Raw genomic sequence first — 115343 nt, forward strand, 5'->3', positions numbered from 1 at the left:
CGATGGAAGGCCTGATCGATGTCCTCGAAATAGGCGCCAGTGACAAAGTTCAAGTCCCAGGGCTTGTACAGCTGCGAATAGCTGATCTTGTCCTTGGCCTTGCCGGTCTTGGGTATGATCTGCGTGTAGCGGGTCAGGCCGTGGCCAGCGCTGCGGTCCCGGTCACGCATGATGCGGTAGTGATGCTTGCCATTGGCGTCAGTGTCCTGACTGATGTCCTTGCCCACGGCGGAGGGACGCAGTGGATGCAGACGCAGGACCAGATTGGAGTCGAAGGCGAAGATATAGCCCTTGCCGTGGTTCCAGCGCAGGTCACCAATCTCGCGAAGCGCTTCGCGCTCGGCGGTGGCCTGATCCATCTCGCCGGCTTCGGCACGCTTGCGGAAGGCATCGGCGACGGCCACGGCCGACTCGATATGGGACTGCAGCTTGCCTTCCAGTGACTTCATTTGCTGCGCACGCGATTCGAAGGCGCTGAGCACGGCCAACCCCAGCATGCCGATGGCGACGGTCAGCACCACCAGCCACAAACGTGCGTTCAGGGTCATTTGGAAGCGGGCTTTGTTCGTAGAAATACCCATTGATCTCATCCTCGCCAGGGCGGGTCTTGGTTGACGGCATGTATGCCACCCCTGGCTGGACTATCGGCCGTGCTGGATAAAACTTGACCAATTGATGAACCGATACAGACCTGATGGCGTCGCGGCGTTACCATGGTCGTGACAACTATTCGCACGGAAGAGAGAAAAGCCCCATGCGTTCGAGTAATCCGGCCTGGAAAAACAAGGCCTTCCAGAACGCGCACGCCTCCGGCGAGCGCATGAGTATCAATGGCACCATCGGCAAGACGGCACTGCTTCTGGTACTGGTCGTGATCAGTGGCGGCTGGACCTGGGCGCGCTTTTCCAGCGCCTTGGCCGTGGGCGGCGTACCAGCGGCCATGGATGCGGTCAGTGCGTACATGATCGGCGGCCTGATTGCCGGCTTCGTGCTGGCCCTCGTGACCGCTTTCGTGCCGCGCTGGGCGCATATCAGCGCGCCGGCCTATGCCTTGGCCGAAGGCCTGGCACTGGGCGGAATCTCGGCGATGCTGGAGCTGCGTTTTCCCAATATCGTGTTCCAGGCGGTGATGCTGACCGTGGGCGTGCTGGCGGCCATGCTGCTGGCCTATCGGTCGGGGTTGATCAAGGTGACCGACAAGTTCCGCATGGGCGTGGTCGCGGCTACCGGCGGCATTGCACTGGTCTACCTGCTTGATCTTGGCCTGCGCGCCTTCACCAGTATCGATATCCCGTTCATCAGCGGCAGTGGTGCCATGGGCATCGGTTTCAGCCTGCTGGTGGTAGGGCTGGCCGCGCTAAACCTGGTGCTGGACTTTGACATGATCGAGCGCGCCAGTGCTCAGGGCGCGCCCAAGCAGATGGAGTGGTATGGTGCCTTCGCGCTCATGGTGACGCTGGTCTGGCTGTACATGGAGCTGCTGCGCCTGATTGCCAAGTCACGTCGCTGAGCCGGCGTTCAAGCAGTGACCCGGGAAAAACGCGGTCCAGGGACCGCGTTTTTTGTGCGCAGGTACCTGCCTGAACAGCGCGCTCAGGCGGAACTCAAGCCTCGTTTTCGTCGCTGGCCGGCTGTCGGTTACCGGTACGCCCCGCCTGAGCGGTGCGTGTGGGCAGCGAGGTCAGCGTCGCGCGCAGGTCACGATTCGGGGCCGAGCCGGGTAGGTCGTCATCGGGGCCGGTCAGGCGCGGGCCATCCAGCACCTTGCCGCGCAGCTCCAGCTCGCTGACCACGCGATTACGGCCATCGGCCTTGGCGGTGTACATGGCTGTGTCGGCCCGGTGCACCAGCGTATCGATGGTGTCGTCCTCTCGCGCCTGGGCCACACCGATGCTGATGGTGAGCAGCAGCTTGGTGTCGCGTTCGGCATCAATGGGAATTTCCAGGCGGTGGACGCGGCGGCGCAGCCGTATCGCGATATGCGTTGCGTTGACGCGATCGGCACCGTCCAGCAGTACCACGAATTCTTCGCCACCATAGCGGCCGAGCAGGTCGGTCGGACGCAGCTCCACGCGCAGTGCCTCGGCCACGGCGATCAGGGCCTTGTCGCCGGCGCCATGACCACGGCGATCATTGAGGGTCTTGAAGTGGTCAAGGTCCAGGAACAGCAGCGATTGTGGGCGCATGGGCACCTGCTTCAGGCGTTGCTGCACGGCCAGAATCCAGGCTCGCCGATTGAGCACACCGGTCAACGGGTCCTTGTCGGCCAGTGCCCGAGCCCGGTCGCGGTCGTGGCGCAGGGTCAGTGCGCGGTCGGCAAGGCCGGCGGAAAGAATCAGGGCCTCGATGGCGCCAGCGGGTATACCGGCATCGTTCAGCCATACCAGCGACGGCATCGCGCCACCGGCCTGCGCGCTGGCCATGGCGGTCAGCACCAGCAGCGGCGTCCAGCCGGCGAGAAAGTACCAGGCCGAGCGCGAGCCGCGAATCCCGGTGAACAGCGATACCAGGAGCATCAGCAGCGAACCGATGATCAACAGGGGGTTGAGCAGCGCTTGGGCAATGCCGTCGACACCGGGCAGGCCGCTGGCGCGAGCCAGGGCAACCACCACGGTGTAGATGGCCAGTGCCAGGATGAGGACGTACGCCAGCCGCGAGTGTTCGCGGACCTGGCAGAATCCCAGCATGAACATGCACGAGCAGGCCATGGCAATGGCCAGCGCAACGTTGCCGATGGTCAGCGGCAAGTCGGCCAGGCTCGCCAGGCCAAGCGGATGGTAAAGAAAGCCGGTCTGCACTGCCTGAAGCACGCAGTAGGCCACGATGTATCCGGCATACCAGGCGAAGGCGCTATCGCGCAGCATCAGTGAAAAGCATAACCCCATGAAGGCCATGGCCAGCATGCCACCGAAGCATAGACTGGCCAGGGTCAGCCAGCGTTGGTTGTGCAGTGCAAAGTTGGCGTTGGAATCCAGCGAGAAACTGACCGGCGTGGGCAGCGCCGCACCGCCGCCCAACTTCAGCAATATGGGTTCATTGCCCAGCCGGTCGGCCGGGAGTCGAAACACGACCCTGTCAAAACCATGTTCGGGAGCGCTGAAATTGTTCAGTGCATTGGTGTACGCGGCGCTGCCGTCATGCGGATACAGGGTCACCGGCGCGAACGGCATCGAGCGGATCGAGAGTGTCTGGCGGCTTTCGGTCCATGGCGGAGGCTGTTGCAGCACCACCCATACCCCTTTGGGGGAATCGACAAAGGACTGCATCTGTTCGGGCGAAAATGGTTGCAGGCGCCCAGCACTCAGGTCGGTCAGTACCTTCGAGGGTGTGTCACCGAGAGTGACGGGGCGCCAGTGGCCGATCATGCCCGTGGCGTCGGCGGCGAAGGCGAGCATCGGCGCGAACAGTACCCAGCACCACAGGGCGGCGCACCACAGACGCTGCTTTATGCGTTGCCCTGCCATGTGTATGCGCCAAGAGGTCACGTGGCCATTTGACTGTGGCCGGTGCCGTGTCCTGACACGTCCCCCCTGAGTATTTGATCGATGCAGCCCGATTGTGCCGTGAATTGCAGATGCCTGTCGCCTTTTCTGTGACGGCATGCACAACATAAAACTGTAGGGTCGGACTGCCATTACGTGTCGAATGGTCTTTGGATTCGCCCGGTCGAGGGAGAATATCCGGCCTCAAGATGTCATGCGGTTTGCCAACCTGGCGTGAAGTGCATGTGGGCAAGGCGCGTGCTCGGGGTTCACGCCTGCGTGAAGGCGGCCGGCATGCGGCGTGCCGGCCGTGAGATTTTGTCAGTGCTTGGCGGGTGCCGGCCCCTGAACCACCTGCACCAGGTGATCAGGCTTCAGGTAAGTGGAGAAGGCCTGCTGCACCTGCCGGTCGCTGAGGTTCAGATAGTGGCGCGCGGCCACCATTGGCTGGTCCAGCGGCTCGCCATTGATGTTCCATTGGGTCAACGAGCGGGCAATGCGGTCGACGCTGGCCACCTGCAGCGGAATCGAGCGGATTTCGAACTGGCGCGCGTTGGTCAGTTCGTCGGCCTTCACCGGCTGGGTGCGCATGTCGCCCAGATCCTGCCGTACCAGCGCATCAACCTTGGCGACCTTGCCCGGGTCGCTGCCATAGTAGACGTAGAACATGCTGCGCGAGCGGCCGAAATTGAGGCCGGAGCTGGCGCCATAGGCATAGCCGTGGCGCACGCGCACATCGACCATCAGTCGCGAGGCAAAGCCGTTGCCTCCAAGCACGTCGTTGCCCAGTTCCAGTGCATAGCGCTGCGGGTCGTGCAGGTTCAGATCCACTGTCTGCGCCATCAGCACGGTGTCCTGCGAGGCGTAGGGGTTGGCTACCACCTGGTAATGGGCCGGATTGAGCGGCACCTTCGGACTGATGACGTCCGGCTTGGGGCCTTGGGCGTGCCAGGCGCCGAAGTACTTCTGCACGACCTGTTTGGCCTGCGCTGGGGTGATGTCACCGACCACGGTGATGGTGGTCATGTCCGGACGGTAAGTGTCGGCGAAATACTTTCGGGCATTGGCCAGGGTGAGTTTGCTCACCTTGGCGGGTGTGGCCTGGCGCAGATCCGGATCGCCCGCCGGATACAGGCCTTTCATCAGCGCGCGGTTCATCTTGTAGCGCGGCGATTGCATCTGCCCGGCCAGCTCGCGCGCGATGGAGTGCTGCTTGATGGTGAACGCCGATGCCGGCAGGGCCGGGTGCAACTCGTTGTCGGCCAGCAGCTGCATGCCGCGGTCAAAATGCTGCACCGGCACCGCCAGCGAGAAGCTGGGACCGGCCGACTCGCGGGCAGCGATGGCATCCAGCGCCTTGTGGAAGGCATCGCGATCTAAGTGGGTGGTGCCGTAGTCGAACAGCGAGGACAGCACGCGGCTGACACCTTTTTGTCCCTTGGGCGCCTGCAGGTTTTCGTTCTGATCGATCTGGCCATAGACGGTGACGGTCTTGCTGACATGCTCGGGCTGCACGATCAGGGTGATGCCGTTGGCCAGCTTCATGGTGGTCGGGTCGAGCGTCCAGTGCGGCATCTTCAGCTGCTTGAGCGCGTGCTCGGCCCAACTGGGCAGCGGTACATCCAGCTTGTCGTTGCTGGCGAACGACTCGCTGCCGCCAAAGCCGGCGCTCTGCGGCGGGCGCTTGCCATTGGGGTTGGGCGTCAGCACCACGGTGACGCGGGCGTCCGGGGTCAGATACTGGCGTGCCACGCGGTCGACGTCGGCCACGGTGACCTTGCGGATCTGCGCATCGGCCGCGGCGGGCGAATCCAGCCCTTGCCAGGCCAGTGCCTGCGACCAGGCGCTGGCCAGATCCACGGAGCTGTTCTTGTTGAACTCGGACTGGGCCAGCTCCGCGCGCTTGGCGGCGGCGACCAGATCAGCCGGTACACCGTGCTGGCGGATGCGCTCGATGACCTGATTCATGGCCTGGCGGGCATCGCCGGCGTCGCCGTCCTTGGGTACGCCGACCTCGACCACGCCGATGGCGCCGCGGCTGAAGTTCTGCGCCCAGGTGTCGGCGCTGAGCACCTTGCCGTCGGCCGCCAGCTTCGACAGGCCGCTGCGCGGGTTGCCCAGGGCGTCCATCAGGACCTGGGCCGCGGCGGCATCGGTCGCCTTGAGGCCAGGCAGGCGGTACATGAATTGCACCGCGCCGGTGGCGTCGGGAGTGGTCTTGGTGATGGTGGTGGACTTAACCTTGGCAAGCTTCACCGGCGTGCGCTTGGGTGTGGGGCGCTCGGGAATATCCCCGAACAGCTGCTTGACCTTTTGCAAGGTGCTGGCCGGGTCGACATCGCCCACGATCACGAAAATGGCGTTGTTCGGGGCGTACCAGTGCCGGTAGAAGCCGGTCAGGATCTTCGAGTCGGTCTTGTCGAACGATGGACGCGAGCCCAGCGCATCCTCGGCATATCCGGTGCCGGCGTAAAGCGTGCGCTCGGCCTGCTGGAAGGCCAGGTAACCGGGGTCGGAAATATCGCGCGAGACTTCCTGCTCGATGGCGCCTTTTTCCAGGTTCCAATCCTTGTTGGTCAGCTTGGCACCTTCCATGCGTGCCGCTTCGATATGCAGCAGCACATCGGTGTAGGCGGCCGGCGCCACAAAGTAGTACTGCGTGGCATCCATGGTGGTGAAGGCATTGTTCTCGCCGCCCATCTTGCCGGTCATTTCGTTGAGCTGGGCGCCGGTCATGCCTTTGGAATCGCGGAACATCATGTGTTCCAGCGCGTGTGCCGTGCCGGGAAAGCCTCTGGGCGTCTCGAAGCCGCCGGCCAGGTAGGTGATCTGCGTGGTCACCATGGGCGCCAGCGTGTCGCGCACAATCACTACGCGCAGGCCGTTGTTCAGCGTGGCGCGCAGGACATGATTCCGGGTCTTAACCGGCGCCTTGGCGGCCGCAGCGGGAGCGGTCGTGGCCAGCAGGCCCGACAGGGCCATGGCCAGAGCCAGTGGCTTGAAGCAATTGCGCATGATGAAAATCCCCATGGGTGGCTGGTGCTCAAGTGCACAGACCGCCGCGCGGAGATCGATCAGCGTGTGGTCGGCGCATCCTTCGCCTGGAGTGTCCATGCTAGGCGCGCTTTGCGGGCGCGCCTAGTCAACCAATGGCATAGGGCTGAGGACAGCCGTTCAGCTCGTGTGGCCCAGTACTCGCGGCTCCGGCTCCAGCGTCACGCCGAAGCGTTCGCCGACGCTGCGCTGCACCTTTTGCGCGAAGGCCCAAAGCTCGGCGCCGCTGGCGATGCCATGATTAACCAGCACCAGCGCGTGGCGGTTGGAGATGCCGGCATCGCCGTCGCGTGCCCCTTTCAGACCGCAGGCGTCGATCAGCCATCCGGCCGAGAGCTTGGCGAGGGTGTCGCTGGCCGGCCACACCGGCATCTGCGGATGCTCGGTTTGCAGCGCCTGGGCCTGCGCCTTGGGCACCCACGGATTCTTGAAAAAGCTGCCGGCATTGCCGATCACCGCCGGATCCGGCAACTTGCGCGTGCGCAGGCTGACCACGGCTTCAGCGATGTGAATCGGTGCGGGCTTGGCAATGCCCATTTTTTTGAGCTCATCGCCGATGCCGGCGTAGCTCAAGTTCGGCGCACGATCGCGAGGCAGGCCGAAGGTCACCGCGGTGACAATGAAACGATCCGGCTGACGCTTGAACAGCGAATCGCGGTAGCCGAACGCGCAGTCGGCCGTGGACAGCTCGACAAAGGCGCCGGCCTGCGTGTCCCAAGCCTCGACCATGTCGACAAATTCCGCCACTTCCACGCCGTAGGCGCCAATATTCTGGATCGGTGCGGCGCCGACCGTGCCGGGAATCATGATCAGGTTTTCCAGGCCCGGGTAGCCTCGAGCGAGGCTCCAGCGCACAAAATCGTCCCAGCGCTCGCCGGCCGCCACACGCAGGCGCGGACGCTCGGCATCTTCGAACATCTCCACGCCCTGGGTGGCCATGGCCAGTACCGTGGCATCGACATCACCGGCGAACAGCACATTGCTGCCTTCGCCCAGCACCAGAATGTCGCCAGCGGCCACAGCCGGCTGGGCCAGCAGGCCGGGCAGGGCGGTGGGGTCGCGGATCTCGGCCAGCAGCCGCGCGCGTGCATCCACACGCAGCGTGTTGCGGCCCTTGAGTGGCGCGTTGTCGGTGAGCAGATAGCCGCCCATGTCTACCGGAGGCTGGGTCATGTCAGGCCTGGAAAGTTCAGGCGCCGCGCCAGGCGCGTACGCAGTCGTCGATAAGGGACGGACCGGCATAGACCAGTCCGGAATAAAGTTGTACCAGCGAGGCACCGGCCTGGCGCTTGGCCAGCGCATCGCGGCCGCTCATGATGCCGCCGACGCCGACCAGCGGCACGCTGCCTTCCAGGCGCTGCGCCATGCCGGCCAGCACCTCGGTGGCGCGCTGGGTCAGCGGCGCGCCGGAAAGACCGCCGGCTTCGTTGCCGTGCACATGGTCGCGCACGATCTGGCGATCGAGCGTGGTGTTGGTGCAGATCAGCCCGTCCACGCGCAGGTCGACCAGGGTTTGCGCCATCGCGTCCATGCCGGCTTCGTCGACATCCGGCGCCATCTTCAGCAGCATCGGGCGGCGTCCATGCAGCGCGCCCAGGCGCTCCTGTTCCTCGCGCAAGCGGCCCAGCAGGCGCTTGAGTGCGTCGCCCTGCTGCAGGTCACGCAGCCCCTGCGTGTTCGGCGAGGAGATGTTGACGGTGACATAGCTGGCCGCGGCGTAGACGCGCTCCAGGCAGTACTGATAGTCGTCGACCGCGTGCTCGTTGGGCGTGGTCTTGTTCTTGCCGATATTGATGCCGAGCACGCCGCCAAAACGCGCGCGCCCGACGTTGTGCACCAGTGCATCGACGCCGTCGTTGTTGAAGCCGAAGCGGTTGATGATGGCGCGGTGCTCGGGCAGCCGGAACAGGCGCGGTCGCGGATTGCCCGGCTGCGGGCGGGGCGTGACCGTGCCCACTTCCAGGAAGCCAAAACCCAGCGCGGCCAGCGCGTCGACATGCGCACCGTTCTTGTCCAGGCCAGCCGCCAGGCCCACCGGGTTGGGAAACGACAGCCCGAATGCCTGGACCGGCGCGGCGGCCACCTTCTGTCGGCCCAGGCCCATGCGGTGCCCGGTTTCCAGCAGGTCCAGCGTCATTTCGTGCGCGTGTTCGGGGTCCAGCGCAAACAGCAGCGGGCGCAGCAGCGCGTATGTGTTCATGCAGATGCTCAATCGGGCCCGGTACGCGTGTGGCGTCGCCTGACGGTCAGTGACCGACGCACCGGGAAACATGGCTCAACAACCGCACATGATCCCATGTTTGTCGGCGGCTTGTCTTTGCGTGGCGCTTAAGGCGTGCCGACAAAAATACGTGTGTCGTAGACCATGGCCACGCGATCGCGCTCGGCGCAGGCGTCGAACAGCTCGCGCAAGGCGGCCATCATCGGTGCATGGTCGTGGTGATCGGGCGGCGGCGCGTAAGGGGACGATCGCAGGCGCCCTGCCAGGGCGTCAAAAACCATCGATTGCACGTACTCAAAGCGCGTGCGCGCGATCAGGCCCTGGCCAAACCAGGCTTGCATGGCCTCGTCGCTGGCGTAGCGTTCGGCCACGGCGGCGTAGTCGGTGCCAAAGCGTTGCAGCAGCGCCTCGTAGCCGTCCAGAAAGGGCGTGCCGCTCAGGCGTCGGCTGTTCCAGAACACCGCGGCCACGCCGCCGGGTTTGAGGATGCGTCGCCATTCGCGACGCACCGCCTGCTGGTCGAACCAGTGAAAGGCCTGTGCCGCGGTGACCACGTCCACGCTGGCGTCGGCCAGGCCGGTGGCTTCGGCCTGACCAGCGACGCTGCGATAGCCGGGACGTGCCTCCAGCCAGGCATCGGCGGCCTCGCGCATGGCCGCGTTGGGTTCCACGGCGGTCACTTCGTGCCCGGCCGAAAGAAACATTTCCGTGGAAATGCCGGTGCCGGCGCCGATGTCGGCAATCAGCGCGTCTGGTGCCACGCCGGCATCGCGATGCAGCCAGTGCGGCAGCCGTGCCGGATAGGACGGGCGATAACGCACGTAGTCCTCGACCCGGCGCGAGAAGCGCTCGGTTTCCTTCAACGCAAGCGGCTTGGCGTCAGTCATGGCGATCAGCCGTTGAGCATCTGGCCGCCGTCGACCACCAGCGTGTGTCCAGTGATCCAGCCAGCCAGCGGCGAGGCCAGGAACAGCGCCGGTCCGGCAATTTCCTCTGGCTCGCCAAAGCGACCAAACGGGATGTTGGCCAGCGTGCGATCGTGCACCTCGGGCGCGTTTTGTTCGCGCTCTTCCCACAGTCCGCCCGGAAACTTGATCGAGCCCGGCGCAATGGCGTTGACGCGGATGCCATCGCTGGCCAGGGCCAGCGCCTGCGAGCTGGTGTACGAGGTCATGGCTGCCTTCACCGCGGCGTACGGCGCGCCACCGCCACGCGGGCGCAAGGCGGCAATCGAGACGATGTTAAGGATGCTGGCGTGCGCCGAGGCTTTCAGCCAGGGCAGGGCATGACGCGAGGCGCGCACCGGCGCCAGTACGTCCACCGACAGCCCACGCTGCCAGCTGTCCTCGTCGTCACTGAAGCCAAAGCCGCTGCCGTTGTTGACCAGCACGTCGATGCCACCCAGGGCATCGGCGGCATGTTCGATATAACGTGCCACGCTGTCGGCGTTGGCCAGGTCGCAGCGCGCCACATGCACCTTGGCGCCGGTCTCGGCCAGTTCCTTGCCGGTCGCCTCCAGCGCTTCGGTGCCGCGGGCGCAGATCGATACCGCAGCGCCGGCCTGGGCAAAGGCCAGGGCCATGGCGCGGCCGATGCCCTTGCTGCCGCCGGCAATCACGACGCGGTAATCGGAAAAATCAAAGGTGGGGAAGGTGGTGCTCATCGTAGCCTGCTGCTCCAACCGGGGGACGCCCAAGCATACCCGGCACGGGCTGACTGTTCGCCAAGACGCCACATCGTTTCCGACCAAGGTCGCAAGAAAAAGGGCGGGCCCGGAAACCGGACCCGCCCTTGAAGGCGTCTTCAAATGGATGCAAGCGCCTTAGATGTCGAACTTGATGCCCTGGGCCAGCGGCAGCGCATCGGACCAGTTGATGGTGTTGGTCTGACGACGCATGTAGGCCTTCCAGGCGTCCGAGCCTGACTCGCGGCCGCCGCCGGTTTCCTTCTCGCCACCGAAGGCGCCGCCGATCTCGGCGCCGGAGGTGCCGATGTTGACGTTGGCGATGCCGCAGTCGGAACCTGTGGCCGACAGGAACTGCTCGGCGTGGCGCATGTTCAGCGTGAAGATGGCCGAGCTCAGGCCCTGCGGCACGTCGTTCTGCATGGCCAGGGCTTCGTCCAGGGTCTTGTACGGCAACACGTACAGGATCGGCGCGAAGGTCTCGGTCTGCACCACTTCATCGCTGTTTTTGAGGCCAGTGATGATGGTCGGCAGCACGAAGTGCTCGCTGCCCTTGCCCTCGGCCTTGGCGCCACCCGTGGCGACCTTGCCGCCGGCGGCCTTGGCCTTCTCGATCATCGCCAGGTACTTGTCCACCGAGGCCGGGTCGATCAAAGGGCCCATCAGCGTACCGGCATCGGTAGCCGCGCCGATCTTGGTCTCGACCTGCTTGTAGGCCTTGACCAGCTTCTCGGTCACTTCTTCGGCAATCGACTCGTGCACGATCAGGCGGCGCGTGCTGGTGCAGCGCTGGCCGGCGGTACCGACGGCACCAAAGGCAATGGCCGGAATGGCCAGCTTCAGGTCGGCGGTCTCGTCCACGATCATGGCGTTGTTGCCGCCCAGCTCCAGCAGCGAGCGACCCATGCGCTCGGCCACGCGCACGCCGACCTTGCGGCCCACGGCGGTGGAGCCGGTGAAGCTCATCAGCGCCACGCGCTTGTCATCGACGAACTGCTGCGCCAGCTCGGTGCCGGCATCGTTGAACAGATAGAAGATCTCCGGGAAACCGGCGTCCTTCAACGCCTCGTTGCAGATCTTCATCGTCGCGATGGCGGTCAGCGGCGTCTTCGGCGACGGCTTCCAGATGCAGATGTCACCGCAGGCGGCGGCCAGCATGGCGTTCCAGGCCCACACCGCGACCGGGAAGTTGAAGGCCGAGATGATGCCGACCAGGCCCAGCGGCTGGTACTGCTCGTACATGCGGTGACCCGGACGTTCCGAGTGCATGGTGTAGCCGTACAGCATGCGGCTCTGGCCCACGGCGAAGTCGGCGATATCGATCATCTCCTGCACTTCACCGTCGCCCTCGGGCTTGATCTTGCCGTTCTCCAGGCTGACCAGGGTGCCCAGCTCATCCTTGTACTTGCGCAGCGCTTCGCCGCACAGGCGCACCGCTTCACCGCGCTGCGGCGCCGGCGTCGTGCGCCAGGTCTGGAAGGCCTTCTGCGCGCGCTCGATGATGATGTCGTAGTCAGCCTGGCTGGAGGCGTGCACCTTGGCAATGACCTTGCCGGTCGAGGGGTTGGTCACCTCGATGGTGCCGGCGTCGGTGGTCTTGGACCACTCGCCATTGCCCAGATAAGTACCGGAATTGACGTCGGAAAGGCCCAGTGCCTTGAGAACCTCGTGGGACATGGAATCTCCTGCTTCACAACGTTGGGCGTGGCGCACCACGCGAAACGATCAAGTCTAACAGAGCTGTCCGAAACCGCCCGTCGCAGTGCACAAAAGTGGTGCAAACGAAGGTGGGAGATGGCGACCCCGGCAGGATTCGAACCTGCGACCTTCCCCTTAGGAGGGGGACGCTCTATCCAGCTGAGCTACGGAGCCGCGAGCGACCGATTCTAGCAAATCGGATAACTCGCGTGGCTTCGATTCGCCCCTTGGCGTCTCGGTCGGTTTGCGTGCCCTGCAACATGGTCGAACCGGGACGTGAGCGCGAGAAGCACCCGTGGCGTTGCCCGCGCTGACGGCCGCTCCGTCATTCCGCGCTGCAGCATGGCTTTTTCGCAGATGCTGGTAGAGTAGGGGTAACCAAATACCGTGCGCCGTGACGTTGAACGCGGGGCACGCCATGAGCAAGGTGCAGAATTTCCTGGATGTTCGCGCCTTTTTTCATAGACAAATTTGTTAGCGCTAACATCATGCTGATCGGTCATGAAATGCCCAGTTGCATTGGCCACACGGAGAGCGTTGATGAACATGTATGCAAAAGCAGGAGGAGGGGCGCATGAGCCTGGTCGCGGGCATTGATCTGGGAACGCAGGGCCTGAAGGTGGTCATCTATGATCCGGACCACCGGCGCATGGTGGCCAGCGCCTCGGCACCGCTGACGCTGATGAGCGCCGAGGGCGGCGTGCGTGAGCAGCGCGCTGACGACTGGGTGCAGGCCTTGCGCCGCTGTTTTGCCGAGATCGACGCGGCGCTCAAGGCGCAGGTGACGGCATTGGCCGTGTCTGGTCAGCAACACGGCTTCGTGCCGCTGGATGCCGAGGGCGAGGTGCTGGCGCCCGTGAAGCTTTGGTGTGACACCAGCACCAGCGATGAGTGCGAGCAGATCATGCAGGCCGTTGGCGGTGTCGATCGCTGCATCGAGCTGGCCGGCAACCCCATCATGCCGGGCTATACGGCATCCAAGCTGCCGTGGACAAGGACACATCGCCCCGAGGTGTATGCCGAGCTGGCGCACATCCTGCTGCCGCACGATTACCTCAACTTCTTCCTTACCGGCGAATATTTCTGCGAGTACGGCGATGCCTCCGGCACCGGCTGGCTGGATGTGCGCACGCGTCAGTGGTCCGATGCCTTGCTGCAGGCTACCGACCCCGATCGCGACCTCAAGGCTTGCCTGCCGCCGATTGTCGAGCTGGGCCGCACTTTTGCCGTGCGCGCCGACGTGGCTGGCGAGCTCGGGTTGGGCGCGCAGGCCGTGGTCGCCGTCGGCGGTGGCGACAACATGATGGCGGCGATCGGTACCGGCGCGGTGGTGCCGGGGCGCCTGGCGATGAGCCTGGGGACCTCGGGCACGCTGTTTGCCTATGCCGATACGCCAGTGGTGGACGAAGATGGCGCCTGGGCGGCGTTCTGTTCCTCGTCCGGTGGCTGGCTGCCGCTGATCTGCACCATGAACTGCACGGTGGCCACCGAAACGGTGGCCGACATGTTCGGTTTTTCCAGCCGCGATGGTGATGCGCGCATCACCGCCAGCAAGCCTGGCGCCGGCGGCCTGACCATGCTGCCGTTCTTCAGTGGCGAACGCGTGCCCAATCTACCGCGCGGCAAGGCCTCGCTGAGCGGCATGGATCTGACCAACGCCAGCCAGGCCAATGTCTATCGCGCGGCGATGGAAGGCGCCACTTACAGCATCCGCTATGGCTACGACGCTTTCGTCCGCGCCGGCATGACCTTCGACAGCATCGTGCTGACCGGCGGCGGCGCCAACAGCGCGGCCTGGCGGCAGATGGTGGCCGACATCTTCAACCTGCCAGTGGAGGTGCCGGAGCTGGCCGAAGGTGGCGCCTTCGGTGCCGCACTGCAGGCGTTGTGGTCGTACCGGCGCGGGCAGGGCGATGACATCTCGCTACCGGATCTGGTCGCCGAGCATGTACGCCTGGATACCAGCCGCACCGCCCACCCCGACAGCGCACGCGTGCAGGCCTACCGCGCGCCGTACCAGCGTTTTCTCGATCAACTTGACGTCGTGCGTCCTCTGTACACGGCATGACGCATTCCCATGAAGCACGCAACAAGGAGCTGCAGATGAGCACGCAAGCCTTCATTGGCGCCCGGGAATTTTTCCCCGGCATTGGCACCATCCCGTTTGAAGGACGCGAGTCGGACAACCCGCTGGCGTTCAAGGTCTACGATGCCGACAAGCGCATCGGTGGCAAAACCATGGCCGAGCATCTGCGCTTTGCGGTTTGCTACTGGCACAGCTTCTGTAATGCCGGCCACGATCCGTTCGGCCCCGGCACGCGCCACTATCCGTGGGATCAGGTCGGCGCGCCGATGGCCAACGCCGAGGCCAAGATCGACGCCGCGTTCGAGTTCTTCACCAAGCTGGGTGTGCCGTACTACTGCTTCCACGACGTGGACATGGCGCCGGACGCCGACGATGTGGGCCAGTTCGAGCGCAACCTCAAACACATGGTGGGCCTGGCCAAGGAGCGCCAGCAGGCCACCGGCATGAAGCTGCTGTGGGGTACGGCCAACCTGTTCAGCCATCCGCGCTACATGAATGGCGCGGCCACCAATCCGGACTTCAACGTCGTCGCGCGCGCCGCGGTGCAGGTCAAGGCAATGATCGAGGCCACGGTGGAGCTGGGCGGCGAGAACTATGTGTTCTGGGGCGGGCGTGAAGGTTATGCCTCGCTGTACAACACCGACATGAAGCGCGAGCTGGCGCACATGGGTCGCTTCCTGACCATGGCGCGCGATTACGGCCGCAGCATCGGTTTCGAGGGTTCATTCCTGATCGAGCCCAAGCCGATGGAGCCGATGAAGCATCAGTACGATTTCGATGCGGCCACCTCGGCGGCGTTCCTGCGCGAGCACGGGCTGGACAAGGACTTCAAGCTCAACATCGAGGGCAATCACGCCACGCTGGCCGGGCACACCTTCGAGCACGACCTGCAGGTGGCGGCCGACGCCGGTCTGCTGGGCAGCATCGACGCCAACATGGGCAATCCGCAGAACGGCTGGGATACCGACCAGTTCCCGGTGAATCTGTACGACACCGTGGGCGCCATGCTGGTGCTGCTGCGCAACGGTGGCCTGGGCGCGGGTGGCCTCAACTTCGACGCCAAGGTGCGTCGCGAGTCGACCGATCCGGCGGACCTGTTCCTTGCCCACATCGGCGGCATGGATGCATTCGCGCGTGGTCTTGAGGTGGCCCATGCGCTGATCGAAAGCTCGCCGCTAGAGGGTTGGCGTGGCGAGCGTTATGCCAGCTTCGACCAGGGCAACGGTCAGCGCTTCGAGAACGGCGAGCTGTCGCTGGCTGACCTGCGCGATCACGCCGAGGCCGCCGGCGAGCCCAAGCAGACCAGCGGCCGTCAGGAAGCCTACGAGAACCTGATCAACCGTTACCTGGTCCGCTGATGACCACTGGGGCCGCGGTGTCACAGGGGCGCCGCGGCCCGTGTCGCACAACAATCACAACGACACGGTTGCACATACAAGGGAGGGGATATGGACGTTGCAAACGCGACGCACCATAGCGAGGAGAACACGGCATTCATCGTGCTGATCAGCCTGGTGGCCACCATTGGCGGCTTCCTGTTCGGCTTTGACAGCGGCGTGATCAACGGCACCGTCGACGGCCTGCAGCAGGCCTTTCATTCCAACTCGGTGGGCACCGGCTTCAATGTCGCCTCGATGCTGCTCGGCTGCGCGGTCGGCGCGTTCTTCGCCGGGCGCCTGGCCGACTACTACGGCCGTCGCAGCGTGCTGATCGTGGCCGCGGCCTGCTTCATCATCTCGGCGTGGGGATCGGGCATTTCCACCTCGTCGGCCGAGTTTGTGGTCTATCGCATCATCGGCGGCCTGGCGGTGGGCGCGGCCAGCGTGATGTCGCCGGCCTATATCAGTGAAGTATCGCTGGCGCGCTATCGCGGCCGGCTGGCCAGCGTGCAGCAGATCGCGATCATCTTCGGGCTGTTCGCCGCTTTCCTGAGCAATTATCTGCTGGCGCGTTTTGCCGGCGCCTCGACGCAGCCGCTGTGGCTGGGTTACGACGCCTGGCGCTGGATGTTCTGGATGGAGCTGGTGCCGGCGATACCGTTCCTGGTGGCGTTGATGTTCATTCCGGAAAGCCCGCGCTACCTGGTGGCCAAGGGCCACGAGTCGGTGGCGCTGGCGGTGCTCAAGCGGCTTTATGGTCCACGCAGCGGGCAAGCCAAATTCGATGAGATCCGCGCTTCGCTCGCCTCCGACCAGCATCGACCGCGCTTTTCCGATCTGATCGATCGCCAGCGCCGGCGCGTGCGCCCGATCGTCTGGGTCGGAATCGGCCTTGCCGCATTCCAGCAATTGGTCGGTATCAATGTGGTGTTCTACTACGGTGCCGTGCTGTGGCAGGCGGTGGGCTTTTCCGAGGCCGATGCGCTGCTGATCAATGTCTTTTCCGGCGCGCTGAGCATCGCCGCCTGTATCGGCGCCATGCTGATGATCGATCGGGTCGGTCGCAAGCCGCTGCTATGGGGCGGCTCGGTGGGCATGGCGATCACGCTGGCGCTGGTGGCCTATGCGTTTTCCACCGCCCACACCGGCACGCATGGACAGGTCGCGCTGAGCGGCGGCATCGGCGTGCTGGCGCTGGTGGCGGCCAATGCCTACGTGGTGTGCTTCAACATGTCCTGGGGCCCGGTGATGTGGGTGATGCTGGGCGAGATGTTCCCCAACCAGATCCGCGGCTCGGCACTGGCCGCCGCCGGTGCGGTGCAGTGGATAGCCAACTTCCTGATCACCATCACCTTCCCGATTCTTCTGGCCGGTCTGGGCCTGGCCGCAGCCTACGGCCTGTACACACTGGCCGCGCTGCTGTCGGTGGTGTTCGTGCTCAAGTTCGTGCACGAGACCAAGGGCAAGGAACTGGAGCACATGGACGGCTGATGCGCACCGGTGCGGCCCTCATCGCAGCCATGGGCGACCGTCACGCAGAGCGTGTCGGTCGCTGCCGCTCAGTCGTCGGCCGAGCGCTTGCCGGCGGCGCGCGGCTTGGCCACCGAGTCGCGCTTGACCAGCGTGTGGCCCACCACATGATCGACCACCGTGCGCACTTCGTTGTCCTTGCGGCCGATATTGCGCATCAGGATGTCGATGGCCGATTCGGCCATCGAGGCGATCGGCTGATGCACAGTGGTCAGTTCCGGCCAGACGGTGGTCGCGGCCGAGGTGTCATCAAAGCCCACCACCGACAGATCACCCGGCACATCCAGCCCCTGGCGGTGGGCGACCGAGACCACCGCCGCGGCCATGTCGTCGTTGGCGGCGAAGATCGCGCTGGGCGGACGCTTGCGCGCCAGCAGCTTCTCCGCCGCTTCCAGACCGGAGCGATAGGTGAAGTAGCCCTGTTGTACCAGCGTCTTGTCCAGCTTCAGGCCGGCTTCGTCCAGTGCGGCCTGAAAGCCCTCGAAGCGGCGTGCGCTGGCGCTGAGGTTGGGGTGGCCCTTGATGTGGCCGATGCGGGTGTGTCCCTGCGCGATAAGCTGCTCGGTGATCTCCTTACCGGCGCGGAAGTCGTCAATGCGTACCCGCGAGATCGCCTCGCTGCTCCAGCCCGAGGCGATCGACACCACCGGAATGCCGGCGTTGACCAGCTCGGTGACCACGGTCTTGGATTCGCACAGCGGCGGCGGCAGGATCACGCCGGCCACGCTCTTGGCCAGCGTCCGCGCGGAGCTTCGCTTGCCTTCGGCGCTCAAGTCGTCCCAGGCCTCGATGACCAACTGCACGGCCGTTTGCGCGGTGCCGCGAAGGGCGCCAACCAGCAATTCGCGCAGGTAGGCGGCACTGGGGTTGGTGTAGATCAGCGCGATGCGGGCGGTCTTGGCCGCCGCCAGCGAGCTGGCCGCCAGGTTGGGCGTATAGCCAAGCTTTTCCACCGCCTGCATGACCCGTTCGCGCGTGGTGTCGCGCACGTTGCCGTTGCCGTTGATGACCCGAGAGACCGTCATCGGCGACACATTGGCCAGCGTCGCGACTTCATCGATGGTGGTGGCACGCCCCTTGCGACGTCCCGATTTCTTAGCCGTTGCCACAGGCGTCCCTTGTCTAAGTCCGGCAGTGCAGGCGATCAGCCCCGGCCCCAACCGGGTACGCGATGGCTATCGCTGTTATCGATACGCACATCATTGTCGCAGGATCGCCGCTTCATGACCTTCAGGCTACGCATGGTAGCGTTAACGGAAAGTTCGCACGAGCCTGTGCAAGGTTTTGACCGTGCACGTGAATGCGCTCTCGGTGGACGCGGATGGCTCAATGCCGGCACGGCCGTGCAAAACCTGCAGCCCTCGCATGCTGCGCAGCAGCCGCCGGCTGAAGACCTGCCGCGTTTCTTCAATCGCTTTCTCCACCCCGGCGCCCGCTTTCGTTCCTCCCGCTTGGCGCCGGGGCTTTGTCTTTTCTCCATCAGCAGAGCACGTGTCCGATGAAAGAGGCTTCTTCCCCCAGAACCGACGCGCAGGGTTCGGCGCGCGACCGTGAGATCGTCGACGCCAAGGTAATTGTCACCTGTCCCGGGCGCAATTTCGTCACGTTGAAAATCACCACGCGATCGGGCATCACCGGCCTTGGCGACGCCACACTCAACGGCCGTGAGCTGGCCGTGGCATCGTATCTCCAGGATCACCTGGTGCCGAATTTGATCGGTCGCGATGCGGGGCGAATCGAGGATATCTGGCAGTTTTTCTACCGCGGCGCGTACTGGCGCCGCGGGCCGGTGACCATGACCGCCATCGCCGCCGTGGACGTGGCGCTGTGGGACATCCTGGGCAAGATGGCCGGCATGCCGATTTACCAGTTGCTGGGCGGACGTTCGCGCGAAGGTGCGCTGGTCTACGCGCATGCCAATGGCCGTGACATCAGCGAGGCCTGCGACGAGGTCGGCGCGTACATCGAAAAGGGCTTCCTGGCGGTGCGTGCGCAGTGCGGCGTACCGGGTGTGAAGAAGGCCTATGGCGTCTCCACCGCGGGCAAGCCGTACGAGCCGGCCGAGACCGAACTGCCGCTGGAAACGGCGTGGAATACACCACGCTATATGGAAACAGCGCCCAAGCTGTTCGAGCGCATTCGCGCCGAACATGGCAACGAGGTGCACCTGCTGCACGATGGGCATCACCGCATGACGCCCATCGAGGCCGCGCGCCTGGCCAAGGATCTGGAGCCCTATCGCCTGTTCTGGCTGGAAGATGCGACGCCGGCGGAAAACCAGAAGTCGTTCGAGCTGATTCGCCAGCATTCGACCACGCCGCTGGCCGTGGGCGAGGTGTTCAATGCCATCTGGGATTGCAAGTACCTGATCGAGAATCAGCTGATCGACTACATCCGCACCACCATCGTGCACGGCGGCGGCATCACCCATCTGCGCCGGCTTGCCGATTTTGCCGCCCTGCATTCGGTGCGCACCGGCTTTCATGGTGCGACGGACCTGTCGCCGGTCACCATGGGCGCGGCGCTGCACTTTGACACTTGGGTGCCCAATTTCGGTATCCAGGAATACATGTTCCACACCGACCCCATCAACGACGTGTTTCCGCACGACTACCATTTCCAGGACGGTCGCCTGCATGTCGGTGACACGCCGGGCCATGGTGTCCAGATCGATGAAAAGCTGGCCGCCAAATATCCGTACTCGCCCAAGCAGCTGCCCGTGGCGCGGCTGGAAGACGGCAGCATGTGGGACTGGTAAGACACGCGCAGGAACGGCATAACATGACGATGAGCAGGACAAGCCACGCCGACAGGCGGCCGCGGCGTGTGGTGTGTTTCGGTGAGCTGCTGATGCGGCTTTCCGCTCCGGGTCGCGAGTGCCTGCTGCAGTCGCCGCGGCTGGATGTGCAGTTTGGTGGCGCCGAGGCCAATGTGGCCGCTTCGCTGGCCTACCTGGGCCACGAGGCGGTGATGGTCAGTACGCTGCCCGACAACGCGTTGGGTGCTACGTGCGCAGGCGAGTTGCGCCGCCATGGTGTCGATACCTGCGCCGTGCGCACGGACGAGGGGCGCATGGGGCTGTATTTTCTTCAGCCCGGCGCCATGCAGCGCCCCGCCGAAGTGCTGTACGACCGCGCTGATTCGGCCTTCGCCTGCGCCGCCGCTGATCGCTACGACTGGCCGGTGCTGCTGGAGGGCGCCGACTGGCTGCATGTCTCGGGCATCACGCCGGCCTTGGGCCCGGCACCGGCCGAAGCGGCGCGTCAGGCCATGCGCGCCGCGCGTCGCGCTGGCATGGGCGTGTCGTTCGACTGCAATTTCCGCAGCAAGTTGTGGGGCGATCGATTGCACGAAGCGCCCGCCGTGTTGAGGGCGCTGGTGGCCGAGGCCACCTGGCTGTTCGGCAACGATCGCGATATCGCCTTGTTGCTGGGCAAGCACTTTGCACACGATTCGGCCATGGCGCGGTTTCAGGCCGCCAGCGAGCTGGCCTTGCAGGCGTGGCCGCAACTGGCGGGCATGGCCTCCACCGAACGCACGCATCAATCGGTGGAGGTACAGCAATTGCGCGGGCTGATGGCCACACGCGAGGGCGTGCTGCAAACCCGCGCTTTCGAACTGGCCGGGATTGTCGATCGCATCGGCGCCGGCGATGCCTTTGCTGCCGGCCTGTTGCACGCGCTTTGGGGTGGCTGGGAGCGCCGTGATGCGCTCGACTTTGCGGTCGCCGCGGCGTGCCTGAAACACTCCATCCCTGGTGACGTCAATCGGGTGGGCGAAGCGGCCATCCGTGCGCTGCTCGATGACGACAGCCTGGAGGTAAAACGCTGATGAGCACGAAGACGACGCGCGCGGTACTGAGTCGCGCCACGCTGTCATCGCTACCCGACGCCGTCGAGCGGCCAAACTACGCGCTGGATGATGTGGATATCGGCATCGTGCACTTTGGCCCGGGCGCGTTTCATCGCGCGCACCAGGCGGTGTATCTGGATGCGCTGCTGGCCACCGATCCGCGCTGGAGCATTTGCGGGGTATCGCTGCACAGCGCCGGTGTGCGCGATGCATTGGCCACGCAGGATGGCCTTTACACGTTGGCGCTGTTGGACGAGCAGCCTTCGCTGCGTGTGATTGGAAGCCTGCGTGAAATCTTGTGTGCGCCCCAGCAGCAGGCGCAGGTGCTGACGCGTTTGGCCCAACCACAGATCAAACTGGTCACGCTGACCATCACCGAAAAAGGCTACTGCCTGGCCGGTGACGGGTTGGACATGGCGCACCCGGACATCGTCCATGATGTGGCCTCGCCACAGACGCCGCGCTCGGCGATCGGTTATCTGGTCGCCGGTCTGCGCGAGCGCCATCGCCAGGGTACGGCACCGTTCACCGTACTCAGTTGCGACAATCTGGCCGACAATGGCGGGCGTCTGCGCGGCGCTGTACTGGCTTTCGCCGAACGTATCGACAGCGCGCTCGCGCAGTGGATCGAGCGCGAGGTGGCGTTTCCACGCTCGATGGTCGACAGCATCACGCCGGCGACCGACGATGCCCTGCGCGAGCGTGTGTGCAGCCAGCTGGGCGTGGCCGATGCCTGGCCGATCCAGCGCGAGGCTTACACGCAGTGGGTGGTGGAAGATCGTTTCTGCAATGCGCGCCCGGCGCTGGAAAGCGTGGGCGTGACCTTGAGTGACGATATTGCCGGTTACGATCGCGCCAAGCTGCGCCTGCTCAATGGGCCGCATTCCACGCTGGCCTATGTCGGTTCGCTGATGGGCATCGGTACCGTGGCCGAGGCCATGCGTGACGAGGCGCTGGCTGGTTTTGTCGAACGGCTGATGCGTCAGGATATGGCGCCCACATTGAAGGCTCCGCAGGGCTTCGATGCCCAGGCCTATACCAGCGCCATCCTGGCGCGGTTTCGCAATCCGGCGATCGCCCACAAGCTTTCGCAGATTGCCTGGGATGGTTCGCAGAAGCTGCCGGTACGCCTGATGGGCACCATCGCCGATGCGCTGGACGCTGGCGCGGACATCGCGCGTCTGTGCTTGCCGGTGGCCGCCTGGATGCACTTTGTGCGTCGGCAAGCGCAGGCTGGCGAACGTCTGGTCGATCCGCTGGAAGCGCGGCTTGGCGAACTGGGCCGTGCTGCCAGCGGTCAGGCCGAGGCGGATGTGCCCGCCTTTCTGGCGCTCGATAGCGTTTTTGCGCCGTGGTCGGGCGATGCACGTATTCGCCAGTCGATCACCGAAGCCTACGCCGCACTGGGCGATGGTTCGCCGCAAGCCACGCGTGAGGCGATCCGCATCGTGTAATGACGCAGGATGGCAGGCCGTGCGATGGGGCCTGCCGTCCTTTTTGGGCTTACAGCTTGTAGGCCTGCTTGGGCAGGCGGTAGGCCAGATCGTGCGCGACCTGCGCCGCTTCGTCTTCGTCCATGCGGTGCTCGGCCACCAGCTTGGCCAGGAACGCGCAGTCGACACGGCGCGCGACGTCATGGCGCGCCGGGATGGACAGGAACGCGCGGGTGTCGTCGTTGAAGCCCACGGTGTTGTAGAAGCCGGCCGCGCTGAGCGTCTGCTCGCGGAAGCGCCACATGCCCTCGGGGGCATCGTGGAACCACCAGGCCGGTCCCAGGAACAGGCTGGGGTAGTGTCCGGCCAGCGGCGCCAGGTCGCGCGAGTAAGTGCTCTCGTCCAGCGTGAACAGGATCAGTCGGAAATCCTTCTCGTTGCCGAAGCGATCCAGCAGCGGTTTCAGCGCGTGCACGTATTCGGTCGCCAGGGGCAGATCGGCGCCCTTGTTCCAGCCGAAGGTTTCGAACAAGGCGCGGTTGTGGTTGCGATAGCAGCCCGGATGAATCTGCATGACCAGGCCGTCATCCAGGCTCATGCGCGCCATTTCGGTGAGCATCTGTGCGCGGAACAGCTCGGCATCGGCGGCCGAAGCACGGCCGGCGACCACGCGGTCGAACAAGGCGCGCGCGGCGCCCGCATCCAGGTCGGCGGTGGCCGGCGTCAGATGGCCGTGGTCGGTCGAGGTGGCGCCCATGGCGGCAAACTCGGCGCGGCGCTTGCGGTGCGCGCGCAAATAGCCGTCCCATTGATGGGTGTCTTCGCCGGTGATCTGGCCAAACTGCGCCAGCGCATCGGCAAACGACGGGTGCTCGGGATCGGTCACCGGGTCGGGGCGATAGGCGGTGACCACCTTGCCACCCCAGCCGCTGTCGCGGATGGCCTGATGATGCTCAAGGCTGTCGGTGGGGCCTTCGGTGGTGGCGATTACCTCGATATTGAAGCGCTCGAACAACGCCCGCGGCCGGAATGCGTGCGTTTGCAGTGCCGCGGTGATGCGGTCGTAGTAGTGATCGGCGCTGTGCTCATCCAGCCGCACGCGCAGGTCGAACACCTCGTGGAATACGTGGTTCAGCCACATCGATGACGGGGTGCCGCGGAACAGGTGGAACTGGCGCGCGAACACGCGCCAGGCTTCGCGCGGATCAACCTCGGCGCGCGAGCCGTCGGCACGCGGAATGCCCAGCGCGTCCAGCGACACGCCCTGGCTGTAGAGCATGCGGAACACGTAGTGATCGGGCACCAGCAGCAGCTCGGTGGCATTGGCGAACGGCGCGTTGCCGGCAAACCACGACGGGTCGGTATGACCGTGCGGACTGACGATCGGCAGGCCGGCCACGTGCGCATACAGCCGTCGCGCGATGGCGCGCTGGGTGGGGTCGGAGGCGAACAGGCGATCTTCTTGCAGGGTGAGCGGGTGTGCTTGGCTCATGATGATCCGTGCTTGGAGGTTGAAACGGGGAGGCGAGGGCTTTCCGGCGGGCCCAGATAGCTGGCTGGCAGCGGGTGCCGGCTCAACTCGATGCGCTGGAACACGACACCTGGGTCGATGCGCCACAGTGTGAGCGTGTGCTGGCCTTCGCTGGGCATATCCAGTGTCGTCTTGGCCACGTAGATGTTGTGGCTGACGGCGCGTTCCCAGGCCTTGAAGTGGGAGTGACCTGGCTCGGCATCGGCCTGGATGGTCAGCACTTTGGGTGCCTGGCCATCCAGTGAAACGGCAAAGCGCAGGCCGCCGCGATGCAACACGTCGAGCGTTGGTGAGACCAGCACCCGCACTATGTAGCGGCCGGCGTGTTCCAGGTGCATGGCATAGTCCAGCCGCGCATCGTGGGCATTCGTGGGCGAGGTGGACGCCGTGACCGGCCAGGCGGTCATGGCGGCCAGCGTGCGGCCAAGGTGGTCGATGCGTTTCCAGGTGATGCCGGTGGGCGTTTTGGCGTGGGTGTAGTGCGCCGCTTCCATCACCACGCGCCCGTGGGTTTCGACAAAGCCGTGCAGGTCGCGGTTGTCGGTGCGGTGACGAATGGGCACGTTGACTTTCAGCTGACTGCCATCACTGCCGGCAAGCGTGATCTCGCCGGTGTGGCGACCAACGGGTGCATGCGCCCAGTCGACGCGCACGTGCAGCTGCTGGTCTTGCTGCAAGGGGCCCTGCGACGGTTGAACATGAAGCCAGGGCGCGGACGTGTGCGCGGTAAAGCGCAGCCCGCCGCGGCCGCGGTTGAACACGCTGATGGTCGCCGGCGTGCTTTCCAGGCTATCCAGCGTGGGCAGTGTGGCCACTGCCTTTGGGCCTGGCCAGGCGCGGGCATCGCCATCGACAGCCACGCCCAGCGCGGCGGCGTCCGGTACGTCGACGTGCTTCAACGCGGGCAAGGTATTGGTCGTGGGGTCGCGCCAGGCTTCGGCACCGGGCCCAATATGGGCCTGCGACATCATGTGATTCCATTTGCCGCCGGCGATGCCTTGCTCATAAAGCTTGGTCAGCGCGGCATCCTTCGCAAAATAGCGGCGCGCCAGCGCTGCCTGGGCGTTGGCCGAGGCGCGCCCCTGACGCGCATAAAGATGGTTGCGCGCCACCGCCACATACATGCGGTTGAGATTGGCACTGGCCAACACCGGGTATTCGACCAGCTCGACGTAGGCGGCGCGATCGGCTTTCGGTAGCTGTTGGCCGATGCGCCTGGCTTGTTTTGCCAGCCCGTTCCACTGCGCCAGCACGCGTGCCGCTTCGTGAAAGTGCGTCAGGCTGAAGGTGTCGGCACTGAGCATTTCCGGTTTGCGACGGGCGTTGTACTGTGTGTAGCGGGTCAGCAGATGGCCGATGGCCTTGGCGTGGGCGGCGCCAAATTGCTGCGCGGCCCATTTTCGCGGATAGCGACGCAGGTCGGCCATGCTGAACGCTTGCGGGTTCCAGGCGTAGTCCATGAAAAAGCTGATGGGAAATTCCATCGGCTTGAGGTCGCCGACGTTGACGATCCACAGCTGGCGCGCGCCGTAGGCGTAGGCCATGTGCATCTGCTCGAACACGCACTCGATCTGGTTGGTGTTGATCCACTTGTAGCTGTGCGGGCCGCCGACGTAATCGAAGTGGTAGTAGATGCCGTAGCCGCCTTGACGCTTGGCGCCCAGCGGTGGGAGCCGGCGCAGATGGCCCCAGTTGTCGTCCGAGTAGAGCAGGGTGACGTCATCGGGCACGCGCATGCCGGCGTCGTAGTAATCCTGCACTTCCTTGTACAGCGCCCACACCTGCGGCGTCTGATCGGCGCTCTTGCCGGTGACGCTGGCAATGATGCGTCGCTGGTCGGCGACGATGCGTTCCAGCAGATGCGTGGCCACGCCCTGGGTCATGGGCTTGTCGCCATCACCGCGCATGCCGATGGTGACCAGGCTTTCGTCATGGCCCATACGTTGGATACCTCGGCGCCAGAACGCATCCAGTGCCTTCTTGTTGCGCGTGTAATCCCATGGTCCGTGGCCGTCGCGGGCCCATTCGGCATGTGCGCGCATCATTGGCTCGTGATGGGAGGTGCCCATGACAATGCCGTAAGTGTTGGCCAGTTTGGCGTTCAACGGATCATCGGCAGCGAAGGCGCGATCGCCCCACATCGCCGGCCACAATGTATTGCCTCTCAGGCGCAGAATCAGCTTGAACACATGCGCGTAGAAGCGGTGGTTGTCGCCGCCGAAATGCTGTTTCATCCAGCCGCCAAGCGCCGGATCTTCATCGTTCAGGAACAGACCGCGATAACGCACCTTGGGTGCATCGGCGAAGCGCCCCGGCGCGATGTAGAGCGCATCGCGATGGCGCACCGGCACATCGGCCCACCACACCCACGGCGACACACCGATGCGCCGCGAAAGCTCGTAGATGCCAAAGATGGTGCCGCGCCGATCGGCACCGGCGATCACCAGCGCGCGCTTGATGCCCGGTAGCGGATGATCGACCACCTGCATAAGGTAGCCCTCCCAGACACCACGCACGTCATGGGTGTCCAGATGCTTGCTGTGCACGATCCGATCGATGCGCGCGTCCACACCCAGGGTGCCGACGATGATGGCTGTTGTGGGCGCCGCTTGCGTGGCGTCCGGCACGGGCGCGCGATGCCCGCTCACGCGCTTGAAGTCGTTCGCCAGATCATGCGCGGCACGGCGCACACCGGCGTCGTTGTCAGAACCCACCAGAATCGATACCGGTCTGTCGTGGGCGATCAGTGCCAGCCGATCATTACCCGACGTTGTGCATATGGCGGCTGGCACCTCGCAGCGCGCCGATGTCTGTGCCTGAGCGCCACAGGCGCAGGCCAGGCCCAGCAGGAGGGACAGGGCGCTTCGGTAGACGATACGTCGGCGTGCAGATGATGCCAGGCGGGAGAGGGCGTGCGTCATGCTCATACCGTATCGGAGCTTGCGCGATCGAAGGCCACCGGTTTAAGTCGCGGCACCAATAGATGCACCACCAGCAGCGCCAGCAGATAGGCCATGCCGGCCAGCACGAATAGCGGAATGTAGCTGCCCGTGGTTTCCAGCAGCTTGCCGGTGGCGCGGGCGACCATCATGCCGCTGATGACGCCGGCGAAGCTGCCAATGCCCACCACCGAGGCCACCGCGCGCCGCGGAAACATGTCCGAGGTCAACGTATAGACGTTGGCCGACCAGCCTTGATGGCCGGCCGTGGCCAAGCCGATCAAACCTACCGCCACCCACAGATGGCTGGCGTGCGCGGCAAACATGATCGGTGCCACCGCCAGCGCACAGATGCCCATGGCCGTCTTGCGCGCACGGTTCACGCTCCAACCCAGGCGTACAAAGCGCCCGGCAATCCAGCCACCAAAAATACTGCCGATGTCGGCCATCACGTAGACCACGATCAGCGGCACGCCGAGACCTTTCAGATTGAGGCCGTATTGGGCGTGCAGGAACTTGGGCAGCCAGAACAGGAAGAACCACCACACCGGATCGGTCATGAACTTGGCGGCGATAAACGCCCAGGCCTGACGATGGCGAATAATGTGCGACCACGGCAGGCGCGCCGTGGGTTCGGCCGGGTCACTGCGGATATAGGCCAGCTCCTGGCTGGACAGCGCCGACTGCACCTCCGGTTTGCGATACCACAGCAGCCAGATGGTGACCCAGGTGGCGCTGAGCACGCCGGTAAACAGAAAGGCCGATTGCCAACCAAAGGCCACCGTCATTACCGGCACCATCAATGGCGCAATGATCGCGCCGAAGTTGGAGCCGGCATTGAAAATGCCCACCGCCAGCGCGCGTTCGCGACGCGGAAACCATTCGGCCACGGTTTTGGTGGCGGCCGGGAAGTTGCCTGACTCACCCAGTCCCAGCGCAAAGCGTGCGGCGGCGAAGCTGGCCACGCCCGAGGCCAGCGCATGGCCCATCGCCGCCAGGCTCCAGATGCCAATGGCCAGCGCATAGCCAATGCGCGTGCCGAGCTTGTCGATGACCGCGCCGGCGCACAACAGGCCAATCGCGTAGGCGGCCTCGAAAGCAATCACGATGTCGCTGTATTGCAGCTCGGTCCAGCCAAAGTGCGTTTGCAGGAACGGCGCCAGTACGCCCAGCACCTGGCGGTCGGTGTAGTTGATGGTGGTGGCAAACAGCAACATGGCGCACACGCGCCAGCGATAGCGCCCGATGCCGGTGGTGGTACTGGTTGCCGTAGGCATTGTCGATTTCATGCACATTCCGGTAGCTGTAAACGGAAAAATGGCGGCCTTCAGGAGCTGGTGGCAGCGGCGTGGCGAAGCAGCCGGTGTGATGATTCAAGCAGCCTGATATTGATAGCGCTAACATTTTTTGACGGCCAAGTCATTGCATACGTCGGCGTATCCTCCGACTCCGCCGATGGCCTGACTATGGCGCACACATCTGGCGCGACTGGCGCGCCAAATCGATGCTTTATCATCGTATTCCGTTCGTCTATACGAGTCATGTTGCCCTGCAGCGTGAGTCCTGGAAATGGTAGCGCTACCATGCTGCGCGAATTGGATTGCCTGACTTGTCACGCAGGCCAGGCCACTACAAGAACCGTGGACACACCATTCGAATCAACCTGTCATTTGACTAGGGGAGAGGGCTACATGAACAAGCATCTGGCACGTACCACGCTGTCCCAGGCCGTGGGCTTGATTCTGCTCGGCATGAGCGCCAGCGCATTCGCCACGCAGGGAGTGGCGAATGCGGCACAGACGACCAGCACACAGTCATCGACGAAGAAAAAATCCTCTGGCGATCAATCTCAGCCGGAGAACCTTCAGGGCGTGACAGTGTCGGGCGGGTACCGGCACAGCATCCAGTTTTCCACCGATGCCAAGCGCAATGCGGTGAATGTTGTCGACACGGTGTTTTCCGAGGACATAGGCAAGTTCCCCGACACCAACATCGCCGAATCGCTGAACCGCATTCCGGGCGTGCAGCTGACGCGAGGGCTGGACGGGCAGGGCCTGAACGTATCCATTCGTGGTCTGGGGCCGAGCTTCACGCGCGTGACGCTGGATGGTGGCAGCGTGGAAACCGCTTCCATTGGTCAGGATCAGCAGAGCCAGGATCGCGAAGTGGATCTGAGCCTGCTGCCTAGCGAGTTCTTCACCCAGCTCACGGTCAGCAAGACGCCGACCGCCAGCATGCTGGAGGGCGGCATTTCCGGCACCGTCGACATGCGCACGCTGCGTCCGTTCGATCATCCGGGCACGCACCTGACCTACAACGTCAAGGAAAGCTGGAACAGCAACAGCAAGCAGTACAGTCCCAACGCCTCACTGATCGGCAGCTGGACCAACGCCGACAATACCTTCGGTGCGCTGGTGGGCGTGTCGTCGTCGGAAAGCAAGCTGCACGTCGACGGTTGGGAAAGCATCGGCTGGACCACGCCGGGGCTGACCTATGCCCAATGCGGTATCAATCCGCCGGCCGGCACCGCTACCACGGGACAGCCCACGCTTGATGCGTGCAACTCCATCGGCGGAGGCAACTGGCGTATTCCCGATACGGTGCCGGCCACGGCAGGGCAGGGGTTGGTTGCCGGGCAGCCGATCGATGCCAGCTGGCTGCTGGCGCATAATCCCGATCTCAACATCAGCCAGATCAGCAATGCGCTGATCCCGCGTCTGGGCCGCAGCACCTTCCTCAACGACGACCGCAAGCGCCACTCCGGCGTCATGTCGTTTGAGTACAAGCCCAATGAGAACATGCATTTCTATCTGGACGCGCTGTATTCGGAAGCGCAGCGTGATACCAACCGCATGGACATGGACCTGATTGGCCGCAATGGCAACATGATCCCGCTGAACATGAAGGTCGATGGCAATGGCGTGGTGACCGATGCCACCTTCACCAACGCACAGTTCTTCCTGGAGGAACGCCCGTATTCGGAGAAGGACCACTTCTGGGCGGTCAATCCAGGTGCCGACTTCTACTTCGGTGACAGCGGCAACATCAAGCTGCACGTGCAGGGGCACGTCAATCGCAGCTGGATGCGCCGAACCATCCCCTCCATCCTGGTCAATTCGCCGTTTACCACGGTCCAGTACAGCAACACAGGTGGTGATCACCCGACCTGGACCACGGGTGTGGATCTGAACAATCCCGATGCCGGCTGGACCTGGAATCGTGTCAATCTGCAGAAAGAGCATCGTGTGACCGAGACCAAGGGCGTGCGCTCGGATATCCAGATCGGTGACGAGGACAACAATATCGACCTGGGTTTCGACTATGACCAGGAAGCACGTTCGATCGTCGGCTACGACAACAGCCCGGCGTGGGAAAAGGTGGTCTGCCACGGCACCGGTAGTGATACCTGTGATGGTGGCGCGGGTTCGGCGATTCCTCAGTCGGACCTGGCCTCGTACCTGATTCCCGGCCCGGCCGGCTTCATCACCGCCGACTATGCGGCGATCATGGGTGCGACCAACTATTACCAGTTGGCCGCCAATGCTCCTGTCTCGCAGGCGTCCAACACCGGCGCCACCACCGGCAGCTTCAAGGACCGCAATTGGGGTTTCTTCATCGAGACGAATCTGTCTACCGAGCTATTGAACCGGCCCCTGCGCTTCAACGCCGGTGTCCGTTACGTCACCACCAAGCAGGACATCAGTGGCCCAGTCACCTCCGGTGATCAGACAATCTGGAAGTCGTTCAACTCCAAGTACGACGACTTCCTGCCGTCGTTCAATCTGGCCTGGACGGTGGCCGACAACGTGGTGCTGCGCATGGCCGCCTCGCGCACCATGACCCGCCCCAACCCCAGCTATATGCTGCCCAACACCAACTTCAGCGATCCGTCGGCTGAAACGGCCACGCAGGGCAACCCGAACCTGCAGCCGTACCAGTCGACCAATTTCGATCTGGGCGGCGAGTGGTATACCGGTGGTGCCGGCTACGTTGCGCTGGACCTGTTCAACAAGCGCATCAACGGCTTCACCGTCAATGGTATTCGCACCATTCCGTTCAATCAGCTGGGTGTGTCCTACGACAGCCTGCTGCCGTATCAGAAGACGGCACTGCAGCAGCGCGGTGGCCCGGACAACGCCACCGTGCAGGTGCAGTCGCAGGTCAATGCCGACGGCACGCTGAAGATTTACGGCCAGGAAGTGACCTGGGTGCAGCCGCTGGATGGCTGGGTGGATGGCCTGGGCTTCACCGCCAACTTCACCCACGTCAACCAGACCGCCTCGGGCGAGGGCGTGCCGGCGGTAGCCGTGGGCGTGGCGCCCAAGCTGTGGAACGGCACGGTGTACTGGGAGCATGGTCCGGGCTCGGTTCGCCTGTCCTATACCTGGACCGACAAGATGATCTCCTCGGGTGCCAATCAGAACGGCATCTCGTTCGCACGGATCAAGACCGATGCTCGCGGGCAGCTGGATCTTTCGGCCAGCTACACGCTGGAGCATGTGGTTTCCAAGCCGCAGATCACGCTGGACGTCACCAACATCACCGATCAGGCGATGCGCTCGACCTTCCAGTACAACAATGCGGCCTACAGCTACTTCGATCCCGGTCGCACGGTGATGCTGGGTATTCGCGGCACGTTCTGATCGTCCGTTGCATGCAGTAGTGTCATGGCACCCCACGCCCGCGTCTGCGGGCGTGGGACAGGGGGTGGCCGCATTCGGCCACGAATGTTCATCTCAACTGTGCGGCGGCGATGACAAGTACTTCCGAAAAACTCTCAGTCGGTGAAAAGATCGGCTACAGCCTGGGCGACCTGGCGGCCAATCTGATCTTCCAGACCCTGGTCACCTTCCTGGCCTTCTTCTACACCGACGTCTATCGCATCCCTGCCGACGTGGCGGCGACCATCATCTTCGTGGTCGGCCTGATCGGGGCATTCGTGTTCACGCCGGTGATGGGCTTCGTGGCCGACCGCACACGTTCGCGCTGGGGCAAGTTCCGGCCCTGGATACTGTGGACGGCAGTGCCGTTCGGTGTGCTTTCCATGCTGGCGTTCTCCACGCCGCATCTGGGCGAGTACGGCAAGGTGGCCTACGCACTGGCCACCTACACGCTGCTGGTACTGATCTACATCGCCAACAATCTTCCCTATTCGGCGCTCAGCGGCGTGCTGACCGGCAGCATGGACCAGCGCAATAGCTTGTCCTCGTTCCGCTTTGTGGCGGTGATGATCGCCCAGTTCATCATCCAAGTGCTGCTGCTGCCATTGGTGCTGATCCTGGGCGGCGGCGACAAGGCCGTGGGCTTTCGCAACACCATGGTCGTGTTCGCGATCATCGGCACGATATTTTTCCTGATTACCTTCTTCACGACGCGCGAGCGGGTGGTGCAGGCCAGCGAGCAGCGTTCGAGCATCCGCGAGGATCTGGCCGATCTGGCGCGCAACCGGCCGTGGCTGGTGATGCTGGCGCTGACCATTCTGGTATTCATCAACCTGGCGCTGAAAGGCGGCATGTATGTGTACTACTTCAAGTACTACATGGATGGCGCGCAGCTGGCGCATTTTCTGGATGTGATCGGCTTCGATCGGATGATCGACGGACTCAATCACACGCTGACCGGCATGGGCCTGGCGCGGTTCCAGTGGCCGAAAGATCCGCCGACCTCGGCGTTCAGCCTGTTCAATGCCGGCGGCATTATTTTCATGATCGTCGGTATCGGCTTTTCGCGCCGGCTGGCCGACCGCTTCGGCAAGCGCGATACCTTCGGCGGGGCGCTGTTCCTGTCCACGCTGTGCCTGCTGGCGTTCTGGTTCTACCCACCGACGGCGGTGTGGCTGGTGATGGTGTCCTACATCCTGCACGGCTTTTTCTACGGCATCACCACGCCACTGCTGTGGGCGATGATCGCCGATGTGGCCGACTACTCCGAATGGAAGAACAACCGCCGCGCCACCGCGATCATCTTCTCGGCCATGTTGTGCGGGCTGAAAGCCGGGCTGAGTGTGGGCGGTGCGCTGGTGGCCGGCATCCTTGCCGCCTACGGCTATGAAGCCGGCGCCGCTACGCAGGCGCCGCACGTGGTCGAGGGCATACGCCTTTCGGTGAGCCTGTATTGCTCGATTCCGTTCCTGCTGGGTGTGGCGCTGCTGTTCTTCTACGAGATCGACAAGCCGATGGAAGTGCGCATCGAGCGAGAGCTGGGTGATCGCCGCGCCGCCGTCGCTGCCAGTGCGGCGGCGTTGTGAAACCTATCCAAGAAGAGACGAATGGATGTCTGAAGAACTGACCCAAGAGCAACTGGATGCGCTGGCTGGAAAGGCGGTATCCCAGCCGCTGGTGACGCATATCTACACAGCCGATCCGTCTGCGCATGTTTTCCAGGGCAAGGTTTACGTCTATCCATCGCACGACATCGATGCCGGCATCGCCTTCAACGACAACGGCGATCACTTCGGCATGACCGACTACCACGTGCTGCGCATGGATTCGCCCGAAAGCCAGGCGCACGATTGTGGTGTCGCGCTGCACGTGCGCGATGTGCCGTGGGCCGAACGCCAGATGTGGGCGCCGGATGCGGCCTGCAAAGACGGCCGCTATTACCTGTACTTTCCGGCCAAACGTGCCGACGGCATCTTTCAGATCGGCGTGGCCGTGGGTCAGCATCCGGAAGGCCCGTTCGCGCCGGAGCCGCAGGCGATCGACGGCAGCTATTCCATCGACCCGGCGGTGTTTGCCGATCACGATGGCGAGCACTACATGTATTTCGGCGGGCTGTGGGGCGGCCAGCTGCAAAGCTACCGCGACAACGTGTACGGCGAGCATCACCAGGAGCCTGCTGCTGACCAGCCGGCGCTGGGCCCGCGCGTGGCGCGTCTGGATGCCGACATGAAGCAGTTTGCCGAAGCACCGCGCGAGGTGGTGATTGTCGATGAAAACGGCCAGCCACTACGCGCCGGCGATCACGACCGGCGCTATTTCGAAGGCCCCTGGATGCACCGTTATCAGGGCCGTTACTACCTTTCCTATTCCACGGGCGACACGCATTACCTGTGCTACGCCATCGGTGACTCGCCCTACGGACCGTTTACTTATGCCGGCCGTATTCTGTCGCCGGTAGTGGGCTGGACCACGCATCATTCGATTGTCGAATTCGATGGCCGCTGGTGGCTCTACTATCACGACTCGGTGCTGTCCGGCGGTGTGACACATCTGCGCTCGGTAAAGGTGGTCGAGCTGCATATGGACGAGGATGGCCGCATCCAGACCATCCATCCCTATGGCGAGCCGGTGGCCAGCGCATGAGCGTTGGTCGTCAGGCGCCTGGACAGATCGGCGATGCGCTTGATGCGGCGCCGGAAGGGCCGCGGCTACGTATCGAGCGGGGTGACCTTGTGGTGGATATCGAACCTGCCGCCGGTGGCCGCATCGCGCAGATCACCCATCAGGGCGAGCCCTGGCTGGTCGACCGCAGCGTGGAGCAGCACGCCATGATCGCCTGGGGCTGTTACCCGATGCTGCCCTGGGCAGGGCGCCTGCGTGAGGGGCGCTTCAACTTCGAACAGCGCGAATATCAGCTTTCGCGCAATTTCGGCGAGCACGCCATTCATGGCGTGGGCTTTGCGCTGCCCTGGCAGGTGGAAGAACACGCCGCCGAGCATGCGGTGATGACTTTGCAACTGCCGGAGAACGAGTACTGGCCTTTTGGTGGCTCGGCCCGTCACCGCGTGGCCATCGAATCTGACATGCGGCTGCGCATGCAGCTGACGGTTACCGCCGGCAAGCAGGGGATGCCCGTGGTGCTCGGCTGGCATCCGTGGTTTCGCAAACCCGAAATAGTCCATTTCAAGCCGGAACGCATGTACCCGCGGGATGCGCAAGGGATCGCCGTGCGACCGTTGGCTGCGCCCGTGACTGGCCCATGGGATGACTGCTTCGTCAACCACGAACCGGTGCTGTTGCAGCGTGACGGACAACAGCTGGTTCTGACTTCCGACTGCGATCACTGGGTGGTCTATGACGAGCAGACACAGGCGAGCTGTTTCGAACCCCAGACTGGCCCACCGGATGCATTCAATCTGGCCCCGCAGCGCCTCGAGCCCGGACAGACGCGATCGGCGTGGTTTCTGATGGAATGGCAATGACGCCGGATGCGATGTGGCCTATCCATTGGTCGGTCACCCATCTGGGCAGGCGCCCGGTGCCGGCCAGGAACGCTTTCGCGCATGACAACATGGGGAGGTCTTAGGATGGGTCGGAATTATTCCTAGCCGTTAGCATAGACAAGATGCATGGGATGCATTGCTTTTCTTTTTGGCTGCTAATATGGTAGCGCTAACAAAAGAGACGACTTCTCAATAGATCGCAAAGAACGATCAAGAATCGTCTGAGAAGCACCAAATGCGAATGAGGGGCCGGCGCATGCCGGGGGGAGAAAACATGAAGCATTCACGAGTGCAGCAGACCAGCTGGCGCTGGTTCGGGACATCCAGCGTGTCCCTACCTCCAACACATGACGGCGCAACGCCGTCGCCGCGCTGGCATAGGCCCGGCCCGTGCCCTAGGCGCAGGTCGTCGTGCCCGCAGCGCGCATACCCGACCGACCCATAGACAGCCAAATCCGATTCGTAGCGGTGGCTTCGTCGACGCTGCGTGGAGCTTTGGCACGTCCAGGGGTCATCGAGAACCGGTACGACGACATCGCGGAAAGGGCGCGTGTCGTACCCATTCCGGGGCAGGTAGGGGTGAACGGGCTTGGGATGGGGCTCGAGGACAACACCCGAGACAAGTGGAAATAGCCATCCATCAACTAAGGAAGGGAGGGGAACCCATGATCAGCTTCAGAAACGGGGTCGATGTGCCCGGCAGTGGCCGCGGTATGGCCCGCAAGCACGAAGTCAGTCAACAACAGCGCCAGATGGGGAGGGGATGAACATGAATCAGGACAAGCTGGGCCGCTTCAAGTCCAGGGCTTTATTCACCATCGTTGGCGGCGCGGTCATCATCAATCCGGCCTTTGCCAAAGACGTGCAGCAGCCGGTGTCGACGCCCGTAGCCCAACAGACCAGTGCGCAGCAGGCGAACAAGGCCTCTGCGAAGAAGCAAAGCAAACCGGCCAGCGAGAATGATGCGACGACACTGAGCGTGGTCACGGTGTCGGGCCTTCGCAACAGTCTCGAAAAGTCGATGGACATCAAGCGCGATGCCATCGGCGTGGTGGATGCAATCAGCGCGGAGGACATCGGCAAGTTTCCCGACACCAACCTCGCCGAATCGCTGCAGCGCGTCACCGGCGTATCGATTGATCGACGCAACGGCGAAGGCTCGCAGGTCACCGTGCGTGGTTTTGGCCCCAACTTCAACATGGTCACCGTGGACGGCCGCACGATTCCCGGCGCCGATGCCTTTGGTGCACCGGGTCAGGTTCCCATCGGCAATGTCAACGGCGGCACGCGTTCGTTCAACTTCGCCCAGTTGTCGCCGTACGGCATCAATGCGCTGGAGGTCTACAAGACCGGTCGCGCCAACGTCGCCAGCGGCGGCATCGGCGCCACCATCGACATCAAGACCGATCGCCCCTTCTATCACAAGGGCGGCAAGGTGATCGCCACGGTCGGCACCAAGGGCGTGTACGACACTTCCGAGCCCTTCGGCAACAGCGTTACGCCTGAGTTTTCCGGCAATTTCAGCTACGCCAACCCGGATAAGACCTGGGGTATCGGCATCGACGCCAGTTTCAGCAAGCGTCACGGTGGCAACGCGCAGGCGACTGAGAACACCTGGGCCGTACAGCCCTGGACGGGCACGGCCAATGGTTTCAATGCCGACACCAACATCGTCAATGAACCGGCGATGGGGCAGCTGTACGCGATGCCCAACGACGTGCGTTACGCGTATTACGATTTCAGGAGCAAGCGCAAGAACGCCCATGCGGTGTTCCAGCTGGCGCCGGTCGACGGCCTGACCATGACGCTGGACTACCTTTACTCGCGCTACCAGATCGATGCCGATCGTGGTGAGCAGAGCATGTGGCTGCAGCAGCAGAACTTTTCCGACGTGACCTTTGACACCGGCAACGCGGTGGCCACACCGACCTACATCCGTGATGTGGTCGGTACCAAGGACTTCGGTCTGGAGCAGCAGCACTACGCGCAGGAGTACAAGCTCGACGACATCGGTTTCAACACCGAGTGGAAGGTGAACGACCGCCTCAATCTGACGCTGGACCTGCATGACGCCAAAAGCCAGAGCCTGCCCAACGATCCGGTGACAGGGGGCGGCGCCACCTTCATCAGTATTGCCGGCAGCAACAACTGCGCCACCGGGCCGCAGTGCGGCGGCTCGTGGGGGCAGGAGTTCTTCTTCAACAACGGTTTGCCGATCGCCACACGCACCTGGTACCCGACGTCCGACGCCACCGGTACCGGGCTGGTCAACCAGCCGTTTGGTCCCAACAACCTGGGCACGCAGCCGCTGCGCATCGACGCCCAGTCGCAGACCACCGAGGTCAAGGAAGCCAAGCTTGGCGGCAGCATGGACTTCGACAACGCCCGCTTCCAGTTCGGGACGGACTTCTCCAAGACCAAGTTGCATCGCACCCAGGCGGCCCAGCGCTATTCGGACCTGGGCAACTGGGGCGTCAACGACGCCGGCAAGTATCCCGATCTGATGGAGCACCTGAGGGCGGTCAACACCGCCGGTCTGTTCGATAGCTATAACACGTCGGGCATCGCGCAGAGCACCTGGATCGGCAACGCCGATGACCTGGCCAAGTGGGCGGCCAGCAAGTACCCCAACGCCAGCTACAGGGTCAGCCCCAACCTGGCTGCCGACAACACCGTCATCGAGAACACCAAGGCGGTATATGCGCAGTTGGTGCTTTACAACCAGGTGGGCGACATGCCGACCACTACGCGGTTCGGCTTGCGGTACGAAAAAACCAACGTCGATTCCACCTCACAGGTGGGTCTGCCCAGCGGCATCGTCTGGCAGTCCAACAACGACTTCCAGAATCCGACCGGTTCGGATGTGCAGCCGGTCAGTGCCCGGGGCAGTTACAGCAACCTGTTGCCCAACATCGACTTCAGTATCAACATCACCGACTCACTGCAGGGCCGTGCGTCCTACAGCAAGACCATCGCGCGGGCGCCTTACGGTGATCTCTACGCCGGCGCAACCGCAGGCTCTCCCACGGGTTCGACGCTGATCAACTCGTCCTCGCAGGCGAGCGGCAGCCAGAACGACCCGGGTCTGAAGCCGCTCTCGTCGGACAACCTCGACCTTGGGCTTGGCTGGTACTTTGCCAAGTCCAGCTATGTGTCGGTGACGTTCTGGGACAAGCGTGTGGCCAACTTCATTGGCACCTCGGTAACGAACCAGAACCTGTATGGGGAACGCGATCCGACATCGGGCCCGCGTGCCCAACAGGCCATGGCGTTCCTGAAGAGCGCCGCCTGTGCGGCTCAGACAGGGGCGCCTTGCGAGGTCAACGACACTTCGTTGTTCGCCGCCGTCGCACTGCTTTCAAATCCGGAGACCGGCGGCCTGGCCGCCTACAACGGCACCGACGCCCAGTCGCTGGCGCTGGAAAGCAAGTATGACGTCACCGCCAATCCCGACGATCCGCTCTACACCTTCGCGGTATCCAAGCCGGCAAACGTGCACAACGCGATGCTGCATGGCTGGGAATTCGGCGGGCAGTACTTCCTGGGTGAGACCGGTTTCGGCATCCTGGCCAACTACACCATCGTCGACGGCAATGTGCATTACAACGATGCCGGTGATCCGGGGGTCGACCAGTTTGCGTTGACCGGCCTGAGTGACAGTGCCAATGCGGTGCTGATGTATGAAAAGTACGGTGTTTCGGTGCGTCTGGCCTGGAACTGGCGTGGTGAGTTCCTGACCGCGGCCAATCAGAACGGCAACAGCCGCAATCCGTACTATGTGGACGCCTATCACCAGTACGATCTGAGCATCAATTACGATGTCAATGATCATCTTTCGTTCCAGCTGGAAGGAATCAACCTGACTGGCGAGAATGTGCGTTGGCGTGCACGTACCGAGAGGGAGTTTGTGCGGGTGGTGGATCAGAAGCCTCGCTACGCACTTGGCGTACGTTACAAGTTCTGACCGGCCCGGCAGAGCAGGAGACGGAGGTCACATCGAGGGCCTCCGCCTCCGTCATTGGCGGCCAATCGAACGGTTGCCGACATATCCAACTGTTGTGAAGGGATCTGGGGGCCAAGATGGCGCGTTACGAGATGCTCAACAACGTGGCGCACAAGGATCTGCGCGTCGACACCCGCTTTGGCGAAGCGTTCGGAGATGCGGTTGGCATGGTGCCGGCCTATCCCACCGAATATGCCGAACTGGTGCGCGAGTACCCGATCTTTTTCCAGAAAGACAGCGACAGCGGCGAGTATCGCTCGGTGGTGCTGCTGGGTTTCGGACGTGACGAGAACCTCTATCTCCAGGGGGGGCGCTGGAATGCCGGCTACGTGCCGGGGCACATTGCCAAGGGGCCGTTCCTGATCGGCCTGCAGGAGCAGGACGTCGATGGCGAGCTTCGCAATGAGGCGGTGATCAGCGTCGACCTGGACCATCCGCGCATCACTACCGATGATGGCGAGCCAGTGTTTCTCCCCCGCGGCGGCAACAGTCCGTACCTGGAACATGTCACCACCGTGTTGCGCGGTATTCGGGACGGTACCGAAGGCGGCAAGGCGATGTACCAGGCCTTTGCGGCTGCAGGCCTGATCCAGCCCATCACGCTGGACGTCAAGTTTGACGACGAGCACGGCGCCAATGTCACCGGCCTGCTGGGCATCGATCGCGAGCGTCTGGCCGCGCTGGATGCCGCTTCACTGCACGCGCTGCATCGCTCGGGCTATCTGGAAGGGGCTTATCTGGTGATGGCATCCATGCACAACCTGCGCCGGTTGATTGCCGAGAAGCAGCGTCGCCTGGGGCTGCTGGAAGTGGCGGCAAACGCCGGCTGATGACGATGGCGCCTTCCCCGTCGCCCATCCATGAGCGAGCCGATATCCGGCCCGACAGTTTGCCCATCGACGAACTGCTGGCAGCCGGACAGCCCGTCGTACTGCGCGGTCTGGCATGTGACTGGGCATTGACACAGGCCGGACAGCACTCGGTGGCCGAGGCCATGAGCTGTCTTCGCGGTCATTACAACCAGCGTCCCATCCAGTATTCGTATGGGGCGCCCGATATCGCAGGCCGGGTGTTCTACACCGAGGATTTCACCCGCATCAATTGCGAAGTTCGCCGTGGCCGCCTGGACGAACTGCTCGATGCCATAGCTGAGCATTTGGACGATCCGCGCCCGCCGACCTGGTACATGGCATCGGCGCCTGTGGATGCCTTGCTGCCGGGCCTTCGCGACAGCGGGGATCTGAATTTGTCCGCCTGTGGCATCCATGCGCCGCCACGCATCTGGATCGGCAACCGCACCATCGCCTCGGCGCACTACGATGCAATGAACAACATCGCCTGCAACGTCGTCGGGCGACGCCGGGTCACGCTCTTCCCTCCCGAGCAGGTGGCCAATCTCTACCCTGGGCCACTGCAACCGACGCCGGGCGGGCAGGCGGTCAGTGTGGTCGACTTTGCCGCACCCGACTTTACCCGCTATCCGCGTTTTCGCGACGCGCTGGCCGCGTCGAGCAGTTCAGTGCTCGAGCCTGGTGATGCCCTTTTCATTCCCAACCCCTGGTGGCACCACGTCGAGGCGCTGGAGTCATTCAACGTGCTGCTCAACTACTGGTGGAGCAGCATGCCGGCGCATGTGCCGACGCCGATGCACGCGCTGTATCACGCACTTTGGAGCATCCGCGATCGTCCCGAGCAGGAAAAGCGCGCCTGGCGGGCGATCTTCGATTACTACGTGTTTGGTCCTGCAGAGCGCGCCGGCGAGCACCTGCCCGAAGCGGCGCGTGATGTGCTCGGGCCGCTCGATGAAACCCTTGCCCGGCAGCTGCGCGCCATGCTGATCCACCAGTTGAACCGATGAATGGCAAGGCAAGGAAAACCCGCATATTTGCTGCACGCGGGTGGCCAGCCGAACACCGCAGCCGGGCACCTCGCGGCGCTTGCAGTGAAGGACCGCGCTCGATCCAGTCTGGAGAGGTATAGACGTGGCTAGCAACAGAATTCGCAAAGTGGTGGTCGCCGGTGGCGGCACGGCAGGGTGGATTGCGGCGAGCACGTTGGCCTATCAGCTCAAGGAGCAGCTGGAGGTCACGCTGGTGGAGTCGTCCAGCATTGCCACTGTGGGGGTCGGCGAGGCCACGGTTCCACCGATACGCAACTATCACCGCTTCATGAACATCGACGAGCGCGAGTTTCTGCGCGAGGTGGCCGGCACCTTCAAGCTATCGATCTCGTTCGAGAATTTCGTGCGCCCGGGACACCGCTACATCCATCCGTTCGGCATCACCGGCAAGGGCACGCTGGTGGCCGGTTTCGAGCAGTTCTGGCTGGAAAGCCTGCAGCGCGGCATGGCCTCGCAACTGCCGCAATATAGCCTGGAGGCGATGGCGTCATTGGCGGACCGCTTCGCGATCATCGATGAGCCGGGCATCAACTATGCCTACCACATGGACGCAGCGCTGTATGTCCGCTTCCTGCGCAAGAAGTTCCAGCCCTACGGCATCAGGCAGGTCGAAGGCAAGATCACCGAAGTCCGCCAGAACGCCGAGAGCGGTTATGTAGAGGCGCTGGTGCTGGACGACGGGCAGGTGATTGATGGCGATCTGTTCATCGACTGCACAGGGTTTCGCGGCCTGCTGATCGAGCAGACACTGAACACCGGTTACGAGGACTGGGGCCACTGGTTGCCTTGCGACCGTGCCGTGGCCATGCAGGCTCACTCGACACGCTCGTCACCCGAACCGTACACGCGAGCCATTGCCCACGAGGCCGGCTGGCGCTGGAACATTCCGGTGCAGCACCGCGTCGGCTGCGGACTGGTGTACGACAGCCGTTACATGTCCGACGATGAGGCTCACGCCCGCCTGCTCAACGATGTCGGTGCCGAGCCGGTGCGTGATCCGTGGCTGGTCCGTTTCCGTACCGGCCGCCGCATGAAGGCCTGGAACAAGAACGTGGTTGCGCTGGGGTTGGCCAGCGGTTTCATCGAGCCGATGGAGTCGACCAGCATTCATTTGGCCATGAGTTCGGTGATGCAGCTGGTCGAGCTGTTTCCCTCCGAGGGCATCTCCAACGCGTTGGTGGATGTCTACAACGACCGCTGCCGACGTGAGCTTGAGCACGTTCGCGATTTCATCATCCTGCACTACCACGCCAATCAGCGCGACGAGAAAATGTGGACCGAGTGCCGGCAGATGACGCTGCCCGACTCACTGCAGCGTCGCATCGACGCCTGGCGCGATCGTGCCTACGTGTGGCATGAAGAGGCCGAGCTGTTCGCGACCACTTCCTGGATACACGTGCTGCTGGGCCAGGAAGTCATGCCCCGGCAGCATCACCCGTTGCCGCGCGAACTGTCCGACGCCGACCTGGGGCGTCTGTTGGCCAGTATCCGACAGCCGATTGATCACGCCGTCGCACGGATGCCGCAGCAACAGGCATTCATCGACCGCTATTGCAAGGCATCGCCGGACGTGTGGCCGCGAAGGCACGCGATGCCGGCGTGAGCAGAGGGGCCAGCGATGTTGATCGAGTCCCATCCTGAACTTCGCGTGCAAAAGCGCGAGATTGGTCGTGAGCGTGCGCCGCTGCTGATCATTGATGCGCTGGTCGCCGAGCCCGAGCGCCTGGTGCACAAGGCCGGGCGCAGCGCCTTCAACGTACGCAGCGCCTATTTTCCGGGCATCCGTGCGCGTGCGCCGGCCGCATATGAGGCTCTGCTTGAGTCGGTTCTGAAGCCATTGCTGCCGGAGCATTTTGGCATCCAGCCCGGCCGCTTCGCCTTTTCCATGTGCCACTACTCGTTGGTCTGCACGCCGCCGCAGCAGCTGCAAATGGCGCAGCGCATGCCGCATATCGATTCGGTCGAGGACAACGGGCTGGCCAGCGTGCATTACCTGTTCCCCGGTGCGTGGGGTGGCACCGCCTTCTACCGGCACCGCGGCACCGGCTTTGAATATATCGACCGTTCCCGCCGGGAGACCTACTTCCGCCAGTTGGAGGCTGAAAGCCTTGGCCCACAGGCACCGGCGGCCGGCTATATCAATGGCGACACGGCGTTGTTCGAGCAGGTGGCCAAGGTGGACGCGCGGTTCAACCGGCTGGTGGTCTATCGGCGCCATTCATTGCACTCGGGGTGTATCGACAGTCAGCGGGTTCCGCCCGCCGACCCAGGCAACGGGCGGCTGTCGATCAATACCTTCATCGACGTGGCATGAGCGAAAGCCATGCCGGTGCTGGTCATCAAGGGAAAGAACATGCTCAGAACCAAGGCTTTTACACTGCTGGCTGTGGCCGCGGTATGGCCCGTGTGCGCACTTGCCGCCGACTCGGGCCTGAAACTGGATGCGCAGGATGTGCTGTCCATGCAGGGGCTGGACGTGGTCGTGCACCAGAATACTTTCCATCCGGTGTTCCGCGACGAAAAGAACGCCGGCATCCAGATCATTCTCGAGGACCGGCGCATCGCCACCGATGGTGAAGTGCGGCTGATGCCGACGCCGGAGCAATGGGACCCGGTGCCCCTGTTCGTGCGCCGCACGCATGGCGAGGTGCCCAACCAGCTGGTGGTGCGCTCCGGCTATCGCGACATCCCGCTGATGTATCACATCGTGGTGACACCGGAAGGGCGTGGCGGATTTCGCGTCGCGGTCAACCTGGATCAGCCGCTGCCGAAAAAACTGGTGGGCAAGGCCGGTTTCAACCTGGACTTTCTGCCCAGTGCCTACTTCGGCAAAAGCTATCTACTGGGGGCAGCTTCCGGCATCTTCCCGCGCCATCCGGCCACCGGGCCCATGCGAACGCGTGCTGACGGCAAACAGGAGCCGCTGCCGATGGCGCAGGGCGGCCACACCATGACCTTGTCGCCGGAGGATCCTTCGACACGGGTCGCCATCACCTCTGACACCGCCCCCTTGAAGCTTTACGACGCGCGCGGCCAGGCGCAGAACGGCTGGTTCGTGGTGCGCGCTCTGATTCCCGCCGGCGCCACCAAGAACGCCATCGTCTGGCATGTGCATCCGCATGTGGTGCCCGGGTGGGTGCGCAAGCCCGTGGTCTCGTACAACCAGGTCGGCTATACGCCCAGGCGCGCCAAGGTGGCGATGATCGAGCTCGATCCCAACGATCACGATGCGCCGGACACGGCACGGGTGATGAAGGTGCAGGCCGACGGCAGCTACCGCGAGGTCTACCGGGGTCCGATCAAGCCCTGGGGGCGTTGGCTTCGCTACAACTATGCGCGCTTTGATTTCTCCAGCGTGCATGCGCCGGGCATCTACGCCATCCGCTATCAGGGGCACACCTTCGGGCCATTCCGCATTGCGCCAGACCTTTACGCCAAGGGGGTGTGGCAGCCATCGCTCGATTCCTACCTGGCGGTGGAAATGGATCATGTGAAGGTGCGCGAGAACTATCGTGTATGGCACGGCGATTCGCATCGCGACGATGCACGTCAGGCGCCACCAAACCACGTGCATTTCGACGGCTATCGCATGGGTGCGCATCTGGATTCGCCGTTCAAGGCCGGTCAGCACGTGCCGGGGCTGAATGTGGGAGGCTGGTTCGATGCCGGGGACTACGACATCCGCACCCAGAGCCAGGATTACGTGGTGCGCGATCTGGCCATGGCCGATGTTCTGTTCCACACCGACTGGGACAACCTGTCGGTAGACGAGAAGGCGCGCAAGGTCACCATGCGCCAGCCCGATGGCGTGCCCGATGCGGTGCAGCAGGCGCGTCATGGTGCGCTGCAACTGTTGGCGCAGTATCACGCCTTCGGCCATGCGGCTCTGGGTATCATCGCGCCAACGCTGCACCAGTACACGCATCTGGGCGACGCGGCGTCGAAAACCGACGGCCTGATCTACGACTCGAAGCTGGGGCCGCTGCAGCGCGACGGCGTTCATTCGGGCGTGCCCGATGACCGCTGGGTATTCACCACGCGCTCGTCGTCGCTGGACTACCTGACCGCAGGCGCATTGGCCTCGGCCAGCCGCACGTTGCGTGATCATGACGCCGCGCTGGCGCAACGTTGTCTGACGGTGGCGCTGAAGCTTTGGGCCCAGGAGCATGCCGAGAAGCCCGCGATGCCGAAGGAATTCGGCATGACCGGCGGTCCGCTGCGCATGGAAGAGGCCGCCGCTGCCGTACAGCTGATACTCGCCACGCACGGCCGTGCCGATATCAAGGCACGGCTGAAAGCGTTGCAGCCGGCCATCAGCCGGCACTTTGATCGGGTTGGGTGGATCGCGGTGCAGGCCATCCCGTACATGGATGCCCGCTACAAGGCATCGCTCAAAGCCGCGCTGCGTGCCTACAAGACCAAGCTGGACGACCAGCTGGCGAAGAACCCCTTTGGCGTGCCGATCAGCCGCGCCACCTGGGGTGGAGCCGGGCAAGTCAGCCGCTTCGCCTTTGCCATGTACATGCTGCACAAGGCGTTCCCGGATGTGGTCGGCACCGGCTACACGCTGCGAGGCTTTGATTACATCCTCGGTCGGCATCCGGCCTCGAACCTGTCGATGGTCTCGGCGGTGGGCACGCAATCGCGGCTGGCTGCCTACGGCAACAACCGCGCCGATGACAGTTTCATCGCCGGCGGCCTGGTGCCGGGCGTGCTGATCGTCAAGCCGGACTTTCCCGAGATGAAGGCGCACTGGCCGTTCCTCTGGTACGAAAGCGAGTACGTCATCGACACCGCCTCGTCATGGATTCTTACCGCCAATGCGGCGCAGGCGTTGACGAGTGCGACGGCGGCGTCAGCGGCGCCCTAAGCGCGGCCCTGTATAGATGCCGCGCCGGACAAGTCATCACGGTGGTGATGTGTCGAATAAAATATATGGACGTCTAAACGTCTATTTTTCACATAGAAGGAAGTCAGTAGTAAGCATATGGCCGAGCACTTTTCTACAAAGGCGTCCACGTCCACTCGGGCCTTGGCGAGAAGGGTATCGGGCATGAGCGTGCCGCGCCGTTTCAGGTGCTGGCTGGTGTCGGCATGCGCAATGGGTATGGCGGGCTTGTTTCCGTACGGCGCTGTCGCCTCGACACCCTCGAAAGCCGTGACGCCGCAGCTGGTTCATCGTCACGGAGCGGTGCAGCTGGTGGTCGACGGCAAGCCTCTGCTGATACGCGGCGGCGAGCTGGAAAACTCTTCGGCCTCGAGTCTGGCCTACCTTCAAAAGCTGTGGCCAAGGCTTGAGGCGTTACATCTCAACACGGTGATTGCGCCGGCGTATTGGGATTTGATCGAGCCTGCCGAAGGCCGTTTCAATTTCAAGACGGTGGATGGCCTGATCGCGCAGGCCAGGGCGCATCACATGCACGTGGTGCTGCTGTGGTTTGGCAGCTGGAAGAACAGCATGTCCAGTTACGTGCCGGCGTGGGTGAAGCGCGATCCCGCGCGTTTCCCGCGGGCGGTGGGTTCCGACGGTGCGCCGATGGAGATACTGTCCGCGCTCAGCGACAACAATCTTCAGGCCGATAGCCGTGCCTTCGTCGCCCTGATGCGCCATCTCAAGCAGATGGACGGCGTCCAGCACACGGTGGTGATGGTGCAGGTGGAGAACGAGGTCGGCATGCTGCCGACGGCGCGTGAGCACAGCGCGGCGGCCAATGCCGCGTTCAAGGCCGCCGTGCCGCGCGCATTGACTGACTACCTGAAAGCGCATCGTTCCAAACTGGCGCCAGCGCTACGCAAAGCCTGGCGCGCGCACGGCGAACGCCAGGGTGCGTCCTGGATCAAAACCTTTGGCAAAAGCGTCTGGACTGACGAACTGTTCACCGCCTGGACCGAGGCGCGCTACACCGGGCAGGTCGCGGCGCGCGGCAAGGCGGTGTATGACCTGCCGATGTACGTGAACGCGGCGCTGGTTCGTCCACACACGTTACCCGGTCAGTACCCCAGTGGCGGGCCGTTGCCGCATCTGTTCGATATCTGGCACGCAGCGGCGCCGGCCATCGACATGCTGTCGCCGGATATCTACTTCCCCAATTTCAGTGCGTGGGCGCAGCGCTACGCCACGCGCAAGCAGGGCTTTTTCATTCCCGAAACCGGGCGTGTGTCCGGCGCGCAGATGGGCGCCAATGCGTTGTATGCGTACGGCGCGTTGAAGGCCATGGGCGTGTCACCGTATGCGCCCGAATTTCTCTCCGCTGCCGACGCCAAAGCGCTGGGCCAGGCCTTCGGCGTGGTGCAGCAACTCACACCAATGATCTTGGCCCGGCAGGGCACATCATCCATGACCATGCTGCTGCCGCCTGCGGCTTTCCATGGCAAGGCGGACCTCACGCCCCAGCAGGTAACCATGGGTGCGTACACCTTCACCACGCGCTATCGGCCCAAGGGCGCTGTATCCATTGGCGCAAAAAACGAGGCTACTGCTGATGGAGTCCATGCCGCGCTGATTATCCGCGGCGCCCCGGATGATTTCTGGGTGGCCGGCATCGGCGCCACGCTGAGGTTTTCAAGCGCATCGCACGGCACTTCGCGGGTGGGTATCGCTTCGGTTTGGGAAGGCCATTTCGAGCATGGCCACTGGCTGCGCGGTCGCCAGTTGAATGGCGATGACACCAATCAGGGGCGATGGCTGCAACTGCCCGCAGACCAGTTCGTGATACGCGAAGTGCATCTTTACCGTTATTGATTTACCCGCTTGTACGAGGACTCGGACATGAAGCATGGCAGGTGGATGTGGGCATGGTTGCTGGCACTGGTGCCGTTACTCGGCTTTGCCCAGGACAAACCACTCAGTGCACACTTCTCATGGTTCGACTATCGCGGTGGCGATCCGTCGGACATGATCAAGGCGGGACCGGACACGTATCGCAATCCGATCCTGCATGGTTTCTACTCCGACCCCAGCATCACTCGCGCTGGACGCGACTATTACCTGGTCAGCTCCACGTTTGCCTATTTTCCGGGCATTCCGGTGTTCCACAGCCGCGACTTGGTGCACTGGACGCAGATCGGCAATGCCATCAGCCGGCCGGGGCAGCTGGACTTCAAACACCTGCGCCTGTCGCGTGGCGTGTTCGCGCCGGCGATCACCTATCACGACGGGTTGTTCTACATCTTAAACACCTGCGTCGATTGCGGTGGCAACTATCTGATCACCGCCAAGAACCCGGCGGGCCCCTGGTCCGATCCGGTCTGGCTGCCGGGGATTGATGGCATTGACGTCTCGCTGTTCTTTGATGACGACGGCCGTGCCTGGATCGTCAACAATGGGCCGCCGCCCGAGAAACCACGCTATCAAGGCCATCGCGCCATCTGGCTGCAGCAGTTTGATCCCAAGACCCAAAAGATGATCGGACCGCGCACTGTGCTGGTCGACGGCGGCGTGCATCCGCAAACCCATCCGGTCTGGATCGAGGGGCCACATCTGCTCAAGCATGACGGTTATTACTACCTGTCGGCGGCGCAGGGCGGCACCGCCGAGCAACATTCGCAGGTGGTGTTGCGTGCGCGAAAGATCACCGGCCCTTATATGCCCTACGCCGACAACCCCATTCTCACCCAGCGCGACCTGCCGGCGGGTCGGGCGCTGCCGGTCACCTCGGCCGGGCATGCCGATATGGTGCAGACGCCCGATGGCGCCTGGTGGGCCACCTTTCTGGCGGTGCGACCGTACAAGGGCAATTTCTACAATACCGGCCGCGAAACCTTCCTGTTGCCGGTCACCTGGAAGCAGGGCTGGCCGGTCATCCTGCCGCATGGCGCGCGCGTGCCCTACGTGCATGTGCGCCCCCATCTGCCCCTGGGGCGTGCTGCCCAGCCGACCGCCGGTGCGTTCCACATCCGCAACCGTTTTGACAGCAAAACCCTGCCGCTGGACTGGATGATGCTGCGCAATCCGCGCAGCAGCTGGTGGCACACCGGCCACGGTCTGACCATCACAGCGCGCGCCGTGCATCTGGGCGACAAGGGCAACCCGTCATTCCTCGGCCGCCGCCAGCAGCATATGGATGCCCACGTCGAAACGCGCATGCTTTTCACGCCGCGGCATGATGGTGACAAAGCCGGCCTGGTCGCCTTGCAGAACGATGATTACTTCTACTTCGTCGGCCTGGTCCGCACGCACGGCCACACCGAAATCCAGGTGGATAAACGCGCCGGCGCGGATGACCCCAAGCAGGGAGCCGTCGTTGCACGTCAAACCATCACGCTGGCGCCAGGGCAGCCCCTTTACCTGGGCATCGACACCAAAGGCGGCCAATACAGCTTCCGCTACGCCACCCAAAAGGGACGCTGGACCACGTTGCTGCGAAATGCCGACGGCACCATTCTTTCCACGCAGACCGCCGGCGGTTTCGTCGGCGCGGTGATGGGTGTGTATGCGGCGACCGGAAAGGGGCATTAACCGATTACACGGCACCAGATGCTGTCCGCAAGAAACGAGAAAGTCCGCCTATTAAGGCGGCCTTTCTCGTTGAATCGATTGGTGGAGCGGAGGAGGATCGAACTCCCGACCTTCGCATTGCGAACGCGACGCTCTCCCAGCTGAGCTACCGCCCCACGCGAGCGGCGCATGTTAGCGCAATGAGGGGCTTTCGCCAAGCCCTCAAGGCAGAAGCGGCGCCAGGCGCTCGCGCAGCAGGGGGCCGCGCCAGCCGTCGAAGGTTTCCGGCCACTCACCGGTGATGGCGATGCGCTCGATGGCCTTGCGTGGGCACAAGAGGCCGGCGGGCAGGTCCAGTTCCTGGGCCAGGGTATCCACTTCGCGTTTCATGGCGGCCACCGCGCGCTTTTGCGCGTCCTGCGGTGCGGGCGGGATGCTGGCGGTGGCGTCGACATCTTCAGCGCTGATCGGTGTTTGCAGCTGGGCCATCAGCTCGCGCCGTTGGGCGCCGCGCAGGGCGCGGCGGCCGCGGGTGATCGCGGCCAGTTCGCTGTCGGTCTGCGGTCGATCGCTGACCATGCTCATGGCCATGGCGTCTTCGAACAGCCACGGGCGCGGCGTGTCCAGCTCACGAGCGGTGCGGTCGCGCCATAGCAGAATACGCCGCAGCAGGGCCTGGTTCTCGCGGGACCATTCGGCGGCGCCACGGAATTCACGTTGCGGTTGCTCGTCGCCACTCTGGGCGGCGCGGTGCAGCATGCGCTGGCAGTCCTCTTCCAGCCAGGCAGTGCGGCCGAGTGACTCCAGCCTGGTTTGCAGCGCTTGCTGGATGGGCTCCAGATAGACCACGTCGAGGGTGGCATAGGCTTGCTGGGAGGCGGTGAGTGGACGCTGCAGCCAGTCCGAGCGGGTTTCACCCTTGTCCAGCTCCATGCCGCAGAATTGGAGCACCAGTGCACGGTAGCTCAGGCCCAGGCCATAACCGCACATGGCGGCGGCCAGCTGGGTGTCGAAGAAGTGGCCAAGGCCCCGCGGCAGCAGCGGGGCGAGCGCTTCGAAGTCCTCGCTGGGGCTGTGCATGATCCGCGGGCCGAGATGCCGGGACAGTGCCTGGCTCAATGCCGGGCCAGCGTCGAACTGCGTGGGATCGACCAGCGCGTAGCGATCAGCGGCGCCCAGCTGCAGCAGCGCCAGTTGCGGATAGAAGGTGTTGCGGCGCATGAATTCAGTATCAATACCCAGCGGCGCTTCGGCCGGCACGGCGGCCAGCCAGTCGCCCAGTTGGGCGGCGTTGTCGATCCAGTCGGCGGACGGGGCCAGCGCGGCGCTACCGGCCTGGTTCAATGTCTGACTCAAGAAATGTTCCCGTACGAAGGGCGCGCGGTTGCGGTCACGCGCCGAGAGTTTGAAAGCCAAGGCCGCCAACGATAGCAGGACGTGTGCATCGGGGCATGAGCAAAGCCCCCGGTTGCGGTTATGCTTTGCAGGTCGGCGCACGTCAGGTGCGCCTTTTGTTCCGTTAAGGACCTGCCTTGTCATGCCCAGTTCCGAGTCCGATCGCCGCCAACGCGCCCTGGGAGGGGCGATAGGCTCGGCGCTGCTGGGCTTTGCGCTGGTCTATCATTTTTTTCCTGGCCTGCTGCACGTGCAACGCGGTGGCACGCGCAACAACGCTACGCCGGTCAGTGGATCGATGTCGCCGCTGATGGGCTTCGAGCAGCGGCCTGAGGCCTCCAGACCGAAGCGGCCAGCCGATGCCGAGCTGGATGCCGGACCGCCCTTGTCGCTGGCGCCATCGGCAGTGATTCGCAAGCGCATGGCCAGTCAGTCCTCGCCGGCGCAGGCTGCCAGCGTTGCCGAGGCCCCGGACAGTCCGGAGGTGGCGGCCTTGCTCAAGCGCGCGCGCGAGGCGCTGGACAAGGGCAATCTGGTCGGCGGCGACGACAGTGCCGCGGCACTGTTCCAGAACGTGCTAAAGACCGATTCCAAGAGTCTGCGCGCGCAGTCGGGGCTGTCGGAAGTGCGCACACAGCTAATCGCCCAGGTCGAGCAGTCGCTGGCTGCAGGCGATGCCGATGGCGCCTCGCAGGCACTGACTTCCCTGAAGTCGCTGCCGCGCTCGGCAGACGATGTGAAGCGCCTGCAGCAGAGCCTGGATTCGTTGCAGCAGGTACGCCCGCTGCTGGCTCATGCCGCTCAGTTGATGCAGCAGGGCAAGTCGGTGGGCCAAGGCGATGACAACGCGCTGGCGGTGTATCGCCAGGTGATGCAGATCGATCCGGGTAATGCGGTGGCCGAGCAGGGACTGGCACGCATCCAGCAGCACTCGCTCGATCAGGCCTTGAGCGCGGCCGCACAGGAGGATTTCGATGCCGCCGATGCGGCGCTGGCACGCGCTGCGGAAATTTCGCCCGATTCGCAGAACCTGCAGGATGTGCGCGGCCGCATTGAGGGCTTGCGACGCCAGCGTGCGGAGAGCCTGCTGGCGCAGGCGCGCTCGGCGCTCGATGGCGGCAATGTGAAACTGGCCCAGCAGCTGGCAGCCCAGGCCATGCAGGCAAGTACCGATGTGCCGGGCATTGACGACTTCAACGAGCGCCTGAGCAACGCCAAGCTATACGCCAACTACAAGCCCGGACAGGTGTTCCATGACCGGTTTGTGGACATGCCCGGCGGCGCGCCGGCGATGGTGGTGATTCCCACGGGCAAGTTCATGATGGGATCGCCATCCAATGAGCGTGGCCACGAATCCAGCGAGTCGCCGCAGCATCAGGTGAGCATTGCCGAAGGTTTTGCCCTCAGCCGCACCGAAATCACCGTGGCGCAGTTCCGTGACTTCGTGCGCTCTTCCGGTTATGTACCCGATTCGGTACGGCTGGGTGGCTCCAGCGTCTACGACGAGAAAAGTGGCGCGATGCGCGAAGACGGCCGCGCCACCTGGAAAAGTGACTATGAAGGCCATCGCGCGCAGGACGACGAGCCGGTGGTCAATGTGTCGTGGAACGATGCCCGTGCTTACGCCACGTGGCTGTCCAAGCACACCGGAAAGTCCTATCGCCTGGCCAGTGAGGCACAGTTCGAATATGCCTTGCGCGCCGGTACCCAAAGCCGCTACTGGTGGGGTAATGGCCGCCCGTCGAGCCGGGTGGAGAACCTGACCGGAAGCGGCGACCGGTCCAGCATCGGTCGACGCTGGAGCAATGCGTTTGCCGGTTACCGTGATGGCTATTGGGGTCCGGCGCCGGTGGCGTCGTTCGCCGCCAACCCGTTTGGCTTGTACGACATGGACGGCAATGTCTCCGAGTGGGTAGACGATTGCTGGCACGACAACTACACACGGGCCCCACGTGATGGATCGGCCTGGGTCAACCCCGGCTGCGCGCGGCGTGTGGTGCGTGGTGGGTCATGGGGCAGTGCACCCGACCAGGATCGTTCGGCTTTCCGTCTGGGCGTGGCGGCCGATACGCGAAGTGGCCGGGTCGGTTTCCGCGTGATGCGTGAACTCTAGAGCCCGTCTTATGCAGGCGTTTTGTGTGTTTCGGTGGCGCAAATAGAAAGGCCCGAGCGATAAGCCCGGGCCTTTTCATGTCCTGCCGCACGCCACGTGGCATCCTGCCGGCACGCCATCCTTGCGTCCCCCCCGTGACGAGCGGTTGAGGTAAGTGTGCCCAAAGTCAGGGGACATGGATGCCGGGCGAGGTCGCGCAACCATGTAGGGAAAGCCTTACATTCGCGTTACTCATACAAATGGTTCCATGGCGTGATGCACGGCATCACTGTAACTGGCTCCGAACAGATTCAAATGATTGAGCAGATGGTAAAGGTTGTAGAGCGGCGCGCGTTCGCGCCAGTCGGCGGCCAGTGCGCCGCTCTCAGCGTAGGCTGAAAAGAACGCTTCGGGCGGGGCGCCAAATAGCGTCAGCATGGCCAGCTCGGCCTCTGCCCAGCCGTAGTGCACAGCGCCGGCATCGATGAGGGCAGGTTCGCCCTCACGGGTGCAGTGCAGGTTGCCGCTCCACAAGTCACCGTGCAGCAGTACGGCCGGCTGCGTGGGAATCCACTGCGATAGCCGGGCGCAAAGGGTTTCAATGCGTTGCACGCTACTTCTTGACAGCTGTCCGCCATCGAGCGCCTGGCGCGCCTGTGGCAAGAGTCTGCATTCGGCGAAGAATTGGTGCCCGTCCTGATGCCACGTGTTGGCCTGGGGAGAGTCGCCGCACCAGCCGTCATGATCGAAGCCAAAGCCGGGGCCGATGTGCTTGTGCTGGCGGGCCAGGCCCGTTCCGGCGCGTGGATAGAAGTCGGTGCCTTGGCGCCCTTGACCCAGATCCTCCATGACCAGCGTCCGTTGATCCGCGTACCAGAGGTCGGGGACGCGCAGGCCACCACTTTCGGCCAGGGTACGAAGGCCATTTGCCTCGCTGTCAAAAAAGCCCGGGGGTGCATTGGGTCGATGCTTGATCACTGCGTGACGCCCATCTTCCAGCAAGACGTGCTGGAGGCCTGGAGTGAGTGGCGTGGGCGGCAGGGCCGAATGCATGGTGCCGAGCTTAGCTTGACGGGGGTGCAGCTTGTCCAGTTCGGTTGGTTGTGCCATTCATGAAAAAGCCCGCGACTGTGAGGTCGCGGGCTTTTCTCTATCAGATTGGAGTGGCGTTACGGCGTGCTGGATGCATCCGGTTTGCTACGCGTCTGATCGCCCACCAAGTCGCCCTGGGTCGGTGCCTGGCGCGGGGATTCCGGCTTCTTCACCTCTGGCTTGGGCTCAACCGGTTTGGGCGCTTCCGGCTTCGGCGCCTGCGGCTTGGGCGTCTCAGGAGTCGGCACGGCAGGCTTCGGGGCTTCCGGCTTCGGAGTCTCGGCCTTCGGAGCTTCGGGCTTCGGGACTTCGACCTTCGGAGCCTCAGGCTTCGGGGTTTCGGGCTTCGGGGCTTCGACCTTCGGAGCCTCGGGCTTCGGAGCTTCAGCCTTCGGCGCCTCAGACTTCGGGGTTTCGGACTTCGGGGCTTCGACCTTCGGAGCCTCGGGCTTCGGAGCTTCAGCCTTCGGCGCCTCAGACTTCGGAGCTTCAGGCTTCGGAGCTTCCGGCTTCGGAGCCTCAGCCTTCGGAGCCTCGGCCTTCGAAGCCTCAGCCTTCGGAGCCTCAGCCTTCGGAGCTTCCGGCTTCGGAGCCTCAGCCTTCGCGGCCTCGGGCTTCGGAGCCTCGACCTTCGAAGCCTCAGCCTTCGGAGCCTCGGCCTTCGGAGCCTCGGCCTTCGGAGTCTCAGCCTTCGGAGCCTCGGCCTTCGAAGCCTCAGCCTTCGGAGCCTCAGCCTTCGCGGCCTCGGGCTTCGGGGCCTCAGACTTCGGAGCCTCAGACTTCGGAGCGTCGGCCTTCGGGGCCTCAGACTTCGGAGCCTCAGACTTCGGAGCGTCGGCCTTCGGGGCCTCAGACTTCGGAGCGTCAGCCTTCACCGGCGCCTGCTTACGCTCGCCCGTGTGGGACGGCTTGGCGGTACCTTGCGCCTGGCTGTTCGTGAGGTTGTCCTGGGCGTCGCTGTCGGAGGCGGCGTTAGCGTTGCCATTGCCGGAGGTGTTTTCCGCACCGTCCTGGCGACGACGACGACGGCCACCACGACGGCCGCGGCGGCGACGCTGGCCGTTGGCGCCGCTCTCGTTGCCAACGTTCGATGCGTCCTGATGACTTGCCGAGCCGTTCTGGTTTTGGCCCTGGCTCTGGGTGCTGGTGTCGACGGTATGGCTGTCGTCGCTCTTGCTCGGCACCGGCGCCGGTTCGGCCTTGGGCGGCTGCGGCTTGGGCGCCTCGTTCTTCACCGGCTCGCTCTTGACCTGGTTGCTCGGCTTGGCCTCGGCGGGCTTGTTGTCCGGCGTGGGGCGGGTGTCCTTGCGCTCCTGGTTGGCCGTTTGCGGCGCCGCCTTGGTCGGGCGCTCCTTCTTCTCGGGCTTGTCCTGACGGTTGCGACCACCGCCTTGCTTGTTGCCCTCGGATGCCTTGGCGTTGCGCTCGTTGCGCGACTTGCCTTGTCCGTTGCCGTTGCCATTGCTGGCGTTGCCGGAACGGTTGCCACGCTCGTTGCGCGAACGCGAGCTGCGCTCGCCTTCGGCACGCTCATTGCGTGGCTTGCGGCTGTCCTGACGCTTCTGACCCTGGCTGCGGTTGCTCTGCGACTGGCGCGCGCGGCGGGCCGACTTGTCATCGCTGGCGGCGGTTTCGGTGGTGTTGTCATCACCGCGGAACCAGCCCAGGAAACGGGCCAGCAAGCCCGGCTGGGCGGGCTGACGGGCGCGTGCTGGCGTGGCCGGAACTTCGGCGGCGGCTGCGGCCGCATTTTCGCGCAACGGTGCCGGCGTCGCCGGCACGATGCCGCTGACGGCCGGCTCGTCGCTGCTGCCCAGGTTCTGGCCCATCTTGCGCATGGCATCGGGTTCGACCGGGGTCAGGCGCTCGTAGCTGGGCTTGGCGTGCTCGCCCATTTCCGCTTCGCGGATGCGGCTGATTTCCAGGTGCGGCGTCTGCAGCTTGTCATCGGCGACCACCACCACATGCACCTTGTGGCGCATCTCGATTTCGACGACACCAGCGCGCTTTTCGTTCAGCAGGAAGTTGGCCACGTCGGTCGGCGCCTGCACCAGCACCTGGCCGGTGTGGTCCTTCATGGCGTTTTCTTCGACCAGACGCAGGGTCGATAGCGACAGCGATTCAATGCTGCGGATGTGGCCGTGGCCATCGCAGCGCGGGCAAACGATCTGGGTGGCTTCACCCAGGCTTGGGCGCAGGCGCTGACGCGACATTTCCAGCAGGCCAAAACGGCTGATGCGGCCGACCTGTACGCGGGCACGGTCCAGCTTCAACGCGATCTTGAGGGTTTCCTCGACCTCGCGCTGATGCTTGGGGCTGTCCATGTCGATGAAGTCGATCACGATCAGGCCGCCGGCGTCGCGAATGCGCAACTGGCGGGCGATTTCCGTAGCCGCCTCGCAATTGGTGTTGAACGCCGTCTCCTCGATGTCGCTGCCCTTGGTGGCGCGCGAGGAGTTGATGTCGATGGCGGTCAGCGCTTCGGTCTGGTCGATCACGATCGAGCCACCCGAGGGCAGGCGCACGGTGCGATCAAACGCGCTCTCGATCTGGGTTTCGATCTGGTAGCGCGAGAACAGCGGCGTGGTGTCGCTGTAAAGCTTGAGCTTGCGCAGGGCGTTGGGCATCACCTGCTGCATGAATTCGCGCGCGTCGTTGAACAGCGCTTCCTCGTCGATGAGGATTTCGCCGATGTCATTGCGCAGGTAGTCGCGCAGGGCGCGGATGAACAGCTTCGATTCCTGGTAGATCAGGAACGGTGCTTTCTGCGCGCTGGCGGCGTTGGAGATGGCTTTCCACAGCTGCAGCAGGTAGTCCAGATCCCACTGCAGTTCTTCGGCGTCGCGGCCCATGCCGGCGGTGCGCACGATCAGGCCCATGGAATCGGGCACCGACAGATGCTCCAGCGCTTCCTTCAGCGCGGCGCGATCTTCACCCTCGATGCGGCGCGAGACGCCACCGGCCTTCGGGTTGTTGGGCATCAGCACCATGTAGCGGCCGGCCAGGCTGATGTAGGTGGTCAGCGCCGCACCCTTGTTGCCGCGCTCTTCCTTCTCGACCTGGACGATGACTTCCTGGCCTTCCTTGACCAGCTCGCGGATGCTCGACTTGTGCGGATCGGCACCGTCGGCGAAGTATTCGCGGGCAATTTCCTTCAGCGGCAGGAAGCCGTGGCGCTCGGCGCCGTAATCGATGAAGCACGCTTCCAGCGAAGGCTCCACGCGGGTGATGCGGCCCTTGTAGATGTTGGCCTTTTTCTGTTCGCGGGAGGGGATCTCGATATCAAGATCGTAGAGGGTCTGGCCATCCACGATGGCCACACGCAACTCTTCACGCTGAGTTGCGTTGATCAACATGCGTTTCATTGTCGTTATTCCTCGGCTTTGAGGCCGCGCGGCCGCGCGCCGCGGCGGCGCCTTGACTCGTGGCGGCCTGCCGGGGATCGCGCCGCAGCTTCCTCGAAGCGGCATGGGTCCAGAGCATTGCCTTTTGCTCCGGCACTAATTGTCGGGTGCCTCGCGCCAAACGATGTGGGCGACCACCACGAAATCAAAGGCGTGGCGGACAAACATCGACCCGAACCGTTACGATGCGTGGCGATCAGCTTTCGGCCGCGTGGAAAAAGGGCGGCCGGGCGTGACGCGCCGGCGTGACGGACAGGTGCCGTACCGAGGCGTATGTCGCCCTCGGCGCTGGCTAGAGCGCGCGGGGAGTATACCTTTCGATTTCGGATTTTTTCAATGCGGACGGCAACTTCGCGTGACACACTTAACACCGTACAACAAGTCCAGGTGGGCGCCGATCGCGATGGCCAGCGCCTGGACAACTGTCTGTCTGCGCTGCTCAAAGGCGTACCGCGCAGCTTGATCTATCGGCTGCTGCGCACCGGCCAGGTCCGGGTCAACGGCAAGCGTGCCAAGCCCGATACGCGGCTGGCCGAGGGCGACACCTTGCGCATTCCGCCGGTGCGCACTGCCGAACGCGATCCGGGCACGCCACCGCCGGGGCTGCTGAAGAGGGTGTCCGAGGCGGTTATTTTCGAGGACAAGCACTTTTTGGCCATCGATAAACCGGCCGGCATCGCCAGTCATGGTGGCAGCGGTATCAGTCACGGCGCCATCGAGTTGCTGCGTGCGGCGCGCCCGAACGAGTCGCTGGAGCTGGTGCACCGCCTGGACCGCGATACCAGCGGCGTATTGGTGTTCGCGCGCAGCCGTGCGGGGCTGACCGGGCTGCAGGCGCTGATCCGCGAAGGTGCCGTCACCAAACAGTACCTGGCCCTGCTGACCGGGCATCCCAGGCGCGGCAAGTTTGATGTGAATGCGCCGCTGCGCAAGTTCGTGCTGCAGGGTGGCGAGCGCATGGTGCGCGTGGCCGATGACGGCAAGCCGGCGCTGACCTTTTTCCGCGAAGTGCAACGGCTATCCGACGACTGCCTGATGCAGGTGACGCTGGACACGGGCCGCACGCATCAGATTCGCGTGCATGCCGCCCATGCGGGCCATCCGTTGGGCGGTGATCCCAAATACGGCGAGCGTGAGGCCAACCAGCGCCTGCGCAAGGCGGGCCTGAAGCGCCTGTTCCTGCATGCGGCGCGCTTCGAATTCGAGCTCGGGGGCAAGGCGTACAGCTTTTCCGCGCCGCTGCCGGACGACCTGAAGGCGGTCATCGACCGGCTGGCCGGTCACGCCTGAGGCTGGGCAGTGTGTCAGCCTCCCAGCAGATAGCGCGCGCTCACCTCAAGTGAGCGCAACCAGCCGTCAGCCAGTGCCGATTGCAGGATCAAGGCGGCCAGCGCATGGGCCAGCGCGATAGGTATGATGGCGCGATTTCGCAGGAAACTTCGCGCCCACCAAAGCTCGGCACCAAAGCACAGCAGCATCAGCCTCGCGTTGGGCGTATGCAGCAAGGCAAAGGCCAGCGCCGTGCCGATCACCGCCAGGCGCGTGCGTGTGGGCCATGCCGATTCGAACAGGCGCAGCACCACCGCCAGCATCAGCCACTGCTGCAACAGTGCCCAGGCCAGGTAGGTGGCGATGTGGCGCCAGCCAAGGGGTTGCCAGATGTGGCCTGCACCCCAGGCCAGGATCAGCGCCGCGACAACCACCAGCCACGGCGTTGTCCAGGCGCGCGCCTGCCCCAGCCAAGCCGCACGCGGCGCGCCGGCCAGACGAAGCCGGCGCGAGACCCAGCCGCCGTAGACGATGCCCAGGACGGCGGCCAGCAGATACGGCCAGCGTGTGTGCAGGCCAAGATGCATGCCGGCGATCAGCCATAGCGGCCCAGCCAGCGCCAGCGCCAGCTGGGCCATGCGCCAGGCCCGCGGATGCTGCGGCCGCTCGGCGCGCCGGTGCACGATACTGGCGCCCATCAGCAGCACATAGATGAGCAGTACGATCCAGGCGCGTTGCGGCGGCGCGGGTGGCGTGATGCCGGTTTCGCTGCCCAGCACCACGGTCGCTGCCGGCAGCATTTGATGGGTCAGGTCTGACAAAGCCAGAATGCGCTGGGATGATGCCAGCGCCGGCAGCGCAATCTGCAGCCACTCGTTGCTGGGTGTGGCAGCTGCCAGTTGCGCCAGCAGCGCGCGGGCGCGAGCCAAGTCATCGGGTAGTGGTACGACGTGCTGGGCGATGGCCAGCGAAGTATCGGCGCGCAGCGATATCTTGCGCAGCGTCAGCGCTTTACCCGCCGGTTGCGTCAGCGCCAGGCGCAACACGGTGGCGTGCGCGCTGCGGCAGGCGCCGGCCTGGTCCGGACGCCAGTCCAGTTTCGCCAAATCCCAGCGTGGCCAATGCGACAGCGGCAGGCTGGCGCGGCATCCGGCGCCATCGAGTGTGGCGCTGCGGATCAGGGCCATGTGGAGCGGACGCTGACCGCCGCCTTCCAGGGTAAGCCAGTGGGCGGTGGCCAGGTCGGCCGGGCGGCTCAGGGGCAGGCCGATTTCATAAGGCGCGTTCGACTCGGCGGTCAGACGCAGGCGCTGCCCGCGTTCGCTGCCGGCGCGTGCCTGGCCGAATGGGCGTTGCGCGACCAGGTTGGCCGGACCGCGCAGCCGCCAGTGCCAGGGCGTGACTCCCTGCTTGAGCTGTTGCAGCTCCACGGCACCCCGGCGCGCCAACTCGTGACCGGTAACGAATCCGGCCAGCAGGTACAGCGCTGCGGCCAGTGCCACGATGATGGCGGCACCGGACAACAGGCTGGCGATGCGTGCCGTGCGCGGCGCCGTGGGTCTTGCCATCAGCGCTGCAGCGCCTCGACGTGTGCGGCACAGATGAAGTCGTTCAGCGACAGGCCACCGACGTCATGCGTGCTGAACAGCACCTGGCAGTGGCCGTAACCGGCTTCCAGGTCGGGATGATGGTCTTCGCGATTGGCAATGAAGCCGACCGCATTGATGAAGCCCAGCGTGTGATGAAAGTCCTTGAAGCTGAAATCCTTGACGATGGCCTTGCCGTCATCGGCCAGCGACCAACCCGGCAGTGCCTCGAGCATGGACTGCGCGGTAGCCTTCTCCAGGCCGTCGCCGGCACCCTTGCGCGGCTGGCAATGCTCGTGCAGAAGTTCCTCGTAGGTCATGTCGGCTCCTTGGGATGCGAAAGGTAGCTTAGCCTCCCGGTGGTGCCGGCAAATGTCAAAGCCTTAGCGTGGCGTTGAATTCGTACTAAAATGGTGCTGTTTTCCAGAAGCTAGTGACGGGACCCGTGATGATCGATATTTCCGAACGCGCGCAAAACTACTTCCGCCACCTGCTCGAGCAGCAGGGCGTGGAAGGGCAGGGCATCCGCCTGTCAGTGGTGCAGGGCGGCACGCCAGCGGCCAACTGTGCGCTCGAATTTTGCGAGCCATCCGAGCTGGATGGCCGCGAGTGGACCGTCGAGTGCACTGGCTTCAACATATATGTGGACGGCGACAGCGTGCGCTGGCTGGACGAGGCCAGCATCGATTTCGAGATCAACGCCACCGGCGGCCAGCTCAACATCCGCGCGCCCAAGATCAAGGGCGAGATTCCCGGTGAGGGCGCCAGCCTGGTCGAGCGCGTGCGCTACGTCATCGATGCCGAGATCAACCCGCAGGTGGCTTCGCATGGTGGCCGCATCAGCCTGCTGGAAGTCAGTGCCGATGGTGTGGTGGTGCTGCAGTTCGGCGGCGGCTGCCATGGTTGCGGCATGGTTGATGTGACCTTGAAGCAGGGCGTGGAGAAGACGCTCAAGACCCGCGTGCCGGAGATCACCGAAGTGCGCGACGCCACCGACCATGCCAGCGGCGAGAACCCCTACTACAGTGGCGAACAGGGCGCTTCGGCGGTGGGTTGAAGCACGGTAGTGACTCGCCGGATATGAAAAGGCCCGGAGCGATCCGGGCCTTTTCATAAATCTTTACTGCCGTGCAGGTGCGAGCTGCGCAGGTCAGTTGCTGTCGCCCTGGATGTAATTCTTGAGCGTATGCAGCTTGCCGCCATCCAGCGTGGCGTAATAGGTGGCAATGTCTTCCATGTCCTGCTGCGAAAGCTGGCCGGCAAAGCCCTTCATGATGGCGTTGTCGCGCTGGCCGCTCTTGTACTCCTTCAGCGCCTGCACGATGTAGTTCTCGTACTGGCCGGCCAGGCGTGGGTACTGCTGGTCGACTGCGTTGCCGTCGGCGCCATGGCAGGCGAAGCACGACACGGCTTTCTTCTTGCCGGCAGCGGCGTTGCCGGCATGCGCGGCAGGTACGCTCAGCGCCAGGGCGGCGGCGAGCACGGACAGGGTGATCACGCTCTTCATGCGTCGGTCCTCGATCCTTTTACGGGCTTACTTCTTGGCCAGGCTGGACAAGTAGGCAGCGATGTCCTGGATGTTCTGCTCAGTCAGGCTCTCGGCTTGCGCGTCCATGGTCGGATGCTTGCGCTTGCCCGTCTTGTATCCGTTGAGCGCGTTGATCAGATACTGCTCGTTCTGGCCGGCAATCTTCGGTACCCGGTAATTGGGGTAGGCGTTTTCGTAGCCCGGTACGCCGTGGCAGCCGGCGCAGGTGTAGACCAGCGTCTTGCCGTTGGCCTTGTTGCCCTCGGCATGCGCGCTGCCGAACGTCATGAGCGCAGCGGCGGTCAGCGTGGCAAGCAGTAGCGATCGCGTCATGGGTGTCATTCCCGCTGTGAACGGCCGTCGCGGCCGCGTCGGTAAAGCGTTAAGTATAGCCTGTCACATGCAGGCCTGGACAAGGGCGCGGCGCGGTGTCGCAACGCACGGCGTCCCCTGGCGCCGGGTGGTATCGCGATCCAAGCCTAGCGCGTTGCGCACGCTGGTGTCGCCAAGCGTTTGCAAGCGGGTGCCGGGCGCGCCTAGAACAGGCTTCGCACGATGTGGATGCCGGCGGCGTACTCGCCAATGATGGTGCCGATGTTGACCAGGGTGAAGATGACAAACACGCGGGCCACGCGATTGCGCCACCAGCCTTTCCATTCGGTGATGTCATGGCGCAGCGCCTCGAAGTCGGCCACCTTGGGCTTGCGCAGCCATACCTCGGTGAGCGCGCCGACGGCGCCGGCCGGAATGCCGGGCCGGAACGGCTTCAGTGGCGCGGCGACGAAGGAGGTCAGTGCGGTCAGCAGGTGTCCGCCACCAAGCAATGCACCGAGGGCGGCGAGGCCGCCGGTGTAGAGCACCCAGTCGCGCAATGCGTCGGTGCCCAGTGCCGGGTTTTTATGGAAGGCGTAGATGATCACGCCGAACACGGCCAGCACCAGCGCCATGGCCATCCACTTGAACCAGGGCGTGCCCTTGGGGGTGGCGCTGAGTTGGCTCACTTCGGTGGCTGGCTCGATATCGGTGTCGCGAAGATGGCCGATCAGCCCCTTCATGTGGCCGGCGCCGACGATGACCAGCACGCGGCGCACCTCGGGTGCCTGGCTGGCTTCCTGGCGCAGGCGTGCGGCCATGTAGCTGTCGCGCTCGGCGATCAGGGCCTGATAAAGCGACTGCGAAGAGCTGGCAAACTCGCGGAAGGCACCTTCGAGCATGTCGCCCTGCTTGAGCTGCTCGATATCGTCCTCGCCGATATCCTCGCGTTCAAACAGGCTGCCGACCAGGCCGCCGAGAATGCCCATCTTTTCGCGAAAGCCCACGTTGCGCCAGGCGCGCTTGAGCGTGGTGCCCACTTCGCGATCGACCAGCCACAGCGGCAATTGCTGCGCCTCGGCGCCGCTCATGCCGGCTTGCATTTCGGCGCCGGGTTCGATGCCGTGCTGCTCGGCAAGGCGGCGCTGAAACGAGGATAAAATCAGGCTGGCCGCGACCATGCCGGTCTTGCCCTGGCGGATCACCTGGAACAGATCCATGCGCTTGAATGCTTCCGGATCGCGCATGCCCTGGGCGCGGCTTTCGCACAGCTCCACCGCCACGGCATCGAACGATTCGCGCTCAAGGATGGCCTGCACCGCCTCCATCGAGCTTCGCGAGACGTGCGCGGTGCCCAGCACCACGTATTCCACGCCGTCACGTCGCACGTGCTCGATCGGCTGGCTGTCGAGAACGTCGGGTGGCGTATCGGTGGAAAGCTCGGTCATGGGTACGGCGGTCAGTACAGGAAGCAGGCAAGCATGGCGGCAACCACGGGGCGGGGCAAGCGCCCCCGCGCTCATCGAAGGCCGCGCGTGGCGCGAGGTTCAGTCGCGAAAGCGCTTGAGCAGGTCGCCATAGGCGTCGATGCGACGATCGCGCAGGAATGGCCAGATGCGGCGCACATTCTCGCTGCGCGCCATGTCGATGCGCGTCATCAGAAGCTCTCGCTCCTCGGTGCCTGCCTGGGCCAGGAACTCGCCCTGCGGGCCGGCGACAAAGCTGGTGCCCCAGAACTGGATGCCGCGGCCCTGGCCGCTGGGGTCCGATTCAAAGCCGGTGCGGTTGCAGGCCAGCAGCGGCAGGCCATTGGCCACCGCGTGGCCGCGCTGCACGGTAACCCAGGCGTCGCGCTGGCGTGCCTTTTCGTCGTCACCATCGGCCGGGTCCCAGCCAATGGCGGTGGGATACAACAGCAGCTCGGCACCGGCCAGCGCCATCAGCCGCGCCGCTTCCGGATACCACTGGTCCCAGCACACCAGGACGCCAAGCTTGCCGACAGAGGTCTGGATCGGCTCAAAGCCCAGGTCGCCCGGGGTGAAATAGAACTTCTCGTAGAACCCGGGATCGTCTGGAATGTGCATCTTGCGATAGGTGCCGGCGATGTCCGCCGAACGATCGAACACTACCGCGGTGTTGTGATAGAGCCCAGCGGCGCGGCGCTCGAACAGCGACGCTACCACCACCAGCTTGAGCTCAGCGGCCAGCGCGCCGATGCGCTTGGTACCCGGGCCGGGAATGGATTCGGCCAGATCAAAGGTGTCGGTGTCCTCGCTCTGGCAGAAGTACGGCCCGTTGTGCAGCTCCTGCAACAGCACTAGCTCGGCGCCTTCGGCGGCCGCTTCGCGCAGGCCTGCTTCAATGGCGTCCAGATTGGCTTCGCGGCTGCCGCGGTCGGTTTCCTGCAGCAGGGCAACGGAGAGGGAACGGGTCATGCCGGAGCATCCTTTGGCGGTTGGAATGGGGCGCTCAGGGGCGCTCGCGTCCATATGTCAGGGTAACTTGCGCGCTATCAAGCGTGTGCGCTTGCACAGCGCGCAATGCATTGGCCGGCGATGTGTCCGGCGCAAGCGCCAGGTGCGCCTGGTCCAGCGCGTAGACCGTGAACACATAGCGATGCGCAGGGCCTGGTGGAGGACAGGGGCCGCCCCAGCCGCGCTGGCCGTAATCGTTGCGCAGGGCGAAGGCTGGCGGTGGCAGTGCGGCATCCTGCTCCAACCCGGATGTGGTCGCAGGAAGGTCCAGCACGAACCAGTGCCACCAACCATGCCCGGTAGGCGCATCCGGGTCGAATACGCCGATAGCCAGGCTCCGCGTCGCCTTGGGTTGACCATGCCAGTGCAGCGTGGGGCGAAGGTTCTGCCCACCGCAATCGCCACCATCAAACGCATAGCGTGGCGCCAGGCGGCCATTCGCATTGGCGCCGGTCACCTCAAGGTGCATGGCATCCGCCTGCGCCCCCGCGCTGACGGCCAACAGCAAGCTGGCCAGAAGGCATCGCATGAGCATCATGGTGAAACCCGGTCGATGAATGGTCACCGGCTGCCCGTTCAGGCCAGCGTGCCCTGCGGCAGTTGCATGGTCACGCAGTGCAGCGAGCCGTTTTGCCAGATCAGCGGTCGGCATGGCACCGGTACCACCTCGCGCCCTGGATGCGCCTGGGCGATCACGGCGGCGGCCTGGTCGTCGGCAGGGTCGCCGTAGGCTGGCATCAGCACGGCGCCATTGACGATCAGGTAATTGGCGTACGAGGCGGCCAGGCGGCGCTCACCATCGATGATGGGCTGCGCCCAGGGCAGCGCATGCAGCGTGTACGCACGGCCGTCGGCCGTGCGCAGTGCGGCCAGTTCGTCGGCCATGCGCTGGAGCTCCTGGTGATGACTGTCACTGCTGTCGTCGCAGGCCTGGTAGACGATGGCGTCATCCGGTGCCAGGCGGGCCAGGGTGTCGATGTGGGCGTCGGTGTCGTCGCCCTCCAGGTAGCCGTGGTCGAGCCACAGCACGCGCGAGGCGTGCAGGCTGCGGCGCAGGCTCTCGCTGATCGCCTCACGTGACAGCGACGGGTGGCGCTGGGTGAGGCAGCGCCAGGTGGTCAGCACCGTGCCGTGGCCATCGCTTTCGATGGCGCCGCCTTCCAGTGCCCAATCGATGCGCTGATGCGCGGCCGGCGCAAACAGGCCGCGCGCCACCAGACCGGTGATCAGTGCATCGTCCTGCTCGGCGCCGAATTTGCCGCCCCAGCCGGTGAAGCGAAAATCGTTGAGCACGCGCTGGCCGTCGCTGGAAACAAGCGTGATCGGCCCGGAATCGCGCAGCCAGGTGTCGTCGTAGGGCAGGGTGACAAAATCGATGCGCGAAAGCTCGGCGCCGGCCTCGCGCAGCAAGCGCTCGGCGCGCTCGCGCAAGGCCTGGTCGGCCACGCAGATGCGCAGCGGCTCGAAGCGCGCAATGGCGCAGGCCAGGGCGATATAAGTGGTTTCGGTATCGACCAGGCGTGGCGCCCAGTCGGTGCCCTGGTGGGGCCAGGCAATAAGCACCCCGGCCTGCGGCTCCCATTCGGCCGGCAGGCGAAGATCGGAAACAGTCATGTCGTGCGTGGCGTCTCTAGCGGGCGCTCTGCGGATGGCGGTTGTTGCCGGCCGGCGTGTTGAGCACCGAGTGGATGACATGGTTGCGCTCGAAATACACGATGTAGTGCTTGTATTCCCAGCGATGGATGACCGGATGCAGGCGCGCATCGCCGCCGCGCGGGCTGAGCTTGCGCAGCGGATGGCCAAAGTGTTTTTCCACCTGCGCCATGCTCATGCCGCGGGTGGGCATCGGCATGTGACTCTCCTGCTGTACGCGACGCATCAGCAGGTCATCGGCGTGAGCCGTTGCAGGCAGTGCAATCAAGGCGGCCATGATAGCCAGCGGCAAGGCAAGCACGAACTTGGACATGAGCGATCTCCCCGTGGCGCCTGTGCGCCGTGTCAGGCCCATTTTTAACAGAAGCGCGCGTGCTTAGCCATGGCTGCGACTCATGGTGGGCGCCACGTGCAGATACAAAAAAGGGCCGCCTCGGGGCGACCCTTTTCCGCACATCCGGCAAAGCGTCGATCAGCGCTGACGCGCCTTGAAGCGCGGGTTGCTCTTGCAGATCACAAACACTTTGCCGCGACGGCGCACGACCTTGCAGTCGCGGTGGCGCGACTTGGCGGACTTGAGCGAGGAAAGCACCTTCACGGCTGGCTCCTGATGAATCAAAGCGAAATAAAGCGGAAATTATAGAGACCGATCCGGCTTATGGCAAGCCTTTGGGCGCATCACCATGCAGCGGCTCCAGCGTATCGACAAATCGCTTTAGCACCGGCGAGCGATTATCGGCCCGACAGGCCAAGGCAAGCAACTGGCTGGCCCCCGGATCGGACAGCGCCAGCATGGCCACGCCAGACAGCTGCACCGCACGCAGCGAGGCCGGCACCAGCGCCATGCCCACACCCGCCGATACCAGCGCCAGCAGCGCGGTGACCTGACGTGCCTCCTGGCGGATGCTCGGGTGAAAGCCAGCGCGGGCGGCCAGGCGCGTGAGCGTGTCGTACAAGGTGGTGCTGTGTGCTCGCGGCTGCGCTACAAAGGCCTCGTCGGCCACCTCCTTCAGGGCGATGGGGTTTTCGCGCGTCGCCAGCCGATGGCTGGCCGGCATGGCCAGCAGCAGGGGTTCGTGATCAAGCACGATCAGGCGCAGGTTCTGTTCCAGCTGGCGATGTTTGGGCAGGGCGCGAACCAGGCCGGCATCGATCTGATCATCGGCGGCCAGGGCGGTGTATTGGGCTTCGGTATACATCTCGGTCAGCTCCACCTGTACCGAAGGAGCGTGGCTGGAAAAGCGCAGCAGCGTCTGCGGCAGCGCCGGATGAAACGCCACCGAGGCAGGGTAGGCCAGTCGCAAACGCCCGGTGTACCCAGCCGCCGCGTCGGCCACGCGTGCACGTGCGCCATCGGCATGGGCCAGGATGTCGCGGGCTTCCTCAAGAAACAGTCGACCGGGCTCGGTCAGCGCCACGCGGCGCTTGTTGCGGTCGAGCAGGGTGACGCCCAGATCCTGCTCCAGCGCCTGGATCTGCTGCGACAAGGGCGGCTGCGACATGTGCAGGCGTCGCGCCGCCTGCGTGAAGCTCAGCGTTTCGGCCACCGCCACGAAGTAACGTAACTGGCGCAGGTCAAACATATATGTAAACCAAATAAGTAGGGCACGAAAAATATATTGGATTTGGTCAATGGCTGCACGTAAAGTTCGCTCCACGTTCGCTGCCACCCCCTCCCCCTGGGCAGCGGACACCGCCTCGCAGGCGGCGCTAACAAGCAGTATCGACCTCTCCCCCTCCCCCCTGTCGATACTGACGCGCCGTCCCTGCGGGGCGTTTCTATGTCCGCGCTCCGAAAATGTACCCATCTCCTGGGCGTGGTGATCGGGAAGCTCCCTCTCACGGCCAAGTCGCGGTACGCTGCCACGTCCGTATGCTGAGTCGAGGCGCGCATGAAAGCCGTTGATGTAGTGATTGGTATCGGTGCGGCAGCCACTCTGGCGCTGGCCGGCTATGCGGTTTATCGCGCCCACGGACAGGATATGAGCGAGCCGGTCACCAACCCGGTGGTCCAGTTCGCACCCTGCCGCTCCATGGCGGGGCGGCAAAAGGTAATGTGCCAGGTGGATATTGCGCGCAAGGCGGGGCAGGCGCACTGCATCGGCGGGCGCCTGTTCCATGTCTATCGAGATGCCAAGGGACATCGCCACAGCGATCCCTGGCCCAAGACGTTGCATTGCCAGGCCACCGACGTGCAGCCGACACCGCCGGCCTCGCAATAACTGTTAGCGAGTGTGCGGCGGCCCAGCGCTCGGGTGGGCGTGCGTTAGTTGGAGAGCAGGTGGCCGCGTGGCAGCGGTGTCACCGCGTGGTGTTGAAAGCGACCGCGTGATTTCAGCACATCGACCCGCGTATGGCCGTGCTCGGCACACACATGCAGGCGCAGACCGGCTGGGCTGTTGTGTGCGGCCTCGGCGGCCGGGCGAAACAGCAGCGCCAGGCTGTCGCCACTTTCGGCGGCCAGCTGCAGGCGGCGCAGGCTGCGATAGTCCAGCTGGCCGATCCAGGCGATCACCGCACCGCAACCGCCGCTGCGCAGACACTGCTCCATGGTCCACACCGCTTCGGGACCCTCGGCAGCAAGCTGATTGAGCTGGCGAAGATCCACGCCGGCCGCTCGCAGCGCCGGTGCGTAGGGCACATAGGGCGGGTTGATCAGTACCACGCGGCGGCCTTCACGGGTCAGTGCCTTCAATGCCGGCAAGGCCAGGTTGAAGTCACCCAGGCCATCGTGCTCGGAAAGCATTTCGCTCAAGGCGCCCTGGGGCCAGCCGCCGCCCGGAAGCTGCGCATCCAGTTCAGCCCGTCCGGTGGAACGAGTGCGGACATGGGCCATGCCGGAGGTGGCTTGGCGCCAGGCGGCAGGGTGGTGCAGGACATCGGCGAGTGCGTGGCTCATGGCGTACCTTCATGGGACGGGCGCGAAGCTTGCCGGCAGCGGAGCGGCAAGCTGGCGCAAATGAAGACAAGTAGGGCGTTACAGGCTGCGGATGACGCCGACGCAGCGGCCCTCGATGGCAAAACTTTCCGCTTGCGAGGCCTCGACCACGATGGGCTCGAAATCCTCGTTTTCCGGCAACAGCAGCAGGTGATCGCGTTCGCGCCTGAGACGCTTGACGGTGACCTCCTCGTCGATGCGGGCGACCACGATCTGGCCGTTTTCGGCCTGCGGCGTGCGGTGCACGGCAATCATGTCGCCGTCAAAAATACCCACATTGCGCATGCTCAAACCCACCACACGCAACAGGTAGTCGGCTTGTGGCCGGAACAGGGCCGGATCGACTTCGACCTGTCGCTCGATATGCTCGGCGGCCAGAATGGGCGCGCCCGCGGCGACGCGTCCAACCAGCGGCAGTTCGATGCTCTGGCGGTGCCAGGAAGGCGCATCCGGCAGGCGCAGCCCGCGATGATGCGACGAGCGCTCCAGCACGCCCTTGTTCACCAGCGAGGTGATGCACGATTGCGCCGAGCTGTGGCTGGGAAAGCCCAGGCTGTCGGCAATTTCGCGCAGTGTCGGCGGCCGGCCTTCAGCATTGACGTAATCGCGCACGAAGGCGAGGACCTGATGCTGACGGTGGGAAAGGGCTGTCGTACTCATGATGTACGAATGTACGTATTTGTCGTCAGCCGCGCAAGTGCCACCTGCCGACGATAGCTGCGACGGTTAGGCAGGCTGCGTTGGTGTCAGGCGGGCAGGTGAATCTCGGGCAGGCTGTCGGTTTGCGGCCGGGCAAAGAAATAGCCCTGGAACAGTTCGACGCCGAAGTCGGCCAGGGCGCGAAACTCGTCCACATCCTCCACGCCTTCGGCCACCACATCCACGTCCAGCTCGCGGCAGATGTCGGTGATGCCGCGCACGATGATCTGGCGCTTGGGATCGCGGTCAATGTGACGGATCAGAGCCATGTCCAGTTTGATGATGTCGGTGTCGAACTCGGCCAGGAAGTTCAAGCCCGCATAGCCGGCGCCGAAATCGTCGATGGCGACCTTGAAACCACGCTCGCGGTAGTGTTCGACGATGTCGCGAAGATGCGACATGTCCTGGACGCGTTCGGCCTCGTTGATTTCGAAGATGATGCGCTCGAGTGGGAACTGGCAACGCTGCGCCGCCTGCAGCGTGGTACGCAGGCACAGTTCGGGCTTGTACACCGCGTTGGGCATGATGTTGATGCTGATGGCCGCCGGTATCTCGAGTCTGGATGCTGTTTCGATGGCGCGGGTACGGCAGGCCTGGTCAAAGCGATAAAGGTTGCCGTCATGCACCTTGGCCAGCACCGGCGCCGCCGAGTCGCCGCTCGGCCCCCGTACCAGGGCTTCATGGGCGAAGATCTGACGGGTCGCGACGTTGACAATGGGTTGCATCGCCATCTGGAAGTCGAAGTCCAGGGCGGGGCTGTCCATGCATTGGCGACAAACGGGCTGGCCGGAGAGGCGGGAGGTGGCTTCCATGAAATGCGCGCATTGACGGGTGTCCTGACTTTATCGACCCGCGCCAGTCACGCTTTAGTGAAGATTCCGCCCTCAGTTGCCGTTGGGAACCGCTTGTACCTGGCCACAGGCGGCGCAGGTGCGTGCCTGCTCCGAAGCGTAGTAGCGCTCGAACACTGGCGGGAAGTCGCGCTCGATACTCTCGAGCGAAAAGTACTCCTCGTACAACAGATGGTTGCAGTGCCCGCAATACCACATCAGACCATCGCGCTCGTGCGGTAGCCGGCGACGCTCGACCACCAGTCCCACGGAGTTGGCCATGCGCTGCGGCGAATGTGGCACTTTGGGTGGAAGGTAGAACATCTCGCCCGCGCGAATAGGGATGTCGCGCGCGCGGCCCTGGTCCTGCACCTTCAATACCATCTCGCCTTCGATCTGGTAGAAGAATTCCGGCCCCTCGTCATAGTGGTAGTCGCTGCGGCGGTTGGGGCCACCCACCACCATGATGATGAAATCGCCATCGACGATGCACTTGTTGCCGACCGGCGGCTTGAGCAGGTGGCGGTTGTCATCGATCCATTGCTGGAAGTTGAAGGCGGGGGCAAGAGGCATGGGGAAGGTCCGGTCAGTCGAGCCATTGGCCGTCGGCAAGTATGGCGTCCAGACGGGTGCGTTCAGGCGCCACATCCAGACCTTCGGCGGCCAGCCAGGCTTCATTGTAATAGCTGGCGCGATAGCGCTCGCCACCATCGCAGATCAGCGTGACCACGGGGCCGGTCTGGCCGGCCTCGCGCATCTGGCACATCAGCTTCAGGGCGGCGACCAGGTGCGTGCCAGTGGAGCCGCCTACGCGTCGGCCCAAAAGCTGCTCCAGGCAACCCAACGCCGCCACCGAGGCGGCATCGGGCACCTCGATCATGCGATCGATCACGCCGGGCAGGAACGATGGTTCCACGCGCGGCCGGCCAATGCCCTCGATGCGCGAGCCGCGCTCGCAGCGCAGATGGGCATCGCCCGTACGGTGGAAGGCGGCAAAGACCGAATGCTCCGGGTCGGCCACGGCCAGCTGGGTGGGCAGGCCGCGGTATCGCAGATAGCGTCCCAGCGTGGCCGAGGTGCCGCCGGTACCAGCCGAGGCCACGATCCAGCGCGGCACGGGCTCGGGCTCCAGTTGCATCTGCCGGAAAATCGACTCGGCAATATTGTTGTTGCCGCGCCAGTCTGTAGCACGTTCGGCGTGCGTGAACTGGTCCATGTAGTGTCCACCCAGGCGCACGGCCAAGGCCTGGGCGGCGCTGTAAACGTCGGTGCCGTCGATGAGCTGGCAGTGACCGCCAAAGGCTTCGATCTGGGCGATCTTGTCGGGCGAGGTGCAGCGCGGCATCACGGCGTGAAACGGCAGGCCCAGCAGGCGTGCAAAGTAGGCCTCGGAAATGGCCGTGCTGCCGCTGGAAGCCTCGATCACCGCTTGCCCCTCGTGCAGCCAGCCATTGCACAAGGCATACAGGAACAGCGAGCGCGCCAGGCGGTGCTTCAGGCTGCCGGTGGGATGCGTCGACTCGTCCTTGAGGTACAGCGCAATACCGGGAAAGGCCGCAAGGTCCAGACGGATCAGGTGGGTGTCGGCCGAGCGATGTGCTTCGGCCTCCAGGGCGCGTACCGCTTGGCGTGTCCAGTCAGGATGAGGCATGGTGCGCAGTATGCGGCGCACCGCGCACGCCGCGTTGACGTCCATCAAGCGGCGCGGCGATAGCTGGCGGGCAGCTACACCTCCAGCGTGGCCAGGTCGCCCTTGGTCTCCAGCCAGGCCTTGCGGTCGGACGAGCGCTTCTTGGCCAGCAGCATGTCCATCAGCTGTGCGGTGGTGTCGGTGTCGTCGATGGTCAGCTGCACCAGGCGGCGCGTGTCCGGGTGGATGGTCGATTCGCGAAGCTGCGACGGGTTCATCTCGCCCAGGCCCTTGAAGCGGGTGACCGAAAGCGCGCCCTTCATCTTTTCGCGCTCGATGCGCGCCAGCAGATTGGCTTTTTCTTCCTCGTCCAGGCAGTAGAACATCTGCTTGCCGACATCGACGCGGAACAGCGGCGGCATGGCCACGAACACGTGCCCGCCCTGCACCAGAGCCGGGAAGTGACGCATGAACAGCGCCGAGAGCAGGGTGGCGATGTGCAGGCCATCCGAGTCGGCATCGGCGAGGATGATGATCTTGCCGTAACGCAGGCCCGAGAGGTCATCCTTGCCCGGATCACAGCCGATGGCCACGGCCAGGTCATGCACCTCGTTGGAGGCCAGCACGCCGGTCGATTCGACTTCCCAGGTGTTCAGAATCTTGCCGCGCAACGGCAGGATGGCCTGGAAGTCCTTGTCGCGCGCCTGCTTGGCGCTGCCGCCGGCCGAATCGCCCTCGACCAGGAACAGCTCGGTGCGGGTCAGGTCGGTCGCGGCACAGTCGGCCAGCTTGCCGGGCAGGGCCGGGCCTTGCGTGATCTTCTTGCGCACCACCTTCTTGGCTGCCTTGAGGCGCGCGCTGGCGCGCTCGATGGCCAGTTGCGCGATGCGTTCACCGATCTCCACGTGCTGGTTCAGCCACAGGCTGAAAGCATCGTGCACGGCGTTTTCTACCAGGCCGGCGGCCGGACGCGAGGACAGGCGTTCCTTGGTCTGGCCGGCGAACTGCGGATCCTGCATCTTCACGCTGAGCACGAACGAAAGCCGCTCCCAGACATCCTCCGGCGCCAGCTTGACGCCACGCGGCAGCAGGTTGCGCAGGTCGCAGAACTCGCGCATGGCCGTGGTCAGGCCGGTACGCAGGCCGTTCACGTGCGTACCTCCCTGGGCGGTCGGAATCAGGTTGACGTAGGACTCCTGCACCAGCTCGCCCTCGGGCACCCAGGTCAGGGCCACATCCATGCCTTCGGTGTTGCGCGCCACTTTATGGACCAGTAACTCGGCCGGCAGCATTTCGACGCCGTCCAGCTCGCTCTTGAGGTAATCGGCCAGGCCGTCCTCGTAGTGCCACTCGGTGGTCTCGCCGGTCGCTTCCTCGACCAGCTTCACGTTCAGTCCCGCGCACAGCACCGCCTTGGCGCGCAGCAGGTGCTTCAGGCGCGGCATGGAGATCTTGGCCGAGTCAAAATAGCTGGCATCGGGCCAGAAGCGCAGCGTGGTGCCGGTGTTGCGCTTGCCGACGCTGCCGGTTACTTCCAGCGGTTCCAGCAGATCACCGTTGGCAAAGGCGATGTGGAAAGCCTGCCCGTCGCGATGGATGTCGATGTCCACGCGTGTGGACAGCGCGTTGACCACCGACACGCCCACGCCGTGCAGACCACCGGAGAAGGCGTAGTTCTTGTTGGAGAACTTGCCGCCGGCATGGAGCCGGGTGAGGATCAGTTCGACGCCGGAGACGCCTTCTTCGGGATGAATATCCACCGGCATGCCGCGGCCATCATCGGACACCGCCACCGAGCCGTCGCTGTAGACGGTGACGCCCAGATTCCTGGCGTGCCCGGCCAGGGCTTCGTCCACGGCATTGTCGATCACCTCTTGCGCCAGATGATTCGGGCGTGTGGTGTCGGTATACATGCCGGGGCGGCGCTTGACCGGGTCAAGACCGGAAAGAACTTCGATGTCGGCGGCGTTGTAGCGGTTGCTCATGCGAGTAGGGCGAGGCTCATGTTCCAAGGCGAAGCAGCATGGCCGGCGCCCGTGCGGTGGTCAAGTATGGCCGCGGTTCAGGCGGCTGGCGCCTGCCTGAATCGCTCTGGCGTGTATTCATGGGGGAGACGGCAGAGGCGGCCTAGCGTGGCTCCGCGTCGTGGCACTGCCACGCCATGCGCCTTTCCCCGGGCGCGTCACCGAAGGAGGTCACCTATGCGTAAGACAATGTTTGCAATCGGTATCGCCTGTGCCGTGGGTGTTGCCGGCGCCGCCAGTGCCCAGGTGCTGGGCGGCCACGCCGCGGGCCAGGTCACCGGCGGTGTCGCCGGCCAAACCAACGGCATGAGCGGCGGCCTCAACGGCCAGGCGGCTGGACATCTCAACGGCTCCATGAACACCGGACAGTTGACGCACCCGGTGCAGCACCAGGCCGACAATCTGGGCCACCAGACCCAGCGAGCGGCCAAGCGCTCGCGCCAGCGTGCCGAGCAGGCCACGCATCAGGCCGAACAGCGCGCCAACGCTGATCGTCGTGCCGCCGCGCACGCATCGGGTTCGGCGGCCGCTTCCGCCCGGGCCGATGCCCATTCGGCGCGCATGCAGGCCAGCGGCGCTGCGCACGCCGGCAGCCATGCGGTAGACCAGGGTGCGCAGCGCGCCGAGGCGCGCGCGCAGCGGGCGCGCGCGGCGGCGAGCGATCGTGCCAAAGGCGCGACACATCATTCGCGCCACATGGTCGGTCATGCGCTCCATTCCGCGCGCAACGCTTCGGGTTCGGTACAGGGCCAGACACATGGCCATGCCAGCGTCGGCCATGGCTCGCTTTCCGGCAATGGCCATGCCAGCGGTTCGGCCAGCTCGCACGGCGGGAGCCTGGCAGCCGACGGCAATCTCAGTGCCAACGGCAACGGCGGTCACTGATCTGGCGCCATGAAACAACGCCAGCGTTGTGGCCAGCGCAAAGCGCCCGGATGGTGCCGGGCGCTTTTCTTTTGTTCAGGCTTGAACGCGCAAGCCCAGCACTTGCACGAAACGGGCGATCCATTGCGGGTGGGCCGGCCAGGCCGGTGCGGTGACCAGTTGGCCATCGACAAATGCCTGATCGACGGCAATGTCCTGGAACTGTCCGCCGGCCGCTTCCACTTCCGGCGCACAGGCCGGGTAGGCCGAGCATTTGCGTCCGTCCAGCACACCGGCGGCGGCCAGCAACTGGGCCCCATGACAAATGGCCGCCACCGGCTTTTCGGCGGCAAAGAAGTGCCGCGTGATTTCCAGCACCTTCGGCGTCAGGCGCAGGTACTCGGGCGCGCGGCCACCGGGAATCACCAGGCCGTCGTAGGCGGACGGATCCACCTCGTCGAAGCTGGCGTTGAGGGTGAAGTTGTGGCCGGGCTTTTCCGAATAGGTCTGGTCGCCCTCGAAATCGTGGATGGCGGTGCGCACGCTGTCGCCGGCGCTTTTGCCGGGGCACACCGCATCCACTTTGCAACCGAAGGCCTGTAACGCCTGGAAAGGCACCATGTTTTCGTAATCCTCGACGAAATCGCCGGTGATCATCAGCAGCTTCTTCATCGCTTGGCTCCTAGTGGGAGGTGGGTGGGGAAACGCAAAACAGGTGCCGCGCCGTGCTCTAGACCGGCTGGCAGCGCTCCTTCAGCCATTGGCGGTCGGTGTCATGCTCGATCAGTGGCAGCAGCGCCTCGCGCACGCAATGGTGATAGCCGTTGAGCCATTCGCGCTCGGATGGCTCCAGCAGCGCCGGCTCGATGGCGCGGGTGTCGATGGGGCACAGCGTGAGCGTTTCAAACGACAGGAAGCGTCCGAACTCGGTTTCGCCGGCATCGACCACGGCGGCCAGATTTTCGTGGCGGATGCCGTGGCGGCCCGGCTTGTAGATACCCGGCTCGATGGAATTGATCATGCCCGGCTCCAGCGCCACCATCTCGCCGCCCGAACGCGGCGGGCGGATGCCCTGCTGGCCTTCGTGCACGTTCATGAAATAACCCACGCCGTGGCCGGTACCGTGGCCGAAGTCGGCGCCGGCTGCCCACAGTGGCGCGCGCGCCAGTGCGTCCAGCTGCGGCCCGCTGGCACCCTCGGGGAAACGGGCGCGGCTGAGCGCGATCATGCCCTTGAGCACCAGGGTGCAGTCGCGGCGCTGTTCCTCGGTGGTCTGGCCGAAGGCCCAGACCCGGGTGATGTCGGTGGTGCCCCCCTCGTATTGACCACCCGAGTCGACCAGCAGCAGGCCGTCGCGGCCCAGCGTGCTGTGAGCTTCCGGCGTGGCGCTGTAATGCGGCAGCGCGCCGTTGGCCATGTAGCCGGCGATGGTGCCAAAGCTTTCGCCGACGAAATGCGGGCGCTTGGCGCGCGAGGCACGCAGACGCGTTTCCACGTCCAGCTCGGTAATGGTGTCGCCGGCGATCAGGTCACGCTCGATCTCGGCGAAGGCTTCGACCAGCGCCGCGCCATCGTGACGCATGGTGGCGCGCACGTGCTCGAGCTCGTGCGCGTTCTTGATGGCCTTCAGCGGCGTGGACGGGTTGCGCTGTTCGACCAGTTGCACCGACGCGGGCAGATCGCCCAGCAGCGCCACGACCACGCGGCCCGGCTCCAGCATCAGGCGGGCGTCGGGCGGCAGGGCGGTCAGTGCCGCCGCGGCATCGGCGTAGGTGACCAGTTCGATACCATCGGCAGCCAGGCGTTGGCGCAGTTCATCGCTGAAGGCACCGGTGTGCGCAAACAGCGTGGCGCGATCGCTGCTGATCAGAAGGTGCGCCAGGAACACCGGGTTGTATTCGACATCGGCACCGCGCAGGTTGGTGATCCAGGCCACATCGTCCAGGCTCGACACCAGGTGATGTGTGGCGCCGGCCTTGGACATGGCTTCGCGAATGGCGGAAAGATTGTCGCTTCGCGAGCGCGAAACGAAGCCGGCGGCATGTTCGCGCACCGGTGCCTGCGGCAGGGGGGCGCGGTCGGTCCAGGCTTGGCCGGGCAGGTCCAGGTCGGTGCGCAGTGACGCGCCGACGTCGACCAGGTGCGTTTCGATCTGGCGCTTGGCCGCCAGCGACAGGCTGTCGCCGGCCACGGCCAGCACATCGCCCTGACCGAGCGCGCCCTCCAACCATTGAAGATGTTCGGGCGTGTGCGGAATGCGCATGCGCATCAGGCGGGCGCCGGTGCCTTCCAGCTGCTTCTCGGCCTGTTCGAAGTAGCGCGAGTCGGTCCACACACCGGCAAAATCGGCGGTGACCACCAGCGTGCCGGCCGAGCCGGTAAAGCCGGAAAAGTGCGCTCGGGCCTGCCAGTGCTCGGGCAGGTATTCGGAAAGGTGGGGATCGGCGCTGGGCACCAGACAGGCGGCCACGCCATGCTTGTTCATGGCCTTGCGCAGGTCGGCAAGGCGGTGGGGGATGGCTGTATTCATGCGCTGATGCTAGCAAAGCGCCGTCGCATGGAGGTGTGAAAAATGCTTGCCGGAACCCTCTCTGACGCGCGTAGCCGGTGACGCAAACGTTTTCAAGGTCGCGGCAAGCGCGGTGAGTCTGTAAAATGAGGTTTTACCGGTACGGCTTTAGTCCATGACCCCGTTGATCTTCGTAACAGGCGGTGTGGTGTCCTCGCTTGGCAAGGGCATTGCGGCCTCCTCGCTCGCGTCCATCCTCGAGGCGCGCGGCCTGTCCGTCACCATGATGAAGCTCGATCCCTACATTAATGTGGATCCGGGCACCATGAGTCCCTTCCAGCATGGCGAGGTCTACGTCACCGATGATGGTGCCGAGACCGATCTCGACCTTGGCCACTACGAGCGCTTCGTGCGCACGCGCTTGACCGGCCGCAACTCCATCACCACCGGCAAGATCTACGAGAGCGTGATCCGCAAGGAGCGCCGCGGCGATTACCTGGGCGCCACCGTGCAGGTGATTCCGCACATCACCGACGAGATCAAGCACACCATCTACGAGGCCACGCGCGGCTACGACGTGGCACTGGTGGAGATCGGTGGCACCGTGGGCGATATCGAATCGTTGCCGTTCCTGGAGGCGATTCGTCAGTTGCGTTCCGAGCACGGCCCGGAGAAGTGCCTGTTCATGCATCTGACGCTGGTGCCGTACATCAAGGCCGCCGGCGAGATCAAAACCAAGCCGACGCAGCACTCGGTGAAGGAGCTGCGTTCCATCGGCATCCAGCCGGACATTCTGGTGTGCCGTACCGAGCAGACGCTGCCCGATACCGAGCGCCGCAAGATCGCCCTGTTCACCAACGTGCAGGAAAAAGCCGTGATCAGCGCGGTGGACGTGGACATCATCTACAAGCTGCCGCTGTGGCTGCATGCGCAGGGCCTGGACGACATCGTCGTGCGCCGGCTGGAGCTCAAGGCCGGCGAGGCCGATCTTTCCGAGTGGGAGCGCACCGTCGAGGCGGTGGAGAACTCGCGCGAAGAGGTCACCATCGCCATCGTCGGCAAGTACGTCGAGCACAAGGATGCCTACAAGTCGCTGGCCGAGGCATTGCGCCATGGCGGCATCAAGCAGGGCACGCGGGTCAAGCTCAAATGGCTCGACTCCGAGCAGATCGAGAGCGACGGCGCCGAGGCCATGCTGGGCGATGTCGATGCCATCCTGGTGCCGGGCGGCTTCGGCAAGCGTGGTTTCGAGGGCAAGGTGCTGGCCGCGCGATATGCACGTGAGCGCAAGGTGCCGTATTTCGGCATCTGTTACGGCATGCACGCGGCGGTGGTCGACTTCGCCCGCCATGTGGCGCATCTGGAAGATGCCGACTCCAGCGAGAACAACCGCTACGCCGCCGATCCGGTGATCGCGCTGATCACCGAATGGACCACCGCCACCGGCGAAGTCGAGCAGCGCACGGAAGAGTCGGACCTGGGTGGCACCATGCGCCTGGGCGCACAGGAGTGCCGCCTGAAGGTGGGCACGCTGGCGCGCGAGCTGTACGGTCGCGAAGTGATCAGCGAGCGTCACCGCCATCGCTACGAGTTCAACAACCGTTACCGCCAGAAGTTCGAAGATCTGGGCCTGGTCATTTCCGGCAAGTCGATGGATGACCTGCTGGTGGAAATTGTCGAGCTGCCGCGCCAGCAGCATCCGTGGTTCCTGGGCTGTCAGGCGCATCCGGAGTTCACCTCCACGCCGCGTGACGGCCATCCGCTGTTCACCGATTTCGTGCGTGCCGCGCGTGAGTTGAAGGCGGTGCGGGAAGGCCAGTCGCTGGCCGAGTCGGATGCGGCCAGCGCGTAAGCTTGAGGTTCGTGCCGGATAGGTTTTTGGTGTGGGTGTTTGCCGATCGGAATGTCTAGAGAGGGCGCTATGAAGTTGTGTGGTTTTGAAGCCGGACTGGATCAGCCGCTGTTTCTGATAGCCGGCCCCTGCGTGGTCGAGTCCGAGCAGTTGCAGGTCGACACGGCCGGCAAGCTCAAGGAGCTGACCGCGCGGTTGGGCATGCCCTTCATCTTCAAGTCCAGCTTCGACAAGGCCAATCGCTCTTCCGGTGCCAGCTTCCGCGGTCTGGGCATGGAAGAAGGCCTGCGCATCCTCGGCGAAGTGAAACGTCAGGTCGGCGTGCCGGTGCTCACCGATGTACATGAGTACACCCCGTTCGACGAGGTGGCCGAGGTGGTCGACGTGCTGCAGACACCGGCGTTTCTGTGCCGCCAGACCGACTTCATCCAGGCCGTGGCGCGCGTCGGCAAGCCGGTCAACATCAAGAAGGGCCAATTCCTCGCGCCCTGGGACATGGTCAACGTGGTCGAGAAGGCGCGCGCCGTCGGCAACGAGCAGATCATGGTCTGCGAGCGTGGCGTCAGTTTCGGGTATAACAACCTGGTTTCGGACATGCGCAGCCTTGCGGTGATGCGCAATACCGGTTGTCCGGTGGTGTTCGATGCCACCCATTCGGTGCAGTTGCCGGGCGGGCAGGGCGCGAGCTCCGGTGGTCAGCGCGAGTTCGTGCCGGTGCTGGCGCGTGCGGCGGTCGCCGCGGGCATTGCCGGCTTGTTTGCCGAAACCCATCCCGACCCGTCCAAGGCCCTGAGCGATGGCCCCAATGCCTGGCCGCTGGATCAGATGGAAGCGCTGCTGGAAACGCTGATGGCACTGGATACAGCCACCAAGCGTTACGGTTTCGAGCGTTTCGCCTAAACACAACACGCGGTGACCGCTGCCTTGTCAGGCGCGGCGATCGTTCCTTTTCACCTCCCCCAAGCTATAGAGGCAGGTTGCGCACATGACGACCATTTCCAAGATTCACGCCCGCCAGATTCTCGATTCGCGCGGCAACCCCACGTTGGAAGCCGAAGTGACGCTGGAAGACGGCTCCATGGGTCGCGCCGCGGTGCCGTCGGGCGCCTCCACCGGTACCCGCGAAGCGGTCGAGCTGCGCGACGGTGACAAGAGCCGCTACCTGGGCAAGGGCGTGACCAAGGCTGTGGCCAACGTCAACGGCCCGATTGCCGAAGCCCTGGCCGGTTTCGATGCGGCCGACCAGAAAGGCCTGGATGCCAAGCTGATCGAGCTGGACGGTACCGACAACAAGGGCAAGCTGGGCGCCAATGCGCTGCTGGCCGTGTCGATGGCCGCCGCCCACGCCGAGGCCAATGCCCGCCACGAGTCGCTGTGGCGCTATCTGGCGGCCGGCCGCGAAGTGCAGTTGCCGGTGCCGATGATGAACATCATCAACGGCGGTGCGCACGCCGACAACAACGTCGACGTGCAGGAATTCATGGTGCTGCCGCTGGGCCTGCCGACCTTCAGCGAGGCGCTGCGCGCCGGCACCGAGATCTTCCACGCGCTCAAGAGCGTGCTGAAGGGGCGTGGCCTGACCACCACCGTGGGCGATGAGGGCGGCTTTGCGCCGAACCTTTCCTCCAACGAGGAAGCGATCGAGACCATTCTCGAAGCCATCGATAAGGCCGGCTACACCGCGGGCAAGGATGTGTTCCTGGGTCTGGACGCGGCCGCCTCGGAGTTCTACAAGGACGGCAAGTACGACCTGTCCGGCGAGGGCAAGGTGTACAGCTCGTCCGAGTTCGTCGACGTGCTGGCCAGCTGGTGCGACAAGTACCCGATCATCAGCATCGAAGACGGCATGGCCGAGCAGGACGATGCCGGCTGGAAGCTTTTGACCGAGCGTTTGGGTGATCGCATCCAGTTGGTCGGCGATGACAACTTCGTCACCAACCCGAAGATCTTCCGCAAGGGCATCGACGACGGTATCGCCAATGCCATCCTGATCAAGGTGAATCAGATCGGCACCCTGAGCGAGACCCTGGAAACCATCGCCATGGCCGATGCCGCCGGTTACGCGGCGGTGATCTCGCATCGCTCCGGCGAGACCGAGGACACCACCATCGCCGACATTGCCGTGGCCACCACCGCCACGCAGATCAAGACCGGCTCGCTGAGCCGCTCCGATCGCATCGCCAAGTACAACCAGCTGCTGCGTATCGAAGAGCAGCTGGGCAGCGCGGCGGTGTTTGCCGGTCGCAACGCGTTCCCGAACCTGGCCAAGCTGCCGGGCTGATCGGTCACGACTAGAGCGACCTCGCCATGTTCCGTTGGATCGCCGTGGTCCTCGTGGTGTTGCTGGTAGCCCTGCAGTGGATGCTGTGGGTGGGCGACCATGGCGTGCACGAGGTCCATACGCTCCGGCACAGCGTGGCCGAGCAGAAGAAGGAAGACGTCCGCCTCAAGCATCGCAACGATGCGCTTGAGGCGGACGTCAGCGATCTCAAGCACGGCGAGCAGGCCGTGGAAGGGCGCGCGCGAGCCGAGCTGGGGCTGATCAAGCCCGGTGAAACCTTCTATCAGGTCGTCGAGCCGGCCTCGGCATCCAGCGCGCAGACGGATCGGCCATGAGTGATTATCCCCTGTGGTGCGTGGTGCCGGCGGCCGGTACCGGGCGGCGTTTCGGTGGCCAGGTGCCCAAGCAGTACCTGCCGCTGCACGGCATGCCGTTGTTGTTGCGCACGCTGGAACGACTGGCCTCGCATCCACGCGTGGGCGGCCTGATGGTGGCGCTGGCCGAGGACGATCCGCACTGGCCGGGCATCGATCGCATCGGCAAGGCGCAGGTGCTGACCTGTATCGGTGGTGGCGAGCGTGCCGACTCGGTGCTGCGGGGACTGGAGGCGCTGCCCGAACAGGTCGATGCGGAGGCCTTCGTGCTGGTGCACGATGCAGCGCGACCGTGCGTGCGCGTGGCCGATATCGACAAGCTGATCGAGCTGGGTGGCAACGCCGAAGGCGGTCTGCTGGGCGCGCCGCTGCGCGACACGCTCAAGCGCGCCGGCTCCGATGGCTGCAGTCATACCACCGAATCACGCGAGGGGCGCTGGCGTGCCTTCACGCCGCAGATGTTTCGCCGTGGCGTGCTGACGCGTGGTCTGCATCGCGCCTTCGACGCCAAACTGACCGTGACCGACGAGGCCATGGCAATGGAGCGCGCCGGCTTGCGTCCGCTGCTGGTCGAAGGTGCCGAGGACAACCTCAAGGTCACCACGCCGGCCGATTTTGCGCTGGCCGAGTTTTTGTGGGAGCGAACGCGTTGAATATCCGTATTGGCCAAGGTTACGACGTGCATGCCTTCGGCGAGGGCGACCACATCATGCTGGGCGGCGTGCGTGTGCCGCACGAGCAGGGCGTCAAGGCGCATTCGGATGGTGATGTGGCCATCCATGCGCTGTGCGACGCCATTCTCGGCGCCTTGGCGTTGGGCGATATCGGTCAGCATTTTCCGCCATCGGATGCGCGCTGGGCCGGCGCCGACAGTCGTCAGTTTCTGCGCCACTGCATGGCGTTGGCCGGCGAGTGTGGCTATATGCTGGGCAACGCCGACATCACCATCATCGGCGAGCGCCCGAAGGTGGGCCCGCATGCGCAGTCGATGCGTCAGGCCATGGCCGAGGACATGGGTTGCAAGGTGGATGCGGTCAGCGTCAAGGCCACCACCACCGAAAAGCTGGGTTTCACCGGACGTGGCGAAGGCCTGGCAGCGCAGGCAGTGGTGCTGCTGCTGCCGCGCGCGGAGGTCTGAGGGCCCGCCCGCGCCATGACATCTGCTGCGTCGCAAAAAAAGTCCGCCCAGTACCTGCCGGGTACGCTATGATGCGCGTCCCCGCCGACCGGCGGCCGCGGAGACCTGACATGGAACTTCCCAGTCGATCTTATCGACGATTCTGGTTTGCCATCCTGACCTGGTGATCTCCGGCGGCGTGCTCAGCTTCCGGGGCGGGAGCACGTCATGAGCGAAGTCGAAAGCAGCAAGCCGCAGACGCGCTTGCACGCCCAACTGGTTGCCATCCACGAAAGGCTGGACCAGCTGGCCGAACTGGAGGAAGCCGCGCGCGAGGCGCCGCTTCCCATCGCAAAGCAGGCGCTTCGCGCCGAATGGCAGGGTGACCTGCAAAAGCGTCTGGATGCGCTGCATCCGGCGGACATTGCCTACGTTCTGGAGTCGCTTCCGCTCAATGCGCGCCTGAAGGTCTGGCAGCGCGTGCGGGCCGAGCGTGACGGCGACATTCTGCTGGAAGTGTCCGACGCGGTCCGTGAATCACTGATCGCCGACATGGACGATCACGAGATTCTGGCCGCCGTCGAGCCGCTGGACGCCGATGAACTGGCCGACCTGGTCGATGATCTGCCGACCGAGGTGTTGCCCGAGCTGATGGCCAGCCTCGATGCGCAGCAGCGTGAGCGCGTGCAGTCGGCGCTGTCCTACGCGGAGGATCGGGTCGGTGCGCTGATGGACTTCGAGATGGTGACGATCCGCGAGGATGTCACGCTTGAAGTGGTGCTGCGCTACCTGCGTCGTTTTGACGAGCTTCCCGAGCAGACCGACAAGCTGTTCGTGGTCAATCTGGAAGGCGTGCTTACCGGTGTACTGCCGCTGCGCCAGTTGCTGGTGCACTCACCCGACTACCGCGTCGGCGAGGTCATGGCGCGTGACGTCAACACCTTCGCGCCCAGTGATGATGCCTACGAGGCGGCGCAGGCGTTCGAACGCTACGACCTGATTTCGGCCCCCGTGGTGGACAGCCAGCATCGCCTGATCGGACGCCTGACCATTGAGGCGATGGTCGACCTGATCCGCGAAGAGGGCGAGGCCGAACGTCTGGGCCGGGCCGGCCTGCGCGAGGAAGAAGACATCTTCGCCTCGGTTTGGAAGTCGGTGCGCAATCGCTGGGCGTGGCTGGCCATCAATCTGGTCACGGCATTCCTGGCCTCGCGCGTGATCGGCCTGTTCGAGGGTGCCATCGAACAACTGGTGGCGCTGGCCACGCTGATGCCTATTGTCGCCAGCATCGGCGGCAGTTCCGGCAATCAGACCATCATCATGATTGTGCGCGCGCTGGCGCTGGAGCAGATTTCCCCGTCCAGCATGATGCGCCTGTGGCGCAAGGAAATGGGCGTGTCGCTGATCAACGGCCTGATCTGGGGCTCGGTAATCGGCCTGGTCGCCATCGTGCTTTATCACAACGTGGCGCTGGGCCTGGTAATGACGGCAGCGATGACGCTCAACCTGCTGCTGTCGGCGTTCATGGGCGTGGCCATTCCCATCACCATGATGCGCCTGGGCCGTGACCCGGCACTGGGCTCGAACATCTTCCTTACCTTCATGACCGACAGCGGCGGCTTTTTCATCTTCCTGGGACTGGCCTCGCTGTTCCTGTTGCATTAAAGGCGCGGTCTCGGCCCGCCGTATCGTTTTCTCCCATCTTTGTTGTTGCCATGACCCAAGCCATCGAACAGCTCGCCTACGCCCATGGTGGTCCGCCGCTTGAGGCCCAACTGCGCGCCACACCGGAAGACTTCATTGTCGAGGAGTGCCTGGGCTTCGGCGCCGATGGCGAGGGCGAGCACGCACTGCTGGAAGTGACCAAGCGCGGACACAACACCGACTGGATTGCCCGCGAGCTGGCGCGTTTTGCCGACGTGTCGCCGGTGGGTGTGGGCTACGCCGGTCTCAAGGATCGCCATGCGGTCACCACGCAAGCGTTTACCGTGCAACTGCCGGGCAAGGCCGATCCGGACTGGGTGCAGTTTCCCCACGCCAAGGTCACATCGCTGGGTCGGCATCGGCGCAAGCTCAAGCGCGGCGCGTTGACCGGTAACCGTTTCGTGCTGACGCTGCGCGAGGTTCAGGGCCAACGCGAGGCGGCCGAGGCGGTGCTGGCGGCCATCGTCGAACATGGCGTGCCCAATTATTACGGAGAGCAGCGTTTTGGTCGCAAAGGCGGCAACGTGGCCCGTGCCGAAGCCATGTTCGAGGGCCGGCGCGTGGACCGCAAGACGCGCTCGCTGCTGTTGTCGGCCGCTCGCTCGCATCTGTTCAATGCGGTGCTGGACCGGCGCGTCAGTGACGGTACCTGGAACCAGGCGCTGGCTGGCGAGATCTGGGCGCTGGCCGGCTCGCGTTCGTGGTTCGGGCCGGAGGCCTATGACGATACCCTGGCCGAGCGCCTGGCCCGTGGCGACATCCATCCGTCCGGCATGTTGTGGGGGCGTGGCCAGCTGCCGACGACCGAGGCCGCGCGCGAGATCGAGCAGGCCATCGCCGACCAACACACGGTGCTTACGGCCGGGCTCGAGGCGGCGGGAATGGATCAGGATCGCCGGCCGCTGCGACTGATGCCGTCGGAGTTGGCCTGGCAATGGCTGGACGACACCTCGCTGGAGGTCGGTTTTCGCCTACCTCCGGGCGCCTACGCCACGGTGGTCATGCGTGAGTTGATGGGTTCGGCGTGAGCCGCTGGCCGGGCGCCGATCTGCCCGGTTTTCAGCACCGCCGAGCAGTGAGCATCGGCCACCCCGGATATCGACCCCGAACTTCGCCAAGTGGCAATGCAGCGCGCCGGCAAGCGCGCGGCAGCAAGGCTTGATGCCTCCCGCACTGAATCAGTACACGCTTTTCTCATCCCATGCAGCTATTCATATGTAAGTGTTAACCTACAAAGATTCACGGATTCCTCTGACGGACCAGGTTGCCTCACAGTAGTCACTTGCATCGCATGCCGCCCACTTTTTCGCCGTCCCGGGAACCCTCCATAATCGTGCAGGGGGAAATCCATGGCGGAAGTGCCTGCGTCAGTGAACGCCATTTCCGGGTGTGTGGCTACGGACAGGCCATACGGCATGCGCCTACCGTTGGGTTGGAGTGTTAGGGAGGATCGCTCGCATGATCAGTGTCGTACTGATTGACGACCATGAGCTGGTGCGTACCGGCTTTAAGATGATTCTTGATCAGCAGCCGGATATGCGCGTGCTGGGGGAGGCGGGCACCGCAGAGGACGGCTTGCGTCTGATTCGCGGTCGTAAGCCGGACGTGGCCCTGGTTGACGTGCATATGCCGGGGATGAGTGGCGTGGAACTGACCGAGCGAGTGGTCCGCGCCAAGCTGCGCACGCAGATCGTGATTCTTACGGTGGTCGAGGACGCGCGGTTTCCCAAGCGCCTGCTTGATGCCGGGGCCCTGGGGTACCTTACCAAGGGATGCTCGGCCGACGAGCTGCTGGCAGCCATCCGGCAGGTGGCCGGAAAGCGTCGCTATCTGGCACCGGCGGTGGCGCAGCAGCTGGCACTGGCCACGCTTGACGGAGAGGGCTCACCGTTCGACTCGCTGTCCAGTCGCGAGCTGGAGGTGGCCATGATGCTGGTGCGCGCCAAGCCGCTCAAGGACATTGCCGTCCATCTCAACCTCAGCCCCAAGACCATCTCCACCTACAAGCAGCGATTGCTGGACAAACTGGAGGTCGAGCATGTGTTGGGCTTGGCTCACCTGATGACCGTGCATGGACTGCTGGACGCTGGCAGTAGTCATTCAGTCGGCGTGTGATCGCTGGCGCTGGCTTGCCTGGTCCTGATGGGACCATTGGGCAGGCCGACTGGCCAGGGGCCAGGTGTCCTCTGACCACGTGGGCTGGCCCTCACCTGCGCCGCCTCGGCGATGCTTGGCTTGCACCAGGCGTCGTCTGGTGTACGCGGGTCGATTGCCGTGCCATCAGGCCTATCGATCAGAAGTGCCGTGCCGGATGTGCGGCGGTTTCAGCGCAGAATGCTTTCCGGCTCGGATTGCCCCTTTCACGGCTCATGGTGGGCTGTGAACGACGTGCTGTAAGCCAAGGAGAGCCCTATGCGTATTGCCATCCGTAACCTTGCCGTATCGTTTTTTTTCGTATGTGTCATGCCTGTGGTGCCGCTACAGGCCCAGACCCAGGTTGCCTCGCCGAAGGTACCAGCGGCTGCAGGTTCGAGCGCTGGAGGGCTGATGCAGTCCGTAGTTGCTCGGGTGCACAAGAAGTTCATCAACAGTGATCAGGATCACGATGGCTTTCTCACCGAGCAGGAGGCCAAGCGTGGGCATATGAGCTTCACCGTGCGTCATTTCCAGCGTATCGACACCCGTCATACCGGGCATGTCAGCGAACGACAGATAGAGAATTACATGATCCGGCGTATGACCGGACACGGTAACGGCGTCGGCGCCTGAGCCGTCCGCGCTGGCCCGTAGTGAGGTCACGGGTATGACGCGTTAGCGTCTGGCAGGCAGCAAAGCCGATAACGCCAAAGTAAAAGCCCCGGCAGCCAGGGGAGGAGCTGCCGGGGCCTTGTCGGGCCGGTGATCATGGGGGAGGGAGAGGGATGACCGGCCCCTCGATGAGCGCCTTGCAGGGCCACTCATCTTTGGTCGCCTCACGGCGATTCGTTACATTGGAGTGCCGCGACGGGCAAAAAGTTCGCCCATGCGAGAGCGTATTCAGTGGCCGTTCGTCTTGGCGACGGGAACACCTTGTCCGCACCCCATGGGCGCCCTTTTCTTACGAAATGGAAAGGTTCGTCCAGTATCACTCAAGTAACTGAGTGAAAAGCCGATATTCCTGACACAAGGATCGTTGTGGTCTGTCCACGACGGGTGCGTTCAGGAGGTAGGCATCATGAGTATGCGCGGGCAGTTGTGGCTGATACTGGGCATCATTGTGTTGGGCATGCTGGGATTGAGCATGGTCGGTGCCTGGCACACGCGAAATCTTCTGCTCGAGGAACGCCGGTCGTCGCTGCAATATGAGATCGAGACAGCAAGCTCTCTGATCAAGAGTGAATACGCCCAGGTCCAGGCCGGCAAGATCACCGAGGCCCAGGGCAAGCAGCGGGCACTGGATCAGATCCGGACCCTGCGCTGGGACAAGGGGTTTGGTTACGTATTCATTTTCAACAGTACTCCCGTGATGCTGATGCACCCGGTCAAGCCACAGCTGGTCGGTCAGAACGTCGGTGAGAGCAAGGACCCGGATGGCAAGCTGCTGTTCCAGGAAATGGTCAAGATGGGCCAGCAGCATGGCAGTGGTTTCGTCGACTACAAGTGGCCCAAGCCAGGCGCGGAAAAGCCGCAGCCGAAAATCAGCTATGTCGAGCACTTCCAGCCATGGGACTGGTTTGTGGGCTCGGGCGTCTACGTGGAAGACGTCAACGCCAGCTTTTACAAGTCCCTATGGCGACATCTCACAGCGGCCGCCATCTTTGGTGCCGTGGTGCTGTCCATTGTGGCCTGGATCATGCGCCGCATTCGCCGTCAGATGGGTGCCGAACCGGCCACGGCGGTAGCACTGGCGCAGCGTGTGGCCGGTGGTCATCTGGAACGTTACGACGGGCCGGCTCCTCACCAGGGTAGTGTGATGGCGGCGCTGGTGCAGATGCAGCAACGTCTGGTGGAGGTGGTCAGCGTGGTGCGCTCAGGTTCGGAGAACGTCTCCGAAGCGGCCAAGCAGATCGCCCAGGGTAACGACGATCTTTCGCAGCGAACCCAGCACCAGGCTTCCAGCCTTGAGCAGACGGCCGCTTCGATGGAGGAGATGACCTCCACTGTCAAGCACAACGCCGAGAACGCCGGGCTGGCCCGCCAGCTCTCGCAAAGTGCGAGTGCACAGGCCGAAGCCGGTGGCAGTGTCATGGGCGAGGCCATGCAGGCCATGCAGGCCATTGGCGAATCGAGCAAGCGCATCAACGACATTGTCACGCTGATCAATGAGGTCGCTTTTCAGACCAACCTTCTGGCATTGAATGCTGCTGTTGAATCGGCACGAGCAGGTGAGCACGGCCGGGGGTTCGCGGTGGTGGCGTCGGAAGTGCGCCAGTTGGCCCAGCGCACCGCGGTGGCGGCCAAGGACATCGGGGCGCTGATCAAGGAGAGTTCGCAGCGCATCGAGGCCGGTTCGGGCCTGGTCAGCCGCTCCGGCGCCATGCTGGATGAAATCGTCGGCAGTGTCCGTCGCGTGACCGACATCGTTGCCGAGATCGCAGCCGCCAGTGAAGAGCAGTCCGATGGCATCAACCAGGTCAATACCGCTGTCACCAGCATGGACGAGGCCACGCAGCAGAACGCAGCACTGGTCGAGCAGGCCGCGGCCGCCAGCCGGGCAATGCAGGAGCAGGCGGACGAGCTGATGCACGAGATGGCGTTCTTCCATTTACCGGATGATTCGGCCCGGCTCTCGTCGGCGCCGGTAGCACCCACACCCAGCACAATTGCACATGTCCAAAAAGCTGCGCCGAAGCGTGTGTTCAAGCCGTCGGATAGTCGCGAGTTGTCCACCGCCGAGTCTCTTGCCACGGCAACGTCTTCGCAGTGGGAAGAGTTCTGATCGCGTTCCGGCGCGAAAGTGATCCTGTTTGGAGAGTCCCCCATGTTTCATCGTTTCAAGATTGGCACGCGTCTGGGCGTGGCGTTCATGCTGCTTGTGGTCATGCTGTTGGCTGCCAGCGCCGCCGGGTGGTATGGCATCAACCGGTTGCACACGCAGGCGCAGTACACATTGGCGCATGATGTGCGGCTGGCGCAGCTGGCCGGCGATGTGCGCATACAAGTGTTGACTGAGCGTCGGTATGAGAAGGACGTTTTCATCAACATGGGCAATGCTGCCAAGGTGGACGCCTATCACGCCAAATGGGAAACCGCCCTGGCTGATCTGCACTCCGCTCTGAAAAAGATGGAGCCGTTGGCCGACGCGAAGACGGCGGCGAATATCAAGCAGATGAAAACGGCGCTGACCAGCTATGCCGGCGGCTTTGCCGCCACCTACAAAATGCTCAAGGCCGGGGCACTGCGCAATACGGCCGCCGCCAATACCGAATTCAGTCGCTACAAGGGCGCCGTGCACGATATGGAAGCGCGCTCGGAGGTGATCCGTGAGCATGCACAGGCTCAAGCCGATGCCGTGCCCGCCCAGCTTGAGCGTCAAATGCGTGCGACCGGATGGGCCTTGGCTGGTTTTTCCGGTGTGGCGGCGCTGCTGGCCATTGGTCTTGGCTTGTTCATTACCCGCGGTATCACCTTGCCGCTGCGCCGCGCCCTTCACGTGGCCAAGCGGGTGGCTTCGGGCGACCTGAGCCATCCAGATGAAGAGGTGCGGGGCGGCGATGAAACCGCCGAGCTGCTGCAGGCGCTGGGCCAGATGAACGTGTCGTTGAACACCATGGTGGCGACTTTGCAGACCACCAGCGTGTCGATCATGCAGGCCAGCGCAACGATTGCAGACGGCAATCAGGCGCTGTCAGAACGTACCCACCGGCAGGCCGCGGGTATTGAGCAAACGGCCGCCAGTATCGAGCAGATGACGGCCACTGTCTCCAATAATGATGGCCATGCGCGACAGGCATCGAGTCTGGCCAATACCGCCTTCCAGCGCGCCAACGAGGGGCACGGCGTTCTGGGCCAGGCCGTCGGCGCCATGGGTGAGATCGAGCAGGCCAGCCAGCGTATCGCGCAGATTGTCGAGGTGATTGACGACATTGCCTTCCAGACCAACCTGCTTGCGCTCAATGCTTCGGTGGAGGCGGCGCGTGCCGGCGAGCAGGGCAAGGGCTTTGCTGTGGTGGCCGGCGAGGTACGTACCCTGGCCGAGCGTTGTGCTGTGTCTTCGCGCGATATCCGCAGCCTGATCAAGACCAGCGGGGAGAAGGTAACCACCGGCAATGAGTTGATGGAGCGGGCCCATCGAGCGCTGGCCAGCATCGTCGAGGAAATCCGGTCGGTGGATCAGACCATCGGTGAGGTGGCGCAGGCGACACGCGAGCAGTCGCAGGGTGTGGACCAGATCAATGCGGCCATCTCGCACATCGATTCCAGCGTGCAGGACAACGCTGCACTGGTAGAACGCATGTCTTCCTCCAGCCAGGGCCTACGTGATCAGGCCGAGGCGTTGATGGCCCAGGTGCGGCGGTTCAAGCTCAAGGCCCATGCGTGAACGTCTGCGGGGAAAGCAATGTCACTGTCTTGACAGTGACATTGCAGGTGTTAGCTTCTAATTGCGCTTAGGGGAGCGCTTCTGTCAGAAGCATGCACGTTCGCAGGGAGCGGGGAACATGGTGCAAGTTAAAGGTGTTCGTATCTCGGTGCGCAGAGTGCGGGCCGCGATGTTGGCGAGTCTGTTTTCGATAGGCGTTGCGGTTTCGGGAGCGGTGTATGCAGCCACCTCTTCGACCACTTTTACCGTCAACGCTACCGTGCAGTCCAACTGCACGATTTCAGCCACCAACGTCGATTTTGGGATTTACGATCCCAACGCAGGCTCCCCCAGTGACACCAGCAGCACCCTTAGCGTGTTGTGTACCAATGGCACGCCTTACACGGTAGCGCTGGATGCAGGTAGCAATGCCGGCAGCACAGTGGCGAACAGGCACATGGTCAGTGAAAATGGCGATCAGCTGACCTACGACCTTTATACCGATGCCTCGCATACCTCGCTGTGGGGTGATGGCAATTCCGGCACCGATACGGTGTCCGCCTCCGGTTCCGGAGGAAGCCAGGCGATTACGGTCTATGCGGAAATTCCCAATGGTCAGACCGTGCCTGCCGGAAGTTATTCGGACAGCGTGACCGCTACACTCAACTACTGAGCCTGCGACATGCGGATTTCCGGGATCGCGCTTGTCGCGCTGTTCGGTATCGCGTTGGGTAAAGCGCATGCCGATGCTATTTCCGTATCGCCGACAACGCTGAAGGTGTCCGGTCGTGGCGGCATGCTGATTCTACATGTCGCCAACCGTGGAGATGCGCCGGTGGTGGCGCAGGTGGAGGGGTTCACCTGGGTCCAGACAAACGGGAGAAATCGGCTTAAGCCCAATGCCAGCGTCGAAATCAGTCCCCCACTAATGCAATTGAACCCGGGCAAGCAGCAGCTGGTCCGGATCGCTGTGCCTGCTGTTAGTGACGGGCGCGAGCACACCTATCGCTTGATCGTGTCCGAGTTGCCCAATGCCAGTGCCGGGCAGGGCGTGCATGTGTTGCTTCGCATAAGTGTTCCGGTGTTTGAAAACACTCCTTCCAACGCAGCTCCGCGTTTGAGCTGGTCACTCGATCACCGTCAGGGGCGGTGGTGGCTGCAGGTGAAAAACAGCGGGCTTGAGCGAGCCAAATTGACGCATTTGGCCATCCAGACGTCCGATGGAAGGACGGCGCCGGTTTCTGATCATGCATTGCACTACGTGCTGGCCGGAAGCCGGGGTACTTGGCCGCTGGAAAAGATTTCCCTGAGTGTTGGCCAGCATGTGTCGGTACACGGCATTTACGCTGACTCAGGAAAAACGCTGAACGTGGATCTTGATGTGCCAGCCTTGGTGCCGTGATGCACATGGGCTCGGCCTTGCTTTTTCTGCTGGTGATGAATGCGTCCTCTCACGTCAATAGCGTCTCTAGCGTCAACAAACCCGCGCTCCGCCGGCGTTTAGCAAACCGTGACCTCCTGCTGGAAGTCTGGGTAAATGGCAGCAATCGCCATCTGGTGGCGCGAGTCAAACAACGCAGCGACTCTCTTTACGTAAGCCACAATTTCTTGAAGCGCGTGCATTTGCGGCCGTATACCAGTGATCCAGACCTTCCTGAGGTTGCGTTTGACGCGCTTCGCGGCCTCACGGCGCGTGTGGATGAGGCCAGACAGCGATTGATGATCCAGGCGGTGGACGCGCGCCTCTATCCTGCTGTGTTCGATCTCGCTTCAAGCAAGGATGAACCTGTACCGACCTCCAGTCGTGGCCTTGCCCTCGACTATGACGCAGTAGCCACCCACGGCGCAGGAGGCGCCGGTGATGGAGGAGGCGTTACCTTCAGCGGTACCTACTTCACACCTGGGTGGCGTCTGCTGGCCTCGGGGTTCACCCTGGATACCGGACAGCGGCACCAGCGGGTCCGGCTGGATACCTCAATCATTATTGAACGTCCAGCGCGTCTACGGCGATTGGTGCTCGGCGATACAGTATCCGGCGCGGTTCGCTGGAGCCGATCGGTTCGCCTCGCAGGCGTGCAGCTTGCCAGCGATTACTCACTGCAACCAAGTCTACGTACATTTCCACTACCGCAATTTTCCGGAGGCAGTACCGTACCGACGGATCTTGATGTCTACATTGGTTCGTCGCGAATCCTGCACGAGCATAACCTCGCCGCCGGTCCCTTTCAGATTCGCGATCTTCCCGTGCTCACAGGCCCCGGTGAGGCCACCGTGGTGACACGCGATGTGCTTGGCCGGGAGACCAGCGAGACGGTGCCCTTTTTTACCTCCAGTCGTCTGCTCAAGACAGGACTGAAGAGCTACTCGCTGGACGCCGGATGGCTGCGGCGAGGGTACGGAGTCGATAGTTTCAACTACGCCGCGCCCGCACTGTTGGCGAGTTGGCGACAGGGCCTTTCAAGTCAGCTTACATTGGGTGCCCACGGCGAGTGGTCCGGCCCGGTATCCCTGGCAGGAGGAGGAATAGCCTTCGCGGTACAACCCTTCGGGGTGGTGGAGATTTCCACCGCGGCCAGCCACGCATACGATCTTTGGGGTGGGCTGGCGTCCGTGGCGCTTAACAGCCAGATGGGTGCACTCAGTGTTTATGCCAGTGGCGAATACACCTCGCCTGGCTACAGGGATGTGGGCAGCCTCTATGGCCCCGCCCCAGCCCGGTTCCGTGCTCAGGCAGGAGCTGGTGTACCACTGGGAGAGGCTGCGGATGTTGCCCTGTCATGGGTCGCTACCAACGAAGATGGCGTGCGTACCAGATTATGGACGGCAAGCTATCGCTATCATCTTCGCGCAGGTGCATATCTGGCGTTCACCGCGCTATACGATGCCGGTAGCCATGATGCACAGGGGCAGGTTTACTTCTCGCTGCCGCTGGGTGAGCATCGCAGCGCCGGCTTTTCCCTGGGAATACATCAGCATCAACGCACCTGGCGAGCGGAATACAACCACTTGCCAGATCCGGATGGAGGATTCGGTTACCGGCTGGCCGGAGGGGACGATCTTGGACACTATGCCCGTGCCCGCCTTGATTGGGTCGGAAGCGATGGTCACGCCTGGGCGGAGATGGCCCAGGATGGGCGGCGGACCGCCGAACGGCTATCTGGAGCGGGATCGCTGATATGGATGAACGGCGACATTTTCACCACCCGTACTACAGGTGGTGCATTTGCGCTGGTGCGCACTGGGAAACCCCATATCAAAGTGCAGCGTGATCATCGCGTGGTAGCAACCAGTGATGCCGAGGGCAACGCCGTGGTGACGGGGCTAAGCCCATACGTCACCAACCAATTGTCGGTCGACCCGACCGACTATCCGATGGATGTCGTGCTCGATCACCCCAGGCAACAGGTGGTTCCTCGTCGCCACAGCGGCATCGTGGTCGACCTCGGCCCTTCATCTGGCCGACCCTTGCTCATGGCCGTTGCGTTACGAGATGGCACATACCCTCCGGCCGGCGCCGCTGTGACGTTCCGGGGCCGCAAGAGCCGCACTGTGCTGGGTCATCACGGGATGATTTATCTCAGCCATTCCCGACCGCATCTGCGCGGGTGGGTGGTTTGGCAAGGTGAGGCCTGCCAGTTCTCGGTCGATCTTCCGGCTGTGCCCCTGAATGGCCACATGCAACGGTTGGGGCCCGTTCTCTGCACCCGGGTGGGGCGTCATGGTGCGCGTTGATCGGCAAGTGTGCCTATTTGGATTTGCGCTTATCCTGTCGCTGGGAGCTGCGCCATCCCGTGCGGCGCTCTGCGGCACCGCGCTTGATCCGGTGACCATCAGCGCCACCTCGGTGAACTTTGGAACCTACGATGCGTCCGCTCCCAGTCCATCGCTCAGCACGGGGAACGTTCGTCTGGCGTGCGGCTACACGTTTGCTTTGCTCCCTGCCGCGACCATTCGCCTGTCGCGCGGGCAGGGGCCGAACTATGCAACCCGGAGGATGATGGCCGGAGGGCAGTCGCTTCGATACAACCTCTTCACCAGCAGCGCGCGCACTTCGGTATGGGGCGACGGGTCCGGGGGCTCGCAAATGGTCACAGTGGCGGCGCTGCTGGCGGCATCGATGAACCTCACCGTGTATGGTTCAGTTGCGCCCGGCCAGTACGTTAGGGCCGGGGCCTACTCCGATCAGATCACCGTTACCGTCGAGTACTGACCCGACCCTCGACAAGCTCTCGACAAGCAGGTATGAGTGGGCCAGAAAACATCAGCAGGCCAACGCTTTCTGCTCGCGTCGGTACAACGACTCCAGCTGCTGCACGGCGACATGCACTTCGCTGATGCCTTCGGACTGGCTGCCAGAGGTGGCGCAGATATCGTCCATGACCTGCTTGAGCTGAGCGACGGAACTCATGATGTCGCGCATGGCCTGACCGGCGCCGCCGACCAGCTGGGCGCCTTCATCGACGCGTTCGCCGGCGGTACCTAGAAGGGTACGGATTTGCGTAGCGGCATCGGCGCTGCGCTTGGCCAGTTGTCGTACTTCCGAGGCCACCACGGCAAAACCCTTGCCCAGTTCACCCGCGTGCGCCGCCTCGATGGCGGCGTTCAATGACAGCAGGTTGGTCTGGAAGGCGATGGTGTTGATCAAATCCAGGATTTCGGCCACATCCCGGGTGCTGTCCTGGATCGCCTGCATGGTGCGCACCACGTTCTCGACCACATCGCCGCCGCGTGTGGCCACGTCCACGGCATCCCGAGTCATATGCTGGGCGTCGGCCGCCTTGCGACCATTGTCGATGACGGTGCCGGAAAGCCCGCCGACCGCCGACTGCAGCGTCTGAGTGGCCCGCGTCTGCGCAGTGATGTCGGTAGCGTACTTGATCACGCCGGTGGGACGGCCTTCGGCGTCCAGCAACGGGTTGTAGGTGGCCTGTAGCCATACTGGCTGCCCGTGGCTGTCAAAGCGCTGGTAGATGCCGGCCTCGAAGTGACCGTCATGCAGGCGCCGCCAGAACGAGGCATACGCCGATGAGCGTGCCTCCTGCGGATCGACGAACATGCGATGGTGCTGGCCGATGATGGCTTCGGCCTCGTAGCCCATGGTGCGCAGGAAGTTCTCGTTGGCGTTGCGTATATAGCCGTCCAGATCGAACTCGATCCAGGCCTGCGAACGATCGATGGCGCGCAGCCGGCTGTGCATGGCCGCGGCCTCTTCGCGCTGGCGGGTGACATCGGTGGCGTACTTGACCACCTTCACCGGCCGCCCCAGGGCGTTGAGAACCGGGTTGTAGTTCGCCTGCAGCCAGACATCGCGACCGTGGCGATCCTGGCGCCGGTAGAGCCCGCTCTCCGACTGCCCTTTGGCCAGGCGACGCCAGAACGCAGTGTAGTGGTCACTGTCGGCGAGCACAGGATCGACGAACATGCGGTGATGCTGCCCCAGCACTTCCTCGCGCGTGTAGCCCATGGTCGACAGAAACCGCTGATTGGCATCCAGCACATGCCCCTGAAGATCGAACTCGATGACGGCCTGGCTACGGTCGATGGCCGCCAGCTTGCCGTGCAAGTCAGCGCGGTGGGCAAAAAGGCGAGGCAGGGACAATCGTTTCATGTTTCAGCTCCGCATCGGCCGCAGGGCGCGATGCTGTACGAAATCCAGGTGATCGGGCACAGCCATAGCGCGGCGGCGATGTGGCCACGTGGCGGTGCTATCGGGCGATATCCTTCTCCGGTGGCACGTCCGATAGGCCGCAATGGCCCTGTGTCACCTTGTGTGCAGTAGGCCTCGGGCCTGCTGCACCAGCGCAACAATGTGCACAAAAGAGCGTGCAACTTCAGTGAAATTGCGATGTGAGGCGCGTACGTCGCCAGCATGCTTCTTTGAAGGAAAGTTATTTTAAAACAATAAAATAGGCGCCATTGTTGCGTTTCAGGAAACGAGGTGTTCGCCTATGTGTACGCTGTACTCAAGGCGTCAGGCTTTTGGCAGTCACGTGCCCCTCTGGCAAGCTTGCAGCCATGACTGAACAATCTCTCTCTACTCAATGCTCATCGGTGCTGCGATGGACCCTGCTGGTCATGGCTACCGTGTTTTCCACCGCGGTTATGGCGCAATCGGTCTATCAACTTCCGCCAGGTGTGGTCTCGCGGATGAGCAGTCCGGAGAATCACAACGGTGTGCAAGGGCAGGGTGCTAGGCTCAACCAGGGCGCCAAGGGCCATGCCTTCGATGCCATCCCGGCGCATGGCCATGTCGACCTGTTGAACGTGGACGGCCCCGGTATCGTCAAGCGCATCAAGCTTTCAACCAGCGATCGCAGCGCCAAGCGTTGGCAGCAACTGCGCATCGTGATGACCTGGGACCACGCCGACAAGCCGGCGGTGTCCGTGCCGCTGGATGCGTTCTTCGGGCTGGCCTTTGGCGCCATGAAGCCGTACCAGTCGGTGTGGTTCACCGATGCCGAGGGCCGCTCGCTGACCAGCACGTTGCCCATGCCGTATCGCACCGGCGCGCACATTGCCATCTACAACGATGGTGACACGCCGCTGACGCACATCTACTACAACGTCAGCTACGAGCGCTGGCCGCATGCGCCGCCACACATGGCCTATCTGCACGCCTATTGGCATCGCAATACGCCTCCGCTGGGCCAGGATTTTGTGATCCTGCCGCGCGTGAAAGGCCACGGCGCCTACCTGGGCACCAACATTGGCGTGCGCGCCGACCCCATCTATGGCGCTCACTGGTGGGGCGAGGGCGAAGTGAAGATGTACATCGATGGCGACCGCCGCTACCCGAGCCTGGTCGGCACCGGTGTGGAGGATTACTTCGGCACCGCCTGGGGCATGAGCCACTTCATCAATCGCGACAGCGGTTGCGTGATTGCCAACAAGAAGACCCTGCGCTGGGCCTGCTATCGCTATCACGCGCCGGATCCGGTGTATTTCCAGCACGACCTCAAGGTGACGGTGCAGCAGATTGGCGGTGGTCCGCTGGCCGAAGTGCGCGAGCACGCTGCCCACGGCGCACCGATGAAGCTGATCAGCGTCGACGCCAACGGCCACATTTCCAACCTGCTTACCATGCAGCACCCACCCAAGCTTTCGGACAAGGACTTCCCCGATGGCTGGGTGAACTACTTCCGTCACGATGACTGGAGCGCGGTGGCTTATTTCTATCTGGATACGCCGACGGACAATCTCGCGCGCAAGCACTGGCAAGGTAGCCACGCGCCCACACCGTAACCGGTGGCAGGATCGTCGCGGCGGAGGGTCACTTCAGCGCAGCTGGCTGTCCTTGCTGCCGCGACGGTTGAACAGGCCGCTTTGTTGCGCGTCGCGATCGGCCGCCTCCTGGCACTGGATGCAAAGGCGCACGCCGGGCACGGCCTTGCGGCGGGCCTCGGAAATGGGCTCGTCGCATTCTTCGCAGAACGCCAGGCTGGGACCACGGTTCTGCATGCGTTCTCGCGCCGCGGCCACGCCGTCGGCCACGGTGCTGTCGATCTGGTCTTGAACGGCGCCTTCGCGCGCCCATCCGGTGGCCATGGCGGGCCTCCTTGTGAACTTAAAGGTGCATCACGGCAAAACGTGATGCCGGCGGCGCTGTATTTCAAATCCGCCGGCTCACCATGCGCGCGCCAGGCCCAGTGCGGGCTGAATGCCGGGCGGAAGCGGTGGTTGGCTTAGTCCCGCCCGCGCCCAGCTTAATGAGAGCGCGTGGCCGCGCGTCGATCACTCAAAGCCATGAGGAGCCGTCATGTCTAGCAAGCACTTTTCTCCGCCGGGACCATTGGGTTTTGGCGGCGCGCCACTGGGCAACATGTTCGATGAAGTGGATGAGGCCACCGCCAGCCAGACGCTGCGTGCGGCATGGGACAGCGGCATCCGCCTGTTCGATACCGCGCCGCACTATGGCAGCGGCCTGTCCGAGCACCGTTTCGGCCAGGTGTTGCGCGAGTATCCGCGCGATGAGTTCACCCTGGCGACCAAGGTGGGCCGGGTGTTCCACGCCGATCGCAGCGCGCCGAAAAATCCGCCTTTCGTCAACGGGCTGCCGTTCGCCTTCGAGTACGACTACTCCTACGACGGGGTGATGCGCTCCATCGAGGACAGCTATCAGCGCCTGGGCATGGCACAGATCGACATCGCCTACATCCACGACGTGGCCGCCGACCATCACGGCGACGCCTGGAGCGAGAAGTTCAAGACCGCCATCGAAGGCGGCGCGCGTGCGCTGACCCAGTTGCGCGAGCAGGGCGTGATCAAGGCCTGGGGACTGGGCGTGAACCTGGTCGAGCCTTGCATCAAGGCGCTCGATCAGGCCGACCCCGATGTGTTTTTGCTGGCCGGGCGCTACAGCCTGCTCAACCAGCCGGCGCTGGATCAGCTGTTTCCGGCCTGTCAGGAACGCGGTGTGCACGTCGTGGTGGGCGGCCCGTTCAATTCCGGTCTGCTGGCGGGCGGGGCGCACTACGAGTACGGCCAGGCGCCCGATGAGATGCTCGACAAACGCCAGCGCATCGCCGAGATCTGCCAGCGCTACCAGGCCGATCTGCGCGCGGTGGCGCTGCAGTTCTGCGCCGCGCACCCGGTGGTATCGGCGGTGATTCCCGGCACCAAGCACGCAGACAAGGTGCGCGAGAACGCCAAGCTGATGCGCGCGACCATTCCGGCCGAACTGTGGGCCGAGCTCAAGCAGCAGGGACTGCTGCCGCAATCGGCACCGACACCGCGCTAGCGGGGGCGGCACTGTCGACGCGTTGCCATGCAAGGGCATGGTGGGCGCCGGCTTTTACGCCAGGTTCACTGGCGAAACTTATGCTGGGCAGTGTTCCGGCATTCGCCCGGGCATCAACCGTTACGTGGCGGGGGCTCAACGGTAGCGGCAGGCACACACCAGCACTTTAGATGGAGGCCTCAGCATGGCAAGCGACACTCCCAAGCGCACCACGACCGACGCCGGCATACCGGTCGCCAGTGGCGAATATTCCCTGACCGTCGGGCCCAATGGTCCGATTGTGCTGCACGATCATTACCTGATCGAGCAGATGGCCAATTTCAATCGCGAACGGATTCCCGAGCGTCAGCCGCATGCCAAGGGCAGCGGTGCGTTCGGTCACTTCGAAGTGACCGACGATATCAGCCGTTACACCCGGGCCGCGGTGTTTCAGCCGGGTACCAAGACCGACGTGCTGGCGCGCTTTTCGACCGTGGCCGGCGAGCGTGGCAGTCCGGACACCTGGCGCGATCCGCGCGGCTTTGCGCTGAAGTTCTATACCAGCGAAGGCAATTACGACATGGTCGGCAACAACACGCCGGTCTTCTTCATTCGTGATCCGCTCAAGTTCCAGCAGTTTATCCGCTCGCAGAAGCGTCGTGCCGACAACAACCTGCGCGACCATGACATGCAGTGGGATTTCTGGACCCTGTCACCGGAATCGGCGCATCAGGTCGCCTGGCTGATGGGTGATCGTGGCATTCCCAAGAGCTGGCGCCACATGAATGGCTACTCCAGCCACACCTACATGTGGGTGAACAAGGACGGCGAGAAGTTCTGGGTCAAGTATCACTTCAAGACCGACCAGGGCATCGAATGCTTCACGCAGGATGATGCCGACCAGATGGCGGGGATGGATGCCGACTACCACACTCGCGACCTGTTCAACGCCATCAAGGACGGCAACGCGCCCAGCTGGACGCTGTACGTGCAGGTGATGCCGTTCAAGGACGCCGAGACCTACCGCTTCAATCCGTTCGACCTGACCAAGGTCTGGCCGCATGGCGACTACCCGCTGATCAAGGTCGGCAAGCTCACGCTCAATCGCAATCCGACCGATAATCACACCGAGATCGAGCAGGCCGCGTTCGAGCCCAACAATCTGGTGCCCGGTATCGGCATCAGCCCGGACAAGATGCTGGTGGCGCGCGTGTTCTCGTACGCCGATGCCCATCGTGCGCGGTTGGGTGTCAACTACAAGCAGATACCGGTGAACACGCCGCAGGCGCCCGTGCACAGCTACAGCAAGGACGGCGCCATGCGCATGAACAAGGTGTCCGATCCGGTGTACTGGCCCAACTCCAAAGGTGGCCCGCAACCCGATCCCAACGTCAAGGATGATTCCACCTGGCACGCCGAGGGCGAGATCCTGCGTTCGGCCTACCAGCGGCACGCCGAGGACGACGATTTCGTGCAGGCCAATGCGCTGGTCAACAAGGCCATGGACGACGCCGCGCGCGAGCGACTGGTCAACAACGTCGTCGGCCATCTGAAGGACGGCGTTACCGAACCGGTACTCAAGCGCGTGTTCGAGTACTGGCGCAAGATCGACGCCAACATCGGTGATCGCATCGAGAAGGCTTTCAGGGAAAGCTGAGGGCGGCCGGGGCTGGCCGTGTTTGGTGGTCAGCCCTCGTCCAAACAGGCAGCCGGGCGCCAGCGTGCGCCCGGCTTTTTTGTGCGTGAAAGCCTGCCGCAGTCGCGACGCCGAGGGCATCGAGCCGGCCTCATGCCAAGTCGCCTCGACGTCACACAGCTGAATTTCACCTATCTGGATTACACCGCTGGTGTTGCGATGCAACAAAGCGGCGAGGGCAAGGCAGACAGCCGCGCTTCACCTTGATGGCGCAAGCAAATGCGTCGCATGTAAACCGGGATCACGCAAAAAGCGCCGAATATGGCGGCTTTTATGAGACCACCTTCAGGGCGTGGAAAATCAATGGTGTGATGAAAACGGTTACATGAAATTCATGCAGAAATGACGCGTCGCAACATATCGTGCGTAAAAATTTCATTGCATGCACGTATGGAAACGCTTACATTCCGCTTCCGTCGGCGCGCGCCGGCGAGCTTGTGAGCTTCGGGGATACGCGGCGGCATGACGGTCACCATCAAAGATGTGGCGAAGGCGGCAGGCGTATCAGTGGCATCGGTTTCACGTGCGTTGAATGGTCACCAGAGCGTGACTGAAGGTACGCGCCGCCGCGTCCGCGAGGCGGCCGAGCGTTTGAAGTACATCCCGCATGGCGCGGCGCGAAGTCTGATCACGCGACGCACACATGCGGTCGGGGCCTTGCTGCCGGATCTGCACGGAGCGTTCTTTTCCGAGCTGATACGCGGCATCGACCTGGCGGCACGGGCGCACGGTTTGCACCTGTTGTTGTCCTCCTCGCACGGTAGTGCGCAGGAAGCGGCGGCAGCCCTGCAGTCCATGCGCGGACGGGTCGATGGCCTGCTGGTGATGTCACCGCATGCCGACGATGCGTTCCTGCGCGAGAACTTGTCGCCGAATTTGCCCAGCGTACTGATGAATGTGCGCAACGGGCTGGGGCATCAGTACACCACGCTGATGCCCGACAACGTGGGTGGTGCGCGTGCCATGGTCGAGCACCTGGCCGCGTGTGGTCATCGCCGGATCGCCTTTATCGGCGGCCCGGCGGTCAATTTCGACGCGCAGGAGCGCCTGCGCGGCTACATGGAAGGCATGGCCAGCGTGTTGCCGGATGCAACGGCGCTCAGCCTGGAAGGTGATTTCACGGAGGAGTCGGGGCATCGCATGGGACGCGAGGCCCTGAAGCTGTCGCCGTCGGCCATTTTCTGCGCCAACGACATGATGGCCATCGGCTGTCTGTCGGCGATCCGCGAAGCGGGTCTGAGCGTGCCGCAGGATGTGGCCCTGGCGGGCTTTGACGATATTCCGATGGCGCGTTATCTGACGCCGCCATTGACCACGGTTCACGTGGCCATTGCCGAGCTGGGAAGCTCGGCGCTGACCCAACTGGCCATGGCCGTGGAATCACCGGACACCTATGTGGTGTCCGAACAGACCTTGCCGACCGAGCTCGTGATTCGCGACTCGTGCGGTTTCAGGGCGACGTCCGTTCCGTCACCACGCGGTCGGCCGGCTCCCGCCATCACCACTGCATAACGACAAAACGAGACCCACCGTCCTTTGTTGAGGGGAAACTCCATGCAACGCCATTCCATGTTCCATAGCCGCCTGGGCGCCCGTCTGCTGAAAAAGCGCCTGCTGGCCACCGTGATTACCGCCTCGGTGACTGCTGCCATCGCCATGCCGACCGTGTCGTTCGCCCAGACCAACCTGGCGACCGTGCGTGGTACCGCGCCGGCCAACACCACCATCACCGCGTTCAATACCGCCACCGGTTCCACGCGCAAGACCACCAGCAGCGCCAATGGCAGCTTCACGCTGGTGGGCCTGCAGCCGGGCACCTATTCGGTGCAAGCGGGCAATGGTCCGGCGCAGACGGTAACCCTGTCGGTGGCCTCGACCTCGCGCCTGAACCTCAAGGGCGGCAATGGCGCCGCCACGGCCACCGCTTCGCCGGCCAACGCGCAGAGCCTGCAGTCGGTGACCGTGTCGGCCTCCTCGCTGCCTGAGGTGAAGACCTCGCAGGTGGGCGATACCGTGTCGCTGCGCCAGATCCAGGAGCTGCCGCAGATTTCGCGCAACTTCCTCGAGTTTGCCGACGTGGTCCCGGGCGTGCAGTTCAAGGTCGATGCCAACGGCAACACCTCGCTGCAGGCCGGTGCGCAGAACTCCAACGGTACCAACGTGTTCATCGATGGCGTCAGCCAGAAGAGCTACGTCATGGGCGGCGGCATGGCCGGTCAGAGCGACAGCCAGGGCAACCCGTTCCCGCAGTTGGCGATTGGCCAGTACAAGGTCATCACCTCCAACTACAAGGCCGAGTACGGCCAGATTTCCAGCGCCGCGGTGACCGCGCAGACCAAGTCGGGCACCAATGAGTTCCACGGCGAGGTCTTCGATCGCTACACCAGCGACAAGTACCGTGCGCGCACGCCGGCCGAGAATGCCGACGGCAGCAAGTCGGTGTCGCAGGAGAAGGAATTCGGTGCCTCGCTGGGTGGCCCGATCATCAAGGACGCCATGCACTTCTTCGTGACCTACGAGGGCAAGCGCTTCAACCAGCCCATCGCCGTCACGCCTATTGCTGACTATGCGTACCTGCAGGATCAGCTGCCGGCCAACGTGCAGTCGCAGTTTGGCCCGGCCAGCCTGCCATTCCAAGAAAACCTGTACTTCGGCAAGATCGACTGGGAGCCGACCGATCGCGATCGCTTCGAGCTGTCGGGCAAGATTCGCAAGGAAACCGCTGTCAGCGGTATCGGCAACCAGACCGCCGCGTCGGCTGCGATCAACAAGATCAATGACGACAAGCGCTTCAACCTGAAGTGGGATCACAGCGCCGAGGCCTGGTTCAACGAGCTGATCATCGGCCACCAGGACACCGTCTACAACCCGTCGCCGCGCAGCTATGGCAATGGCTATATCTACACGTCCGGCGTGCAGAATCCCAAGACCATCATCACCACCGGCCCGGCCTCGCCGCTGGCGGCGCAGGACAAGAGCCAGAAGGGCTGGCTGCTGAAGGACGACTTCACCTTCAACGATATCCAGTGGCACGGCGACCACGTGGTCAAGATGGGTGTGACCTATCGCAAGCTGGACCTGATGGCGGCCGATGCGGCCAATGTGAACCCCCAATTCACCTACAACGTGACCGACAACGGTACCGAGGCCACGCCGTACAAGGTGCTGTTCACCCAGCCGGTGACCGGCCTGGGCCTGACCCCGACGGTCAAGACCAAGGATCAGCAGTTCGGCGCCTACATCCAGGATGACTGGGACATCACCGATCGCCTGACCTTCAACCTGGGTGTGCGCTGGGATTACGAGAAGAACCCGTCCTACACCAATTTCGTCACGCCGCAGAACGTGGTCGACGCGTTGTACAGCCAGGATCCGAATGCGCCGGCCGGCCAGACCTATGCCGACAGCCTGGCCAAGGGTGGCGTCAACGTGGCCGACTACATCAGCAATGGTCACAACCGCTCCAACTACAAGGGCGAGTGGCAGCCGCGCTTTGGCTTCTCCTACGACCTGTTCGACGACGAGCGTCACGTGATCCACGGTGGTGCCGGTCGTTCCTACGATCGCAACCTGTACAACTATCTGCAGCTGGAGACCACCAAGTCGGCGTTGCCGCAGTACACCTACTACTTCCAGAATCCGCAGACCGGCGAGTGCCTGGGCGGCCGCACCCCGTGCGTGGCGTGGAACCCGGACTACCTGAATGGCCTGTCCAGCGTGCAGCAGTTGCAGGGCTCTGCCAGCAACGCAGGCACCGAGGTCGATCTGCTCAACAACAATATGAAGGCGCCGTACTCGGATCAGTTCAGCATCGGCATGTCCAACCAGATTGGTGAATGGCTGACCGACGTCACCTTCGTGCACATCACCTACAAGAATGGCTTTGCCTTCACCCTGGGCAACCGCTATCCGAACGGTGATTTCTTCGAGAACCACAGCCAGCCGTGGGGCAATGGCGTGCCGGGCTTCGGCAGCCTGATCATCGGCAACAACGGTATCGAGTCGCGCAACAACGAGCTGCTGCTGTCGGCCAACAAGCCGTACACCAAGGAATCGGGTTGGGGTGCGACGTTTGCCTATACCCTGATCGACGCCGACCAGAATCGTGACGTCAACGAGCACTACTCGTTCGACTACGCCACCGTCGGTGACTACCCGTTCATCGCCTCCAATGCGGCGCCGAAGAACCGTTTCGTCGCCTCGGGTACGTTCGATGGTCCGTGGGGCATCACGCTGGGCGCCAAGCTGACGCTGCAGACGCCGACGCCGATGAACTCCTCGGCCTGCTTCAATGGTGACGGCGGTGCGCCGGTCTATACCTTCCCCAATGGCAGCTATTGCGAGGCCTATGCGGCCACCCCGCATGGCAATGGCAAGTTCCTTGTCGGTGGCAAGGTCTGGGGTTATCGCGATGTCGATCTGCAGGCCACCAAGAACTTCGATCTGGGCCACGGCATCACCCTGTACGGCCGTCTGAACCTGATCAACGTGTTCAACTTCAATAACTACGTCGATACGATTTCCGACATCACTGCCGGCCCGGGCAACGAGACCGTGGTCTACAACAAGAACGGCAACATCACCTACGCACCGCGTACCGTGAAGTTCGAGCTGGGCATGCGCTTCTAACAAGGCGTGCCAGGCGAGGGTGGTATCGGCGCCGGACCGGCCGATACCATGGCCTATCGGACAAAAGGCAGCGTCTTTGGCGCTGCCTTTTGTCTATGCAGATGAAGCAACGGCGACATGGGGGCTCGATGAATACACCGCGCGTGAAAAACATTGTGGTGGTCGGTGGCGGTACCGCTGGCTGGATGGCGGCGGCCGCGCTTTCCAAGGTGCTTGATCGCTCGTATCACATCGAGCTGGTCGAGTCCGAGGACATCGGCACGGTCGGTGTGGGCGAGGCCACCGTCGAGCACCTGAAGCTGTTCAACCAGCTACTGGAGATCGAGGAAGGCGAGTTTGTCCGCGCCACCCAGGCCACCTTCAAGCTGGGCATCCAGTTCAACGACTGGGGCGCGCTGGGCGACAGTTACGTGCACGGCTTCGGCTCCATCGGCACCGAGCTGGGCTTGCTGCCGTTCCATCAGTATTGGCTCAAGGCCCATCACATGGGCAAGGCCGGCCCGCTGGGGCGCTATTCGCTCAATACGCTGGCCGCCGAGCGCGGGCGTTTCATGGTTTCGGCCAAGGATGTGCCGGCCAATTCGCCGCTGGCCAACATCGGCCACGCCTACCATTTTGACGCTGGCCTCTACGCCCGCTACCTGCGGGCCTATGCCGAAAAGCGTGGCGTGAAGCGCACCGAGGGGCGTGTCGTCTCCGTGCAACAGCATGGCGAGAGCGGCTTCATTGAATCGGTGACGCTGGAAAGCGGTCGCGTCGTCGAGGGTGACCTGTTCATCGATTGCACCGGCTTTCGTGGTCTACTGATCGAGCAGACGCTTCATGCCGGCTATGAGGATTTCAGTCACTGGCTACCGTGCGACCGCGCGGTGGCCATGCCCTGCGAGCGTACCGGGCCGCCAACGCCCTACACGCGCTCGAACGCGCGTGAGGCCGGCTGGCAATGGCGCATTCCCTTGCAGCATCGCGTCGGCAACGGCCATGTCTATTGCAGCCAGTACATGAGCGAGGACGAAGCCACCGCCAGCCTGCTGTCGCAGCTGGACGGCAAGGCGCTGGGCGAGCCGCGGCAGATTCGTTTCACCACCGGCATGCGCCGCAAGTTCTGGGACAAGAACGTGGTCGCACTGGGGCTGGCCAGCGGCTTCATGGAGCCGCTGGAGTCAACCTCGATCTTCCTGATCCAGTCGGGCATCGTGCGGCTGATGCAGCTGTTCCCGCGTCTGGGCATGTCCGAAACGCTGATCGGCCGATACAACGAGCAGGCCATTACCGAATTCGAGCGTATCCGCGATTTTCTCATCCTGCATTACAAGGCGACCACGCGCGACGACTCGCCGTTCTGGCGTTATTGCCGCGACATGCCCATCCCCGACAGCCTAGCCGAGAACATGCGCCTGTTCGCCGAGAGCGGTCTGTTCTTCCGTGAGGGCGATGAGCTGTTCGCGCACTTGAGCTGGGTGCAGGTGATGATCGGGCAGGGCATCGTGCCGAGCGGCTATCACCCGTTTGTGGACCAGCTTTCCGAGCGCGACCTGCTCGGCTTCATCCAGAACGTGGGCAGCGTGGTGGAGCGTTGCGTCAATGCGATGCCGCCCCACCAGGATTTCATCGACCGCAACTGCAAGGCGCCCGTGCCGCAGATGTAGTGGTTTTCGCCATCGCTTTCGGCCCACACGGAGACCCGCCGATCTGGCGGGTTTTTCTTTGAGACAGGCCTGGTGACAATGTTGTCATTCGGCAGGAGGCTGGTTCTCAGATTATCGATGAAGGGGCCTTCGTTCGAAGAATTTCGAAGCGCTTGGAGTAATGGCGAGATGAAACCAAGCTTTTGCTTCAAAGTACGTGTCAACGCCACGACTCTCAACGTGATGCAGTCGACAGGTCGCCTTATCCGGTCGGAACCACGTCACGTTTCATAAAGACAAAATTAGACAACGTTGTCATTGATCGCCTATCACGCCATGGCAAGGGGAGTATTCCAAAGCGCGACAGGCAGGGAGGCACCGGGCGGCCTGTCCCCGCGCGACCACCCTGGGGAGCACGACGGTCGCGGCACCGCCCATCACCCAACTTTGGCAACAGGAGAGTTTCCATGTTCGTGAAGCATTCGGTGAAGTGGTCACGCGTCGCCATCGGCGCGTGCGGCAGCGTGGCAGGTTCGGTCATGGCGGCGGGGCTGCTGGCGGTGGTTCCGGTGAGCAGCGCGCATGCGCAGAGCACCAGCTGTGCCGCCGCCTGGAGCGCCGGCACGGTATACACGGCAGGTGACACGGCCAGCGAAAACGGCATCAACTATCTGGCCAACTGGTGGACACGCGGCGATGATCCGGCCACGCATAACGGCGGTTCTGGCTCGGGCCAGCCGTGGACCTCACAGGGAAGCTGCACCGGCTCTTCCGGCGGCGGTGATGGCGGTGGTGGTGATTCGGGCGGTGGCAACGGGGGAGGCACCGGCACGCCACCGGCCAATCCTCCAGCGGACAATTTCATCTTCAGCCCGTACAAGGACGTCACCATCAACTTGAACTGGAACACCAACATCATGTCGACCAAGGTGACCGGTTCGGCCATTCCCGTGGTGGGCAGCGGTGGCCTGACCCCGGGTGTACTGCCCAATCTGCATGCGATCACATTGGCCTTCGCCACCGGTGCCTGTGGCAGCGAGAGCTGGGGTGGCGTCTCGGCGGACGCGTTTGCCAATGCCAACATCGGCACGCTGGACAGCAACAACATCAACTATGTGGTGTCCACCGGCGGTCAGGCCGGCACTTTCACCTGCTCGAGCCCCAGCGGCATGGTGCAGTTCATCCAGCGCTACCTCACCCCGCACATGCTGGGCGTGGATTTTGATATCGAAGGTGGGCAGAACCAGCAGCAGATCAATGATCTGGTCAACGCCGTGGCCTACGCCGAGAACCAGTACCCGACGCTGCGCTTCTCCTTCACGCTGGCCACGCTGGCCGCCTCCGATGGCAGCTACGGCGGCGTCAACAGCCTGGGCAACGAAGTAATCCAGGCCATTCAGGCCGCCGGGCTTCAGCACTACACCATCAACCTGATGACGATGGACTACGGAAGCGCGGGATCTGGCGTGTGCGTGGTGTCCAACGGGCAATGCGAGATGGGGCAGTCGACCATCCAGGCGGTGAATAACCTCGAGCACACTTACGGCATCACGCCTGACCATATCGAGGTCACGCCGATGATCGGGCGCAACGATGTCTCCAGCGAAATCTTCACCGCGGCCGACGTCGACACCGTGTCGACCTACGCCATCAATCAGGGCCTGGCCGGCGTGCACTTCTGGTCGCTGGACCGTGACACCCCGTGCTCGGGCAGCACCGACTATGCCTCGCCGACCTGCAATTCGGTCAGCGGCACCAGCCAGCTGCAATACACCAAGCGCTTCCTGACCGACCTGGGTCAGTAAATAGCGTACGCTGCGGATAGGGCGCGGGGGGTGTGAACTTCCCGCGCCTTTTTTGCGGACTCATCTGGAGCGAGGTCATATTTGACAACGTTTCATAGCCGGCGTAAGACAATACGATGGTACCGGCGAGGGGCGGTAGCGCTGTCAGAAATTTGGTTGTGATGTGTCGCCTTGCGCGTGCCTTCGGCGACCGTCGCAGGTGGAGTCGCAACGAAAGGAGGTGTTATGCGACACATTAATAGCTGGATGGGGCTAATTGTCGCAATAGCGGCCGGAATGACTTTTTCGGTTGGAGCTGCGGCGCAGCCGAATGCGGTCAAGCGCTCACCAAATCCAGACAAAATCATGCAAGTCTATGTGAAGGTGGATGATACGGGGAAGGTGCGGGCCGTCAAACCGGACCACTCACTGACGCCATCCATGCAGCGCATCCTGCGCTCAAACATCGCGGCGATGATCACCGAGCCCGCCAAGGACCACGGAAAGGCGGTGGATAGCCAGATGATCATGTACCTCACACCCGTGTCGAAGGAAGTGGCGCCTGGCAAGGTCAAGATGCGTTTCAAGTACGTGGCGGCCAAACCATTACCCGCCGGGACCTATCGCTGGGCAAGCAGGCCAGTTTCCCCAGGTGGCAGGGCTTTGGTTCGTAGCTTTGATGAGCCTGATACCATCGGGCCGGACATGACGCCTTACCAAAGTGGGGCATTCAGTGGACATTAACCTTCATAGAAAATTGATAAGAGCTGCCCTCCATGAGGATAAGCGCATCATGAAAAGTCTGAATAAATATTTGGCTATCCCCGTTGCTCTGACTGTGATGAGTCTGTGTGCTTCGGCTGGAACAAACGCGGCACAAGTGGATAGTGGTGCAAAGGATAGTGACGGTTCGCCCAAGGTTCTGGCGGTCTACGTGAAGGTGAATGCCGACGGCAAGGTGAAGGACGTAAGTCCAGCACATCGGCTCTCGCCCAGGATGCAACGTGCACTGCGTAAAAACCTGGAGGCCATGATCACCCATCCCGCGCAGAGCGATGATGGCAAGCCCGTCAATAGCCAGATGTTGATGTATCTGACCACGGATACGGAGCAGATGCCCAACGGTAAATACAACATGCACTTCAAGTATGTCTCGGCAAGGCCATTGCCGGCGGGCTCGTATCACTGGATTACTGAGTCACAGGCTCAAGGCGGGCGTGTAGCGTTGGTGAGCAACACGGACGATATGCGACGTTTCCGGTCCAACACCCGCTCTGGTTACGAGTCAGAGATGTGGGGGGAGCCGGATGGGCCCAAGCGCCAGCCATTGCCTAGCAATGCAGGTCAGCACGGCGGCCAATAAGCTCCGTTATCGCTCATCCTTCGTATGTTTGCATATTGTTCTTTTAGGTTCGTACCGGCCCGCTGAGCTTGCAACGACTTGTGAAAACTGAGGCAACTGGGCCGCTACGAGCTTGACGTTGAGCCTTTGCGACTTCGGACTGCGTGGCGCTGCAGGCAACAGCAGCCCTTGAAGAAAGCCAATTGGCCTTGTGATTCATGCAAGTCCTGAGAGCAACAGGCTAGTACTTGAGCTGCCAGACGTCTCTTGGAATGGTCAGATGAAATCCATGATTGATCTCGGTGCGAGCCCACATCTCTCCCGGGATAACCGCTGAGGTGCCGAGAGCCCTATTCAGGCAAAGAAAAAGCCGCTCATCGAGCGGCTTTTTCTTTAGTGCTGGTGCCGAAGGAGGGACTCGAACCCTCACTGTGTCACCACAAACGGATTTTGAGTCCGTCGCGTCTACCAATTCCGCCACTTCGGCAAGTGTCAGGCGGGCGAGTATGCCCGAATCAGTGCACGTGGTCGAGGGTCAGTTTGCGTTCGTCACGCTGATACCAGTGATCTTCCAGCGGCTTGAAGATGGCGCACTGGGTCATCGGCCCCGAGTAGATGTGCAGACTGACGGCGATGGCATCGTCGCTGGCGTTGCGGATGGTGTGGTACTCGTGCGGCGGAATCAGGCTCCCGGCCGAGCCCTGGCCGGCCTGGATGGAGCCGACCGAATTGAAGTGATAGCGGCGCTCGTCGTGCTCGAGCAGCTGGTACTGGGTGATTTCCAGCTGGCCGCGCCATACGCCCTCGACGCACCACATGCCCTGGTGATCATGGATCGGCGTGCCCTGACCGGGGCCCCAGGTCATGGCGGTGACGCAATAGCCGTGCTTCTCGCTGCGATACAGCTCGCGACGCGCGTAATGATCGTCGGCGGCCTCGTAGACGCATTCGGGCAACTGCACGCTCTGCTCGCGGATCAGGCGGCACAGCGTGCGGCGCAGGGCGTCGGTAATGTCGGCGGTGGAGGCATGGTCCACCGCCGCGTCCAGTGCGTCGACCAGAGTGCGGCTGCCGGGAAAATCGAGTGCGAGCATAAGGTCACCTGCAAGATCAGGCCACCATGATAGCGCGCATTTTTCGCCTTCGCATGGCTCAGTCGGGTTTGGGCAGACGCTCCAGGAAGCCGCCGATGGCCGGTCCGTAATGTTCGATATCGACCAGGAACGCATCGTGGCCCTGCGGCGAATCCAGGGCGACAAACTCCACCTTGGCGCCCGCCGCCTTCAAACCGTGTGCGATCTGTTCCTGTTGTTCCAGCGGAAACAGGATGTCGGTAGTGACGCCGATCACCAGCGCCTGCTCGATGCAGATGCGCTTGAGGCCTTCGTGCACGCTGCCATTGCCATACTCGGCCACGTCGAACCAGTCGCTGGCGCGCGACAGATACAGGTAACAGTTGGGGTCGAACTGGTGGATGAAGCGCTGGGCATGCGCTTCCAGGTAGGACTCGACCTGGAACTCCACGCCGAACGGCTGCTCCTCGCGCTGGTCTGGGTCCAGGCGTATGCGCGCGAAGCGGCCGTTCCATTCCATCGCCGAGCGATAGGTGATCACGCCCAGCTTGCGCGCCATGCTCATGCCATTGGTGGGGTAGCACTCGCGGCTGTAATGGCCATCGTTCCAGTTCGGGTCCAGGCGGATCGCCTCGCGCTGCAGGCTGCGGATGGCAATGGCGAAGGGCTGCGCCTGTGGTGCCGTGTCCACGCTGATGTGCGCGCGTACCTGACCCGGATGCGCCAGCATGTAGGCCAGCGCGCTCATGCCGCCCATGGAGCATCCGATGAGGCAGGCCAGGCGCTCGATGCCAAGGCCCTCGCTCACCAGGGCATGACCGGCGTTGGCAACGTCTTCCAGCGTCAGCTTGGGAAAGTCCAGACGGTAAGGCTCGCCGGTGGCGGGGTTGATCGAGGCAGGACCCGACGAGCCCTTGTCGCTACCCAGGGCATTGACGCAGATGACGAACCAGCGCTCGGTATCGATCGGCTTGCCCGGCCCCAGCATGCGTTCCCACCAGCCTGGCGACGGGTCGGCCTCGCTGGAGGCCGCATGCGCGTCCGGCGAGAGCCCGGTGAATATCAGGATGGCGTTGTCGCGCCTGGGCGAAAGCTCGCCCCAGGTTTCGTAGGCGACATGGGCGCCAGTGAGGGCGCCGCCGCGTTTCATGGCGAAGGGCGAGGGCAGCTCGAAATACTTTCGTGCGTCAGGCATGGACCGTGCATCACATGGTGGGCGGCCACTGTATAACGGCGCCGCGGCGGCGGCCAAAGAAGCCGCCGTCACATGTTCATATCCGATCGTCTGGAGTGGCCCTTACGAGCCCGGGTTGACGTGGTCGATCAGCACCTTGACCTGCTGCTCGCCATCGGTGGAGACGTCCTGCGTACTGCCCTCCAGGTCGCCCTTTTGCGGCAGGGCCTGGCCCGAGTTCGATACGCGTGCGGTCACCACCACGGTCGAGGCGCTGGACAGCTGCATGCTCGGCGTCATGCCCATGCCGTCGGTCAGTTTCACCGTCGCCGGCAGAGCGCTGGCCTTGAGCTTTGCCACCGCCAGCGGCATCGGCGCACCGCTGGGATTGCGGGCAAACACGAACACCGTTGCCTTGGGGTCGAGCTTTGCCTTCAATGCCGGGCTCACACTTACGTGCACGTCCAGCTGGGCCTTGCTGGCGGCATTGCTGCCCGCAGGGGCGTCGTTGGCGTCCTGTTTGGCCACCATGGTTTCGGCCTGGGCCTGCGATTTGCCGTCGGCGCGAAGGTCGGCCATGGCAATCTGGTGCTGCACGGCGGCCTTCACCTTGGAGCCGCCCTCCAGCAGCGTGTCCAGGCGGCGCCAGGTCAGTGCGGCGTTGACGAAATCACCCTGCTGGTAATCGCTGATGCCCAGCAGCCACAGGCCACGCTGGTTGTGCGCGTCGATCTTCACGGCCTTTTGCAGCAGTTGGCGCGAGCGGCCATTGATCTGGTGATCATCGCGGGCCATTGAGTCGGCCTCGGCCCAGGCCACCATCAGGTTAGCATTGTCGCTGTCCAGGGCCAGTGCCTTGCCAAAGGCGTCGCGGGCCTTGGCCGGTTTGTCCATCAACGTGTAGGTGCGACCCAGAATGACCCAGCCCTGCAGGTCCTGCGGATGCTTGGCCAGGCGCTGCTTGATGCGCGCCACGGCCTCGGGGATGCTCATCTGCGGTGGTTTGGCGGCCTGCGGCTTGAGGCCGGCCAGGTTGCCGACATGCGCGTACAGCGCCACCGCCGCCACCGGCACCACGAAAGCCACCGCCAGCGCCAGCGCGAACACGCCACGCGGGCGCCCGCTGCGGCGGCCACTGCGCAGCATCGGCACCAGCAGCAGAGCCAGGGTCAGCACCACCATCGCGGCGGCTAGGGCGAAGAACACGTAGGTCATGGGCTTGGATAGGCTCGCAAGGGGTTACCAGTCGTCACCGTCAGCCGGTGGCGGCATGGATGGCGCCGTTCGGGCGCGGCCGCGCACGTAGCGCGCCACGCCAAAGGCGCCGATGAGAAGAATCACGCCGGGGCCGAACCACAGCAGCCAGGTGCTGGGTTTGACCGGCGGCTTGTAGAGCACGTAATCGGAATAGCGCTCGACCAGATACTGCTTGATCTGTGCATCGGTCTTGCCGGCTTGCATCATCTTGAAGATCTGATGGCGCAGGTCGCGCGCCAGGTCGGCGTTGGAATCGGCCAGATCCTCATTCTGGCAGACCAGGCAACGCAGCTGCCGGGTAAGGTTCTGAAAGCGCAATTCCTGCGCCCGATCCTTGAACGGCAGCGGGTCGATGGCATGCGCCGCGGGCACGGCCACGGCCAGTGCCACGGCAATCAACAGGATGCGCCAGGGGCGCAGAAATGCGCTCATCGGGACGCCTCCTGCTTGAGCTGGGCGATCTTCGGTTCGATCACGTCGTGGATCAGCGCCGGCGTCATCGGACCGATGCGCTTGTAGCGGATG

The 115343-nt window shown here is 63.6% G+C and carries 90 protein-coding genes and 3 tRNA genes (2 of these 93 running past the window's edge); 49 read left to right on the forward strand and 44 right to left on the reverse strand.

From position 1 onward, the window contains the following. On the reverse strand, window positions 1–548 hold the beginning of the coding sequence (locus HBF24_RS01490; protein WP_167167861.1) for a methyl-accepting chemotaxis protein. 1072 nt of this gene lie to the left of the window's left edge; only the first 548 of its 1620 coding nucleotides appear in the window; the start codon lies at window positions 546–548; its stop codon lies beyond the left edge, outside the window. A gap of 206 nt (window positions 549–754) precedes the next feature. On the opposite strand from HBF24_RS01490, the gene HBF24_RS01495 reads away from it, so the two are divergent. Beyond that, on the forward strand, window positions 755–1510 hold the full coding sequence (locus HBF24_RS01495) for a Bax inhibitor-1/YccA family protein (protein ID WP_167167864.1): 756 nt from the start codon (window positions 755–757) through the stop codon (window positions 1508–1510). A gap of 94 nt (window positions 1511–1604) precedes the next feature. Here the strand turns inward: HBF24_RS01495 and HBF24_RS01500 are convergent, their stop codons facing one another. The 8 genes from HBF24_RS01500 to HBF24_RS01535 form a co-directional block, all read right to left on the reverse strand. Next, complete coding sequence (locus tag HBF24_RS01500) at window positions 1605–3464, reverse strand: diguanylate cyclase (protein ID WP_167167867.1); 1860 nt, start codon at window positions 3462–3464, stop codon at window positions 1605–1607. Window positions 3465–3803: 339 nt separating this feature from the next. After that, the gene (locus tag HBF24_RS01505) at window positions 3804–6497 is read right to left on the reverse strand and encodes a pitrilysin family protein (protein ID WP_167167870.1); all 2694 of its coding nucleotides are present in this window, start codon (window positions 6495–6497) and stop codon (window positions 3804–3806) included. Between the two features lie 159 nt (window positions 6498–6656). Further along, window positions 6657–7688 (reverse strand): UDP-N-acetylmuramate dehydrogenase, encoded by a 1032-nt coding sequence (gene murB, locus HBF24_RS01510; RefSeq protein ID WP_167168738.1) that lies wholly within the window; start codon window positions 7686–7688, stop codon window positions 6657–6659. 37 nt (window positions 7689–7725) lie between these two features. Next, the gene (locus HBF24_RS01515) at window positions 7726–8736 is read right to left on the reverse strand and encodes a quinone-dependent dihydroorotate dehydrogenase (protein WP_167167873.1); all 1011 of its coding nucleotides are present in this window, start codon (window positions 8734–8736) and stop codon (window positions 7726–7728) included. 128 nt (window positions 8737–8864) lie between these two features. Continuing rightward, entirely contained in the window at window positions 8865–9644 is a 780-nt protein-coding gene (locus HBF24_RS01520) for a class I SAM-dependent methyltransferase (protein ID WP_167167877.1), read from the reverse strand. Window positions 9645–9649: 5 nt separating this feature from the next. After that, a complete protein-coding gene (locus HBF24_RS01525) occupies window positions 9650–10420 on the reverse strand; it encodes an SDR family NAD(P)-dependent oxidoreductase (protein ID WP_167167880.1) in 771 nt (256 codons plus the stop codon). Window positions 10421–10579: 159 nt separating this feature from the next. Further along, window positions 10580–12118, reverse strand: coding sequence for an aldehyde dehydrogenase family protein (locus HBF24_RS01530; RefSeq protein WP_167167883.1), 1539 nt, complete (start codon window positions 12116–12118; stop codon window positions 10580–10582). Between the two features lie 118 nt (window positions 12119–12236). Then, window positions 12237–12313 (reverse strand) — tRNA-Arg (locus HBF24_RS01535). Window positions 12314–12713: 400 nt separating this feature from the next. Here HBF24_RS01535 and xylB point away from each other — a divergent pair. The 3 genes from xylB (at window position 12714) to HBF24_RS01550 (ending at window position 17095) form a co-directional block, all read left to right on the forward strand. Beyond that, the gene (gene xylB, locus HBF24_RS01540; protein WP_167167886.1) at window positions 12714–14207 is read left to right on the forward strand and encodes a xylulokinase; all 1494 of its coding nucleotides are present in this window, start codon (window positions 12714–12716) and stop codon (window positions 14205–14207) included. Window positions 14208–14242: 35 nt separating this feature from the next. Beyond that, the gene (gene xylA, locus HBF24_RS01545; protein WP_167167889.1) at window positions 14243–15583 is read left to right on the forward strand and encodes a xylose isomerase; all 1341 of its coding nucleotides are present in this window, start codon (window positions 14243–14245) and stop codon (window positions 15581–15583) included. A 90-nt stretch (window positions 15584–15673) separates the two neighbouring features. Beyond that, window positions 15674–17095 (forward strand): sugar porter family MFS transporter, encoded by a 1422-nt coding sequence (locus tag HBF24_RS01550; protein WP_167167892.1) that lies wholly within the window; start codon window positions 15674–15676, stop codon window positions 17093–17095. A gap of 68 nt (window positions 17096–17163) precedes the next feature. Here the strand turns inward: HBF24_RS01550 and HBF24_RS01555 are convergent, their stop codons facing one another. Beyond that, window positions 17164–18243 (reverse strand): LacI family DNA-binding transcriptional regulator, encoded by a 1080-nt coding sequence (locus tag HBF24_RS01555; RefSeq protein ID WP_167167895.1) that lies wholly within the window; start codon window positions 18241–18243, stop codon window positions 17164–17166. A gap of 389 nt (window positions 18244–18632) precedes the next feature. Here HBF24_RS01555 and manD point away from each other — a divergent pair, with 389 nt between their 5' ends. From manD to HBF24_RS01570, 3 genes are read left to right on the forward strand one after another with little or no spacing between them, the layout of a single operon-like run. Beyond that, window positions 18633–19892, forward strand: a complete 1260-nt coding sequence (gene manD, locus HBF24_RS01560) for a D-mannonate dehydratase ManD (RefSeq protein WP_167167898.1) — start codon at window positions 18633–18635, stop codon at window positions 19890–19892. A 29-nt stretch (window positions 19893–19921) separates the two neighbouring features. Next, window positions 19922–20965 (forward strand): sugar kinase, encoded by a 1044-nt coding sequence (locus HBF24_RS01565; protein WP_167168741.1) that lies wholly within the window; start codon window positions 19922–19924, stop codon window positions 20963–20965. Further along, window positions 20965–22440, forward strand: a complete 1476-nt coding sequence (locus tag HBF24_RS01570) for a mannitol dehydrogenase family protein (RefSeq protein ID WP_206064117.1) — start codon at window positions 20965–20967, stop codon at window positions 22438–22440. Before HBF24_RS01565 ends, HBF24_RS01570 begins: the two co-directional genes overlap by 1 nt. A gap of 49 nt (window positions 22441–22489) precedes the next feature. On the opposite strand, the gene uxaC is transcribed toward HBF24_RS01570, so the two are convergent. The 3 genes from uxaC to HBF24_RS01585 are packed head-to-tail and all read right to left on the reverse strand — an operon-like array spanning window position 22490 to window position 28178. Beyond that, window positions 22490–23911, reverse strand: coding sequence for a glucuronate isomerase (uxaC, locus tag HBF24_RS01575; protein WP_167167901.1), 1422 nt, complete (start codon window positions 23909–23911; stop codon window positions 22490–22492). Further along, a complete protein-coding gene (locus HBF24_RS01580; protein ID WP_167167904.1) occupies window positions 23908–26871 on the reverse strand; it encodes a glycosyl hydrolase 115 family protein in 2964 nt (987 codons plus the stop codon). The genes uxaC and HBF24_RS01580 overlap by 4 nt, the downstream gene beginning before the upstream one ends. Before the next feature lie 2 nt (window positions 26872–26873). After that, window positions 26874–28178 carry an MFS transporter gene (locus tag HBF24_RS01585; RefSeq protein ID WP_167167907.1) on the reverse strand — a complete coding sequence of 435 codons (1305 nt, stop codon included), beginning with the start codon at window positions 28176–28178 and terminating at the stop codon, window positions 26874–26876. A gap of 402 nt (window positions 28179–28580) precedes the next feature. Here HBF24_RS01585 and HBF24_RS01590 point away from each other — a divergent pair, with 402 nt between their 5' ends. The 12 genes from HBF24_RS01590 to HBF24_RS01645 all read left to right on the forward strand — a co-directional run bounded on the left by HBF24_RS01590 (window position 28581) and on the right by HBF24_RS01645 (window position 49414). After that, the gene (locus tag HBF24_RS01590) at window positions 28581–31532 is read left to right on the forward strand and encodes a TonB-dependent receptor (RefSeq protein WP_167167910.1); all 2952 of its coding nucleotides are present in this window, start codon (window positions 28581–28583) and stop codon (window positions 31530–31532) included. Window positions 31533–31642: 110 nt separating this feature from the next. Next, window positions 31643–33136 carry an MFS transporter gene (locus HBF24_RS01595; protein ID WP_167167913.1) on the forward strand — a complete coding sequence of 498 codons (1494 nt, stop codon included), beginning with the start codon at window positions 31643–31645 and terminating at the stop codon, window positions 33134–33136. 25 nt (window positions 33137–33161) lie between these two features. Continuing rightward, window positions 33162–34193 (forward strand): glycoside hydrolase family 43 protein, encoded by a 1032-nt coding sequence (locus tag HBF24_RS01600; protein ID WP_167167916.1) that lies wholly within the window; start codon window positions 33162–33164, stop codon window positions 34191–34193. Continuing rightward, window positions 34190–35032, forward strand: coding sequence for an aldose epimerase (locus tag HBF24_RS01605; RefSeq protein ID WP_167167919.1), 843 nt, complete (start codon window positions 34190–34192; stop codon window positions 35030–35032). Before HBF24_RS01600 ends, HBF24_RS01605 begins: the two co-directional genes overlap by 4 nt. Before the next feature lie 790 nt (window positions 35033–35822). Continuing rightward, on the forward strand, window positions 35823–39017 hold the full coding sequence (locus HBF24_RS01610) for a TonB-dependent receptor (protein WP_167167922.1): 3195 nt from the start codon (window positions 35823–35825) through the stop codon (window positions 39015–39017). Between the two features lie 116 nt (window positions 39018–39133). Beyond that, complete coding sequence (locus tag HBF24_RS01615) at window positions 39134–39886, forward strand: SapC family protein (protein WP_167167925.1); 753 nt, start codon at window positions 39134–39136, stop codon at window positions 39884–39886. Next, window positions 39886–40914 carry a cupin-like domain-containing protein gene (locus HBF24_RS01620; protein WP_167167928.1) on the forward strand — a complete coding sequence of 343 codons (1029 nt, stop codon included), beginning with the start codon at window positions 39886–39888 and terminating at the stop codon, window positions 40912–40914. The genes HBF24_RS01615 and HBF24_RS01620 overlap by 1 nt, the downstream gene beginning before the upstream one ends. Before the next feature lie 124 nt (window positions 40915–41038). Further along, window positions 41039–42559: a tryptophan halogenase family protein gene (locus HBF24_RS01625; RefSeq protein WP_167167931.1), complete on the forward strand. Its 1521-nt coding sequence runs from the start codon at window positions 41039–41041 to the stop codon at window positions 42557–42559. A gap of 15 nt (window positions 42560–42574) precedes the next feature. Next, on the forward strand, window positions 42575–43270 hold the full coding sequence (locus tag HBF24_RS01630) for a DUF6445 family protein (RefSeq protein ID WP_167167934.1): 696 nt from the start codon (window positions 42575–42577) through the stop codon (window positions 43268–43270). A gap of 39 nt (window positions 43271–43309) precedes the next feature. Next, entirely contained in the window at window positions 43310–45826 is a 2517-nt protein-coding gene (locus tag HBF24_RS01635; RefSeq protein WP_167167937.1) for a glycoside hydrolase family 9 protein, read from the forward strand. 237 nt (window positions 45827–46063) lie between these two features. After that, complete coding sequence (locus HBF24_RS01640) at window positions 46064–47698, forward strand: DUF5597 domain-containing protein (RefSeq protein WP_167167938.1); 1635 nt, start codon at window positions 46064–46066, stop codon at window positions 47696–47698. Window positions 47699–47725: 27 nt separating this feature from the next. Further along, the gene (locus HBF24_RS01645; protein ID WP_240922042.1) at window positions 47726–49414 is read left to right on the forward strand and encodes a glycoside hydrolase family 43 protein; all 1689 of its coding nucleotides are present in this window, start codon (window positions 47726–47728) and stop codon (window positions 49412–49414) included. A 79-nt stretch (window positions 49415–49493) separates the two neighbouring features. Here HBF24_RS01645 and HBF24_RS01650 read toward each other — a convergent pair. Both HBF24_RS01650 and HBF24_RS01655 read right to left on the reverse strand, forming a co-directional pair. Beyond that, window positions 49494–49569 (reverse strand) — tRNA-Ala (locus HBF24_RS01650). Window positions 49570–49615: 46 nt separating this feature from the next. Next, window positions 49616–50749 (reverse strand): HRDC domain-containing protein, encoded by a 1134-nt coding sequence (locus HBF24_RS01655; RefSeq protein WP_240922044.1) that lies wholly within the window; start codon window positions 50747–50749, stop codon window positions 49616–49618. Window positions 50750–50930: 181 nt separating this feature from the next. On the opposite strand from HBF24_RS01655, the gene HBF24_RS01660 reads away from it, so the two are divergent. Further along, window positions 50931–52901, forward strand: a complete 1971-nt coding sequence (locus tag HBF24_RS01660) for a formylglycine-generating enzyme family protein (protein ID WP_167167956.1) — start codon at window positions 50931–50933, stop codon at window positions 52899–52901. A gap of 231 nt (window positions 52902–53132) precedes the next feature. On the opposite strand, the gene HBF24_RS01665 is transcribed toward HBF24_RS01660, so the two are convergent. Together HBF24_RS01665 and HBF24_RS01670 are read right to left on the reverse strand one after the other, a co-directional pair. Further along, window positions 53133–53990 carry a fructosamine kinase family protein gene (locus HBF24_RS01665; RefSeq protein WP_343162683.1) on the reverse strand — a complete coding sequence of 286 codons (858 nt, stop codon included), beginning with the start codon at window positions 53988–53990 and terminating at the stop codon, window positions 53133–53135. Window positions 53991–54049: 59 nt separating this feature from the next. Beyond that, window positions 54050–57337, reverse strand: a complete 3288-nt coding sequence (locus HBF24_RS01670) for an Rne/Rng family ribonuclease (RefSeq protein ID WP_167167962.1) — start codon at window positions 57335–57337, stop codon at window positions 54050–54052. Between the two features lie 375 nt (window positions 57338–57712). Between HBF24_RS01670 and HBF24_RS01675 the strand changes: the two genes are divergently transcribed. Then, window positions 57713–58666 carry an RluA family pseudouridine synthase gene (locus tag HBF24_RS01675; protein WP_167167965.1) on the forward strand — a complete coding sequence of 318 codons (954 nt, stop codon included), beginning with the start codon at window positions 57713–57715 and terminating at the stop codon, window positions 58664–58666. A 14-nt stretch (window positions 58667–58680) separates the two neighbouring features. Here the strand turns inward: HBF24_RS01675 and HBF24_RS01680 are convergent, their stop codons facing one another. Both HBF24_RS01680 and HBF24_RS01685 read right to left on the reverse strand, forming a co-directional pair. Continuing rightward, window positions 58681–60213: a CPBP family glutamic-type intramembrane protease gene (locus HBF24_RS01680; protein ID WP_167167968.1), complete on the reverse strand. Its 1533-nt coding sequence runs from the start codon at window positions 60211–60213 to the stop codon at window positions 58681–58683. Continuing rightward, window positions 60213–60551, reverse strand: a complete 339-nt coding sequence (locus HBF24_RS01685; RefSeq protein WP_167167971.1) for a 4a-hydroxytetrahydrobiopterin dehydratase — start codon at window positions 60549–60551, stop codon at window positions 60213–60215. Before HBF24_RS01685 ends, HBF24_RS01680 begins: the two co-directional genes overlap by 1 nt. A 128-nt stretch (window positions 60552–60679) precedes the next feature. Between HBF24_RS01685 and HBF24_RS01690 the strand changes: the two genes are divergently transcribed. Further along, window positions 60680–61288, forward strand: coding sequence for an NfuA family Fe-S biogenesis protein (locus tag HBF24_RS01690; protein ID WP_167167974.1), 609 nt, complete (start codon window positions 60680–60682; stop codon window positions 61286–61288). Window positions 61289–61381: 93 nt separating this feature from the next. Here the strand turns inward: HBF24_RS01690 and HBF24_RS01695 are convergent, their stop codons facing one another. From HBF24_RS01695 to HBF24_RS01735, 9 genes are all read right to left on the reverse strand, one after another. Further along, window positions 61382–61738: a cytochrome c gene (locus HBF24_RS01695; RefSeq protein ID WP_167167977.1), complete on the reverse strand. Its 357-nt coding sequence runs from the start codon at window positions 61736–61738 to the stop codon at window positions 61382–61384. 27 nt (window positions 61739–61765) lie between these two features. After that, entirely contained in the window at window positions 61766–62092 is a 327-nt protein-coding gene (locus HBF24_RS01700; protein ID WP_167167980.1) for a cytochrome c, read from the reverse strand. A 203-nt stretch (window positions 62093–62295) separates the two neighbouring features. Beyond that, window positions 62296–63519, reverse strand: coding sequence for a TraB/GumN family protein (locus tag HBF24_RS01705; protein ID WP_167167983.1), 1224 nt, complete (start codon window positions 63517–63519; stop codon window positions 62296–62298). 99 nt (window positions 63520–63618) lie between these two features. Then, entirely contained in the window at window positions 63619–64506 is an 888-nt protein-coding gene (locus HBF24_RS01710; RefSeq protein ID WP_167167985.1) for a carbon-nitrogen hydrolase, read from the reverse strand. Between the two features lie 34 nt (window positions 64507–64540). Then, on the reverse strand, window positions 64541–65074 hold the full coding sequence (locus tag HBF24_RS01715) for a YbhB/YbcL family Raf kinase inhibitor-like protein (RefSeq protein ID WP_206064118.1): 534 nt from the start codon (window positions 65072–65074) through the stop codon (window positions 64541–64543). 47 nt (window positions 65075–65121) lie between these two features. After that, window positions 65122–66159 carry an agmatine deiminase family protein gene (locus HBF24_RS01720; RefSeq protein WP_167167988.1) on the reverse strand — a complete coding sequence of 346 codons (1038 nt, stop codon included), beginning with the start codon at window positions 66157–66159 and terminating at the stop codon, window positions 65122–65124. A 16-nt stretch (window positions 66160–66175) separates the two neighbouring features. After that, window positions 66176–66511: a hypothetical protein gene (locus HBF24_RS01725; RefSeq protein ID WP_167167991.1), complete on the reverse strand. Its 336-nt coding sequence runs from the start codon at window positions 66509–66511 to the stop codon at window positions 66176–66178. A 159-nt stretch (window positions 66512–66670) separates the two neighbouring features. After that, window positions 66671–66796, reverse strand: coding sequence for a type B 50S ribosomal protein L36 (gene ykgO / locus HBF24_RS01730; RefSeq protein ID WP_029213509.1), 126 nt, complete (start codon window positions 66794–66796; stop codon window positions 66671–66673). A 58-nt stretch (window positions 66797–66854) separates the two neighbouring features. Continuing rightward, the gene (locus tag HBF24_RS01735; protein WP_167167994.1) at window positions 66855–67781 is read right to left on the reverse strand and encodes a LysR family transcriptional regulator; all 927 of its coding nucleotides are present in this window, start codon (window positions 67779–67781) and stop codon (window positions 66855–66857) included. A 309-nt stretch (window positions 67782–68090) separates the two neighbouring features. On the opposite strand from HBF24_RS01735, the gene HBF24_RS01740 reads away from it, so the two are divergent. Beyond that, window positions 68091–68420, forward strand: coding sequence for a hypothetical protein (locus HBF24_RS01740; protein WP_167167997.1), 330 nt, complete (start codon window positions 68091–68093; stop codon window positions 68418–68420). A gap of 44 nt (window positions 68421–68464) precedes the next feature. Here the strand turns inward: HBF24_RS01740 and imuA are convergent, their stop codons facing one another. The 6 genes from imuA to parE form a co-directional block, all read right to left on the reverse strand. Then, on the reverse strand, window positions 68465–69097 hold the full coding sequence (gene imuA / locus HBF24_RS01745) for a translesion DNA synthesis-associated protein ImuA (protein WP_167167999.1): 633 nt from the start codon (window positions 69095–69097) through the stop codon (window positions 68465–68467). A gap of 78 nt (window positions 69098–69175) precedes the next feature. After that, the gene (gene lexA / locus HBF24_RS01750; RefSeq protein ID WP_167168002.1) at window positions 69176–69796 is read right to left on the reverse strand and encodes a transcriptional repressor LexA; all 621 of its coding nucleotides are present in this window, start codon (window positions 69794–69796) and stop codon (window positions 69176–69178) included. Between the two features lie 86 nt (window positions 69797–69882). After that, on the reverse strand, window positions 69883–70599 hold the full coding sequence (locus HBF24_RS01755; protein WP_240922046.1) for an EAL domain-containing protein: 717 nt from the start codon (window positions 70597–70599) through the stop codon (window positions 69883–69885). Between the two features lie 120 nt (window positions 70600–70719). Then, a complete protein-coding gene (locus HBF24_RS01760; RefSeq protein ID WP_167168008.1) occupies window positions 70720–71238 on the reverse strand; it encodes a 3-hydroxyanthranilate 3,4-dioxygenase in 519 nt (172 codons plus the stop codon). A 13-nt stretch (window positions 71239–71251) separates the two neighbouring features. Then, window positions 71252–72316: a PLP-dependent cysteine synthase family protein gene (locus HBF24_RS01765; RefSeq protein WP_206064120.1), complete on the reverse strand. Its 1065-nt coding sequence runs from the start codon at window positions 72314–72316 to the stop codon at window positions 71252–71254. 74 nt (window positions 72317–72390) lie between these two features. Beyond that, window positions 72391–74280, reverse strand: coding sequence for a DNA topoisomerase IV subunit B (gene parE, locus HBF24_RS01770; RefSeq protein ID WP_167168014.1), 1890 nt, complete (start codon window positions 74278–74280; stop codon window positions 72391–72393). 216 nt (window positions 74281–74496) lie between these two features. Here parE and HBF24_RS01775 point away from each other — a divergent pair, with 216 nt between their 5' ends. Continuing rightward, on the forward strand, window positions 74497–75204 hold the full coding sequence (locus HBF24_RS01775; protein ID WP_167168017.1) for a hypothetical protein: 708 nt from the start codon (window positions 74497–74499) through the stop codon (window positions 75202–75204). Between the two features lie 75 nt (window positions 75205–75279). Here the strand turns inward: HBF24_RS01775 and HBF24_RS01780 are convergent, their stop codons facing one another. Both HBF24_RS01780 and HBF24_RS01785 read right to left on the reverse strand, forming a co-directional pair. Then, a complete protein-coding gene (locus HBF24_RS01780; RefSeq protein WP_167168020.1) occupies window positions 75280–75855 on the reverse strand; it encodes a DJ-1/PfpI family protein in 576 nt (191 codons plus the stop codon). Window positions 75856–75913: 58 nt separating this feature from the next. Beyond that, the gene (locus HBF24_RS01785; RefSeq protein ID WP_167168023.1) at window positions 75914–77713 is read right to left on the reverse strand and encodes an aminopeptidase P family protein; all 1800 of its coding nucleotides are present in this window, start codon (window positions 77711–77713) and stop codon (window positions 75914–75916) included. A 154-nt stretch (window positions 77714–77867) separates the two neighbouring features. Between HBF24_RS01785 and HBF24_RS01790 the strand changes: the two genes are divergently transcribed. From HBF24_RS01790 to HBF24_RS01865, 16 genes are all read left to right on the forward strand, one after another. Next, window positions 77868–79544: a CTP synthase gene (locus HBF24_RS01790; RefSeq protein WP_167168026.1), complete on the forward strand. Its 1677-nt coding sequence runs from the start codon at window positions 77868–77870 to the stop codon at window positions 79542–79544. Between the two features lie 69 nt (window positions 79545–79613). Continuing rightward, window positions 79614–80444 carry a 3-deoxy-8-phosphooctulonate synthase gene (gene kdsA / locus HBF24_RS01795; protein WP_167168029.1) on the forward strand — a complete coding sequence of 277 codons (831 nt, stop codon included), beginning with the start codon at window positions 79614–79616 and terminating at the stop codon, window positions 80442–80444. 85 nt (window positions 80445–80529) lie between these two features. Next, entirely contained in the window at window positions 80530–81825 is a 1296-nt protein-coding gene (eno, locus tag HBF24_RS01800) for a phosphopyruvate hydratase (RefSeq protein WP_167168032.1), read from the forward strand. A gap of 26 nt (window positions 81826–81851) precedes the next feature. Continuing rightward, window positions 81852–82160 carry a cell division protein FtsB gene (gene ftsB / locus HBF24_RS01805; RefSeq protein WP_167168035.1) on the forward strand — a complete coding sequence of 103 codons (309 nt, stop codon included), beginning with the start codon at window positions 81852–81854 and terminating at the stop codon, window positions 82158–82160. After that, window positions 82157–82852 carry a 2-C-methyl-D-erythritol 4-phosphate cytidylyltransferase gene (gene ispD / locus HBF24_RS01810; protein WP_167168038.1) on the forward strand — a complete coding sequence of 232 codons (696 nt, stop codon included), beginning with the start codon at window positions 82157–82159 and terminating at the stop codon, window positions 82850–82852. The genes ftsB and ispD overlap by 4 nt, the downstream gene beginning before the upstream one ends. Window positions 82853–82854: 2 nt before the next feature. Further along, the gene (gene ispF / locus HBF24_RS01815; protein WP_167168752.1) at window positions 82855–83337 is read left to right on the forward strand and encodes a 2-C-methyl-D-erythritol 2,4-cyclodiphosphate synthase; all 483 of its coding nucleotides are present in this window, start codon (window positions 82855–82857) and stop codon (window positions 83335–83337) included. Window positions 83338–83544: 207 nt separating this feature from the next. Continuing rightward, entirely contained in the window at window positions 83545–84981 is a 1437-nt protein-coding gene (gene mgtE / locus HBF24_RS01820; protein WP_167168041.1) for a magnesium transporter, read from the forward strand. A gap of 50 nt (window positions 84982–85031) precedes the next feature. Then, the gene (truD, locus tag HBF24_RS01825; protein ID WP_167168043.1) at window positions 85032–86048 is read left to right on the forward strand and encodes a tRNA pseudouridine(13) synthase TruD; all 1017 of its coding nucleotides are present in this window, start codon (window positions 85032–85034) and stop codon (window positions 86046–86048) included. Window positions 86049–86478: 430 nt separating this feature from the next. After that, a complete protein-coding gene (locus HBF24_RS01830) occupies window positions 86479–87135 on the forward strand; it encodes a response regulator (RefSeq protein WP_167168046.1) in 657 nt (218 codons plus the stop codon). 297 nt (window positions 87136–87432) lie between these two features. Continuing rightward, window positions 87433–87789, forward strand: a complete 357-nt coding sequence (locus tag HBF24_RS01835; protein ID WP_167168049.1) for a hypothetical protein — start codon at window positions 87433–87435, stop codon at window positions 87787–87789. 445 nt (window positions 87790–88234) lie between these two features. Then, on the forward strand, window positions 88235–89938 hold the full coding sequence (locus HBF24_RS01840; RefSeq protein WP_167168052.1) for a methyl-accepting chemotaxis protein: 1704 nt from the start codon (window positions 88235–88237) through the stop codon (window positions 89936–89938). 42 nt (window positions 89939–89980) lie between these two features. Then, a complete protein-coding gene (locus HBF24_RS01845; protein WP_167168055.1) occupies window positions 89981–91540 on the forward strand; it encodes a methyl-accepting chemotaxis protein in 1560 nt (519 codons plus the stop codon). 118 nt (window positions 91541–91658) lie between these two features. After that, window positions 91659–92192 carry a spore coat U domain-containing protein gene (locus tag HBF24_RS01850; RefSeq protein ID WP_206064122.1) on the forward strand — a complete coding sequence of 178 codons (534 nt, stop codon included), beginning with the start codon at window positions 91659–91661 and terminating at the stop codon, window positions 92190–92192. Between the two features lie 9 nt (window positions 92193–92201). Continuing rightward, entirely contained in the window at window positions 92202–92921 is a 720-nt protein-coding gene (locus HBF24_RS01855) for a fimbria/pilus periplasmic chaperone (protein WP_167168058.1), read from the forward strand. After that, window positions 92921–95251: a fimbria/pilus outer membrane usher protein gene (locus HBF24_RS01860; protein WP_167168061.1), complete on the forward strand. Its 2331-nt coding sequence runs from the start codon at window positions 92921–92923 to the stop codon at window positions 95249–95251. Before HBF24_RS01855 ends, HBF24_RS01860 begins: the two co-directional genes overlap by 1 nt. After that, window positions 95238–95729, forward strand: a complete 492-nt coding sequence (locus HBF24_RS01865) for a spore coat U domain-containing protein (RefSeq protein ID WP_167168064.1) — start codon at window positions 95238–95240, stop codon at window positions 95727–95729. The genes HBF24_RS01860 and HBF24_RS01865 overlap by 14 nt, the downstream gene beginning before the upstream one ends. A 51-nt stretch (window positions 95730–95780) precedes the next feature. On the opposite strand, the gene HBF24_RS01870 is transcribed toward HBF24_RS01865, so the two are convergent. Continuing rightward, window positions 95781–97127, reverse strand: coding sequence for a methyl-accepting chemotaxis protein (locus tag HBF24_RS01870; protein WP_167168067.1), 1347 nt, complete (start codon window positions 97125–97127; stop codon window positions 95781–95783). 407 nt (window positions 97128–97534) lie between these two features. On the opposite strand from HBF24_RS01870, the gene HBF24_RS01875 reads away from it, so the two are divergent. Continuing rightward, window positions 97535–98761: a glycoside hydrolase family 172 protein gene (locus tag HBF24_RS01875; RefSeq protein ID WP_167168070.1), complete on the forward strand. Its 1227-nt coding sequence runs from the start codon at window positions 97535–97537 to the stop codon at window positions 98759–98761. Window positions 98762–98794: 33 nt separating this feature from the next. Here the strand turns inward: HBF24_RS01875 and HBF24_RS01880 are convergent, their stop codons facing one another. Continuing rightward, complete coding sequence (locus HBF24_RS01880; RefSeq protein ID WP_167168072.1) at window positions 98795–99064, reverse strand: DksA/TraR family C4-type zinc finger protein; 270 nt, start codon at window positions 99062–99064, stop codon at window positions 98795–98797. Between the two features lie 211 nt (window positions 99065–99275). On the opposite strand from HBF24_RS01880, the gene HBF24_RS01885 reads away from it, so the two are divergent. The 8 genes from HBF24_RS01885 (at window position 99276) to HBF24_RS01920 (ending at window position 111335) form a co-directional block, all read left to right on the forward strand. Then, the gene (locus tag HBF24_RS01885; protein ID WP_167168076.1) at window positions 99276–100256 is read left to right on the forward strand and encodes an aldo/keto reductase; all 981 of its coding nucleotides are present in this window, start codon (window positions 99276–99278) and stop codon (window positions 100254–100256) included. A 184-nt stretch (window positions 100257–100440) separates the two neighbouring features. Then, window positions 100441–101892 (forward strand): catalase, encoded by a 1452-nt coding sequence (locus HBF24_RS01890; protein WP_167168079.1) that lies wholly within the window; start codon window positions 100441–100443, stop codon window positions 101890–101892. A 501-nt stretch (window positions 101893–102393) separates the two neighbouring features. After that, on the forward strand, window positions 102394–103443 hold the full coding sequence (locus HBF24_RS01895; RefSeq protein ID WP_167168083.1) for a LacI family DNA-binding transcriptional regulator: 1050 nt from the start codon (window positions 102394–102396) through the stop codon (window positions 103441–103443). Window positions 103444–103500: 57 nt separating this feature from the next. Beyond that, window positions 103501–106560 (forward strand): TonB-dependent receptor, encoded by a 3060-nt coding sequence (locus HBF24_RS01900; RefSeq protein WP_167168758.1) that lies wholly within the window; start codon window positions 103501–103503, stop codon window positions 106558–106560. Between the two features lie 128 nt (window positions 106561–106688). Further along, on the forward strand, window positions 106689–108209 hold the full coding sequence (locus tag HBF24_RS01905; protein ID WP_167168085.1) for a tryptophan halogenase family protein: 1521 nt from the start codon (window positions 106689–106691) through the stop codon (window positions 108207–108209). Between the two features lie 446 nt (window positions 108210–108655). After that, window positions 108656–109993 carry a carbohydrate-binding protein gene (locus HBF24_RS01910; RefSeq protein ID WP_167168088.1) on the forward strand — a complete coding sequence of 446 codons (1338 nt, stop codon included), beginning with the start codon at window positions 108656–108658 and terminating at the stop codon, window positions 109991–109993. Window positions 109994–110218: 225 nt separating this feature from the next. After that, window positions 110219–110716, forward strand: a complete 498-nt coding sequence (locus HBF24_RS01915; RefSeq protein ID WP_167168091.1) for a hypothetical protein — start codon at window positions 110219–110221, stop codon at window positions 110714–110716. A gap of 49 nt (window positions 110717–110765) precedes the next feature. Beyond that, window positions 110766–111335 (forward strand): hypothetical protein, encoded by a 570-nt coding sequence (locus HBF24_RS01920; protein ID WP_167168093.1) that lies wholly within the window; start codon window positions 110766–110768, stop codon window positions 111333–111335. Window positions 111336–111714: 379 nt separating this feature from the next. On the opposite strand, the gene HBF24_RS01925 is transcribed toward HBF24_RS01920, so the two are convergent. The 6 genes from HBF24_RS01925 to HBF24_RS01950 form a co-directional block, all read right to left on the reverse strand. Further along, a tRNA-Leu gene (locus HBF24_RS01925) sits at window positions 111715–111801 on the reverse strand. A gap of 28 nt (window positions 111802–111829) precedes the next feature. Further along, entirely contained in the window at window positions 111830–112408 is a 579-nt protein-coding gene (locus HBF24_RS01930) for a cysteine dioxygenase family protein (protein ID WP_167168097.1), read from the reverse strand. Between the two features lie 58 nt (window positions 112409–112466). Next, window positions 112467–113582, reverse strand: a complete 1116-nt coding sequence (locus HBF24_RS01935) for a homoserine O-acetyltransferase (protein ID WP_167168100.1) — start codon at window positions 113580–113582, stop codon at window positions 112467–112469. A gap of 102 nt (window positions 113583–113684) precedes the next feature. Next, on the reverse strand, window positions 113685–114776 hold the full coding sequence (locus tag HBF24_RS01940) for a hypothetical protein (protein WP_167168104.1): 1092 nt from the start codon (window positions 114774–114776) through the stop codon (window positions 113685–113687). 24 nt (window positions 114777–114800) lie between these two features. Next, entirely contained in the window at window positions 114801–115250 is a 450-nt protein-coding gene (locus HBF24_RS01945; RefSeq protein WP_167168107.1) for a cytochrome c-type biogenesis protein, read from the reverse strand. Continuing rightward, window positions 115247–115343, reverse strand: the end of a protein-coding gene (locus HBF24_RS01950) for a DsbE family thiol:disulfide interchange protein (protein WP_167168110.1). Its footprint extends 458 nt past the window's final position; the window shows 97 of its 555 coding nt (coding positions 459–555); its start codon lies off the right edge, out of view; its stop codon occupies window positions 115247–115249. The genes HBF24_RS01945 and HBF24_RS01950 overlap by 4 nt, the downstream gene beginning before the upstream one ends.

The organism is Oleiagrimonas sp. C23AA, assembly GCF_011759385.1.
Classification (GTDB): Bacteria; Pseudomonadota; Gammaproteobacteria; order Xanthomonadales; family Rhodanobacteraceae; genus Oleiagrimonas.

Coding starts and splice junctions, on each gene's coding strand:
- HBF24_RS01865 (WP_167168064.1), top strand. CDS start 95,238: ATGGTGCGCGTTGATCGGCAAGTGTGCCTATTTGGATTTGCGCTTATC.
- HBF24_RS01620 (WP_167167928.1), top strand. CDS start 39,886: ATGACGATGGCGCCTTCCCCGTCGCCCATCCATGAGCGAGCCGATATC.
- mgtE (WP_167168041.1), top strand. CDS start 83,545: ATGAGCGAAGTCGAAAGCAGCAAGCCGCAGACGCGCTTGCACGCCCAA.
- ftsB (WP_167168035.1), top strand. CDS start 81,852: ATGTTCCGTTGGATCGCCGTGGTCCTCGTGGTGTTGCTGGTAGCCCTG.
- HBF24_RS01725 (WP_167167991.1), bottom strand. CDS start 66,511: ATGTCCAAGTTCGTGCTTGCCTTGCCGCTGGCTATCATGGCCGCCTTG.
- HBF24_RS01930 (WP_167168097.1), bottom strand. CDS start 112,408: ATGCTCGCACTCGATTTTCCCGGCAGCCGCACTCTGGTCGACGCACTG.
- HBF24_RS01775 (WP_167168017.1), top strand. CDS start 74,497: ATGCGTAAGACAATGTTTGCAATCGGTATCGCCTGTGCCGTGGGTGTT.
- HBF24_RS01845 (WP_167168055.1), top strand. CDS start 89,981: ATGTTTCATCGTTTCAAGATTGGCACGCGTCTGGGCGTGGCGTTCATG.
- HBF24_RS01585 (WP_167167907.1), bottom strand. CDS start 28,178: ATGAAATCGACAATGCCTACGGCAACCAGTACCACCACCGGCATCGGG.
- HBF24_RS01905 (WP_167168085.1), top strand. CDS start 106,689: ATGAATACACCGCGCGTGAAAAACATTGTGGTGGTCGGTGGCGGTACC.
- HBF24_RS01610 (WP_167167922.1), top strand. CDS start 35,823: ATGAATCAGGACAAGCTGGGCCGCTTCAAGTCCAGGGCTTTATTCACC.
- HBF24_RS01935 (WP_167168100.1), bottom strand. CDS start 113,582: ATGCCTGACGCACGAAAGTATTTCGAGCTGCCCTCGCCCTTCGCCATG.
- HBF24_RS01915 (WP_167168091.1), top strand. CDS start 110,219: ATGCGACACATTAATAGCTGGATGGGGCTAATTGTCGCAATAGCGGCC.
- HBF24_RS01785 (WP_167168023.1), bottom strand. CDS start 77,713: ATGAATACAGCCATCCCCCACCGCCTTGCCGACCTGCGCAAGGCCATG.
- HBF24_RS01685 (WP_167167971.1), bottom strand. CDS start 60,551: ATGACCTACGAGGAACTTCTGCACGAGCATTGCCAGCCGCGCAAGGGT.
- HBF24_RS01565 (WP_167168741.1), top strand. CDS start 19,922: ATGAGCAGGACAAGCCACGCCGACAGGCGGCCGCGGCGTGTGGTGTGT.
- HBF24_RS01735 (WP_167167994.1), bottom strand. CDS start 67,781: ATGTTTGACCTGCGCCAGTTACGTTACTTCGTGGCGGTGGCCGAAACG.
- HBF24_RS01605 (WP_167167919.1), top strand. CDS start 34,190: ATGAGCGTTGGTCGTCAGGCGCCTGGACAGATCGGCGATGCGCTTGAT.
- HBF24_RS01885 (WP_167168076.1), top strand. CDS start 99,276: ATGTCTAGCAAGCACTTTTCTCCGCCGGGACCATTGGGTTTTGGCGGC.
- ispD (WP_167168038.1), top strand. CDS start 82,157: ATGAGTGATTATCCCCTGTGGTGCGTGGTGCCGGCGGCCGGTACCGGG.
- HBF24_RS01525 (WP_167167880.1), bottom strand. CDS start 10,420: ATGAGCACCACCTTCCCCACCTTTGATTTTTCCGATTACCGCGTCGTG.
- manD (WP_167167898.1), top strand. CDS start 18,633: ATGAAAGAGGCTTCTTCCCCCAGAACCGACGCGCAGGGTTCGGCGCGC.
- HBF24_RS01670 (WP_167167962.1), bottom strand. CDS start 57,337: ATGAAACGCATGTTGATCAACGCAACTCAGCGTGAAGAGTTGCGTGTG.
- HBF24_RS01900 (WP_167168758.1), top strand. CDS start 103,501: ATGTTCCATAGCCGCCTGGGCGCCCGTCTGCTGAAAAAGCGCCTGCTG.
- truD (WP_167168043.1), top strand. CDS start 85,032: ATGACCCAAGCCATCGAACAGCTCGCCTACGCCCATGGTGGTCCGCCG.
- uxaC (WP_167167901.1), bottom strand. CDS start 23,911: ATGAGCCAAGCACACCCGCTCACCCTGCAAGAAGATCGCCTGTTCGCC.
- HBF24_RS01880 (WP_167168072.1), bottom strand. CDS start 99,064: ATGGCCACCGGATGGGCGCGCGAAGGCGCCGTTCAAGACCAGATCGAC.
- HBF24_RS01520 (WP_167167877.1), bottom strand. CDS start 9,644: ATGACTGACGCCAAGCCGCTTGCGTTGAAGGAAACCGAGCGCTTCTCG.
- xylA (WP_167167889.1), top strand. CDS start 14,243: ATGAGCACGCAAGCCTTCATTGGCGCCCGGGAATTTTTCCCCGGCATT.
- HBF24_RS01615 (WP_167167925.1), top strand. CDS start 39,134: ATGGCGCGTTACGAGATGCTCAACAACGTGGCGCACAAGGATCTGCGC.
- HBF24_RS01940 (WP_167168104.1), bottom strand. CDS start 114,776: ATGACCTACGTGTTCTTCGCCCTAGCCGCCGCGATGGTGGTGCTGACC.
- HBF24_RS01715 (WP_206064118.1), bottom strand. CDS start 65,074: ATGCGATGCCTTCTGGCCAGCTTGCTGTTGGCCGTCAGCGCGGGGGCG.
- HBF24_RS01595 (WP_167167913.1), top strand. CDS start 31,643: ATGACAAGTACTTCCGAAAAACTCTCAGTCGGTGAAAAGATCGGCTAC.
- HBF24_RS01695 (WP_167167977.1), bottom strand. CDS start 61,738: ATGAAGAGCGTGATCACCCTGTCCGTGCTCGCCGCCGCCCTGGCGCTG.
- parE (WP_167168014.1), bottom strand. CDS start 74,280: ATGAGCAACCGCTACAACGCCGCCGACATCGAAGTTCTTTCCGGTCTT.
- HBF24_RS01755 (WP_240922046.1), bottom strand. CDS start 70,599: ATGGACAGCCCCGCCCTGGACTTCGACTTCCAGATGGCGATGCAACCC.
- HBF24_RS01830 (WP_167168046.1), top strand. CDS start 86,479: ATGATCAGTGTCGTACTGATTGACGACCATGAGCTGGTGCGTACCGGC.
- HBF24_RS01710 (WP_167167985.1), bottom strand. CDS start 64,506: ATGACCCGTTCCCTCTCCGTTGCCCTGCTGCAGGAAACCGACCGCGGC.
- imuA (WP_167167999.1), bottom strand. CDS start 69,097: ATGAGCCACGCACTCGCCGATGTCCTGCACCACCCTGCCGCCTGGCGC.
- HBF24_RS01780 (WP_167168020.1), bottom strand. CDS start 75,855: ATGAAGAAGCTGCTGATGATCACCGGCGATTTCGTCGAGGATTACGAA.
- HBF24_RS01700 (WP_167167980.1), bottom strand. CDS start 62,092: ATGACGCGATCGCTACTGCTTGCCACGCTGACCGCCGCTGCGCTCATG.
- HBF24_RS01895 (WP_167168083.1), top strand. CDS start 102,394: ATGACGGTCACCATCAAAGATGTGGCGAAGGCGGCAGGCGTATCAGTG.
- HBF24_RS01600 (WP_167167916.1), top strand. CDS start 33,162: ATGTCTGAAGAACTGACCCAAGAGCAACTGGATGCGCTGGCTGGAAAG.
- HBF24_RS01920 (WP_167168093.1), top strand. CDS start 110,766: ATGAAAAGTCTGAATAAATATTTGGCTATCCCCGTTGCTCTGACTGTG.
- HBF24_RS01500 (WP_167167867.1), bottom strand. CDS start 3,464: ATGGCAGGGCAACGCATAAAGCAGCGTCTGTGGTGCGCCGCCCTGTGG.
- HBF24_RS01505 (WP_167167870.1), bottom strand. CDS start 6,497: ATGCGCAATTGCTTCAAGCCACTGGCTCTGGCCATGGCCCTGTCGGGC.
- HBF24_RS01645 (WP_240922042.1), top strand. CDS start 47,726: ATGAAGCATGGCAGGTGGATGTGGGCATGGTTGCTGGCACTGGTGCCG.
- HBF24_RS01640 (WP_167167938.1), top strand. CDS start 46,064: ATGGCGGGCTTGTTTCCGTACGGCGCTGTCGCCTCGACACCCTCGAAA.
- kdsA (WP_167168029.1), top strand. CDS start 79,614: ATGAAGTTGTGTGGTTTTGAAGCCGGACTGGATCAGCCGCTGTTTCTG.
- HBF24_RS01910 (WP_167168088.1), top strand. CDS start 108,656: ATGTTCGTGAAGCATTCGGTGAAGTGGTCACGCGTCGCCATCGGCGCG.
- HBF24_RS01675 (WP_167167965.1), top strand. CDS start 57,713: ATGCGGACGGCAACTTCGCGTGACACACTTAACACCGTACAACAAGTC.
- HBF24_RS01765 (WP_206064120.1), bottom strand. CDS start 72,316: ATGCCTCATCCTGACTGGACACGCCAAGCGGTACGCGCCCTGGAGGCC.
- HBF24_RS01875 (WP_167168070.1), top strand. CDS start 97,535: ATGACTGAACAATCTCTCTCTACTCAATGCTCATCGGTGCTGCGATGG.
- HBF24_RS01530 (WP_167167883.1), bottom strand. CDS start 12,118: ATGTCCCACGAGGTTCTCAAGGCACTGGGCCTTTCCGACGTCAATTCC.
- HBF24_RS01870 (WP_167168067.1), bottom strand. CDS start 97,127: ATGAAACGATTGTCCCTGCCTCGCCTTTTTGCCCACCGCGCTGACTTG.
- HBF24_RS01790 (WP_167168026.1), top strand. CDS start 77,868: ATGACCCCGTTGATCTTCGTAACAGGCGGTGTGGTGTCCTCGCTTGGC.
- HBF24_RS01890 (WP_167168079.1), top strand. CDS start 100,441: ATGGCAAGCGACACTCCCAAGCGCACCACGACCGACGCCGGCATACCG.
- HBF24_RS01760 (WP_167168008.1), bottom strand. CDS start 71,238: ATGCCTCTTGCCCCCGCCTTCAACTTCCAGCAATGGATCGATGACAAC.
- HBF24_RS01835 (WP_167168049.1), top strand. CDS start 87,433: ATGCGTATTGCCATCCGTAACCTTGCCGTATCGTTTTTTTTCGTATGT.
- murB (WP_167168738.1), bottom strand. CDS start 7,688: ATGGGCGGCTATCTGCTCACCGACAACGCGCCACTCAAGGGCCGCAAC.
- HBF24_RS01570 (WP_206064117.1), top strand. CDS start 20,965: ATGAGCACGAAGACGACGCGCGCGGTACTGAGTCGCGCCACGCTGTCA.
- HBF24_RS01720 (WP_167167988.1), bottom strand. CDS start 66,159: ATGACTGTTTCCGATCTTCGCCTGCCGGCCGAATGGGAGCCGCAGGCC.
- HBF24_RS01495 (WP_167167864.1), top strand. CDS start 755: ATGCGTTCGAGTAATCCGGCCTGGAAAAACAAGGCCTTCCAGAACGCG.
- HBF24_RS01705 (WP_167167983.1), bottom strand. CDS start 63,519: ATGACCGAGCTTTCCACCGATACGCCACCCGACGTTCTCGACAGCCAG.
- HBF24_RS01855 (WP_167168058.1), top strand. CDS start 92,202: ATGCGGATTTCCGGGATCGCGCTTGTCGCGCTGTTCGGTATCGCGTTG.
- HBF24_RS01665 (WP_343162683.1), bottom strand. CDS start 53,990: ATGGCACAACCAACCGAACTGGACAAGCTGCACCCCCGTCAAGCTAAG.
- HBF24_RS01630 (WP_167167934.1), top strand. CDS start 42,575: ATGTTGATCGAGTCCCATCCTGAACTTCGCGTGCAAAAGCGCGAGATT.
- HBF24_RS01660 (WP_167167956.1), top strand. CDS start 50,931: ATGCCCAGTTCCGAGTCCGATCGCCGCCAACGCGCCCTGGGAGGGGCG.
- HBF24_RS01680 (WP_167167968.1), bottom strand. CDS start 60,213: ATGGCAAGACCCACGGCGCCGCGCACGGCACGCATCGCCAGCCTGTTG.
- HBF24_RS01550 (WP_167167892.1), top strand. CDS start 15,674: ATGGACGTTGCAAACGCGACGCACCATAGCGAGGAGAACACGGCATTC.
- xylB (WP_167167886.1), top strand. CDS start 12,714: ATGAGCCTGGTCGCGGGCATTGATCTGGGAACGCAGGGCCTGAAGGTG.
- HBF24_RS01860 (WP_167168061.1), top strand. CDS start 92,921: ATGCACATGGGCTCGGCCTTGCTTTTTCTGCTGGTGATGAATGCGTCC.
- HBF24_RS01580 (WP_167167904.1), bottom strand. CDS start 26,871: ATGACGCACGCCCTCTCCCGCCTGGCATCATCTGCACGCCGACGTATC.
- HBF24_RS01740 (WP_167167997.1), top strand. CDS start 68,091: ATGAAAGCCGTTGATGTAGTGATTGGTATCGGTGCGGCAGCCACTCTG.
- HBF24_RS01515 (WP_167167873.1), bottom strand. CDS start 8,736: ATGAACACATACGCGCTGCTGCGCCCGCTGCTGTTTGCGCTGGACCCC.
- HBF24_RS01840 (WP_167168052.1), top strand. CDS start 88,235: ATGAGTATGCGCGGGCAGTTGTGGCTGATACTGGGCATCATTGTGTTG.
- eno (WP_167168032.1), top strand. CDS start 80,530: ATGACGACCATTTCCAAGATTCACGCCCGCCAGATTCTCGATTCGCGC.
- HBF24_RS01635 (WP_167167937.1), top strand. CDS start 43,310: ATGCTCAGAACCAAGGCTTTTACACTGCTGGCTGTGGCCGCGGTATGG.
- HBF24_RS01690 (WP_167167974.1), top strand. CDS start 60,680: ATGATCGATATTTCCGAACGCGCGCAAAACTACTTCCGCCACCTGCTC.
- lexA (WP_167168002.1), bottom strand. CDS start 69,796: ATGAGTACGACAGCCCTTTCCCACCGTCAGCATCAGGTCCTCGCCTTC.
- HBF24_RS01590 (WP_167167910.1), top strand. CDS start 28,581: ATGAACAAGCATCTGGCACGTACCACGCTGTCCCAGGCCGTGGGCTTG.
- HBF24_RS01850 (WP_206064122.1), top strand. CDS start 91,659: ATGGTGCAAGTTAAAGGTGTTCGTATCTCGGTGCGCAGAGTGCGGGCC.
- HBF24_RS01945 (WP_167168107.1), bottom strand. CDS start 115,250: ATGAGCGCATTTCTGCGCCCCTGGCGCATCCTGTTGATTGCCGTGGCA.